General features: G+C 66.3%; 114 protein-coding genes and 1 tRNA gene (2 of these 115 only partly in view). 61 read left to right on the forward strand and 54 right to left on the reverse strand.

All coding sequences use genetic code 11. The annotated features are described in order from the left end of the window. Positions 1-1,646, forward strand: partial view of an amino acid permease gene (locus KZ498_RS05620; protein ID WP_312617538.1) — the 3' portion only. 691 nt of this gene lie to the left of the window's left edge; 1,646 of the gene's 2,337 nt are visible here — the last part of the coding sequence; its start codon lies beyond the left edge, outside the window; its stop codon occupies positions 1,644-1,646. A 24-nt stretch (positions 1,647-1,670) separates the two neighbouring features. On the opposite strand, the gene KZ498_RS05625 is transcribed toward KZ498_RS05620, so the two are convergent. The 3 genes from KZ498_RS05625 to KZ498_RS05635 form a co-directional block, all read right to left on the reverse strand. After that, the gene (locus tag KZ498_RS05625; RefSeq protein ID WP_312617539.1) at positions 1,671-2,219 is read right to left on the reverse strand and encodes a peptidylprolyl isomerase; all 549 of its coding nucleotides are present in this window, start codon (positions 2,217-2,219) and stop codon (positions 1,671-1,673) included. Between the two features lie 166 nt (positions 2,220-2,385). Beyond that, positions 2,386-3,318, reverse strand: coding sequence for an alpha/beta fold hydrolase (locus KZ498_RS05630; RefSeq protein WP_312617541.1), 933 nt, complete (start codon positions 3,316-3,318; stop codon positions 2,386-2,388). A 58-nt stretch (positions 3,319-3,376) separates the two neighbouring features. Then, the gene (locus tag KZ498_RS05635; RefSeq protein WP_312617543.1) at positions 3,377-4,462 is read right to left on the reverse strand and encodes an anthranilate phosphoribosyltransferase; all 1,086 of its coding nucleotides are present in this window, start codon (positions 4,460-4,462) and stop codon (positions 3,377-3,379) included. 109 nt (positions 4,463-4,571) lie between these two features. Between KZ498_RS05635 and KZ498_RS05640 the strand changes: the two genes are divergently transcribed. The 3 genes from KZ498_RS05640 (at position 4,572) to mptA (ending at position 7,306) form a co-directional block, all read left to right on the forward strand. Next, positions 4,572-5,609, forward strand: coding sequence for an AsnC family transcriptional regulator (locus KZ498_RS05640; protein ID WP_312617545.1), 1,038 nt, complete (start codon positions 4,572-4,574; stop codon positions 5,607-5,609). Between the two features lie 74 nt (positions 5,610-5,683). Next, positions 5,684-6,283: a response regulator gene (locus tag KZ498_RS05645; RefSeq protein WP_312617547.1), complete on the forward strand. Its 600-nt coding sequence runs from the start codon at positions 5,684-5,686 to the stop codon at positions 6,281-6,283. Positions 6,284-6,379: 96 nt separating this feature from the next. Further along, positions 6,380-7,306 (forward strand): GTP cyclohydrolase MptA, encoded by a 927-nt coding sequence (gene mptA / locus KZ498_RS05650; RefSeq protein WP_312617549.1) that lies wholly within the window; start codon positions 6,380-6,382, stop codon positions 7,304-7,306. 254 nt (positions 7,307-7,560) lie between these two features. Here the strand turns inward: mptA and KZ498_RS05655 are convergent, their stop codons facing one another. Both KZ498_RS05655 and KZ498_RS05660 read right to left on the reverse strand, forming a co-directional pair. Continuing rightward, on the reverse strand, positions 7,561-8,367 hold the full coding sequence (locus KZ498_RS05655) for a TrmB family transcriptional regulator (RefSeq protein ID WP_312617550.1): 807 nt from the start codon (positions 8,365-8,367) through the stop codon (positions 7,561-7,563). Between the two features lie 51 nt (positions 8,368-8,418). Beyond that, positions 8,419-10,050 carry a DUF255 domain-containing protein gene (locus KZ498_RS05660; RefSeq protein ID WP_312617551.1) on the reverse strand — a complete coding sequence of 544 codons (1,632 nt, stop codon included), beginning with the start codon at positions 10,048-10,050 and terminating at the stop codon, positions 8,419-8,421. Positions 10,051-10,131: 81 nt separating this feature from the next. On the opposite strand from KZ498_RS05660, the gene KZ498_RS05665 reads away from it, so the two are divergent. From KZ498_RS05665 to KZ498_RS05675, 3 genes are all read left to right on the forward strand, one after another. Continuing rightward, complete coding sequence (locus KZ498_RS05665) at positions 10,132-11,508, forward strand: cytochrome P450 (protein WP_312617554.1); 1,377 nt, start codon at positions 10,132-10,134, stop codon at positions 11,506-11,508. Positions 11,509-11,580: 72 nt separating this feature from the next. Continuing rightward, positions 11,581-12,132 carry an FxsA family protein gene (locus KZ498_RS05670; RefSeq protein WP_312617555.1) on the forward strand — a complete coding sequence of 184 codons (552 nt, stop codon included), beginning with the start codon at positions 11,581-11,583 and terminating at the stop codon, positions 12,130-12,132. 81 nt (positions 12,133-12,213) lie between these two features. Beyond that, positions 12,214-12,287 (forward strand) — tRNA-Ile (locus KZ498_RS05675). 179 nt (positions 12,288-12,466) lie between these two features. Here KZ498_RS05675 and KZ498_RS05680 read toward each other — a convergent pair. Further along, the gene (locus KZ498_RS05680) at positions 12,467-12,883 is read right to left on the reverse strand and encodes a low molecular weight phosphatase family protein (protein WP_312617557.1); all 417 of its coding nucleotides are present in this window, start codon (positions 12,881-12,883) and stop codon (positions 12,467-12,469) included. Between the two features lie 180 nt (positions 12,884-13,063). Here KZ498_RS05680 and KZ498_RS05685 point away from each other — a divergent pair, with 180 nt between their 5' ends. Then, the gene (locus KZ498_RS05685) at positions 13,064-13,219 is read left to right on the forward strand and encodes a zinc ribbon domain-containing protein (RefSeq protein ID WP_312617558.1); all 156 of its coding nucleotides are present in this window, start codon (positions 13,064-13,066) and stop codon (positions 13,217-13,219) included. 7 nt (positions 13,220-13,226) lie between these two features. On the opposite strand, the gene nreA is transcribed toward KZ498_RS05685, so the two are convergent. Then, a complete protein-coding gene (gene nreA, locus KZ498_RS05690; protein WP_312617560.1) occupies positions 13,227-14,516 on the reverse strand; it encodes a DNA repair protein NreA in 1,290 nt (429 codons plus the stop codon). Between the two features lie 100 nt (positions 14,517-14,616). Here nreA and KZ498_RS05695 point away from each other — a divergent pair, with 100 nt between their 5' ends. Genes KZ498_RS05695 through KZ498_RS05705 form a run of 3 tightly spaced genes read left to right on the forward strand, consistent with a single transcriptional unit; the run spans position 14,617 to position 16,203 of the window. Continuing rightward, positions 14,617-15,012, forward strand: coding sequence for a hypothetical protein (locus KZ498_RS05695; protein WP_312617562.1), 396 nt, complete (start codon positions 14,617-14,619; stop codon positions 15,010-15,012). 47 nt (positions 15,013-15,059) lie between these two features. Next, positions 15,060-15,656, forward strand: a complete 597-nt coding sequence (gene rnhA, locus KZ498_RS05700; protein WP_312617563.1) for a ribonuclease HI — start codon at positions 15,060-15,062, stop codon at positions 15,654-15,656. Continuing rightward, positions 15,649-16,203, forward strand: coding sequence for a rnhA operon protein (locus KZ498_RS05705; protein WP_312617564.1), 555 nt, complete (start codon positions 15,649-15,651; stop codon positions 16,201-16,203). The genes rnhA and KZ498_RS05705 overlap by 8 nt, the downstream gene beginning before the upstream one ends. Positions 16,204-16,287: 84 nt before the next feature. Here the strand turns inward: KZ498_RS05705 and KZ498_RS05710 are convergent, their stop codons facing one another. Next, positions 16,288-16,647, reverse strand: a complete 360-nt coding sequence (locus KZ498_RS05710; protein ID WP_312617566.1) for a PadR family transcriptional regulator — start codon at positions 16,645-16,647, stop codon at positions 16,288-16,290. A 295-nt stretch (positions 16,648-16,942) separates the two neighbouring features. Between KZ498_RS05710 and KZ498_RS05715 the strand changes: the two genes are divergently transcribed. Next, positions 16,943-17,476: an inorganic diphosphatase gene (locus tag KZ498_RS05715; protein ID WP_312617567.1), complete on the forward strand. Its 534-nt coding sequence runs from the start codon at positions 16,943-16,945 to the stop codon at positions 17,474-17,476. Positions 17,477-17,815: 339 nt separating this feature from the next. Then, on the forward strand, positions 17,816-19,159 hold the full coding sequence (locus KZ498_RS05720) for an alkaline phosphatase family protein (RefSeq protein ID WP_312617569.1): 1,344 nt from the start codon (positions 17,816-17,818) through the stop codon (positions 19,157-19,159). Between the two features lie 49 nt (positions 19,160-19,208). On the opposite strand, the gene KZ498_RS05725 is transcribed toward KZ498_RS05720, so the two are convergent. After that, positions 19,209-20,282 (reverse strand): tubulin/FtsZ family protein, encoded by a 1,074-nt coding sequence (locus KZ498_RS05725; RefSeq protein WP_312617571.1) that lies wholly within the window; start codon positions 20,280-20,282, stop codon positions 19,209-19,211. A gap of 97 nt (positions 20,283-20,379) precedes the next feature. Beyond that, positions 20,380-20,655 (reverse strand): helix-turn-helix domain-containing protein, encoded by a 276-nt coding sequence (locus tag KZ498_RS05730; RefSeq protein ID WP_312617573.1) that lies wholly within the window; start codon positions 20,653-20,655, stop codon positions 20,380-20,382. 141 nt (positions 20,656-20,796) lie between these two features. Here KZ498_RS05730 and KZ498_RS05735 point away from each other — a divergent pair, with 141 nt between their 5' ends. Beyond that, positions 20,797-21,327: an SRPBCC family protein gene (locus KZ498_RS05735; protein ID WP_312617574.1), complete on the forward strand. Its 531-nt coding sequence runs from the start codon at positions 20,797-20,799 to the stop codon at positions 21,325-21,327. Between the two features lie 15 nt (positions 21,328-21,342). Here the strand turns inward: KZ498_RS05735 and KZ498_RS05740 are convergent, their stop codons facing one another. Further along, on the reverse strand, positions 21,343-22,011 hold the full coding sequence (locus KZ498_RS05740; protein WP_312617575.1) for a halocyanin domain-containing protein: 669 nt from the start codon (positions 22,009-22,011) through the stop codon (positions 21,343-21,345). A gap of 128 nt (positions 22,012-22,139) precedes the next feature. Between KZ498_RS05740 and KZ498_RS05745 the strand changes: the two genes are divergently transcribed. Further along, positions 22,140-22,889, forward strand: coding sequence for a hypothetical protein (locus KZ498_RS05745; protein WP_312617576.1), 750 nt, complete (start codon positions 22,140-22,142; stop codon positions 22,887-22,889). 715 nt (positions 22,890-23,604) lie between these two features. Here the strand turns inward: KZ498_RS05745 and KZ498_RS05750 are convergent. Continuing rightward, entirely contained in the window at positions 23,605-23,790 is a 186-nt protein-coding gene (locus tag KZ498_RS05750) for a hypothetical protein (RefSeq protein WP_312617577.1), read from the reverse strand. Positions 23,791-24,169: 379 nt separating this feature from the next. Beyond that, entirely contained in the window at positions 24,170-24,919 is a 750-nt protein-coding gene (locus KZ498_RS05755) for a hypothetical protein (RefSeq protein ID WP_312618500.1), read from the reverse strand. 78 nt (positions 24,920-24,997) lie between these two features. Here KZ498_RS05755 and KZ498_RS05760 point away from each other — a divergent pair, with 78 nt between their 5' ends. After that, the gene (locus tag KZ498_RS05760; protein ID WP_312617578.1) at positions 24,998-25,303 is read left to right on the forward strand and encodes a MazG-like family protein; all 306 of its coding nucleotides are present in this window, start codon (positions 24,998-25,000) and stop codon (positions 25,301-25,303) included. Here KZ498_RS05760 and dnaJ read toward each other — a convergent pair whose 3' ends face one another. Next, entirely contained in the window at positions 25,304-26,458 is a 1,155-nt protein-coding gene (gene dnaJ, locus KZ498_RS05765) for a molecular chaperone DnaJ (protein ID WP_312617579.1), read from the reverse strand. A 338-nt stretch (positions 26,459-26,796) separates the two neighbouring features. Here dnaJ and KZ498_RS05770 point away from each other — a divergent pair, with 338 nt between their 5' ends. Both KZ498_RS05770 and KZ498_RS05775 read left to right on the forward strand, forming a co-directional pair. Continuing rightward, positions 26,797-27,309 (forward strand): hypothetical protein, encoded by a 513-nt coding sequence (locus tag KZ498_RS05770; RefSeq protein WP_312617580.1) that lies wholly within the window; start codon positions 26,797-26,799, stop codon positions 27,307-27,309. A 75-nt stretch (positions 27,310-27,384) separates the two neighbouring features. Then, positions 27,385-29,145 (forward strand): Rieske 2Fe-2S domain-containing protein, encoded by a 1,761-nt coding sequence (locus KZ498_RS05775; RefSeq protein ID WP_312617582.1) that lies wholly within the window; start codon positions 27,385-27,387, stop codon positions 29,143-29,145. Between the two features lie 42 nt (positions 29,146-29,187). Here KZ498_RS05775 and KZ498_RS05780 read toward each other — a convergent pair whose 3' ends face one another. Next, positions 29,188-29,496: a HalOD1 output domain-containing protein gene (locus KZ498_RS05780; protein WP_312617583.1), complete on the reverse strand. Its 309-nt coding sequence runs from the start codon at positions 29,494-29,496 to the stop codon at positions 29,188-29,190. Positions 29,497-30,115: 619 nt separating this feature from the next. Here KZ498_RS05780 and KZ498_RS05785 point away from each other — a divergent pair. Next, on the forward strand, positions 30,116-30,925 hold the full coding sequence (locus tag KZ498_RS05785; protein ID WP_312617584.1) for a helix-turn-helix domain-containing protein: 810 nt from the start codon (positions 30,116-30,118) through the stop codon (positions 30,923-30,925). A 36-nt stretch (positions 30,926-30,961) separates the two neighbouring features. Here the strand turns inward: KZ498_RS05785 and KZ498_RS05790 are convergent, their stop codons facing one another. From KZ498_RS05790 to KZ498_RS05830, 9 genes are all read right to left on the reverse strand, one after another. Next, positions 30,962-31,279, reverse strand: coding sequence for a hypothetical protein (locus tag KZ498_RS05790; RefSeq protein WP_312617585.1), 318 nt, complete (start codon positions 31,277-31,279; stop codon positions 30,962-30,964). Positions 31,280-31,712: 433 nt separating this feature from the next. Continuing rightward, the gene (dnaK, locus tag KZ498_RS05795; protein WP_312617586.1) at positions 31,713-33,617 is read right to left on the reverse strand and encodes a molecular chaperone DnaK; all 1,905 of its coding nucleotides are present in this window, start codon (positions 33,615-33,617) and stop codon (positions 31,713-31,715) included. Positions 33,618-33,782: 165 nt separating this feature from the next. Then, positions 33,783-34,457, reverse strand: coding sequence for a nucleotide exchange factor GrpE (locus KZ498_RS05800; RefSeq protein WP_312617587.1), 675 nt, complete (start codon positions 34,455-34,457; stop codon positions 33,783-33,785). A 75-nt stretch (positions 34,458-34,532) separates the two neighbouring features. After that, positions 34,533-34,724 (reverse strand): DUF1328 family protein, encoded by a 192-nt coding sequence (locus tag KZ498_RS05805; protein WP_014039548.1) that lies wholly within the window; start codon positions 34,722-34,724, stop codon positions 34,533-34,535. A gap of 44 nt (positions 34,725-34,768) precedes the next feature. After that, a complete protein-coding gene (locus tag KZ498_RS05810) occupies positions 34,769-35,119 on the reverse strand; it encodes a hypothetical protein (protein ID WP_312617597.1) in 351 nt (116 codons plus the stop codon). A 63-nt stretch (positions 35,120-35,182) separates the two neighbouring features. Beyond that, positions 35,183-36,073 carry an RNA-guided pseudouridylation complex pseudouridine synthase subunit Cbf5 gene (locus tag KZ498_RS05815; protein ID WP_312617599.1) on the reverse strand — a complete coding sequence of 297 codons (891 nt, stop codon included), beginning with the start codon at positions 36,071-36,073 and terminating at the stop codon, positions 35,183-35,185. 4 nt (positions 36,074-36,077) lie between these two features. Beyond that, positions 36,078-36,656, reverse strand: coding sequence for a (d)CMP kinase (cmk, locus tag KZ498_RS05820; RefSeq protein ID WP_312617601.1), 579 nt, complete (start codon positions 36,654-36,656; stop codon positions 36,078-36,080). A 45-nt stretch (positions 36,657-36,701) separates the two neighbouring features. Beyond that, positions 36,702-37,592, reverse strand: a complete 891-nt coding sequence (locus KZ498_RS05825) for a DUF106 domain-containing protein (RefSeq protein ID WP_312617603.1) — start codon at positions 37,590-37,592, stop codon at positions 36,702-36,704. Positions 37,593-37,679: 87 nt separating this feature from the next. Next, positions 37,680-38,330, reverse strand: coding sequence for an adenylate kinase (locus KZ498_RS05830; RefSeq protein WP_312617605.1), 651 nt, complete (start codon positions 38,328-38,330; stop codon positions 37,680-37,682). Between the two features lie 105 nt (positions 38,331-38,435). On the opposite strand from KZ498_RS05830, the gene KZ498_RS05835 reads away from it, so the two are divergent. After that, positions 38,436-38,888 (forward strand): peroxiredoxin, encoded by a 453-nt coding sequence (locus KZ498_RS05835; protein WP_312617607.1) that lies wholly within the window; start codon positions 38,436-38,438, stop codon positions 38,886-38,888. A gap of 138 nt (positions 38,889-39,026) precedes the next feature. On the opposite strand, the gene KZ498_RS05840 is transcribed toward KZ498_RS05835, so the two are convergent. Then, positions 39,027-39,902: a homoserine kinase gene (locus KZ498_RS05840; protein ID WP_312617608.1), complete on the reverse strand. Its 876-nt coding sequence runs from the start codon at positions 39,900-39,902 to the stop codon at positions 39,027-39,029. A gap of 504 nt (positions 39,903-40,406) precedes the next feature. Between KZ498_RS05840 and KZ498_RS05845 the strand changes: the two genes are divergently transcribed. Further along, the gene (locus KZ498_RS05845; protein ID WP_312617611.1) at positions 40,407-41,765 is read left to right on the forward strand and encodes an NAD(P)/FAD-dependent oxidoreductase; all 1,359 of its coding nucleotides are present in this window, start codon (positions 40,407-40,409) and stop codon (positions 41,763-41,765) included. Between the two features lie 99 nt (positions 41,766-41,864). Here the strand turns inward: KZ498_RS05845 and KZ498_RS05850 are convergent, their stop codons facing one another. After that, the gene (locus KZ498_RS05850; protein WP_312618501.1) at positions 41,865-42,473 is read right to left on the reverse strand and encodes a DUF6149 family protein; all 609 of its coding nucleotides are present in this window, start codon (positions 42,471-42,473) and stop codon (positions 41,865-41,867) included. 131 nt (positions 42,474-42,604) lie between these two features. Here KZ498_RS05850 and KZ498_RS05855 point away from each other — a divergent pair, with 131 nt between their 5' ends. The 9 genes from KZ498_RS05855 (at position 42,605) to KZ498_RS05895 (ending at position 53,734) form a co-directional block, all read left to right on the forward strand. Then, positions 42,605-43,855: an FAD-dependent oxidoreductase gene (locus tag KZ498_RS05855; protein WP_312617612.1), complete on the forward strand. Its 1,251-nt coding sequence runs from the start codon at positions 42,605-42,607 to the stop codon at positions 43,853-43,855. Between the two features lie 75 nt (positions 43,856-43,930). Further along, entirely contained in the window at positions 43,931-44,158 is a 228-nt protein-coding gene (locus tag KZ498_RS05860; RefSeq protein WP_312617614.1) for a hypothetical protein, read from the forward strand. 52 nt (positions 44,159-44,210) lie between these two features. Continuing rightward, on the forward strand, positions 44,211-44,627 hold the full coding sequence (locus KZ498_RS05865) for a hypothetical protein (RefSeq protein WP_312617615.1): 417 nt from the start codon (positions 44,211-44,213) through the stop codon (positions 44,625-44,627). A gap of 85 nt (positions 44,628-44,712) precedes the next feature. Next, positions 44,713-45,480: a hypothetical protein gene (locus KZ498_RS05870; RefSeq protein WP_312617617.1), complete on the forward strand. Its 768-nt coding sequence runs from the start codon at positions 44,713-44,715 to the stop codon at positions 45,478-45,480. A 55-nt stretch (positions 45,481-45,535) separates the two neighbouring features. Beyond that, on the forward strand, positions 45,536-46,069 hold the full coding sequence (locus KZ498_RS05875) for a DUF5815 family protein (RefSeq protein WP_312617618.1): 534 nt from the start codon (positions 45,536-45,538) through the stop codon (positions 46,067-46,069). Positions 46,070-46,118: 49 nt separating this feature from the next. Further along, on the forward strand, positions 46,119-46,880 hold the full coding sequence (locus tag KZ498_RS05880) for a hypothetical protein (RefSeq protein WP_312617619.1): 762 nt from the start codon (positions 46,119-46,121) through the stop codon (positions 46,878-46,880). A gap of 86 nt (positions 46,881-46,966) precedes the next feature. Further along, positions 46,967-47,197, forward strand: a complete 231-nt coding sequence (locus KZ498_RS05885) for a hypothetical protein (protein WP_312617620.1) — start codon at positions 46,967-46,969, stop codon at positions 47,195-47,197. A 154-nt stretch (positions 47,198-47,351) separates the two neighbouring features. After that, on the forward strand, positions 47,352-50,603 hold the full coding sequence (gene carB, locus KZ498_RS05890) for a carbamoyl-phosphate synthase large subunit (RefSeq protein ID WP_312617621.1): 3,252 nt from the start codon (positions 47,352-47,354) through the stop codon (positions 50,601-50,603). A 110-nt stretch (positions 50,604-50,713) separates the two neighbouring features. Continuing rightward, positions 50,714-53,734 carry a PAS domain S-box protein gene (locus tag KZ498_RS05895; RefSeq protein WP_312617623.1) on the forward strand — a complete coding sequence of 1,007 codons (3,021 nt, stop codon included), beginning with the start codon at positions 50,714-50,716 and terminating at the stop codon, positions 53,732-53,734. A 324-nt stretch (positions 53,735-54,058) separates the two neighbouring features. On the opposite strand, the gene carA is transcribed toward KZ498_RS05895, so the two are convergent. Then, positions 54,059-55,105: a glutamine-hydrolyzing carbamoyl-phosphate synthase small subunit gene (gene carA, locus KZ498_RS05900; RefSeq protein ID WP_312617625.1), complete on the reverse strand. Its 1,047-nt coding sequence runs from the start codon at positions 55,103-55,105 to the stop codon at positions 54,059-54,061. 102 nt (positions 55,106-55,207) lie between these two features. Here carA and KZ498_RS05905 point away from each other — a divergent pair, with 102 nt between their 5' ends. The 3 genes from KZ498_RS05905 to KZ498_RS05915 all read left to right on the forward strand — a co-directional run bounded on the left by KZ498_RS05905 (position 55,208) and on the right by KZ498_RS05915 (position 57,853). Beyond that, positions 55,208-55,621 carry an Lrp/AsnC family transcriptional regulator gene (locus KZ498_RS05905; RefSeq protein ID WP_312617627.1) on the forward strand — a complete coding sequence of 138 codons (414 nt, stop codon included), beginning with the start codon at positions 55,208-55,210 and terminating at the stop codon, positions 55,619-55,621. A 169-nt stretch (positions 55,622-55,790) separates the two neighbouring features. Next, positions 55,791-56,666: a mechanosensitive ion channel family protein gene (locus KZ498_RS05910; protein ID WP_312617628.1), complete on the forward strand. Its 876-nt coding sequence runs from the start codon at positions 55,791-55,793 to the stop codon at positions 56,664-56,666. Between the two features lie 86 nt (positions 56,667-56,752). After that, positions 56,753-57,853 carry an AI-2E family transporter gene (locus tag KZ498_RS05915; protein WP_312617629.1) on the forward strand — a complete coding sequence of 367 codons (1,101 nt, stop codon included), beginning with the start codon at positions 56,753-56,755 and terminating at the stop codon, positions 57,851-57,853. Between the two features lie 20 nt (positions 57,854-57,873). Here the strand turns inward: KZ498_RS05915 and KZ498_RS05920 are convergent, their stop codons facing one another. The 3 genes from KZ498_RS05920 to btuC all read right to left on the reverse strand — a co-directional run bounded on the left by KZ498_RS05920 (position 57,874) and on the right by btuC (position 62,691). Further along, positions 57,874-60,285 carry a DEAD/DEAH box helicase gene (locus KZ498_RS05920; protein WP_312617630.1) on the reverse strand — a complete coding sequence of 804 codons (2,412 nt, stop codon included), beginning with the start codon at positions 60,283-60,285 and terminating at the stop codon, positions 57,874-57,876. Positions 60,286-60,352: 67 nt separating this feature from the next. After that, positions 60,353-61,624 (reverse strand): ATP-binding cassette domain-containing protein, encoded by a 1,272-nt coding sequence (locus KZ498_RS05925; RefSeq protein WP_312617632.1) that lies wholly within the window; start codon positions 61,622-61,624, stop codon positions 60,353-60,355. Then, positions 61,621-62,691 (reverse strand): vitamin B12 ABC transporter permease BtuC, encoded by a 1,071-nt coding sequence (gene btuC / locus KZ498_RS05930; RefSeq protein WP_312617634.1) that lies wholly within the window; start codon positions 62,689-62,691, stop codon positions 61,621-61,623. The genes KZ498_RS05925 and btuC overlap by 4 nt, the downstream gene beginning before the upstream one ends. A 58-nt stretch (positions 62,692-62,749) precedes the next feature. On the opposite strand from btuC, the gene KZ498_RS05935 reads away from it, so the two are divergent. From KZ498_RS05935 to KZ498_RS05945, 3 genes are all read left to right on the forward strand, one after another. Then, the gene (locus tag KZ498_RS05935) at positions 62,750-63,859 is read left to right on the forward strand and encodes a PGF-CTERM-anchored ABC transporter substrate-binding protein (RefSeq protein WP_312617635.1); all 1,110 of its coding nucleotides are present in this window, start codon (positions 62,750-62,752) and stop codon (positions 63,857-63,859) included. A 4-nt stretch (positions 63,860-63,863) separates the two neighbouring features. Continuing rightward, the gene (locus KZ498_RS05940) at positions 63,864-64,592 is read left to right on the forward strand and encodes a 5-formyltetrahydrofolate cyclo-ligase (protein ID WP_312617636.1); all 729 of its coding nucleotides are present in this window, start codon (positions 63,864-63,866) and stop codon (positions 64,590-64,592) included. Positions 64,593-64,692: 100 nt separating this feature from the next. Then, a complete protein-coding gene (locus KZ498_RS05945; protein ID WP_312617638.1) occupies positions 64,693-66,612 on the forward strand; it encodes an ATP-binding protein in 1,920 nt (639 codons plus the stop codon). Here the strand turns inward: KZ498_RS05945 and KZ498_RS05950 are convergent. From KZ498_RS05950 to KZ498_RS05960, 3 genes are all read right to left on the reverse strand, one after another. Then, entirely contained in the window at positions 66,600-68,009 is a 1,410-nt protein-coding gene (locus tag KZ498_RS05950; RefSeq protein WP_312617640.1) for an NAD(P)/FAD-dependent oxidoreductase, read from the reverse strand. The genes KZ498_RS05945 and KZ498_RS05950 overlap by 13 nt on opposite strands. Positions 68,010-68,098: 89 nt before the next feature. Continuing rightward, positions 68,099-70,615, reverse strand: a complete 2,517-nt coding sequence (locus tag KZ498_RS05955) for an MMPL family transporter (RefSeq protein WP_312617641.1) — start codon at positions 70,613-70,615, stop codon at positions 68,099-68,101. A gap of 3 nt (positions 70,616-70,618) precedes the next feature. Further along, on the reverse strand, positions 70,619-72,544 hold the full coding sequence (locus tag KZ498_RS05960; protein WP_312617642.1) for a sialidase: 1,926 nt from the start codon (positions 72,542-72,544) through the stop codon (positions 70,619-70,621). 202 nt (positions 72,545-72,746) lie between these two features. On the opposite strand from KZ498_RS05960, the gene KZ498_RS05965 reads away from it, so the two are divergent. Then, positions 72,747-73,367: a TetR/AcrR family transcriptional regulator gene (locus KZ498_RS05965; protein WP_312617644.1), complete on the forward strand. Its 621-nt coding sequence runs from the start codon at positions 72,747-72,749 to the stop codon at positions 73,365-73,367. Here the strand turns inward: KZ498_RS05965 and KZ498_RS05970 are convergent. Further along, complete coding sequence (locus KZ498_RS05970; RefSeq protein WP_312618502.1) at positions 73,364-73,906, reverse strand: response regulator; 543 nt, start codon at positions 73,904-73,906, stop codon at positions 73,364-73,366. The genes KZ498_RS05965 and KZ498_RS05970 overlap by 4 nt on opposite strands. 158 nt (positions 73,907-74,064) lie before the next feature. On the opposite strand from KZ498_RS05970, the gene KZ498_RS05975 reads away from it, so the two are divergent. Further along, complete coding sequence (locus KZ498_RS05975; RefSeq protein ID WP_312617646.1) at positions 74,065-74,673, forward strand: hypothetical protein; 609 nt, start codon at positions 74,065-74,067, stop codon at positions 74,671-74,673. A gap of 58 nt (positions 74,674-74,731) precedes the next feature. Beyond that, positions 74,732-75,019 (forward strand): hypothetical protein, encoded by a 288-nt coding sequence (locus KZ498_RS05980; RefSeq protein WP_312617648.1) that lies wholly within the window; start codon positions 74,732-74,734, stop codon positions 75,017-75,019. Here the strand turns inward: KZ498_RS05980 and KZ498_RS05985 are convergent. Next, positions 75,016-75,867, reverse strand: coding sequence for an NAD(+)/NADH kinase (locus KZ498_RS05985; protein WP_312617650.1), 852 nt, complete (start codon positions 75,865-75,867; stop codon positions 75,016-75,018). The genes KZ498_RS05980 and KZ498_RS05985 overlap by 4 nt on opposite strands. 109 nt (positions 75,868-75,976) lie before the next feature. Between KZ498_RS05985 and KZ498_RS05990 the strand changes: the two genes are divergently transcribed. Further along, a complete protein-coding gene (locus KZ498_RS05990; RefSeq protein WP_312617652.1) occupies positions 75,977-77,086 on the forward strand; it encodes a KaiC domain-containing protein in 1,110 nt (369 codons plus the stop codon). On the opposite strand, the gene KZ498_RS05995 is transcribed toward KZ498_RS05990, so the two are convergent. Further along, positions 77,083-77,796: a DUF4013 domain-containing protein gene (locus KZ498_RS05995; RefSeq protein WP_312617654.1), complete on the reverse strand. Its 714-nt coding sequence runs from the start codon at positions 77,794-77,796 to the stop codon at positions 77,083-77,085. The two genes, KZ498_RS05990 and KZ498_RS05995, sit on opposite strands and share 4 nt — an antisense overlap. Before the next feature lie 166 nt (positions 77,797-77,962). On the opposite strand from KZ498_RS05995, the gene KZ498_RS06000 reads away from it, so the two are divergent. Continuing rightward, entirely contained in the window at positions 77,963-78,415 is a 453-nt protein-coding gene (locus KZ498_RS06000) for a universal stress protein (RefSeq protein ID WP_312617655.1), read from the forward strand. Here KZ498_RS06000 and KZ498_RS06005 read toward each other — a convergent pair. Together KZ498_RS06005 and KZ498_RS06010 are read right to left on the reverse strand one after the other, a co-directional pair. Further along, entirely contained in the window at positions 78,408-78,839 is a 432-nt protein-coding gene (locus tag KZ498_RS06005) for a universal stress protein (RefSeq protein WP_312617657.1), read from the reverse strand. The two genes, KZ498_RS06000 and KZ498_RS06005, sit on opposite strands and share 8 nt — an antisense overlap. A 69-nt stretch (positions 78,840-78,908) precedes the next feature. Beyond that, positions 78,909-80,801, reverse strand: a complete 1,893-nt coding sequence (locus tag KZ498_RS06010; RefSeq protein WP_312617659.1) for an ATP-binding protein — start codon at positions 80,799-80,801, stop codon at positions 78,909-78,911. An 87-nt stretch (positions 80,802-80,888) separates the two neighbouring features. Here KZ498_RS06010 and KZ498_RS06015 point away from each other — a divergent pair, with 87 nt between their 5' ends. The 4 genes from KZ498_RS06015 to KZ498_RS06030 all read left to right on the forward strand — a co-directional run bounded on the left by KZ498_RS06015 (position 80,889) and on the right by KZ498_RS06030 (position 82,799). Then, positions 80,889-81,680, forward strand: coding sequence for an endonuclease/exonuclease/phosphatase family protein (locus KZ498_RS06015; RefSeq protein WP_312617661.1), 792 nt, complete (start codon positions 80,889-80,891; stop codon positions 81,678-81,680). 42 nt (positions 81,681-81,722) lie between these two features. After that, positions 81,723-82,058 (forward strand): hypothetical protein, encoded by a 336-nt coding sequence (locus KZ498_RS06020; protein ID WP_312617662.1) that lies wholly within the window; start codon positions 81,723-81,725, stop codon positions 82,056-82,058. A gap of 88 nt (positions 82,059-82,146) precedes the next feature. Then, a complete protein-coding gene (locus KZ498_RS06025) occupies positions 82,147-82,497 on the forward strand; it encodes a winged helix-turn-helix domain-containing protein (protein ID WP_312617663.1) in 351 nt (116 codons plus the stop codon). After that, positions 82,497-82,799: a hypothetical protein gene (locus KZ498_RS06030; protein ID WP_312617664.1), complete on the forward strand. Its 303-nt coding sequence runs from the start codon at positions 82,497-82,499 to the stop codon at positions 82,797-82,799. The genes KZ498_RS06025 and KZ498_RS06030 overlap by 1 nt, the downstream gene beginning before the upstream one ends. Positions 82,800-82,805: 6 nt before the next feature. On the opposite strand, the gene KZ498_RS06035 is transcribed toward KZ498_RS06030, so the two are convergent. Continuing rightward, positions 82,806-84,056: a DNA double-strand break repair nuclease NurA gene (locus KZ498_RS06035; RefSeq protein ID WP_312617666.1), complete on the reverse strand. Its 1,251-nt coding sequence runs from the start codon at positions 84,054-84,056 to the stop codon at positions 82,806-82,808. Between the two features lie 91 nt (positions 84,057-84,147). Continuing rightward, positions 84,148-84,540, reverse strand: coding sequence for a hypothetical protein (locus KZ498_RS06040; RefSeq protein ID WP_312617668.1), 393 nt, complete (start codon positions 84,538-84,540; stop codon positions 84,148-84,150). Between the two features lie 158 nt (positions 84,541-84,698). Between KZ498_RS06040 and gpmI the strand changes: the two genes are divergently transcribed. Beyond that, positions 84,699-86,258, forward strand: a complete 1,560-nt coding sequence (gpmI, locus tag KZ498_RS06045; RefSeq protein WP_312617669.1) for a 2,3-bisphosphoglycerate-independent phosphoglycerate mutase — start codon at positions 84,699-84,701, stop codon at positions 86,256-86,258. A 17-nt stretch (positions 86,259-86,275) separates the two neighbouring features. Here gpmI and KZ498_RS06050 read toward each other — a convergent pair whose 3' ends face one another. Next, positions 86,276-86,944 carry an RNA 2'-phosphotransferase gene (locus KZ498_RS06050; RefSeq protein ID WP_312617670.1) on the reverse strand — a complete coding sequence of 223 codons (669 nt, stop codon included), beginning with the start codon at positions 86,942-86,944 and terminating at the stop codon, positions 86,276-86,278. A 181-nt stretch (positions 86,945-87,125) separates the two neighbouring features. Here KZ498_RS06050 and KZ498_RS06055 point away from each other — a divergent pair, with 181 nt between their 5' ends. Both KZ498_RS06055 and KZ498_RS06060 read left to right on the forward strand, forming a co-directional pair. Continuing rightward, positions 87,126-87,860, forward strand: a complete 735-nt coding sequence (locus KZ498_RS06055) for a bifunctional helix-turn-helix transcriptional regulator/GNAT family N-acetyltransferase (protein ID WP_312618503.1) — start codon at positions 87,126-87,128, stop codon at positions 87,858-87,860. A gap of 90 nt (positions 87,861-87,950) precedes the next feature. Further along, complete coding sequence (locus KZ498_RS06060; protein WP_312617671.1) at positions 87,951-88,442, forward strand: pyridoxamine 5'-phosphate oxidase family protein; 492 nt, start codon at positions 87,951-87,953, stop codon at positions 88,440-88,442. Between the two features lie 7 nt (positions 88,443-88,449). Here the strand turns inward: KZ498_RS06060 and nadC are convergent, their stop codons facing one another. The 4 genes from nadC to KZ498_RS06080 all read right to left on the reverse strand — a co-directional run bounded on the left by nadC (position 88,450) and on the right by KZ498_RS06080 (position 93,699). Further along, positions 88,450-89,268, reverse strand: a complete 819-nt coding sequence (gene nadC / locus KZ498_RS06065) for a carboxylating nicotinate-nucleotide diphosphorylase (protein ID WP_312617672.1) — start codon at positions 89,266-89,268, stop codon at positions 88,450-88,452. Beyond that, entirely contained in the window at positions 89,268-90,833 is a 1,566-nt protein-coding gene (locus KZ498_RS06070; RefSeq protein WP_312617674.1) for an FAD-dependent oxidoreductase, read from the reverse strand. The genes nadC and KZ498_RS06070 overlap by 1 nt, the downstream gene beginning before the upstream one ends. 2 nt (positions 90,834-90,835) lie before the next feature. Beyond that, positions 90,836-91,963, reverse strand: a complete 1,128-nt coding sequence (nadA, locus tag KZ498_RS06075) for a quinolinate synthase NadA (RefSeq protein ID WP_312618504.1) — start codon at positions 91,961-91,963, stop codon at positions 90,836-90,838. Between the two features lie 239 nt (positions 91,964-92,202). After that, positions 92,203-93,699: an amidohydrolase gene (locus KZ498_RS06080; RefSeq protein WP_312617677.1), complete on the reverse strand. Its 1,497-nt coding sequence runs from the start codon at positions 93,697-93,699 to the stop codon at positions 92,203-92,205. Positions 93,700-93,780: 81 nt separating this feature from the next. On the opposite strand from KZ498_RS06080, the gene hmgA reads away from it, so the two are divergent. Then, entirely contained in the window at positions 93,781-94,998 is a 1,218-nt protein-coding gene (gene hmgA / locus KZ498_RS06085) for a hydroxymethylglutaryl-CoA reductase (NADPH) (RefSeq protein ID WP_312617679.1), read from the forward strand. An 18-nt stretch (positions 94,999-95,016) separates the two neighbouring features. On the opposite strand, the gene KZ498_RS06090 is transcribed toward hmgA, so the two are convergent. Continuing rightward, positions 95,017-95,367 (reverse strand): hypothetical protein, encoded by a 351-nt coding sequence (locus KZ498_RS06090; protein WP_312617680.1) that lies wholly within the window; start codon positions 95,365-95,367, stop codon positions 95,017-95,019. Next, the gene (locus KZ498_RS06095; protein WP_312617681.1) at positions 95,364-95,888 is read right to left on the reverse strand and encodes a DUF5817 domain-containing protein; all 525 of its coding nucleotides are present in this window, start codon (positions 95,886-95,888) and stop codon (positions 95,364-95,366) included. Before KZ498_RS06095 ends, KZ498_RS06090 begins: the two co-directional genes overlap by 4 nt. Positions 95,889-96,106: 218 nt before the next feature. On the opposite strand from KZ498_RS06095, the gene KZ498_RS06100 reads away from it, so the two are divergent. Together KZ498_RS06100 and KZ498_RS06105 are read left to right on the forward strand one after the other, a co-directional pair. Further along, the gene (locus KZ498_RS06100) at positions 96,107-96,445 is read left to right on the forward strand and encodes a cupin domain-containing protein (RefSeq protein WP_312617683.1); all 339 of its coding nucleotides are present in this window, start codon (positions 96,107-96,109) and stop codon (positions 96,443-96,445) included. Positions 96,446-96,561: 116 nt separating this feature from the next. Continuing rightward, complete coding sequence (locus KZ498_RS06105) at positions 96,562-97,359, forward strand: hypothetical protein (protein ID WP_312617684.1); 798 nt, start codon at positions 96,562-96,564, stop codon at positions 97,357-97,359. Between the two features lie 22 nt (positions 97,360-97,381). Here the strand turns inward: KZ498_RS06105 and KZ498_RS06110 are convergent, their stop codons facing one another. Further along, complete coding sequence (locus KZ498_RS06110) at positions 97,382-97,609, reverse strand: hypothetical protein (RefSeq protein WP_312617686.1); 228 nt, start codon at positions 97,607-97,609, stop codon at positions 97,382-97,384. 81 nt (positions 97,610-97,690) lie between these two features. Here KZ498_RS06110 and KZ498_RS06115 point away from each other — a divergent pair, with 81 nt between their 5' ends. Further along, positions 97,691-97,918, forward strand: coding sequence for a hypothetical protein (locus KZ498_RS06115; protein ID WP_312617687.1), 228 nt, complete (start codon positions 97,691-97,693; stop codon positions 97,916-97,918). Positions 97,919-98,179: 261 nt separating this feature from the next. On the opposite strand, the gene icd is transcribed toward KZ498_RS06115, so the two are convergent. After that, a complete protein-coding gene (gene icd / locus KZ498_RS06120; protein WP_312617689.1) occupies positions 98,180-99,442 on the reverse strand; it encodes an isocitrate dehydrogenase (NADP(+)) in 1,263 nt (420 codons plus the stop codon). Positions 99,443-99,593: 151 nt separating this feature from the next. Between icd and KZ498_RS06125 the strand changes: the two genes are divergently transcribed. Continuing rightward, positions 99,594-100,436, forward strand: a complete 843-nt coding sequence (locus KZ498_RS06125) for an isoaspartyl peptidase/L-asparaginase (protein ID WP_312618505.1) — start codon at positions 99,594-99,596, stop codon at positions 100,434-100,436. 43 nt (positions 100,437-100,479) lie between these two features. After that, positions 100,480-101,376, forward strand: a complete 897-nt coding sequence (gene map / locus KZ498_RS06130) for a type II methionyl aminopeptidase (protein ID WP_312617690.1) — start codon at positions 100,480-100,482, stop codon at positions 101,374-101,376. A 181-nt stretch (positions 101,377-101,557) separates the two neighbouring features. Here the strand turns inward: map and KZ498_RS06135 are convergent, their stop codons facing one another. Then, a complete protein-coding gene (locus KZ498_RS06135; protein WP_312617691.1) occupies positions 101,558-101,755 on the reverse strand; it encodes a hypothetical protein in 198 nt (65 codons plus the stop codon). 243 nt (positions 101,756-101,998) lie between these two features. On the opposite strand from KZ498_RS06135, the gene KZ498_RS06140 reads away from it, so the two are divergent. The 3 genes from KZ498_RS06140 (at position 101,999) to KZ498_RS06150 (ending at position 103,944) form a co-directional block, all read left to right on the forward strand. Further along, on the forward strand, positions 101,999-102,535 hold the full coding sequence (locus tag KZ498_RS06140; RefSeq protein ID WP_312617692.1) for an HIT domain-containing protein: 537 nt from the start codon (positions 101,999-102,001) through the stop codon (positions 102,533-102,535). A 74-nt stretch (positions 102,536-102,609) separates the two neighbouring features. After that, positions 102,610-103,524, forward strand: coding sequence for a cation diffusion facilitator family transporter (locus tag KZ498_RS06145; protein WP_312617693.1), 915 nt, complete (start codon positions 102,610-102,612; stop codon positions 103,522-103,524). Between the two features lie 33 nt (positions 103,525-103,557). After that, entirely contained in the window at positions 103,558-103,944 is a 387-nt protein-coding gene (locus KZ498_RS06150) for a DoxX family protein (RefSeq protein ID WP_312617695.1), read from the forward strand. A 59-nt stretch (positions 103,945-104,003) separates the two neighbouring features. Here the strand turns inward: KZ498_RS06150 and KZ498_RS06155 are convergent, their stop codons facing one another. Both KZ498_RS06155 and deoC read right to left on the reverse strand, forming a co-directional pair. Continuing rightward, a complete protein-coding gene (locus KZ498_RS06155; RefSeq protein ID WP_312617696.1) occupies positions 104,004-105,287 on the reverse strand; it encodes a tRNA (N(6)-L-threonylcarbamoyladenosine(37)-C(2))-methylthiotransferase in 1,284 nt (427 codons plus the stop codon). A gap of 50 nt (positions 105,288-105,337) precedes the next feature. Beyond that, a complete protein-coding gene (gene deoC, locus KZ498_RS06160) occupies positions 105,338-106,033 on the reverse strand; it encodes a deoxyribose-phosphate aldolase (RefSeq protein ID WP_312617697.1) in 696 nt (231 codons plus the stop codon). A 174-nt stretch (positions 106,034-106,207) separates the two neighbouring features. Here deoC and KZ498_RS06165 point away from each other — a divergent pair, with 174 nt between their 5' ends. Together KZ498_RS06165 and KZ498_RS06170 are read left to right on the forward strand one after the other, a co-directional pair. Then, positions 106,208-107,044, forward strand: a complete 837-nt coding sequence (locus KZ498_RS06165; RefSeq protein ID WP_312617698.1) for a DUF63 family protein — start codon at positions 106,208-106,210, stop codon at positions 107,042-107,044. Between the two features lie 75 nt (positions 107,045-107,119). Then, complete coding sequence (locus KZ498_RS06170; RefSeq protein WP_312617699.1) at positions 107,120-107,596, forward strand: hypothetical protein; 477 nt, start codon at positions 107,120-107,122, stop codon at positions 107,594-107,596. A 1-nt stretch (position 107,597) separates the two neighbouring features. Here the strand turns inward: KZ498_RS06170 and KZ498_RS06175 are convergent, their stop codons facing one another. Continuing rightward, entirely contained in the window at positions 107,598-107,819 is a 222-nt protein-coding gene (locus KZ498_RS06175) for a hypothetical protein (protein ID WP_312617701.1), read from the reverse strand. 86 nt (positions 107,820-107,905) lie between these two features. Between KZ498_RS06175 and KZ498_RS06180 the strand changes: the two genes are divergently transcribed. Beyond that, entirely contained in the window at positions 107,906-108,631 is a 726-nt protein-coding gene (locus KZ498_RS06180) for a nucleoside phosphorylase (protein WP_312617703.1), read from the forward strand. 86 nt (positions 108,632-108,717) lie between these two features. Continuing rightward, positions 108,718-110,232, forward strand: coding sequence for an HPP family protein (locus KZ498_RS06185; protein ID WP_312617705.1), 1,515 nt, complete (start codon positions 108,718-108,720; stop codon positions 110,230-110,232). Here the strand turns inward: KZ498_RS06185 and KZ498_RS06190 are convergent. After that, positions 110,229-111,232: the 3' portion of an NAD-binding protein gene (locus tag KZ498_RS06190; protein WP_312617707.1), read on the reverse strand. Its footprint extends 166 nt past the window's final position; the window shows 1,004 of its 1,170 coding nt (coding positions 167-1,170); the start codon falls outside the window, past its right edge — the gene reads right to left on this strand; it ends in the stop codon at positions 110,229-110,231. The two genes, KZ498_RS06185 and KZ498_RS06190, sit on opposite strands and share 4 nt — an antisense overlap.

The raw sequence follows: 111,232 nt of genomic DNA on the forward strand, positions 1-111,232 counted from the left end.
CCGCGAGCATGCTGACGGTCACTGTCCTCTATGCGTTCGTCATCATCGCGATGGTGAACTCACCGGTCCCGGCCGAGATTATCGCACAGGAGGGCGAGACGGCGATGGGCCGGGTCGCCGCCTCGTTCCTCGGAAGCATCGGCGAGAGCCTCATCGTCGCCGGGGCCATCTTCTCGATGGTGTCGGCCTCGAACGCGTCGATTCTCGCCGCGAGCAGCATCGGCTCGCTGATGGGGACCCGGGGGCAGGCCCCCCGGCGGTTCTCTCGCATCCACCCCGACTACGCGACGCCGTCCTGGAGCGTGGCGACCGCGACGGCGACCATCGTCGCGCTCATCGTGTTCTTCATCGCGCTGTTCCCGGCGGAGGGCGGCCTGCTCGCCGGACTCGGTCTCAATTTGGGGCTGAACGCCCTGACCGGGTTCGCGACGCTGAACCTCCTCATGCCGCTGGCCGTGGTCAACGTCGCGCTCATCTACTCCCGGCGGCGGTTCCCGGACATCACGCGGGGCTTTCGCGTCCCCGGAGTCCCGGTCGTGCCGGTCGTCGGCGTGCTCGCGAACCTCGGGCTCATCTACAATCTCCCGCCGAAAGGCGTCGTGACCGGGCTGGTGCTGACGGGCGCGATGGTCGTCGCGTACCTCGCCTGGGGCGGCGCGCCGGAGACCGAGGACCTGCTCCGGGAGGTGGTCCCGGAGACTCCGGCGCCGAGCGCGGCGGCGGGCGAACGCGAGGCTGAAGCGGCCGCCGAGGCTGGCGGCTTCCGCGTCCTCGTCCCCATCGCTCGCCCGGACCGGGCCGCTCGCTACGTCGAACTCGCGGCGGCGCTCGCGAGGGTGTCCGACGAGGACCCAATCGTCCACGTCCTCAACGTGACGCAGGTGCCCGACCAGACGCCCTGGGAATCCGTTCAGGACACCGCGAAGGCACGAACCGAACGCATCCGGTCGGAACTGGGCGAGAACGGCTACGGCGTCGACCTCCTCATCGAGGGCCACACCTGTCGCGACGTGGCCTTCGACATCCTCCAGACGGCGCGGGACGACGACGCCGACCTCATCCTCATGGGGTATCCCGAACGCCACCAGGACGTGACCGAGACTGTCGAGCGCGAAGCGCCCTGTGACGTGTTCTTCGCCGACAAGACCACGTCCGCGGACGACCTCGACGTGATCAACATCGGCGCGGGCGGCGGCCCGCACCACCAGGCAGTGCTCCCGCTCGTGAACGCGCTCGGTCAACTCGGGAGCGACCTCCATCTCATCAACGTCAGCACCGAAGACGGGGGGGCCAACGAGGCACCGGGGACGACGCTCGACGCGCTCGAAGGCGTCGAGAAGACGCAGGTCCACAACGTCCGGGCCGGCACTGTCGCCGACGGCCTCGTCGAGACTGCGGCGGAGAACGGCGGCGTGCTGGTCATCGGTGCGTCGCGGGACCGCTGGCTCAGGCAGGCCCTGTTCGGCAGCACTCCCGACGAGGTCATCGCCCTCGCCGCCGAACGGGACGTCCCGGTCCTCGTCTACGCCAGCCAGACCGGCGTCTCCGGCCAGCTGAGCGAGCGGCTGTTCCCGGTCGCACGCTACCTCAGAAAGCGGCTATCGCGGTCCGGCCCGAAACAGGGGTCGAGCCCCGACTGGAACTAGTTCGGTTCCGGGTTCGACGGCCGATTATCGGTGGATCTCGACGGATTCGAGCAGCATCTCCTCGGTCGGCGCGTCGTTGCGGTCGGTGTCGACGCTGCCGATGGATTCGACGACTTCCATCCCGTCGATGACCTTCCCGAAGACGGCGTGTTTGCCGTCGAGGTGGGGCTGGGCGTCGAGCGTGATGAAGAACTGCGAGCCGTTGGTGTTCGGGCCGCTGTTGGCCATGCTGAGGACGCCCGGGCCGTCGTGGCCGAGTTCGTCGTGGAACTCGTCGTCGAAGGAGTAGCCGGGGCCGCCACGACCGGTCCCGGTCGGGTCGCCCATCTGGATCATGAAGTCCTCGATGATGCGGTGGATGTCGATATCGGTGTACAGCGGGTCGATGCGCTTCTCGCCGGACTCGGGGTCTTCCCACGCGCCGGTCCCCGGACCGACTTCGGTCCCGTCGTAGTCGTCGGCGCCTTCGGCCAGGCCGACGAAGTTCTCGACGGTTGTCGGCACGCGTTCGTCGTACAGTTCGACTTCGATGTCGCCCTCTGTCGTGTGGAGGGTCGCAGTCAGGTCACTCATACTCGGTCGGAGGGAAGCCCGGCAGAAAAGCCTGCCCACTGACCGAGGACGCAAGTACCGGGACGCGGCCACCCCCGCCGTATCCTGACGACTGACCGCGTGGCGTCCAGCGGGTGTCCGACACGCCGTCACGTGAGCGGGAGTGTCGGCTGTTCGCCACCCCGGGCTACGACAGGTGTGACAGTAGCAGGTCCGACACCTGCTTGGGGGCGTCGAACTGGACCCAGTGGCTCGCCGTCGGGAGCCGCTCGACCCGACAGTCCGGAACCCACTCGTCGAGGTCCTGAGTCAGGGCGAGCGAGAGCGCGTCGTCCTGGACGCCCCAGACGAGGAGCGTCGAAGCCGTCACCGGACGGTTACCGACGCCGCCCTGTGTGAGCGTTAGCTTCGCGTTCCGACGGACAAGCGCCCGGTAGTAGTTGACCGCGGCCGTGAGTGCGCCCGGCTGCCCGAGTGCCCGTTTGTACCGCGTCACGTCAGTCTCGGTGAAGGCGTCGGGCCGGGTCGGCCCGTCAGTCAGAATGCGGTCGAGCATGGTGAAATCGTTCCAGCGGAGCCCCATCTCCGGAAGCACTGGAAGCTGAAAGAACAGCACGTACCAGGAACGCAGGAGCTGCTCGACCGAGCGGCGGAGTTCTCGCTCGTAGGCCGACGGGTGTGGCGCATTCAGGACCGCCAGCTGGTCGACGACATCGGGACGGTCAATGGCGGTCTGCCAGGCGACCAGACCGCCCCAGTCGTGGCCGACAATGTGGGCCTGCTCGCGGTCCAACGCCGAAACGAGGCCCGCCACGTCGGCTACCAGTTCGTCGATGTGGTACGCGGCGACGCCGTCGGGCTTGTCGGAGTGATTGTACCCCCGGAGGTCGGGTGCAATCACGCGGTAACCGGCGTCTGCGAGCCGCGGGAGCTGGTGTTTCCAGGCGTACCAGAACTCCGGAAAGCCGTGCAACAGGACGACGAGGTCGCCGTCCGGCGGCCCGGCGGTCACGGCGTGGAGCCTGATGCCGTTGGTGTCGACCAGCTCGTGGATGCCAGGCGTCTCCGTCGCGGGTACCGTCCACGCAGTGCTGTCGCGAGCGCTGGCGTGTTGTCCCATCGACATCTCTTTGCCTGCTCGGTAGAAGTGGGTTCCGTTCCGCGGTCCGGTTGTCTGCTCAGAACGCCTGGAGTTTCTCAAGCACTGCGGCGGCGCTGCCGTCGGCAATCGCGTCGCGGGCCTGTTCGAGGCCGTCCTGGATACTGTCGGCGTCCTCGCGGGCGTAGATGCGGAGGGCGGCGTTGAGCGCGACGGCGTCGGCGAAGCCGTCCTCGCGTTCGCCGGTCAGCACGGCTTCGGTTATCGCCGCCGACTCTTCGGCCACGTCGTCGACCTGCAGGTCCTCGCTCTCGATGTCCATCCCGTACTCGCCGGTGCGGATCTCGAAGTCCGCGATGTCCTCCTCGTCGGACTCGTCGCCGGCGACGGGCCATTCGGCGACGATAGTCTCGCCGGGGCGGACGTCGTCGTAGCCTTCCATCCCCTGGAAGAACAGGGCGCGCTCGACGCTGCTTGTCTCGGACTGGGCGAGCGTTCGGACCATCTTCTTCGCGAAGGCCAGATGGTAGAAGCTGCCGAGATGGACGCTCGCGTTGGCCGGGTTCGCCAGTGTCTCGACAGTGTTGACGAAGGTCCGGACGCCCATGTTGTCCCGGCGCTCGAACAGGGCGTCGATGCCGGGGTTGAACGCCGGCTGGTAGTAGAAGCCGAAGCCGACCTCGTCGACCATGTCGGCGCTTTCGCCGGGCTCGAGTTCGGTTCGGACGCCTAGTTCGTCCAGCACGTGCTTGTAGGCGTCCTGCTTCTGTGTCGGGACGCGGTCGCCGGAGTGAACGACGACGGGCGTGCCGGCGGCGGCGGCGACGACGCCCGCGCCGACGCCGAGAATCGCGGAGCGGCCCTTGCCGTCGTAGTTGGCCCCGCAATCGACCGGGTCAGCGTCCGGGGTCGCTGTCTCGACCGATTCCTCGGACATCACGTCGACGTACGCGCCGAGTTCCTCGGGCGTGTTACGTTTCCACCGGTTGGCGAGCCAGAACGCGCCAAGCGTCGTGTGGTCGGGTTCGCCGCCGAGGATGCGCCGGAACGCCTCCCGGGCCTGTGTGCGGGACATGTCGTCGGCCGATTTGTGACCGGAACCGACGACTTCCGTCATGAGTCGTTTGAGCGGCCATTCGCCGTACTCCCGGGTCGCTTGCGCCATGGAAACGTGTTCGGGCCAGAGTTCAAAAGCCCCTGCGTTTCGTTCTCAATCTGCGGGAACTTGCCGGGTTCCCGAAAGGGATACACCACTACACCCCCAACGAGAACCAATGAGTCTCCAGTCGGGCGAGTGGCGCGAGCGAATCGACGAGGTGGACGCTTCGCTCATCGACGAGTTCCAGAGCGACTTCCCGATTCAGGAACGCCCCTTCGAAGCTGTCGGTGACGCGCTGGGAATCTCGGCGGCGGCGGCACTCGACCGGGTCAAAGCGCTCCGTGACGACGGCGTCTTCCGTCGGTTCGGCCCGGTTCTCAATCCGCCGGTCATCGGGTCCTCGACGCTGGCTGCCGTCAGCGCCCCGGAGGACCGGTTCGACGAGGTAGCCGAGATAATCAACGAGTACCGGCAGGTGAACCACAACTACGCTCGCGACCACGAGTGGAACATGTGGTTCGTCGTCACCGCGGGGTCCCGGCAGCGACGCGACGAGATTCTGGCAGAGATCGAGGAGCGAACCGGCTGCTCGGTGCTCGTCCTGCCGATGTTGACGGACTACTACATCGACCTCGAGTTCCCGGTCGTCAACGGCGACCGCTTCGCCCGGGAGAGCTTAGAGACGACTGACGCCAGCGCCACCCGGATAAGCGAAGACGCCGCCGTAGACCTCTCGGAGCTGGACCGGCGATTACTGCTCGAAATCCAGACCGGCTTCCCGCTCGTCGCAACACCCTACCGGGAGGTGGCAGACGCTGTCGATGCCGATGTCTCCGACGTCCTCTCGGCTATCGAACGGCTCAAGCGAACCGGCTGTATCAAGCGCATCGGCTGTGTCGTCAACCACATCGTCACCGGGTTCGACAACAACTGCATGGTCGTCTGGGACGTGCCCGACGACGCCCTCGACGAGCGGGGCAAAGCCGTCGGCGAACTCCCGTACGTCACGCTCTGTTACCACCGGCCGCGCCGCCCGGACCAGGACTGGCAGTACAACCTCTTTACCATGATTCACGGCCGCGAGGCGGCCGTTGTCGACCAGAAGATAGACGAACTCGCGACCGAGCACCTCCCCTACGACCACGACCGACTCTACTCGACGGCGACGCTCAAACAGACCGGGGCACGATACGACGACATCGTCGGCCAGTAGGGCCTGGGCGATAAGGTAGACTGGTGTTGGGCGGCCGGAACCCTTTTGCGATTCTGTTATAAACCTGCTAGCCAATGACAGAGGGTCGGCGAGCGACAATCCTCGTCGTCGACGACGAACCGGCGGTGGCCGACGTGTACGCGGCACAGTTACGCGACCGATACGCAGTCGAGACGGCCTACAGCGGTGAGGCCGCCCTCTCGACGCTGGATGCCGCGGTCGACGTGGTCTTGCTGGACCGGCGGATGCCGGACCTCTCCGGCGACGAAGTGCTGTCAGCGATCCGCGAGAAACGCTACGACACCCGCGTGGCGATGGTTACCGCAGTGGACCCGGACTTCGATATCATCGAGATGCCCTTCGACGATTACGTCATCAAACCGGTGTCGGCGGAGGCCCTGTTCCAGACGATCGAACAGTTGCTCCTGTATACCGAGTACGAGGACCGCTTGCGTGAGTGCTACTCTCTCACGGCGAAATACGCCGCACTGGAGGCTTCGAAGCCACAGACCGCCCTTGATGAGAGCGAGGAGTTCACCGAACTGAAGGCTGAGCTCACGGAGGTGCGGGCGGAGCTTGACGAGATCACCGACTCGTTCGACGCCAGGGACTTCGAGCTGCTGTTTCGGGACTTCGAGACGGACGAACCGAGCCCGGACAACACAGAGCTCTGAGCTGGTTCGGGCCGGTAGTTCCTGCGGCAGCGGTACTCACGGCGACCCGCCCACCCTTTCGAAAGCACTAACCGATTCTCTTCCATAGAGAGGGCAATGAGTCAGCAACTCCCGGACGTGCAGGCGTCGAGTCCGGACGTGACGGTCGGTCTCAATCGCGTCGGTGTGACGGGCGTCGAGAAGCTCGTCAAACTGGGGCGTCGTGACCGCGACCCAATCGTACTCATGGCGGAGTTCGAAGTGTTCGTGGACCTCCCGTCCTGGCGAAAGGGAGCGGACATGTCCCGCAATATGGAGGTCATCGACGAGACGTTGGAGACCGCCGTCTCCGAAGAGGCCTATCGGGTCGAGGACGTCTGTGGCGACGCCGCCGAACTCCTGCTCGAGAAACACGACTACACGACGAAGGCGGAGGTCCGGATGGAGGCGGAGTACGTCACCCACGAGTCCACGCCGGCCTCCGGGATGCCCACCCAGTCGACCGCCGATATCATCGCCTCGGCGACAGCGACCGAAGACGGGACGAGCGAGGAAATCGGCGCTCGCGTCACCGGGATGACTGTCTGCCCGTGTTCCCAGGGGATGTCTGCCTCCCGCGCCCGCGAGACGCTCCAGCAACTGGACGTCGACGACGACGTCATCGAGGAGTTCCTCGAGACCAACCCGCAGGCCGGCCACTCACAGCGGGGCCACGCCACGCTCACCGTCCAGAGCGATGGTGCCCCCGAGGTCGACCTGAACGAACTCATCGAAGTCGCCCGGGACTCGATGAGCGCCCGTATCTACAACCTCGCGAAGCGGCCCGACGAGGACCACATGACCTACGAGGCCCACAAGGACGCCAAGTTCGTCGAGGACTGCGTTCGCGCGCTCGCCGAGGGCGTCGTCGAGACGTTCCCGGACCTGCCGGACGACGCCGTCGTGACGATGAAACAGTCCAACGACGAGTCCATCCACCAGCACAACGCCCACGCCGAGCGCGTCGCGCAGCTAGAGGACCTGCGGCAGGAAGTCACAGAGTAGCGAGGAGAGCGAGGGCTGAGCGAAGCGAAGCCCTCGTGACGTCGAGCGGGGAGCCCCGCGACCCGCGAGACCGCGGTAGTTTTTGAGCGAAGCGAAGCCCTCGTGACGTCGAGCGGGGAGCCCCGCGACCCGCGAGACCGCGGTAGTTTTTGAGCGAAGCGAAGCCCTCGTGACGTCGAGCGGGGAGCACGAGACGTGACACGTCTCGGCTGTGAACGGCGACGCCGTGAGCACAGGTGATTCGAGTGTCCCAGCTACGGCGGCCCGACCGGCGTCGCCTCGGCCCAGTGCTCTTCGAACGCCTTGCTGATATCGGCAGTGAAATCCGAGTCCTTCATATCGATGACGCCGAAGGTCTCCTCGCGACCGAGGGGGTGTGGGACCTCGATACAGACCTCGACGCCGTCCAGTAGCTCGAACGTGGTCCTGATGTTCGGGCTGGCGCGGGCGCTGTAGTTGTCGTAGTGGAAGAGGCGCTCGTAGTACTCGCGGTTGGCCTCCTCTGGGAGGCTCTCGAACAAGTCCGGGCGGACGAGCAGGGACACCTCGACGCCCCGCTCTAGCGCCGCTTCGAGTTCGTCGACGATACGCTCGGTGCCGGAGAGAATATCCACCTGCCGGGCGGGCGCCGAGCCGACCATGACGATCTCGTTGTCCGCGGCGGCCAGTCGTTCAAGCAACAGATCTAGAGAGTCGTCGGGGCCGACGGCGGCCGTCCAGAACGGCTCCTCGACGGGGTCTGCCGACTCCAACTGAGCGGAGAGGTCGTCGACGATCTCCTCGTACTGGCCGACCTTCTCCTGGAGTTCGCGTTTCTTGTCCTCGAGCAGGCGGTCCAGTGCCGTGTCCGGCTCGACCGCGACGTATTTCTTGGGTCGGCTGGCGGTCTGGCTGCGGACCAGGTTGTACGTTTCGAGGCTGTTGAGTACGTCGTAGATGCGGCCCATCGGCACGTCGCTGGCCCGAGATAGTTCCTTGGCCGTCGTCGGCCCTGTTTCCAGCAGCGACCGGTACGCTCTGGCCTCGTACTCGGAGAGTCCGAGGTCTCTGAGACTGGACATACCCCTACATCAGGGTACGCGTGCAAAAACTTATCGGGCGTTTACCGTTTGTCAACGTTTGCTGCCGTTGTTCCCGTCACCGGTCAGCGCAGCTTCGAGGGCGGCCGGCGTGGCCCCTTCGGCCACGATTACGTCGCCGTCGAGGAGCCGCGCCGTGCCGTCCCCGTCCGGCTCCGGAACGACAGTGGTCTCGTGGTCGGCCAGTCGCAGCGCCGCGCGGTGGAGGTCCGTTCCCGCTTCGGTCCCGACAGTGAGCGTCCCGGGCTGTTGGAGGCGGGCCGCGGCGCCGGCGTAGCCGGCCACCTCGACGCCCATCCGTTCGGCCGCGCCGGCGAAGGACTCGACGGCCGAAAGCGCCGCGCTACGGTACCGGTCATCGCCGGTGAGCGCCGCGAGGTCGACCAGGGCGTCGGCCAGTTCCACCGTCGCGTCGAGGGGATGGAGCGAGCGGTTACAGAGCCCTGCCCCGCTGTCGGGGCCGTCCCGGAACGCGCCACCGTTCTGCTGGCGGTTCTCGATGGTCCAGTCGGCGACGGCTCTGGCCGGTCCCGGCTCGCCGAGGACCTGCCAGCTCGTCGTCAGTCCCTGGAGGAGCTGGGCCTGGTCCAGCAGCAGGCCGGTGTCGCTGTCCGCGCCGTCGTAGTGGGCCACCTCGCCGTCGTCGACGAGCGATGCACAGACGGCGTCCCGGGCGCGACCGGCGTACTGCCGGGCGCGCTCGTCGTCGGTGTAGGCCGCGACCCACAGCAGGGCGTCGATGGCGAGCCCGTTGCGGTCGGCGAACACCGTCTCGTCGACGTTTGGGGACACCGTCCCCTCGCGTTCTGTCGGTTCCAGTCGGTAGTACTCGTCCGAGCCGGCCTGGCTCGCCGCGAACGCGTCGCCAGCCCACAGCGTCGTCGTGAGGTAGTCGACGGTCCGCTGGGCGGCGTCCCGGTACGCCTCGGTCCCGGTGTACCGGTAGCCGTGCGCGAACGCCCGGACCAGCGCGGCGTTCTCGTCCAGCAGTTTCTCGCGCCGGGGGTTCCCCCAGTTGCGCTCCGTGGAGTACCGGAAGAAGCCGCCGTCGTAGGTGTCGAGCAGGTGCGTGCGGATCGCTTCGAGCGTCCGGGTGGCCTGGTCGCGTGCGCGGACGAGAGCGAACTCGATAGTCCGCGGGAGCGGGAACTTCACGTCGGTTCCCCAGCCCCCGAACTCCTCGTCGAACGCGCCCAGCAGTTGCTCGACCATGTGCTCCTCGATGCGCGGTCGGAGCTCGCCTGCCGGCGGCGATTCGTCCTGTAACTGCCGAGGAATCGAGCCCGCCGCCGCGCCCTGAGCGTCCCACGACTCCCGGACGGAATCCAGAATCCCACGGAACCCGTCGGGCCCGAGGAACGTGGCCCCGGTGATGACCTCGCCGTCGGGGGTGAGAAACACCGTCGACGGGAACCCGCCCATCGTGTACCGTTCCCGGACGCGCGGGTTCCGGTCGGCATCGACGCGGACCGGGACGAACCCGTCGTTGATGTTGGCCGCGATGCGCGGCTCGCCGTACGTGCCTCGGTCCATCGCCCGGCACTCGGCGCTCCACGGGACCGTCAGCGCCAGCAGCACCGGCTTCCCCGACTCGGCGGCGTCCTTGAACGGGGCTGTGCCCCATTCGCGCCACTCCACCTTGGTGTCGCGTGCGAACTTGTCCATACCCGGTGTGGGCGGTGGGCGTACAAAGGCCCTCTCACTCCCGGCGAAAGACCGATTGGCGGGGCGGTCCAAGCGTCGACGATGGATACCGAGCAGGTGATTACCGACGCCCCGGAGCCGGTCACGCCGGGCGACCGCCCGCCCCGTCTCGGTCGCGTCCCGTTCGTCGACAACACCGCCGCGATGTTGCGTGACCCGCTGGGGTTCTATGCCCGTGCGGGGGCCCACGAGGCCGACGTGGTGGGGTACAGCGTCGCCGGGACGACGGGCTGTTTCGTCTGCCACCCCGACCTCGTCGAGCAGGTGCTGGTGACCGACGCCGACGCCTACGAGAAGGGGCGCCTCCTCCAGGATACGCTCGGGCAGTTCATCGGCGAGGGGCTGTTCCTGCTGGAGGGCGAGGAGTGGCAGCGCCAGCGGACGGCGCTCCAGCCGGCCTTTTACCGGGAGCGTATCGCCACCTACGGCGAGACGATGACCGCGTTCGCCGACCAGACAGCGACGGGTTGGGGCGACGGCCAGCGCATCGACGTGCTCCCGCAGATGCAGTCGCTGACGCTGAACATTCTCGGCAAGACGCTGCTGGACGTGGACATCGAGACCACCGCGAAGGCGCTGGAACCGCTGCTTGACGCCCTGCGCAAGCGGCTGGACCCGCGGTCGCTGTCGGCGTATCTCCCGCTGTGGGTGCCGACGGCGACGAATCGGGCCGTCAATAGCTCGCTGGCCGAGTTCCAGTCGACGCTGGACGACGTTATCGCCGCCCGCCAGCGCGAGGACGAGCACGCCCGCGAGGCCCGCGACGACGTGCTCTCCCTGCTGCTCTCGCTCGACGAGGAGACGATGGACCGCGAGCGACTGGGCCACCAGCTCCTCACCTTTCTGGTCGCCGGCCACGACACGACGGCGCTGACGCTGACCTACGCCTGGTTCCTGCTGGCGAACAATCCCGACTGCCAGCGGCGCCTGCACGAGGAACTCGATGCGACGCTGGGAAACAGCCGGCCGACGCCCGAGGACCTGTTCGAACTGCCGTATCTCGACGCCGTGCTGAACGAGGTGTTACGGCTGTACCCGCCCGCGTTCACGGTGTTTCGCCAGCCGACGGAGCCGGTGACGCTGGGCGGGTACGAGCTCTCCCCCGAGGCACAGCTCACGCTCCCGCAGTGGCTCGTCCACCGCGACGAGCGCTGGTACGACACGCCCGACGCGTTCCGCCCCGAGCGGTGGGACGACGACCTCGAAGCGTCCCTCCCGGAGTATGCCTACTACCCCTTCGGCGGCGGCCCGCGCCACTGCATCGGGATGCGCTTCGCCCGGATGGAAGCCAAACTCGCACTGGCGACTATCGCCCAACAGTACGCCGTCGAAGCGGTCACCGAACCGCCGCTCTCGCTGGCGATGCAGATCACGCTGAGCCCGACCGAGCCAATCGAGGTCCGACTGCGGGAGCGGTGACCCACTCTCTCGGGTCCGGTAGCCCGGTCCCGCTCTCGAAAGGCGTTTGGGGGCGGGCCTGCAAGCAGTGGTATGCTCCGGGTCATCGGGCTGTTGCTGCTCATCCCGCTGTTCGACATCGTGTTACTTGTGACGGTCGCGATACCGTTCCTCGGCGCGCTCGTGACGGTCGCGCTCGTCGTCCTGACGGCGCTGGTCGGCATGCTGCTCGTCCGCGCTGAAGGCCGTGCGACGCTACGGAACATCCAGCAGCGGCTCGCCGTCGGCGAACTCCCGACCGACGAGCTCATCGACGGCGGCCTCCTCATCGCCGCCGGCGCGTTCTTCCTCACGCCCGGCCTGGTGACGGACTTCGTCGGTCTCCTGCTCGCGGTGCCGTTCACCCGCTATCCCGTCCGGGCCGCCACGCGCCGCTGGGTCGTCCAGCCCTACGTCGACGCCAAGACCGGCGGCTTCGCCAGCGGGCAGGTGTACGTCGGCGGCTTCCCCAACGACGACGGTGGCCCCGCCGGTCCCGGCCCGGCCGGCCCGGACGGTGGCTCCGGTTCCGGCTCCAGTGCCGGCGGCTCCTTCGACCCCGACGAAGCGACCGATGTCGACTTCGAAGACAACGACAAAAACTGAAGCCCTGACGCGGTTTCACATCCCCAACCGCCCGCGAAACGTTACCCTTTTCAATACCCCTCGGGTACAGACGAATGCGTCGGGCCAATAGCTCAATCAGGTTGAGCGCTCGGCTGATAACCGGGAGGTTCGCGGTTCAAATCCGCGTTGGCCCACTGTTCTGTGTCACACAACGAGACTCGGAGACGAGTCTGTGGCGGGTGACTCGTGTCTCTGGCCGGCGGTGAACCATAGACGTCACAGCAGACGAACGGTGCGTCCGCCCGTCTTCAGCGGCCGAGGTCGCTCGCCGACGCCCCGGCCGCTCCGACCCCAGCGCCAGGCCTGGCGTCTGCTATTCGGCGTATTCGTCGAACAGGTCGGCGACACGCTCGGCTATCTCGTCCCGGATCTCCCGCACCCGGTCGACCGACTGTCCGTGTGGGTCCTCCAGCGCCCAGTCGCGTACCGCTACGTCGGCGTCGAGTTCGAGCGTCGAACACCCCATCGTCGCGACGACGGTACAACTGTTTAGCTCCTCGTCCGAGACCGCTTGCGGGACCCGGTCGGACAGGTCGATTCCGAGTTCCTGCATTGCTTCGACGACCTCCGGGTGCACCTCGTCCGCGGGGTCTGTGCCGCCCGTCATGATCTCGACCTCGTCTTCGAGGCCGCGACGGGTGCGTTCTCGTTCGGCGAACGCTGCGGACATCTGACTTCGACCCGCGTTCTGGACGCAGACGAATCCGAACTTCAGCGGCGTATCAGCCATACAGCAACGGTTTCAGGCGAGCGGAATAACCCTTCCTAAGACCGCTATTGTGGGCTATATATCCGAACGGCTCCGAGTACAACAGTACCGGCGGTCGCTCAGGCGGTCAGACAACCGTACCTATACCCCCTTCAGATTGAGGGACGGTTCCTTCGGCCATCCACGTCCGTGCCTGCGTACATGCCCGAGTACCGCTTCACGTGTCCGAACTGTGGTGCGTGTACGACGGTCGACGGCGGCGTCCGGGAGCGTCTCCTGGCGGTCGGGTGCCCGGTCTGTGCCGAGGCAGTTGCTACCCCGGCGTTCGTCGAGATTCCGACACACACCGACAGTTGACGGGGCGTTAGAAATCGCTCAGCTGCGACTGGAGGCCGGCGACGAGCTCGGACTTGCGCCGCAACTGTCCGAGACTCACTGGGAGCTGGTCGGCGATGGCTGTCAGCGTCTGCCGGAAGGACTGGGCGGTCCCGGGCTCGCCGTCGAAGGCGTTGCGGACGCCCTCGCGGACCTGCCAGACGCCGACCGGCGCCCAGTAGTCGTCGGTGATTTCCCGCAGCACCAGACACTTCGCCTGTCTGTCGCGCTCTTGCAGGTGTTCGAGGACGCCGAGCCGAGCCGCGTAGTATGCCCCGGCCGTCTCCTCGACGTAGGCGGTCCGTCCCTCGTAGCCCTCGTGGGCACTGGACATGTAGTAGCCCGTCTCGGGGCGCGGGTTCCAGACGCTCTGTGGTGCCTTCATCTCGACGAGTTCGAACTCCCAGCGGCCGGGCGCGAGGACGACCCAGTAGCGGTTCCCCATGTACTCGTTGTACCACAGCTCCGGCTTGTCGATGGTATCGGCGTTGCGCAGCGTCCCGCGGACGTACTGGCCGACGGTGTCGTCGACGGCGGTGATCGACCACCGGGTCGGAACCAGCGACCGCTCGCTGGCCTGCCCGAGCGCGCCCGCCGAGAGGATGGTGTTGATGTCGTACACGTCAAAGCCCCGGCGGTACAGGTACGCCATCGCGCCCTCCGCGCGCCAGTCGTCGTCCGAGAGCGTCTTCTCGACGGGGCGGGGCACGTGTGGGTTCTCCGCTAGGTCGGCACCAGTCGCGTGGGCCCGCGGCCCCGTCGGCGTCCCGACGTCGTCGAAGCTCACGTCCATCTCGGGGGTGCCGTCGAGACCGACCTCCACGTCGACGGGATGGTCCGCGATAGCCACTTCCCGCTGGACGCCGACGAAGCCGTTCCAGACGTCGTGGACACCGCCGCTGCCGCGCCCGCCACCGGCGCTGACCGAATCGACCGACGTCGTCTGGGTGGAGTTCACCATGCCGGTCCGGCGCTGGAGCACGTCCTCGATGCCCAGCCCCTCCTGGTACCAGTCGCCGCTGGTCGCGAACCCGGCAGCCGCGGCGTCGGTATCGACCGGGGAGAGCAGGCCCGTCGAGACGTTGGGATACCCCGACCGGCCGACGAATATCTCCGGGGCCGTCGACCCGAACAGCGAATCGCCCTGCAGTGCCGCCTCGAACTGCTGCTCGACGTCTTCGAGGTGGTCCGTGATGGCGTAGGATTTCTCCGCCGCGAGGCGGCGCCGCTGTGCGGCCTCGTCCTCCTCGAACCCCTCGATGAACTCGTCGAGTTGCATCTGTCACGCCTTCGGTCCTCCCCGATAAGAACCTTTCCGGCGGTCCGTGAGAGAGCAACTCTTACAGGGTTGGGTTGAGTAACAACAGGTGTTATAAATCATGGTAAATACAACGAAGTGGTTCCTGCTCGGCGCAACGCTTGTCAGCATGGTTGTCATATTCGTCTCGGCGTTCATCCCGGTCGCGTACCAGCAGGCGCTGGTCAACCTTCTCGTCGGGGAACTCGCGGCCGTCACGCTCGCCCATTCCGCCTACCGCGTCTCGTCGGGGAAACAGGTAAGCCCCGTCGCAGGGGCGATAGCCATCCTGTCCGGCATCGTCCTGTTTCTCTCACCCATCTTCATCGAGCCTGTCGACCCCATCCTGTCGATAATGTTCGCCACCGGGGCCATTATCGCCGTCGGCGGGCTGGTCGGTGTCCTGGGTCGGATACTGGGCGGTGAAGAGGGGCGCCAGACCGGTGCGGAGCGAATCAGCCGGAAGGTCGGGAACTGACAGGGCGACCACAACGTCTATATCGACGGGTCAGCCACCCTCGGACAATGCCGGTCATCGAATGCGACGAGACGACGGCCCGCGAGCGTCTGGCTGACTCTGGACTCGACATCCAACAGGGAAACACTGACCACGAGCGCTGGCGCGCCGAATACGGCGGCGCGACGGCAGTCGCCTACGACGGGAAAGTCGTCGTGCAGGGTGAGGGGACCGCACAACTGGAGGCCCTCTTGCGCGGCAGTGACGGCGGCCGCGTCCACGCGTATTTCGACGGCGCATCGCGGGGCAACCCGGGACCAGCGGCAGTCGGCTACGTGCTGGTCGACGACGGCGGGATTGTCACGGAGGGCGGGGAGACCATCGGAACGGCGACGAACAACCAGGCGGAGTACAAAGCGCTCATCCGAGCGGTCGAAGTCGCACGCGACTACGGGTTCGACGACGTCCACATCCGAGGTGACTCGGAGCTTATCGTCAAACAGGTCCGGGGCGAGTGGGACACGAACGACCCTGAACTGCGGGAGAACCGCGTCCGGGTGCGGGAACTGCTGATGGATTTCGACGACTGGCAAATCGAGCACGTTCCGCGGGAAATAAACGACCGCGCGGACCAACTAGCAAACGACGCACTCGACGATGACTGACCTGCCGACAGACGTGACCGAACGGGCCGAACGGCTGACCAGACTCGCCCGCGAAGCGGTCGACGATGCCGAGTCGGACGCCTACACGACCGAACGCGACGAAATCCTCGCCGAGTACGGCTACACCGCCCGTATCCGGAACGACGAGACGGGTGACGTGCTCGTCTGCCATCCAGTCGACTGGGTAGACGACGGCGTCATCCGTCCGGGGCGGGTCGACGACATCGACCGCGGCGTCGAGATACGGCTCTCGGGCCCTGGCGACCCGGACGCGTGGGCGGAGATCGACGCCGAAAACCGGGCCGTCGTGGAGGCTGTGGCCGAAGCACACGGCGAGACACACGGGGCCAACGCGGCGCTTCTCGCTGATTTCATGGGCAACCACTACACGAAACCCATCTCCGAGGCGACGCCAGCGGAAATCCAGGAGTTTCGGGACGACTACGTCCGCCGGAACGCCTGGCCAACTGAGAAACAGCAGTCGGTCCTCGAACAGTCGATCCGTCTCACCGTCGAAGAAGCCGGGGGCCGCGTCCCCGAAGCGTAACGCCTCGCTACACCCACCGGTAATCGGTGTCTGGTTCGCGTTAGGAAAGAATTAACGGTAGTTCGCAGGTGCCCAGCTGCGAGTCTACTGCTGCGCCGCGATCAGGTCGCGGAGTTCGTCGGCTCGGCCGTCATCGGAGAGGAACTTCCCGAACACCCATCCGAGCTGGTCGAGGACTGCGTCCTTGCCACTCTCGGTCAGGGAGTACTGATTCGTTCGCTTGTCGAGTTCGCTCTTTTCGACAAGACCCATCTCGACGAGGTCGTCGAGGTTCGGGTACAGCCGACCGTGATTGACTTCGTCGCTGTAGTATTCTTCGAGTTCGCGCTTGATAGCGAGACCATACCGCGGCTCTTCAGCAAGTATTACGAGAATGTTCTGCTGAAAAGCAGTAAGCTCTTTTGCGATGCCCGGACTGTCAGTAACTGCTTGTGCCTCTGACATAGGAGAGTAAATGTCAGCGACCTATTTAACACTTGTTACCTCTAGCTCACAACGCCTGTTGTAGGGCAGTAACCACCATACAGCTAGCAGCCCCGGAAGTACAAGAAAACTTATATTATGTCTCCTCTATTGCAAAGATTTTCCAGCAATGTGCTTTCAAATTGTCGTTTACCGGTAGTAGGTGTATACTAAGAAAATATCCACAGCTAGATAGTTTGCGTTATATAGGACATAACACCTCATAGCTGTGGCTATTACGAAAGGATTTTTTGACGGCGTCGCGCAGTCGTCGGTGATGACGAACCTCTGGGAAGACCTCGAAACTGGACCGAACCCACCTGAAGAGATCTACGCTGTCGTCGAATGCCTGAAAGGAGAGCGAAACAAGTACGAGTACGAGAAGGACATTCCCGGCGTCGTCCTCGACCGCGTTCTTCATTCGAATGTGCATTACCCGTCCGACTACGGCTTCATTCCGCAGTCGTACTACGACGACGAGGACCCGTTCGACGTGCTCGTCCTCGTCGAAGACCAGACCTTCCCTGGCTGTGTCATCGAGGCCCGCCCCGTTGCCATGATGAAGATGGACGACGACGGCGAGCAAGACGACAAGGTCATCGCGGTCCCGATAGAGGACCCGCGCTATGACCACATCGAAGACCTCGAGGACATCCCACAGCAGACCCTCGACGAGATAGACGAGTTCTTCTCGACCTACAAGAACCTCGAAGAGGGCAAGGAAGTCGAAACGCAGGGCTGGGAAGACAAAGCGGCCGCAAAGGACGCCATCGTCCACGCGCAGGAACTGTACGACGAAGAGTTCAACTAACGGTACCGCCCAGGACTACGATTTCGTCCCGTATCGCTGTATTTCCAGAAGTAATACCGGCAGGCGTCTCCGATTATGTATGAGCATGGGTAATTTTTTGACCGTGTAGCCGCTATCTCTACGTGTATGGCTCCTGATGACACGGATACGGTGCTGGACCACACGACTGTCGTGCCACGAACAGACCGACAGTCGACACCCGGTATTGCACACCTGACTGTGGTTCCAGAGAATGCAGACCAGTCGTCCTGACCGTTCCGCCGTGTCGATGATATTGCCGCTTCCGATGACGCGCCGCCGAAAAGAAGTTTCTTGTCCCTGACCTGACTAACAGGTCGTATGGGATTATTCGACCGATTGAAGGGCGACGACGCACCGCGTGTTGCCTTCTTCGGCATTGACGGCGTACCGTTCAGCCTCATCGACGACCACCCCGACGTGTTCCCGAACCTCACGGAGATGGCGGCGGAAGGCAGCGCCGGCCCCATCGACAGCATCGTCCCGCCCGAATCAAGCGCCTGCTGGCCGGCGCTGACGACCGGTGTTAACCCCGGCCAAACGGGCGTCTACGGCTTCCAGGACCGCGAAGTCGGCTCCTACGATACCTACGTTCCGATGGGTCGTGACGTGCAGGCGACGCGGCTCTGGGACCGCGTCACCGACGATGGCCGCAACGCGACGGTCCTGAACGTGCCGGTTACCTTCCCGCCCCAGCGGAACGTCCAGCGGATGGTGTCGGGCTTTCTCTCACCCGGCGTCGATAAGGCCGCCTACCCGGACGAACTCCGGGACCATCTCGAGGACAGCGACTACCGGATCGACGTAAACGCCAAACTCGGCCACGACGACGACAAGAGCGATTTCGTCAAGGATGCTCACAAGACGCTGGAAAAGCGCTACGAAGCGTTCAGACACTACGTCGAACAGGACGACTGGGACCTGTTTTTCGGCGTGTTCATGACGACCGACCGGGTCAACCACTTCCTGTTCAAGGACTACGAGCGCGACGGCGAGAACCAGGAGGCGTTCTTCGAGTTCTACAAGCAGGTCGACGAGTACCTCGGCGACCTGCGCGACCGACTCCCCGACGACGTGACGATGGTCGTCGCCTCGGACCACGGCTTCACCTCGCTTGACTACGAGGTCCACTTCAACGAGTGGCTCCAGGAGGAGGGGTGGCTCGACTACGAGACCGACGACCACTCCGAACTCGGCGACATCAGCGAGGACACGAAGGCCTACTCGCTCATCCCCGGGCGTTTCTACATCAACCTAGAGGGCCGCGAACCGAACGGCGGCGTCCCGAAGGACATGTACGAGTCCGTCCGCGCCGACCTCAAACAGCGCCTCGAATCACTGGAAGGCCCTGACGGCAAGAAGGTCGCCGACCGCGTCGTCACCAAGGAAGACGCCTACCGCGGCGACCACGACGACATCGCGCCGGACCTCACCGTCGTCCCGAACCACGGCTTCGACCTGAAGGCCGGCTTCAAAGGCTCCGATGACGTGTTCGGCGTCGGGCCGCGAAACGGGATGCACAGCTTCGACAACGCGACGCTCGTGGTCGACGACCCGGACGTTCGCATCGACGACGCCGACCTCTACGACATCGCCCCGACAATTCTCGACCTGCTCGACCACGACTTCGACCGCGCGAAGTTCGACGGTAGCAGCCTCGCCTGAGGCACCCGTCTCGGTTGAGCGATTCTACTCTCTCCGCCGACGGCGGCGCCTAGAACAGGCCGTCAAGTTCGTCGCTCGTGAACTCGTCCGGGTCCGTCGTCGTGCCCTGGGAGCTGGCCGCCTCGCGGGCTCGGTTCATGAACTCGTCGACCCGTTCGGACCGTTCGACGCCGGACAGGACGATGAGTGAGGCGATTCTGTCGGAGCCAAGCGGGAAGTCACCGCCCCGGACCTCCATGCTGCCGGTCTGGTCTTCCACCCAGCGACGCGCCCGCTCGACGCCTTTCCGCGAGAGGCGTTCGGGGTCGCCCGCGACGACGAGCAGCGCCGAGTCGGCCTTGACCGCGTTGGGGAGGCTCATGCTCGTAAGGAGGGCGTTGCGGGTGACGCTGGTGATAGTGTTGACGTTCTCGCCGGCGTCCTCGCTGGCCTCGGCGCTGGCGTAGCCGATAGAGGCGATGCCGCCGCCCCTGAGCGTGTTGATTATCTCCGAGGAGTCGACGACGCTCTCGCCGACCCCCTCGACGGCCTCGCCGGAGGCAAACAGCAGGCCGACTCGCTGGGAGATGGCGTCGTTGACGCGTTCGAAGCCGGCGGCGACGCTGTCGCCGCTGCCCCGCCAGGCGTCGTTGTCGACGAGGAGGAGCGAGTCCGCTTCGCGGGCCGCGGTCTTGAGCGAGCGACCGGCGTTGGCCTGGTAGAGGCCGCCCTCGTCCCGGCCGGGGAGAATGCCGAGGACGTACACCGGCTTCTCGTAGATGCGCTTGAGCTCGCGGGTGAGCATCGGTGCGCCGCCGGAACCGGTACCGCCGCCGAGCCCGGCGACGACGACGATGGCTTCGGCCTCGGTCGTGATGCGGCCGTCGAGCTCGTCGAGCACCTCGGTGGCGTTTTCCTCCATGATCTGGGCACCGAGCTCGTTGTCTCCGCCGACGCCGTGACCTTTCACGCGGTCCTGTCCGATGAGGGCCGTATCGATATCGAGGTTCTGGAGGTCGGCCCGGGCCGTGTTGACGGCGAGGGCACCTCGGACAGCGTCGAACCCCATGTCGTAGTCGAACTGGGCGAGAGACTGGGTTACTTTTCCACCAGCCTGCCCGACACCAATCAGGACGACTTTCATACCAGATGTCTCGTGAGGCTGACTAATCAACGTTGTCCTCACACGGCGAACGGGTGGTAGGGAGAGTAAAACGGGGCCGCAGGGAGCGGGCGAGCGGCTACTCGATACGGAGCGTGTAGATCCGTTTGCGCGCGTCGGCAAACGAGAACCGGGAGTCGATGACGCCCACATCTTCGAGACGGGAGAGGGCGTACCGGACCGTCCGCGGCGGCAGTAGCGTCTCCTCGGCCAGCTGGCTCTGGGTCAGGGTGTCGTTGTACTCCAGGACTTTCGCGACGAGCTTCGCGCTCGGCGGGAGGTCGCGAACGGCGTCCCACCCGCTTTTCTCGTGTTCGCTGTCGGCATCGGCGGACTGGACATCGGATGCACTCATGGTACTTCCCCTGTATCCAATACAGAGTAATAATATTTTCTGTTCGAGATTATGCTCTGTGGAAATGTTTCGGCAAAAAACGCGACCAGGACCGGGTACCAGGCCCGAAAGTTTACCTTCGGTACATCCGGTGTCACTGACGTGGACGAAGTCGAGGTCAGCACAGTCGTACACGTCCCGCCCGAAGAGGTATACGAGTTCCTGCTGGACTTCCCGGGCTACGCGCGGTATTCCGAGTATCTCGACCGCGTAGTACAGGACGGCGACGGCTCGCCGGGAACGAACTACGACCTCGTGTTCTCGTGGTGGAAGCTCTCCTACACCGCTCGGTCGGAGGTGACCGACGTCTCGCCCCCGACGCGCATCGACTGGCGCATCGTCAAAGACATCGACGCCGAGGGGTACTGGGCGGTCGAACCTGACCCGGACGGCGTCCCGGCGGACGCGGAGACTTCGTCACGGGTGCGGTTTCACGTGGCGTTCGACCCCGGGTCGGCCTCTGACAACGCCGTCGACCTCCCCCGACTCGTCTCGATGGACTGGGTCATCGAGAAAGTCAAGCCGCTCATCCGCAAGGAGGCGACCAAAATCGTCGAACGCGTCGTCGAGGACCTCGAAGGACAGGAGCGGGATGTCGACCTAGAGATTCACACGGGTCCGGACTCGGTGTAACGCGGCGACGAACTGCTACTCGGGCGTCTCGTAGTCGCCGCCGTACCGGATGAAGAAGTACGCGAGGCCGAGCGTCGCGACCATCACGAACGAGGTTGCGACGCCGAGCGTCTTCGCGCTGTTTGGCACTTCCGGCGGGCCGGAACCCCCGCCGCCACCGCCGCCGCCAGAGGACTGCGTCGGGTAGTCGGTGCCGACGACGACGGCCCCCTTCATCCCGAGTCCCTCGTGGGGGACACAGACGTAGGGGTAGATGCCGTCCTCCTCGAAGGTGTACTCGTAGTTGACGCCGGCGCTGGAGACGGCGCTTCCCGAGTCGAGCGGCCCCTCGCCGTCCGAGACGACGTTGTGGCCGCCGCCGTTGCCCGTCCACTCGAACTGGACGGTCGCGCCGTTGTCGACGTGAATCGCGGGCGGGCCGAAGCCGAAGGCCCCGCCGTTGGCCTGCACGCCGACCTCTACCGTCGCCGAGTCCTGTCCGGTCGCATCGGCGACCGAGCCGTCGAAGTTCCCGACCTGGTCGAGGAACCCGCCGAAATCCGGCGGGCCACCGCCGCCACCGCCGTCGCCGCCTTCGGTACCTTCCTGTGCGGTCGCGGTGCCTGCAGCGGCCGACGCAGCCGTGGCTCCGGCCGCCGTCCGAAGAAAGCCCCGACGGGACACGTCCGCTCTACCGTCTGTCATACCTGACCGTTTGGGACTCCCCGTCCTGAATATGTCGGTTTCGAATCGCGCCGTTCGCCCTCGCAGTCGCGGCGCGCCAGCCCCCGGTGCCGTGAAACATTTAACGCCGGTAGAACGAAACCACCCGTATGTCTACCGGAAGCCACGGGGTCGTCGGCGGGATCCGTATCGACCTCAACCGCTTGCACGAAACGTGGATGGAACTCGTGTATCCACGCCAGCGAAACGCCAGCGACACGGTTCTCGGAACCTGGACGCCGGACTCCTCGGTCGGGATGGCTCTCTATCGCCTCTGGTCCGCGCTCGGGGTTCCGGTCATCGCGCTGGTCTACCCGCTGGTGCTGTGTGGCGTCGTCCTGCGATACCAGACCCGGCGTATCGACGGCACGGCGACGCGCCTGGGCGTTATCGGCGTCGTTCTCCTCTCCGTGCTCGTCTGGGGTGGTCTGGCGGCTCTCGCGCGGTTCGAACCGGGAAGCATCGACCTCGTGTCGGGGGGGTTCACCGCGGTCGCTGTGGCCGGCGGTGTGGCCACGCTGTCGGCCGCGCTCGCCGTCACCTTCCGTCGGGTCGGCGGCCGCGGGACGACGGTGGCACTGGCGTACCCGTTCGCCGTGACGGCGGTCTTCCTGCCGCCGGTCGTCGCGGCGCTGTACTCGACCACTGTCGCCTCCGTCGTCATTCCCGCGAGTGACTCGCTGTCCCGGTGGTTCCTCTACGAGGTGCTGGCCTCCGTCGGCGTCGCGGAGTTCTTCATCCAGAACTTCGAACGGGAGGGTCTCGCCTACGTCCTCATCTGGCTCGGCATCTCTATCCCGCTGGGGTGGGTGCTCGGCCTGCTGGTGACGCTTGCGGACCTCGTCCGCCCGACCGAGTGACCGCAAAGCCAGCGCCGAGACGACCTCGGCTCCGACGTTTTGCTGTTATCAGTCGCCGTGAATACGGAGAATCTACTCTGGCGGGAGCTATACGCGAGTGGCCCCGAGTACCGTTTATAGCGGCCATACTATCGGGGGAGTGGAGTCTTGCCCATCCAATGCCTACAGGTAGCTGATGCCGCATTCAGATACGACCTCTATCTACGAGTGGTTGTGTTGCCCGGAGTGCGATTCCAGGGGGATTATCCGTGGCCCACGGAACGAGCACGGGTCCGTCAAAATCGAATGTGAAGAGTGCGGTACGACCGGCTGGGTCGGGCTTTGAATCGGGCGCCGGGTGCTGTACTCGCGGTTGAGCGCGGTTCCACGCACCGAAGTCACCGATTCCGGCAGCGGTTAACGGTGATACTGCCAGTGGACGGTCACCGAGCGCCCGTCTCACCCACCCTTACGAACAAACCGTATTCACGACAACTGTACTGAAATCCGACGAAGCGCTTCCCGAACACAGTGAGACGTAATCATCTCCCGAAGCCTCGCCAGGACCGCTGGTGATGGATACGACGTGCGTACCGGTCACCGGTTTCGCACGCGGTTTCACAGACCTCCATCGGTCAGTACACATCTCGTACCGGTCTCTGAGGGCACTTGGAATCGGCGAAATTCGGGGTTAGTGGTGCGTTGACGTTGCGGACCTCGTGGACCGAAATATACTCTACGGACTGGCGCGGAACTCGCCGTGTTTCATCCCGAAGAAGAACGCGATGACCGAGAACACGATCATCGAGGGCAGCACCATCATGAACACCGTCGAAGACGTCATCACAGACGTGAGCGCGACCGCCGCAACGGCGACGATCACGACGAGCGGGGCCACTGCGGTCGCGAAGTCAAAATCCATACCTTCGGTTGTGCCCGGACGAATAAATTCTTTAAGAAAGTAAGCCAGGTTGACTGGTGCTAGTGTGAAAGCAACACTGCCCGAGTGTTGGACAGAAACCCTCTATTCATGACGCCAGAATCACCGTTACCAGGGTCTGAGAACCTGTTTCACCAGTTTAGGCACAAACCCTCGACGAGCTCAGGTCGGCGGTCGCATCTACCGTCCTCTTCGATGTCCTCGCTGTCGGGACCTTTGTGAGCTGATGATGACGAGTACCGTGATGCCGGTTATGGGCGGCCTGCTCGTGGTCGGTCCCATCACACACCGCATCGGCGTCAAACACGGCGAGTACCGCACGACCCGCTTAACACCCCAGTAACGAACGTCTGACTGGTCGCTACGACGGCGTCGCGTCGTCCGGCCGAATCACGGTTTCTTCCGGCACATCTCCGTCAGCGACTGCGAGGTCGGCGGTCTCGTCGCCGCCGAACACCACAGTCGCGCCGGCCCGCATCGGTGCAAGCAGTCCGGCGACGACTGCGCCCGCGGTCGTCATCGGCGCCCGAAGCGCGACGGTCGTCTCCGCGTCGATGCCGTAGTCGGCGGCGACGCGACCGCTCTCGGCCATGAGCTCGCCGTGGGTGTACGTTCTGTCGGCCGCCAGCACGTCGTCCTCGGGTGTGATTTCACCCGGTGGCTGAAGCGGATTCTCGCTCCACAGTTCCCGCTCGAACTGGGCGATAGTCGGGTCCTCGACCGGACCGCCGTATGCCAGCCCCTTCGTCCCCGGGCCCAGGGTGTAGCGGTCGAGCCACGCCGCCGGCGCGACGAGTGCCGTCGCGTCGACCGCACTCGGTGGGTCCATATCCACGACTGCGCCATCGAGCGCAGCCGCGAGGAAGGCAAGCAGCGCGTCCGGCGCGTCCCGGAGGTAGCCCGGCCGGTCCTCGTCGGTCGGCTCTTTCGGACCGACGACGACGGCGACCCGCGTCCCGTGCCGGACGCCGTAGTGCCGCAGTAGGTTCCCGCCCTTCCAGGCGTTCGTGGCGAAATCGGAGTAGCTGTACGGCGTCGCCCGCTCCGGCGAACGAAAGAGGACGCCGTCGCGGTCGCGTCCCGCTGCGACGAGGTCACCGAGTACCTGCATGCGTCGTCGTTCGGTCCCACCGCTCAAAAACAGCGCGGCCACAAAGCCGATGTAGGTGGCCATCCCCACGCTCTAGAAATGAAACGACAACAACAGGTTGCCGACGTACTCAGGCACAGCGACATCGACACGCCGCCCGCCCACCGGTTGCTCGACGTGGTCGCTGAGCTCGGTGCCATCGCGGCCGAGGTCAACGAGTCGACCGGATACGGGACCGATTCGACGGCGCTGTCGATACGGGAGGACGAGCTCGGCGACGCCCTGTTCGCGTTGCTCGCGCTGTGTGAACAACTCGACGTCGACGCCGACGCCGCGCTCTCCTCGGCGCTCGCGAAGTACGAGGGACAGTCCGGCACGAACGGAACGCCGGCCAGCGGCGACTGATTACAGCGAGTTTTTCAGCTTCTCGAAGAAGCCTTCCCCGACGTCGACCTCCTCGCCGCCGGCCTCCGCGAACTGTTCGAGGGCCTCCTTCTGCTCGGTGTTGAGGCTGTCCGGCGTGACGACCTGTACCTGGACGTAGAGGTCACCCTGGCCGCGGCGGCGGAGCCGCGGCATCCCCTTGCCCTCCAGGCGGAACACCTCGCCGCTCTGGGTGCCGCTTGGCACGTCGACCTCGACCTCGCCGTCAAGCGTCGGGACGGTGATGGTGTCGCCGAAGACGGCCTGCGGGAACGAGATGGCCTGCTGGTGTTGCAGGTCGTCGCCGTCGCGCTCGAAGTCCGGGTGGTCGCGGACGCTCACCTGGATGAGCAGGTCGCCGTTCGGGCCGCCGTGCTCCCCGGGCGCGCCCTCGCGTTCCATCCGGAGCGTCTGCCCGTCGGCGATACCGGCCGGGATCTCGACCTCGAGGCTCGCGTCGTTCTGGACGACGCCGTTGCCCCGACAGGTCGAACACGTCTCGTCGTACAGCGTCCCCTCGCCCTCACACCGGCGGCAGGTCGTCGTCTGCTGGACCCGTCCCATCGGCGTCTGCTGGACCTGCGTCGTCTGGCCCTGCCCGTTACACTCCGGACAGGTCTCCGAGTCGGCGCCCGGCGGATGCCCGGCCCCGTCACAGTCGTCGCAGGTCTCCGGTCGGGTGACGTTCAACTGCTTCGTCGCGCCGTTGTACGCCTCCTCGAGGTCGATATCCAGTCGCGTCTGGAGGTCCTGCCCCTGTCGCCGTCGGTTGCCGCGCCCGCCGCGGCCACCGCCACCGCCTCCAAAGAACTGGTCGAAGATGTCCTGCATATCGAAGCCGCCGGCGCCGCCGCCAAAGGGGTCCCCGCCCATCCCGCCGCGGCCGCCGCCACCGGCCCCGCCGCGCTTCTCGGCCTGTTCGAAGCGCTCGTGACCCATCTGGTCGTACATCTGGCGCTTCTCCTCGTCGGTGAGGACCTCCTTGGCCTTCTTGGCCTGCTTGAACTTCTCCTCGGCGTCGGGGTCATCGCTCACGTCCGGGTGATATTCCCGGGCTTTCTCCCGATAGGCCTCCTTGATCTCGTCTTCGGAGGCGTCCCGAGAGACACCCAGTATCTCGTAGAAATCCTGACTCATTCGTTGTACGGGGCATAGACGATTGAGATACTTCAAAAGAACGGGTTGCCGACTAGCAGTGATTGGACGTACTGGCCCAAACTGGAACAGCGAGAAAGCCCCCACGCCATCGACTCCCGCGGCTCGCTGTCGTTCGAAAGACGCAGAGCGTCTTTCGGGATGACGAGAGCGCTCTCCGCTCTCGAACCACGCGCAGCAAACCCCCGAGTTCAGCCTATCGGGGCTTTCTGGCTCTTTATCGTCGTCCCACTGACCAGCCCTGGTACATAGAACACCTCGACACCGACGTTCGGACCGTACCGGGGCGCTTATTTTCGTGCCGGGGGAGGATTCGGGCAATGAGTCCAGAGCGTGGTATCCGAGGTCTCGTCACGGTCGAGCGAGTCGCAGTCTGGGGGCTCGCGGCGCTGGCCGTCGTCGGGCTGGTCGCGCTGGTGGTCGGCCCCGGCGCAGACCTGCGGACGGCGTCGCCCTCGGTCACCGTCGACGGCCAGTTCGACGCCGACGCGGGGGCGGTCACGCTCACTCACGCCGGCGGGGACCGCCTCACGGACACCAGCACACACGCCCTGGAACTTGTCGTCACCGACGCCGACCGGAACCGTTCGACCACGCTGACGTGGGCCGGGGCGGACCAGTTGCCTGTCCAGTCCGGCGATACGGTCGTCGTCGACGACCCGCGCGTGGATTCGGACGGTGACGGTGACTACCTCGACGGCGACGTCTCGGTCGGCTTCTATCTCGACAGCGGCGACACCGTTACCGTCCGCTGGACCGGCCGCCCACTCGGTGCGCCCGGCGAGCGGACGACCACGCTCGGCACGGTCACGCTCGGTAACGAGACTGGTTGACGGCACTCCTGTCCTATCGCGTCCACGAACCCGCTCCTGCGAATCTTTACGCCCGCCCGTGTCTTATGCTAACATATGTCTGCTGACGACGCATATCAGGCAGTGGTCCCGCTGGACCGCCTTCGAGACGAGACGCCGGTCGTCGAACAGGTCGGCGGACGGTCCATCGCAGTCTTCGCCCACGACGACCGCGTGTACGCGGTCGACAACCGGTGTCCCCACATGGGATTCCCGCTCTCCGAGGGGTCGGTCGAGGACGGGCTCCTCACCTGCCACTGGCATCACGCCCGGTTCGAACTGGCCTGTGGCGACACGCTCGACCCCTGGGCCGACGACGTGCAGACGTTCCCCGTCACGGTTCGGGACGGCACGGTGTTCGTCGACCCCGACCCCGAACCTGACGTGACGCCCGCGACCCACTGGCGCAACCGACTCGCCGACTCGCTCCAGCAGAACCTCGGCCTCGTGGCGGCGAAGGCCGTCGTTCACCTCGACGACCTCGGAGAGGGGTTCGACACGCCGCTCTCGACCGCGCTTGATTTCGGCGTCACCTACCGGTCGATGGGCTGGAGCAGCGGCCTGACGACGCTGGGTGCGATGGCGAACCTCTACGACGACGTGGCCCACGACGAGAAGCTCCGGGCGATGTACGTCGGCGTCACCGCAGTGGCCGACGACTGCGCCGGCGAGCCACCGCGGTTCCCGCAGTACGAACTCGGCAACGACGCCCTCTCGAAGTCCCGCCTGAAGTCGTGGTTCCGCCAGACCTGTGAGGTTCGGGACAGCGACGGCGCACAGCGCTGTCTCCGAACGGCCGCGAGTGTACTTCCGCCCGCCGACGTGGTCGAGATACTGCTCGCGGCGGCGACGGACCACCTGTATCTGAACGCCAGCCACACGCTGGATTTCGTGAACAAGGCCGTCGAGACGCTGGACCACGTCGGCTGGGACCGCGCCGACGACGTGCTGGCGTCGACCGTCGACCAGTTTACCGACGCCACACGGAGCGAGGAGCGGTCCCAGTGGCGACAGCCCGTCGACGTGGCACAGCTGTGCTTCGACGCCCACAGGGCGCTCCCTGACCTCCTCGCCGCCGGCGAGGGTCGGACCTGGGACCGCCCCGACGACTTCGTCGAGACGCTCCTGCAGGCCGACCCCGACGCCATCGTCGACGCGCTCCGGGACGCCATCCGGTCGGGCGCGACCGCCGAGCAACTGACGCGGGCCGTCGCGCTCGCGGCGACCCGGCGGGTGGCCCAGTTCGGGACGAGCAACGAGTTCTCGGACTGGAACACCGTCCATCACACGTTCAGCTACGCCAACGCCGCCCACGCGCTCGCGGCCCGAACCGACGCGGCCGCGGCCTACCGGCCGTGTTTCGACGGCGCGATGTCGGTGTACCTCGACCGGTTCCTGAACTCTCCGCCCGCGCCGCTGCCCGAACCCGGCGAGTCCGACCGCGACCCGGCGGCCATCCGCGATGACCTCCTGGGAACCTTCGACGAGCAGGGCCGGGTCGACGACGCCGGGGCGCTCGTCGGCGAGCACTTCGACGCGGGCGGGGCCGTCACAGAGCTCCAGCAGACGCTTGCCGAGGGATTGTTGCGCGAGGATGCGGGCTTTCACGAACTGCAGCACCTGGAGGCTGCCCTCCGACAGGCCGAGTTCGCCACGACTCCGGCGGAGCGGCGTCTTTCGCTGGTCGCGGCGGCCCGTTATCTCGCTGCTCACTTCCCGACGCGCCGGGAGCGGGAACAGACGTTCACCATCGCCCGTCGCCTGTTCCGGGGCGAGAAACTCCACGGGAGCGAGGCCACGCCCGACGGGACGGTCTAGATACGCCACCGTGCCGTCGACGGCGCTTCTGGTGCGGTGCTGTCACGAACAGACGTGTACAGTGTGGACGTACACGTCCCCATCTCCGGTCACGGTCACCGCGTAGTCGCTCAACCGAAACGAGAGCGATACGTCGCTGTCCAGGCCTGCCGCATGCACGAACAGCTCATCGAGCGCGTCCGGGTCCAGCGATTCGATGAGCGGCGAAAGCTCTATGGCCTCCCGGTCGGCCGCGATCGCGACCGTCTGAACGACCGCGACCGAGGGCGAGACGGCCTTCCAGTCGAACTCCGCGTGGAGAACGTCTGGGTCGTCCTCTGTCCCGTCGGACCAGTCGTCGGACCCACTCATTGGTAGGAACGTGTCTGCCTACCATCTTAATTCTACTGTCAATTTTTCAGTTAGAATTGTGATGTACCGAGCGACTACCTGATATCCGAGTACATATCGGCGACGTATTCGCGATCCTACGGTAGTACCTCGTTTCCCAAATACAAACTGACATAATAGCTGTCCGATTCGCTTGCATTTTCATGTGGTATCGCCCAGAGCGGCGATCTCGCGGCCAGGGGGCGTACTGCTACGGTGCACTTGACAGCACCCCTCGTCGATGGACATCACGACTGAGACGCCTTCGTTACGGTTCACAGGCGCGGTTTCGTGAAAGTAGCACGCAGCAGCTGTGGTTGGGACACATAGAGTGCTGCGTGCCAGGTGCTCATAGTCAGAACGCATGTATAACAGTTGTGTGATTAACTGAGTAAACTCAAATGTAGTGCCGAAATAACTTAGACACACATCGGCGATTAAAACCGATAGAACCCCGTCTCGCTACACCACGCCGCGAACTGCTCACCGAACACCGCTAACTGAGACCACAGTCGGCAGTGTTACAGTAACAACGTCTTTTACCTGTGGGCGTCATCCATCTACATATCCTCGGTTTCGACCGAGACGAAGGTTGGGACACATGAAATCTGATGCAACACACGAAGAAGCAGTCAGTTTACTCCAGGAGTTGGGGTTGAAAGAGTACGAGGCGAAATGCTTTGTCGGACTCTCTCGCATGTCCAGCGGTACAGCGAAGGGACTGAGCGAGGTGACAGAGGTTCCGCGGACGCGCGTCTACGACGCCGTCCGAATCCTCGAGGCGAAGGGTCTGGTCGAGGTACAGCACTCGAGTCCACAGCAGTTCCGAGCCGTCCCGCTATCCGAGGCCACCGAAACGCTCCAGGACCAGTACGAGGAGCGCGTCGAGCGTCTCCAGTCCGCACTGCACGCGATGGGGAGCATCGAGGTCGACGACGATGATGCAACGCTACAGGAGGTCTGGTCGCTCACCGGGTCCGACGCCATAGCGAACCGTGCCGCGGGAATCATCGGAGATGCGACCGAAGAGGTGGTGCTCGTCATCGGTGCCGAAGCCATCCTCACGGACTCGCTGATCCAGCAACTCAATTCGCTTGACCCGGACACCGAACTCATCGTCGGGAGCGGCTCCGCTTCGATACGGGACCGCGTGGAACGAGAGATTCCACGCGCCACCGCGTATCTGTCGGAACTGGACTGGCTCCACGGTGAGATGATACCTGAGGAGGACACCGCTGTCGGACGACTCCTGCTCGTCGACCGGTCGGCGATGCTCGTCAGCTCAATCGACCCACAGACTGGCGACGAACAGGCCATCTTCGCGACCGGACTCAGAAACGGACTCATCGTCATCGCGCGCCGGCTCCTCTCGCAGGGCGTCGTGGAGATGACGCCACTACAACAGGATTAGCGAGCCATGCGCGCGGGCCGTCGTAGCCTCTTTCATTCACTCGCTGCGATACTTCGAGAGGAACCCGAGTAACGGCCGGAGCCGCTCGTACTCCGGGCCGCGTGTTACCGAGTGGGTTTCCCGGTCCCACTCGATGAGCCCCGTCGCCGCCAGTTTCGGGAGATGGCGGTGATAGAGTTCCGCCGGAACGGCCGGCTCCCCGACAAGTGATCGGTCACCGTCGAAATCCGAGGCAGATGGCTGCCACCGCTCCACGTCACGCAGCGCGAACAGTATCTGTCGGCGGTCCTCGTGTCGAACCGCGTCGAGCTGGGCGCTCAGACTCTGTGGCTGAATTCGGTTCTGGTTGCTCACTGAGGGGCCGTACGTTCGACTCTCTGATATATATGTACTATTTTCATTATCGAGTGTTGTCTTGATTATCAGGGTGAATCAGATGAACCGGCGCTCCTGTCGACTCGGTTAGCGGAACAGACGCGGTGGCACGGCAGAGTCCGGGTGGTATACTTCTCCACCGCAAAAATGATAGATACTCGTCACTCCCACAACTTGTAGTTCGAGTGACCGTTACTGCAGCACCCGCGACGGGTCATCCCAGCACCGACGACCCGGTCTCGTTAGTCCTCGTCGCCCAACTCGGAAAGGTCCCTCTGGTCGCTTTCTGAGACACCGATAGACTCGCACCGCTCGTCTATCGAGCAGCCGAGAGCGACTCGTCTCGTTTCACTCGTCTTTGTCGCTCTCGTCGACGTCGTCAGACGCAGTCTGACGGGCTGACGGAAACGACTTACTCTTCGTCGTTTTCGTCAACGTCTTCGAAGTCGGCGTCGACGTACTCCTCGCCCTGCTCGGCCGCGCCGCCTGCTGCGCCGCCCGGTCCGGCAGCGCCGCCGGGGCCGGCCGCGCCGCCCGGTCCAGCGCCCGCGGCCCCGCCGGCGGCCTGCTGGGCCTGCTCCTGGTACATCTGCTTGCCGATCTCCTGCAGTTCCTCGCTCAGGGTCTCGGTGACCTCCTCGTAGTCTTCCTTCGTGGCGTCCTCGTCTTCGAGGACCTCTTCGACGTCCTCGATTTTCGCCTCGATGTCGGACTGGAGGTCCTCGTCGATCTCCTCCTCGTTCTCGTCGAGGAGGGTCTCGGCGCGGCGGACGGACGCCTCGGCCTCGTTGCGCGCCTCGATGCGCTCGCGGCGCTGCTCGTCCTCCTCGGCGTGCTGTTCGGCCTCCTGTTGCATCTCCTCGATCTGCTCGTCGGAGAGGCCCGCACCGCCTTCGATGGTGATGTCCTCCTTGTTGCCCGAGCCCTTGTCCTCGGCTTCGACGTTGACGATGCCGTTCTCGTCGATGTTGAACGAGACCTCGATCTGGGGCGTGCCCGCGGGGGCCGGCGGGATGCCGGAGAGCGCGAACGCGCCGAGCAGTTCGTTCTCCTCTGCGATCTCACGCTCGCCCTGGAAGACCCGTATCTGGACCTGCGTCTGGTTGTCCTGGGCGGTCGTGAAGATCTTCGACTCCTCGGTCGGGATGGTGGTGTTCTTCTCGATGAGTCGCTCGAACAGGCCACCCTTGACCTCGACACCGAGCGACAGCGGCGTCACGTCGAGCAGGACGATGTCGTCCACGTCGCCTGAGAGGACGCCGGCCTGGATGGCCGCGCCCAGCGCGACGGCCTCGTCGGGGTTGACGTTCTTTTTCGGCTCCTGCCCGGTCATCTCCTCGACCTGGTCCTGAACCTGGGGCATCCGCGTCGAACCACCGACGAGGATGACCTCGTCGATGTCGCTTTTGGTGTAGTCGGCGTCGGCAAGCGCCTGCTCCGTCGGGCCGACGGTGCGCTCGATGAGGTCCTCGGTGAGCGACTCGAATTTCGCACGCGTGAGCTTCTGTTCGAGGTCCAGCGGCCCGTCGTCCGTGGTCGCGATGAACGGGAGGTTGATGCGGGTCTCCTTGCGCGAGGAGAGTTCGATCTTGGCTTCCTCGGCGGCCTCGGTCAGGCGCTGGAGCGCCTGCCGGTCGTCGCGGAGGTCGACGCCGTGTTCGGCCGCGAACTCGTCGGCGAGGTAGTCGATGATGGCGTGGTCCCAGTCGTCCCCACCGAGGTCGTTGTCCCCGTTCGTCGCGACGACTTCGTAGACGCCCCCGCCCAGGTCGAGGATGGACACGTCGAAGGTCCCCCCACCGAGGTCGTACACGAGGACGGTCTGGTCGGACTCGTCGTCGAGGCCGTAGGCCATCGCGGCCGCCGTCGGCTCGTTGACGATGCGCTCGACCTCGAAGCCGGCGATCTCGCCGGCGTCCTTGGTCGCCTGGCGCTGTCGGTCGTTGAAGTACGCCGGGACGGTAATGACCGCCTTCTCGATCTCGTCACCGAGGTACTCCTCGGCGTCACGCTTGATCTTCTGGAGGATCATCGCCGAGACCTGCTCGGGCGTGTACTCCTCCCCGTCCAGTTCGACCGTGTAGTCGTCCTCGCCCATGTGGCGCTTGATCGACTGGATGGTCTGGTCGGGGTTCTTTACCGCCTGGTTCTTCGCCGGTTTCCCGACGAGTTGCTCGCCGTCGTCGAACGCGACGACAGAGGGTGTCGTCCGCTCGCCTTCGCCGTTGACAATGATTTCGGGATCGCCACCTTCCATGACCGCGAACGCGCTGTTCGTGGTCCCGAGGTCGATACCCAGAATCTTGTTGGTCGCCATCTTACGCGCTCATAGCGGATTGGGCCGGTTAAAAGTTGCTAGATGTACTGATTAGAAAAACGGCCGAGGGCCCCTCCTCCGGGCGGTTTTATACTCGGTGGCGTTCCCTGACCGGTGATTATTTAATGTACCGCAATGCGACCGCTATACCGCCGAGGCTGCCCGTTACTCCTCGCTCTCGCTGACGGTCACCTGCGCCTCGCGCAGCACTTTGTCGGCCATCTCGTAGCCCGGTCGGTGGACGTCGGCGATTGCCCCGCCCGGCTGGTCGCTGTCGACGCGGGCGAGCACCTGATGCTGTGTCGGGTCGACGTCGCCGCCCGGCTCGGGGTCGATAACCTCGACGTTCTCGACGTCGAGCACGTCATCAAGCTGGCGGAGCGTGGACTCGACCCCGCCTCTGATGTCCGTATCTTCGTCCTGTTCGAGCGCGCGCTCCAGATTGTCCCGAACGTCCAGCAGGCGCGTCACGAGGTCCTCGGTGGCGCGCTGTTGCTCCTGTTCGCGGCGCTTGTCCATCCGCTTCTTGTAGTTCTGGAACTCCGCCTGCTTGCGCTTGAGCTTCGATTCCAGCTCCTCGATGTCGTCGCCCTGCTGCTCGACCTGCGATTCGAGACTGTCCGTGCGTGTCCGCAGCGCGGCGAGTTCCCGGGCGATGTCTTCGGGGTCCGACTCGGCGACCCGGTCGACCAGGTCGTCGTCGACGTCGAACTCGCCCAGGTCAACCTCATCCGCGGCGACGTCCTCGGGCGCCTCCTCGAAGTCCGCGTCGACGTCGCCGTCCGCTTGTCCCTCGCTCGCCGTCGCGGCCGTATCGTCGGCTGCGTCCTGCTCGGTCATACCCGATAGAAGTCGTCACGTGGATAAAAGGATTCAGAAACGGTACGACGGTGACACTGCCCCCGGATGGCGGTGTTACAGGAGGAAGCTAACGACCATCAGGACGAGGAACACGACGACGAGTATCTTCGCGATTCGCATGCTGAGCCCCGCCACACCACCCAGTCCTGCCAGTCCGGCGACGACGGCGAGGACGAGGAACAGCAGCGCCAGTTCGAGGAACCCGCCACCGGGCTGGAGCGGGACCGCGGTCAGTAGGTGCTTCACGACGTCTGTTACGCCCTCGTTGTGTTTTATTATATATCTCCTAATCAGGGACCGACGGCGAACGCGCCCGGGTCATACTGGAACCGCGTGCGGTAGGCCGCCCACTCGTCGAGTTCCTCCAGACGGTATCTGCTGAACGACGGGTTCCGGACCAGCTCCAGTTCCGCGAGGCGTTCCCGAACGGGGTCGAAAAGAGACGCCCAGTCGCGGTCTCTGAGGGATTCGTCCGGGCCGTCCTCGCCCGCGGCGAACGTCAGCCCGTCGTCGGTTCGCTCGATAGTCCCGTACTGGTAGCGGGTCCAGACCGTGTACTCCCCGAACGGAACGGTCTCAGTGTGTGGGGGCGGCCGACGGTACTGCGCCTGGAACCGCTGGTGTGTCTCGTCGCCGCCCAACAGCACGCCACGGGAGACGGTCTTAGATTTTCCTGCGGGTTACAGACAGCGCGGACGTCCGACTCAAACCAACACGCGGTCGAGTTCGACGACGAGGCCGCCGTCGGCGTCCGGGTCGCCGACGAGCGTCCCGAGACAGACCGCAGCGCCGTCGGGCGTGACACAGACGACCTGGGAATCTGTCTCGGGCGTCGCTTCGCCCACTTCGGCCGGCCCGGCTTCGATAACGCCTGGCGCGTACACCGGCGCGCCCTCGGCGACTTCGCGGGCGGCACTCGGTGCAATCGTGACCCGCGGCAGGTGGACCAGCGCGCGCTCTGCCGGCTGGATAATCTCGCGCACCCGTGCCTCGTCACCCTCGTCGGTAAAGGCCAGCGCGTCGACGAGGTCGTGCATCGTCGACAGCGACGTGTCGTCGAAGGTGCCGGTCGCCGTCCGGCGGAGGTCGCCCATGTGTGCGCCGGTTCCCGCCGCCAGCCCGATGTCGTGACACAGCTTCCGGATGTAGGTGCCCGAAGCGCACCGGACTCGCAGGAGCAGCCGGCGCTCGCCCTGTTCGAGGATGTCCAGCGAGTGAATCCGGCGGGCGCGTAGCTGGCGCTTCACCGCGCTCTTCCGGGGCGGCTTCTGGTAGACCTCGGTCTCGAACTCGGCGACGACGGCCCCAATGTCGGCCGGGGCCTGGTCGTGGAGTTCGAGCACGGTGACGTACTCCTTGACGGCGTCGTCGAACACCTGCGCCATCCGGGCGGCGTCGCCGAGCAACACGGGCAGACAGCCGGTCACTTTCGGGTCGAGCGTCCCGCCGTGGGCGACCCGGTCCTGGTCGGTGGCGTCGCGAATCCAGGCCGCGACCTGGTGAGCCGAGGGGCCCGGCGGCTTGTCGAGGTTCACGACGCCGAAGGAGCGAAGCGAATCGAGGTCGCGGTCGTCGGGCGAGGCACGGAGCGTCATCGGCTCAGAACTCGTACCGGATGTTCTCGACCGGTGCTTTCCCTTCGTCGCCGTCGGGGCTGTACGATTCGACGGCGTGAAGGGTCACGCTCAGGACCCCCTGTGGGTCCCAGCGGGCGGTGTTGACCGACAGGTCGTAGATAGAGAGGTCGTCGAACTCGATGTCGTAGTAGTCGCTGTAGCGCTGGGCCTCGCTGTCGCCGCGCTCACGCGTCTCGGTCTTGGCCTGCTCGAAGGGCTTGTTCTCCCGCGTTGCGATGCGGTCGGCGCGCACGTCCAGCGGCGCGGTCAGCCACAGTTTCATGTCGGCGTACTCGCCCGCCATCCAGCCGGCGAGACGGGACTCCAGCACGAGGTCGTCGCGTTCCGCGGCGATGTCCCGCAGCCGGCGGTCCAGGTCGCGGTCTATCTGGGCGTCCTCCTCGGCGGCCTTGTTCAGTTCGAGCGGTGTCATCCCGCGCTCCTCGGCCAGCGAGCGGAAGATGTCGCCGCCGCTGACGTGCTCGTAGCTCAGGGCGTCGGCCAGGCTCTTGGCAAGCGTGCTCTTGCCGCTGCCGGCCGGGCCGGAGACGGTAATCAACATAGAGGTGTTCGGGGGGCCCCGATAGAAAGGGCTGTCTCTTCGCGCTTACCCGGTCGGCGTCGTCTCGACGTTGAGCGCCTTCCGGATGATCTGGGTGAAGGAGAGCGAACAGAGGAAGTACCAGACAATCCACGCCTGGATCGGGCCGGCGACGCCGTTGCGCCACGCTTCAACCTCCCCGAAGATGGGGAGCGTAATCACCGGGCTCGCCTCGACGCCGGCTCCGAAGACAATCCAGTAGAGCCAGAGGAACAGCGGGATGTTGACCAGCATGATCCACACCATCGGGCGGAACTGCTGTTTGAACATCCCCATCTGGTCGGTCATCAGCTCCATCTGCTCGTCTTCGAGGCGGTCCAGCGCCTCCTGGTCGTCGCGTTCCTTTGCGGCTTTGCGGCGCTCTTTCAGGTCCTCCATCTTCTCCTGGTGGTCGCCCATCCCCGACATGTCCATGAGGTTGTCCTGCAGAATCGTCGAGGTGGTCCCGGTGATAATCGCAAGCACCAGGATGACGACGTAGAACGGCAGCATGTCGTTGAGCGGTCCGAGGAAGATGTCGATGAAATCGCCCGCGATAACGTCGCGGACCGATGTCAACGAGTAGCCGGCAAAGAGGCCGAGCGTCCCGAGGCCGGCGAGCTTGTCCCACTTCGACCAGCCGCTGTCGCCGTCATCGTCGCTCGGGGCCGCGTCGGACTCTTCGAGCGCCTCGCGGACGCCCTCGGGGTCGTCGATGACGAACCCCTCGCCGTCGGCGTCGATGAGCAGGCCGGACTCGATGAGCCGGCCCCACTCGCCGCTCGTGAGGTCGTCGCTCACGTCGCTCCAGGTGACGGTCCCGTTCTCTTCGGCCGCAGCGAGCACCGTCGAGAGCGCGTCGGTCATTGCCTCGCCGTCCTCGGCGAGTCGTTCTACCTTCGGCGCGGTACGTGCCATTGTGTGTGTTTGAGGTGCGACGGCATATCAACGTTTTACTCTGACTGTCTCGCCTGCATCGGCCTCGAACGGCAGTCCTGTCCAGGTTCAGGCCGTGTGTGCGTCGACGGCGTCCTGGATGTCGCTCCAGACGGCGTCGAGGGACTGCTCCCCGTCGACGGCGACGAAGTCCTCGCGGTCGTCGTAGTGGTCGATGACCGGCGCGGTGTTCTCGTCGAACACGTCCAGTCGGTTGCGGACGGATTCCTCGTTGTCGTCCTCGCGGTGGATGAGGTCGCCGCCACACTCGTCACAGACGCCCTCCGCCTCGGGCGGGTTGAAGTCGACGTGGAAGTTCGCGCCACAGTCGTCACAGACACGCCGGCCCGTGAGTCGGTCGACCAGTTCCTCGCGAGAGACGGAAAGCGAGAGGATTACGTCGAGGTCGGTCATCCCCTCCAGTTGCTCGGCCTGGTCGAGATTGCGCGGATAGCCGTCGAGGACGAACCCGTCGGCCTGCGAGAGCGCCTCCTCGACGATGGCGTTGACCACCGCGTCAGGCACGAGGTCGCCCGCTTCCATGTACTCGCGGGGCGTGTCGTACTCGGTGTCCATGTCGCTGATGTCCATGTCCTTGTTCGCCCGGAGCGCGTCGCCCGTCGTGACGTGTTCGACGCCGTACTCCTCGGCGAGGTTGGCACTCTGGGTTCCTTTGCCGGCTCCCGGCGGCCCGAGAATCAGGATTCGCGGATTCGACATGGACAGGGTTTCTAAGGGGTCCGTTAAATGGTTGTCCAAATCCCGCCAGCGAGTCGCACTGCCGCCACCCAAAGGAGTGTAGGCGTCCCGGGCCAACACCGGGTAATGCTCGAACCCGGAGCGCCAGCCCCCGAAATCAGCGCACAGAACCAGTTCGGCGACACCGTCTCGCCTGACTTCGAGGAGCCGACGGTCGTGTACTTCTATCCAGAGGACTTCACCGGCGGCTGTACCATCGAGGCCCGCGACTTCCAGGAACACCTCCCGCAGTTCCGCGAGGGCGGCATCACCGTCTACGGCGTCTCGATGGACGACGTGGCGACCCACGAGGAGTTCGCCGAGTCGGAGGGCCTGCTGTACGACCTGCTGGCCGACCCCGACGGGACCGTGGCCGAGGCGTTCGGCCTGGACACGAGCAGCGGCCGGACGGACCGCCGGACGTTCGTGCTGGCCGACGGCGAAGTCAAATCCGTCTACGACCCGGACCGTTCGGACCCGAAAGGACACGCCGAGGACGTACTGCGTGACGTTCGCAACGAGTACGTCCAGGGCGGCTAGACGGCCGTAGTTCGCTGTGTCGTCGTGAACGCAATGGGCCCTGGTCGGCTACTGATTCGACAACCGCGATGGATGTGACTGAAAGGGGCCCGTTGGCTGTTCAAGACCGTACCGACGCCGGAGTACCGAACGCTGGTCTCAGAACACTTCCGCGCCACGACCGATACGCGTCTGGTACACGCGGGCGTCGACGCCGCGCTCGCCGAAGGCGTCGAGCATCGTGCTCGCAATCTGCCGGCGGTCCGCCTCGGCACAGGCGGCGATGACCGTCGGGCCGGCCCCGGAGATGGTGACACCGGTCGCGCCGGCCGCCAGGGCGGCCTCGCGGACCTGTTCGTAGCCGTCGATGAGCTTCGCGCGGGCCGGCGTCACGACGGTGTCGTGCATCCCCTGACCGACGAGTTCGGGGTCGTCGCGGTGCATCCCCGTCGTCAGGGACGCGGCGTTGCCGACCGTCTCTATCAGCTGGTCGACGCGGGCGGTCTTGGGGACGACGTTGCGCGCGTCCCGCGTGGAGACGACGATGTCGGGGAGACACGCGACGAGGGGGATGTCCGCGTCGACCTGCGTGACGCCCTGCTCGGTCGCGATGGTGAACCCGCCCATGATTGAGGGGGCGACGTTGTCGTCGTGGGCGTCCCCGGAGACGACGGCCTCGCCCTTGGCGGCGATGGGAACCAGCTCCTCGCGGGAGTAGCCGCGGTCGTACAGTTCGTTCAGCCCGACGGCCGCCGCGGCGGCGCTGGCCGCGGAGGAGCCCAGCCCAGACGCGGGACGGACGCCCTTGTCTATCTGAATGCGCGCCGGCGCATCCAGCGCGTCAGCGACCGCGCCGACGGTGTTCTTGTCGGGGTCCTCCGGGATGTACTGGCTGCCAGCGCCGGTCATCTCGATGGTGACCCGGTCGGCCTTCTCCAGACGGACGACGTCGGCCGGACGCTCCAGTGCGACGCCGAACACGTCGAAGCCGCTCCCGAGGTTCGCACTGGTAGCCGGCGCCCGGACTGTCAGCATGCCTGCGAATTTCAGCAGTGTAGGCAAAAAGGTAGCGAACCGACACCGGGACCCCCCTCGACAACGCGCTCATGCTGCCGCTTGGCTCACACGGCGTGATGGCGATCGCGTCACACGGCGACACCGTCCCCACGGGGGACAGGCGATACGCCGCGATTCTCCCACAGACGACGCAGGTGGCCCTCGACTAGGCCGAACGCGAGCGAGAACTCCGCCAGAGCCACAGCTCGGTCCAGCGACGCCGCGAACAGGTCGAGTTCTTCCGGGCTCTCGCCCGACTACACCGCCGGCCGATTCGGCATCTACTCCGTCTCGGTCATGATGGAACTGTACAGCGGGACGTTCTGGTTCGAAGACAACCACCCCACGGACAGTCGCCGTCCTGGAATTCGGGCGGGCGGCGACGGTCAGACAGACGGAGCACGACCCTCAGTGTGCTGGCGACAACGGGACGGCGGCGACCGAAGCGCAAACTAAATCCCACAACCGCTGATAGGTCGGGGTATGATTGGCGTCGTCGGCGGCGGTATCGCCGGCCTCTCGGCAGCGTACCGGCTCCAGCAACGTGGTCACGAGGTACGCGTCTTCGAGGCGAGCGAGGACCTCGGGGGCCTGGCAGCGACCTACGAGACGGCCGGGGACCCCATCGAGAAGTTCTACCACCACCTCTCGAAGTCCGAGGAGACAATCGTCGAACTCGCCGAGGAACTTGGCCTCGGGGACGCCGTCGAGTGGCACATCGGGAAGAACGCCTACTACGTCGACGGCGTCGTCCACCCGATGGACAAGCCCTGGGAGATTCTCTCCTACCCCCATCTCTCCCTGTACGACACGTTCCGGCTGGGGATGCTCGTCCTCGATATCGACGTTCGGGGCGGTGTCCCCTCCTTCGACACCTACGAGCGACTGGAGGACTTCGAGGACGTCCCCATCGAGGAGTTCGTCGTCGAACACACCACGCGGGGCGTCTACGAGAACTTCTTCGAGCCGCTGCTCGACGCGAAGTTCGGCGACCGGAAAGCCGACGTGAGCGCCGCGTGGCTGCTCGGGCGGGTCAAGTTCCGCGGCGAGCGGGACATCCTGAACGGCGAGATTCTGGGCTACTTCGACGGCGGCTTCGGGCGCCTGCTCGATGCGCTGGTCGACGCCGTCGGCCGTGACAACATCGCTACGGGCACGCGTGTGACTGATATCGATACGAGCGGCGGGGCAGTCTCGTCGCTGACGGCCGCCGACGGAACCGGGACGGCGGTTCACGAGGTCGACGACGTCGTCGTCGCGACGATGCCGAACGTGCTGGAGGCCCTGACCGGCTACACCTGCGACATCGACTTCCAGGGGACGGTGTGTTCGGTCATCAGCATGGAGGAGTCCCTGCTGGATACGTACTGGCTGAACATCGCCGACGACGCCCCCTTCGGCGCGCTCATCGAACACACGAACTTCGTCTCCCCACAGCGGTACGGCGGCGAGCATCTGCTGTACGTCGCTCGGTACGTTCAGGACGAATCCGAAGCCATCTGGGGACAGACCGACGACGAGGTCGCCGAGACGTGGCTGGAAGGTATCGAATCGCTCTTCCCCGAGTTCGACCGGGACGCCGTCAACTGGATTCGGACCGGCCGCAACCCCCGGACTGCGCCGGTCTACGAGCGCGGGTATCTGGACATGGTCATCCCCTACGACCTGGGCGACGCCGTCGCGGACGGGCTCTACTACGCCGGCATGGCCTCGCGTGCGCAGTACCCGGAGCGCTCGCTCAACGGCGGTATCGTCGCGGGCTTCGAGTGCGCCGACCGGATTGCCCGCGACCCGGCAGCGGCGACGGACTCCGAGTCACCGCTCCCCGAAGCCCGCCGCTGAGCGTCTTCTGTCGGACTGAGCGTTCTATCGGCCCGGCCACACGTCGGCCGAGTCGCTGTGGTCGCTGGTGCGGCCGAGAACACGCGACCGCCGTTCGACTCAGTCGCCGGCCGCGTTCTCCACGTCGTCCTCGTCAATGACCGGTGCGTCGGCCGGGCTCACGTCGTCTGGCTCCTCGCGGCCGCCACCGACGATCATCTCGCCGTCCTCGGTTTCGACGTAGACGTCGTCGGCGAAGCCACCGACGGCGTGGGGGTGTTCCGGCTCGTCAAGTCTCTCCGGCGTCGACGGCGCGTCGGCGATACCACCGGCCGGGCGGAACGTCCCGAGCGGGTCCGAGATGGTGATGCCGTGCGTATCGAAGAAGTCCGCGTACCGCTCGTGGTGGGCCTCGAGTTCGTCGGCCGGGAACTCCATCATCTCCGTCCAGCCGTGGTTGTAGAAGTCGAAGTTGGCCTGGATGTGGGTTATCTCCCGGGCCTCGGCCTCCGAGTAATCTGCCTCGAGCGCGGCCACGTAGGTGTCCATCGTGGCGTCGAAGAAGTCGTCGAGGTGGTCACGCCGTTCCTCCCGGTGGGCCTCGTCGGCCTTCCCGAGGAAGATCTTGGTGTGCAGTTTCACCAGCCCGTAGTTGGCCACCGACCGGACGCCGGGCGTGGTCAGCGCCTTCTTGCTCGCCCAGTGGCGCGGGTTCTGGTAGATTTTCATTTCAGTCACGAATACGGGCCCCAGCGTCTTCAAATCCCCGACTTTCGGCGTCTGCTACGGGATTCAGCGCGCTATCGCAAACGATACGCAGATAGCAATCCACATTAAGCCTCATTTCGTATCGGCCGTACATGAGCACGTCGCACGTAATCATCGGTGACGGTATTGCGGGTGCGTCCGCAGCCGAGACAATCCGGGAAGCGGACCCGGACGCGTCGGTCACAGTCCTGACCGACGAGGGGGAGGCACTGTACAACCGGATCCTCATCAAGGAGTTCGCCAAGGGGAAGCTGCCGGAAGCGCCGATCTCGATCCACGAGCCGGAGTGGTACGACGAGCGCGACATCGACCTGCAACTGAACACCCACGTGACGGCCATCGACCCCGATGCCCACGAGATCCAGACCCACGAGGGCGACACCTACGAGTACGACAAGCTGCTGGTGGCCACGGGTGGGACGCCGGCACAGCTGCCGGTCGAGAACAGCGACGCCGACGGCGTCCACCACTTCTGGACGTTCCAGGACGCGCGTGGCATCCGTGAGCACGCCGACGAGTCCGACCAGGGTATCATCGTCGGCGCGGGCCTGCTCGGTATTGACCTCGCGGCGGTCTGTGCCGCCCAGGGAATCGACGCGAAGTACCTGATGCGTGGCAACCGCTGGTGGCGCTACGCGCTCTCGGAGGACGGCGCGGAGATCATCCACGAGGCACTCGAAGAGAACGGCGTCGAACCCGTCTTCGAGTCCGGCGTCGACCACTTCGAGGTCGACGACGACGGCTCGGTCACCGGTGCAGTCGACCCCGACGGCAACCACTACGACGGCGAGTGGGCCGGCGTCGCCATCGGTCTGAACTTCAACACCGAGTTCCTCAACGGGACCGGGCTCGAACTCGACGACGGGGTCGTCGTCGACGAGTACATGCAGACCAACCTCGACGACATCTACGCCGCGGGCGACCTCACCCAGTTCTACGACACCATCCTGAACTCCCAGGCGCAAAACGGCGCGTGGGGCTCGGCCAAGGAGCAGGGGTCGGTCGCCGGGACGAACATGGTCGCAGACGCCGAGGAGCGGGAGTTCCGCTGGGTCTCCTCGTACTCCATCACGCACTTTGATTTCCCGTTCCTCTCTTTTGGCCACCCGACTCGCGGCGACGACGAGGCCGAACGGAAGTACTCCGACAGCGAGTGGCGACGGCTCGCCTTCGAGAACGGGCAGCTCATCGGCGGCGTGCTGATCGGCGACCTCTCACAGCAGTCGACGTTCAAGAAGCTCATCCGCCAGGAGCGCCAGGTCGCAGACAAGAAGGAACTCCTGCTGGAGAAGCAAGTCGACCTCGAAGAAGTGAAAGCACAGACGCCTGCGCCGGCCGAATAGGACCCGCCGACACCGATGTCTTAGACGCTGCGGACGACACCGATGTTTTTAGACGCTTCGAACGTAGCACCGCGCATGCGTGACGCCCTCTCCCGTCTGCTGACCTGGCTTTCCCGTCGTAACGGTCAGTCGGGCGAGACAGACGTGGCAGCCGATGACAGCGGTGGCTTCGCCGGCTCGCTGCTCGACGCGTCGGTCAACCGCGGCCACGGCCAGGGCGACCCACAGGCCGCAAGCGAGATAGCCGCGATGCGAGCAGAGGCCGACCGACTCGCCGAGCAGGACCAGCACCGCGAGCGGTGAGTGCCCGCGGGAGAACGACGCTCTTTTTTCGGCCTAAAGCGGAGAGTCGCGTATGGATGGCGGCAGCGGCGACATGACACTCGCGTTCGACCTCGACGCCCTCAAGCAACTGGCCTACCCGGACAGCGTCTTCAACGACGCGCGCCAGTGGTCGGAGTACGTCGGCGTCATCTCGGAACAGCCCACCTACGTCGTGACCAACTTCACCCGGAAACACCGGATTCGACAGGACTTCTTCTCCGGGCCGCGCGGCCGCGAGGAGAGCCTCGAAAACGTCAAAGAGCAGTTCGACACCGACCGGCACGTCTTCGTCGGCGCTGACGACGAGGACGCCGCCCTCGCCGAGACGGCGGGCTGGGAGTATCTCCCCGTGACACAGGCCGCCGAAGCGGCCGGCTGGGACCTCGGTGAACCGGAGACGCCCGACGCGGCGACCGACGAGGACGAGGAGCGCGACGACTGGCCGTAGCCTTCGTCAGACGTCGCCTTGCGGAGTGTGGTCACGACACAGCGTTTCAATCAGTTTTATATCTCAGCCGTCAGGGCTGGCATATATGGCCCTCCAAATCGGCCGTGCCTTCCAAGACGGTATCGACGAACTACTCAGCGAACGCGGGGCGCTGTTTGCCGGCGCGTTCATCGTGTATGGATTGCTCAGCTCTGTCGTCTGGGCGTCGCTCTCGCGGGCTTTCACGGAACTGTTTCTGGAACAACTGCCGAACGAGGCACAGGTCAGTCAGGCAGCGATGGCCGCCAGTAACCCACTGGCACTCGACATCCCGCTCGCCGTTGCCGCCGTCGGTGCGCTCGTGCTGTATGTCGTCAGCGAGGCGCTGAACATCGTCGCAATCCGAGCCTTTGCCAGCGGTGACCGTGACCCGATTCCTGACGACGTGAGCCGACGGCTCGGCAAGACGGTCGCTGTCACGATTGCCGCTGCGATACTTACGGGAATCGCGACTGCCATCGGCTTCATTCTGCTGATTATCCCCGGCATCGTCCTTGCCGTCCTCTTTTTCTTCGTGCGTCAGGAGATCGCGCTGAACGACAGCGGTATCCTCGAGTCTATCAGTAACAGCATCGGCCTCGTTAGCGATAACCTCCTGACAACTGCCGTTCTGGCTATTGTTCTGGTCGTCATCGGGCTTGTCGTCGGGTTCGTGTTCCAGGCACTCCCGCTCCCGCTGCCGGCGCTGGCACTGACGACAATCACTACTGCTGTCTCCGGAATCGTCACCGTATTCAGCATCGCCGTGACGACCGTGGCGTATCTGCAGGTGACTGAACCCGAATACGGAGCGGACACGGTCGCCGGTCTCTGACCGGTCCGATACTCGTATCGCGGCCTTTAACCCCGCGAGCGACCAATCACGGGCAATGGCTGAACCGCGCGTGCCCGGCGGGCGCGAGTCCGAACTCGAACTGGCCTGTGGCGAACGCGTCGACACGCATGACCTCCATCTGGGTATGCGGGAGTTCGCGTGTGATTGCGGGACGACACACGCCGTCGTGCTCGACCCGCATCCGCTGGCACGCTTCGTTCCGGAGTTTCTCACCGAGGTGCTGCACGCGACCATCGAGACCAACGACGACTACGAGGAGTTCACCACCGTCCACCTGATGGGCGTCGTCATGGAGGAGTTCCCGGACAAGGTCGTCGCCGCCGACACCAGCGAGGACGGGTCGGTCGGCTTCTCGCTTGCGTGGGTGAGCGACTTCGACTCCCGCCGCCTCCACGAGATCGTCGTCGAACTGCTGGTGGAACTGATGGAACACGCTATCAGTCACGCCGAGGACGACGACGTGATGGCGGAGTTCGAGGAGCAGATGCTCCAGTTCGACGTCGACGCGTTCGTCGAGCAGTACCGCGACGAGCGGAACTTCGACGGGCGGTCCGACACCGCTATCTGACACGGACCTGGCCCCGAGTACTTAGTTGGGCTGGCTCGCACACCCACGTATGGCGGGTCGCGTCGCGGTCGTGCTCTTGCTTCTGGTTTTTGCGGGCTGTGGAGCCTTCGGCGGGGCGGAGCGACAGACTGTGACACCAGTCCCGGTCCCCGAGGGGGCCCAGGACGACCGGGTCGAACCCGCCGTGGCCGAGGGCGCCGTCGATGCCAGGCGACTCGCGGCGGCCCACCGCCGCGCGACCCGGAACCGCTCGTACGTGCTGGGGATGCGACTGTCGCTGGAGTGGGGCACGCAGCTCGTCTCGCTCGTCGTCGAGGACAGGTATCGCTACCAGTATCGGACGGAAATCGTCGACCAGCAGTACACGAAGCGGGTGTACGCTACCGGGGACCGACGCTATATCCACGACGAGCGAGCGGAGGGGGCCTGGACCGCGACGAGGCAACCGACCCCGGTCAGCGAGCGACTCGACCCGGACCCCGCTCGACTCGTCGAAGCCTATCTCGCGACGAACGTCAGCGTCGAGCGACCCAGAGACGACTGCGATAGCTGTCGGGTGACACTCACGGCCACGGACCCGCCGGCGGCGTTCGAACCGGCCGACAATTACAGCGTCCGGGCGACTGTCCGGCCGGACGGCCTCGTCCAGTCGCTCACCGTCTCGTACTGGGACCGCTCCAGGAACGCCCCGGTCAGATACGAGGTCCGGTACTCCGCAGTCGGCACCACGACCGTCTCCCGACCGGCGTGGGTCCGACAGCGCTGGGGGAACGCGACAGACAGCGGCCCCGCACTGTCCGACAGCCACTGACCGACGCCGTCGGCTGATTTCCCGAAATCCGCCGTCTGACTGCTGTCTGACGGTGTTATATGATGGATGCGGTGCTGTACCTGTGTATGGCTATGCGCGAGGGAGAGTTCGAGCGCATCCTGACGGTGCTCGAAGAAGCCGACGTCGACGGCACATTGACGGCCCGCGAGATCTGTGACCTGCTCGAGGAACACGACGAGGCGTTCGGAAGCGCCCACCGTGTCGCGACCGTCCTCGGTCGCCGTGCCCAGTCCGGCGAGATAGAGGTCATCCAGGGCCAGCCCTACCGGTATCGCGTACCCGACCGCGACGGCTGACCGTTCTCGGCGCTGTTGCCGCCCGATACGAGCTTGCACTCCGGAGTGAGACACCCCACCGTGTGACGCCCACACATTACGATATTCGAAATTAGGCTTCGAGCTTCGCATTGTTTCGCCGGGCTTATTACGATGTGTAGACTCCGCTCGTACAATGACAGCGGACGAGGACCGTACAATCCTGCTCATCGGCAGCGGACCGATCAAGATCGGACAGGCGGCCGAGTTCGACTACTCCGGCGCACAGGCGTGTCGCGCCCTCCAGGAAGAGGGTGCCCGCGTCGTGCTCGTGAACTCGAACCCGGCGACGATTATGACTGACCCGGAGATGGCGGACAAGGTGTACCTCGAACCCATCAACACCGAAGCCATCTCGGAGATTATCCGGAAGGAAGACCCCGACGGCGTCATCGCCGGCCTGGGCGGCCAGACCGGCCTCAACGTCACGGCAGAACTCGCCGAGGAGGGCGTCCTCGAGGAGTACGACGTGGACGTGATGGGGACGCCACTGGACACCATCTACGCGACGGAGGACCGCGACCTGTTCAAACAGCGGATGGAGGACATCGGCGAACCGGTGCCGCGCTCGACGACCATCACCCTCGAGGAGGGCGAGTCGGTCACCGACTTGGACGAGGAGTCGCTCGTAGACCGCGTCGAAGCGGCCGTCGACGAGGTCGGCGGGCTCCCCGTCATCGCCCGCACCACCTACACGCTGGGTGGCTCCGGCTCCGGCGTCGTCGACGAGATGGACGAACTCATCGAGCGGGTCCGCAAGGGCCTGCGCCTCTCGCGCAATAACGAGGTGCTCATCACCGAGTCCATCTCCGGGTGGGTCGAACTCGAATACGAGGTGATGCGTGACGCCGACGACTCCTGTATCATCATCTGCAACATGGAGAACATCGACCCGATGGGTATCCACACCGGGGAGTCGACCGTCGTCACCCCGTCACAGGTCATCCCCGACGAGGGCCACCAGGAGATGCGCGACTCCGCGCTGAAGGTCATCCGCGAACTCGGCATCGAGGGCGGCTGTAACATCCAGCACGCCTGGCGCGACGACGGCACGCCCGGCGGCGAGTACCGCGTGGTCGAGGTGAACCCGCGCGTCTCCCGCTCCTCGGCGCTGGCCTCGAAGGCGACCGGCTATCCGATCGCCCGCGTCACCGCGAAGGTCGCGCTCGGCAAGCGCCTCCACGAGATCGAAAACGAGATTACCGGCGAGACGACCGCCGCCTTCGAGCCGGCCATCGACTACGTGGTGACGAAGGTCCCGCGCTGGCCGATCGACAAGTTCCGCGACACGGAGTTCGAACTCTCGACGGCGATGAAATCCACCGGCGAGGCGATGTCCATCGGCCGGACCTTCCCCGAGAGCCTGCTGAAGGCGCTTCGCTCCTCTGAGTACAACCCGGCCGCCGATTTCAACGATATCGACGACGAGACACTCGAGACGGAGTACCTCGAAAAGCCCACGCCGGACCGCCCGTACGCGATGTTCGAGGCGTTCTGCCGCGGCTACACCGTCGAGGACGTCGTCGAGATCACCGACATCAAGGCGTGGTACGTCGAGCGGTTCAAAGAGGTCGCCGACGCCGCCGACGCCGCCCGCGAGGGCGACTACGAGACCGCCGCACAGGCCGGCTTCACCGACCAGGAGATAACCGCGCTCGCCGGCGGCGAGTTCAACGACACGCACGTCTCCTGGCTCCCGGCGGACCTGGACGAGGACGGCGGCGACGAGCCGGAGGTCGAGGCTGCTACGGACGGCTCTGGTGTCACTGTCGACGCCGTCGAGACGGACACGACCGACCGCGACTTCAAGCTCGTCGACACCTGCGCCGGCGAGTTCGAGGCGACGACGCCGTACTACTACTCGACGCGGGACCCGGTGTCGGGAATCGACCGCAACGAACTCCAGATCGACCCCGACCTGGAGAGCGTCGTGGTCGTCGGCGGCGGCCCCATCCGCATCGGACAGGGCGTGGAGTTCGACTACTGTTCGGTCCACGCGGTCCGCGCGCTGGAGGACATGGGCATCGACGCCCACGTCGTCAACAACAACCCCGAGACGGTGTCGACCGACTACGATACCTCCGACGGGCTGTTCTTCGAACCGGTCACCGCCGAGGAGGTCGCCGACGTCATCGAGGCGACCGAAGCCGACGGCGTGATGGTCCAGTTCGGCGGCCAGACCTCCGTCGACATCGGCCACCCGCTCGAACAGGAACTCGAGCGCCGCGACCTCGACTGTGAGATCATGGGGACCTCCGTCGACGCGATGGACCTCGCCGAGGACCGCGACCGGTTCAACAAGCTGATGGACGAACTCGACATCTCACAGGCCGAGGGCGGCTCCGCGACGTCCCAGGCGGAGGCGCTGGACCTGGCCCACGACATCGGCTACCCCGTCCTCGTGCGCCCGAGCTACGTGCTCGGCGGCCGTGCGATGGACGTGGTGTACAACGACGAGGACCTGGAAACGTACATCGAGGAGGCCGTCCGCGTGAGCCCGGACAAGCCGATTCTCGTCGACGAGTTCCTCGCCGACGCCGTCGAACTCGACGTCGACGCCGTGGCCGACGAGGACGACGTCCTCATCGGCGGCGTGATGGAACACGTCGAGACGGCGGGTATCCACTCGGGCGACTCCGCCTGTATGATTCCGCCCCGCTCTCAGGAAATCAAGGACGTGATGCCGCGCATCCGCGAGGTCGTCGAGGACATCGCCGACGCGCTCGACACGGTCGGCCTGCTGAACGTCCAGTTGGCTGTCCGTGACGGCGAGGTGTTCGTCCTCGAGGCGAACCCGCGGTCGTCCCGTACCGTCCCGTTCATCTCCAAGACCGCCGGCGTCCCGATCGCGAAGGTCGCCGCCAAGGTGATGTCCGGCGCGACGCTGGCTGACCTGGACGTCAAGGAGCAGATTCCCGAGCAGGTCTCGGTCAAGGAGGTCGTCCTGCCCTTCGACCGCCTGCCGGGTTCGGACCCGCGTCTCGGCCCGGAGATGAAATCCACCGGCGAGGTCATGGGGACCGCCGGTTCCTTCGGCAAGGCCTACCAGAAGGCCCAGATGGCCGTCGGCAAACCGATTCCGCTCGAGGGCACGGCCATCGTCGACCTGCCGATTCTCGGCTTCGAGGAGCACTTCGACGTGCAGGACTTCGACGACTACGAGGACACCGACGCCATCATCGACGCCATCCAGAGCGGCAAGGTCGACCTCGTCCTCTCCCGCGACCGCGACGTGCTGGAAGCCTGCGTCGAGGAGACCGTGACGTACTTCTCGACCCACGAGAGCGCCGAGGCGGCGCTGGAAGCTATCAACTCCGCCGACCAGCCACTCGCCGTCCAGGCCATCGACGAACGGCCGAAGACCCAGCGCGAGTGGGGCGCCGAGTAACGCGACCGCTCGTCCTCGGGACCGGGTCGTCGACTGCGGTGTGACCCGGTCCCGTCACTCGAACGAATCGGCAGAAATACGTATTCATCGAACACACCCACCGATAGGTCATGGCCGATGTCGTACGTGTTCTACACGTGGAGGACGACCCCGAGTTCACGTCGGTGACGAAGGAGTTTCTCAGCCGTATCGACGACCGGTTCGACGTGGTCACAGCGACATCGGCGACCGACGGGCTCGCTCGGCTCAGCGAGGAGCCCGTCGACTGCGTCGTCTCCGACTTCGATATGCCCGGGAGCGACGGCATCGAGTTTCTGGAGTCAGTCCGGGCCGTCGATGAAGACCTCCCGTTCATCCTCTTTACCGGCAAAGGTTCAGAGGAGGTGGCCAGCGAGGCGATTTCGGCCGGCGTGACCGACTACCTCCAGAAACAGCAGGGAACCGAACAGTACACGATTCTGGCCAACCGCATCACCAACGCGGTCGAGCAGTACCGGTCACAGCGGGCGCTGGATGCGAGCCGGGAGCGCCTCTCGCTGTTTATCGATAAGTCACCGCTCGGCGTCATCGAGTGGGACGAGTCCCTCGAAATCGTCCAGGTCAACGAGAGAGGCGAGGAGATCCTGCGGCGCGCGGAAGCGGAGCTGGTCGGGAAGGGCCTCGATACGCTCGTCCCGGAGTCGGGTCTGGATGCGGCCGAAGAGACCATCACCGCCCTCCGGGAAGACACCGGCGGCTACAACGCGGTCCTCGACATCGAGACCGGCGACGGCGAACAGATAGTCTGCGAGTGGCACAACCGTATCATCCGTGACGACGGAGAGATTGTCGCCATCTTCTCGCAGTTCCAGGAGATAACCGCGCGCCGGCAGCGACAGCAGCGCATCGAGGCGCTGCACGACACGACCCGGGACCTGATGCACGCCGAATCGCGTGCAGACGTCGCCGAACTGGTCGTCGAAACCGCGCGCGACCTGCTCGGGCTGCCGCTCAGTGCCGTCTTTCTGGCCGACGAGTCGGCCGACCGCCTCGAACCGACCGCGATGACCGACCGGGCGCGGACGGTCATCGACGAGCACCCGACGTTCACCGAGGGCGACAGCCTCGTCTGGGAGGTGTTCGACTCGGGCGACCAGCGGGTCTTCGATGACGTCTCCAGCCATCCCGACCGCTACAACCCAGACACCGACGTCAGTAGCGAGATACTGCTCCCACTGGGCGACCACGGCGTGCTGGTCGCCGCATCGACCGACACCGCCGCGGTCGAGGACACGTCGGTCTCGCTGTTGCGAACGCTCGCCGCCAACACCGAGGAAGCCCTGTCCAGACTCGACCGGGAGCGAGAGCTCAGAACGCTTACCGACCGTCACGAACTCGCGCTCGAAAGTGCCGAACTCGGCGTCTGGGACTGGAACGTCCGGACGGACGAGGTCACCTTCGACGAGCGCTGGGCCGACATGCTCGGCTACTCGCTCGAGGACCTCGACCCGACAGTCGAAACCTGGGAGGGGCTGATCCATCCCGAGGACCGCGAGCGGACCCACGAGGCGCTGAACGCCCACCTCGACGGTGAGACGGACATATACGAATGCGACCACCGGCTCAAGACGGCGACCGGCGACTACCGGTGGATACGCGACATCGGCAAGGTGTTCGAACGTGACGAGAACGGCGACCCGCTCCGCGCGGTCGGAATCCACCAGGACGTGACCGAGCACAAGGAGCGAAAGCGGGACCTCGAAGACACGAGCCGGAAGCTCCAGGCCGTCCTCGACACGGCGCCGACGGCAATCCTGATGAAAGACACCGACAGTCGCTTTCTCTTCGTCAACAATGCGGCCCGTGACATACTGGGGCTCGCGCCCGACGAGTCGGTCGTCGGGATGACGGATTACGACCTCCTCCCGGACCACGCCGCGGACCAGACCCACGCCGCCGACCAGCGTGCGCTCGAGACGAGAGACACGGTCGAGGTCGAGGAGGTGATTCCCGTCGACGGAACGGACCGGACGTATCTGACGCGGAAGACGCCGATACTCGACGACGACGGCGAGCCCTACGCCGTCTGTGCCGTTGCGACCGACATCACCGAACAGAAACGGCGCGAGCGGGAGTTGGCCCGCGTCACCGACGAGTACGAGGCGGTGTTCGAGAACACGAACGACGCCATCGCGCTCGTTTCGGTCGAGGGCCCGCCCGAGGACCCGACCTTCCGATACGTCCGGACCAACGAGGCCTACGAACGACAGACTGGTCTCGACAGCGAGTCACTGACCGGCCAGACTCCAGTCGAGGCTATCGGCCCGGAAACCGGCAGTCGAATCGCCGCCCACTACGAGCGGTGTGTCACCGCCGGCGACACAATCACGTTCGAAGAACGTGACCGCCACCCCACCGGCGTCTGGGAGACCCAGATAACGCCGATCTCCGCTGACGGGGAGATAACTCGGCTCGTCGCCATCTCCCGGGATATCACCGACCGCATCGAGTACCGCGAGAAACTGGAGCGGCAGAACGACCGGCTCGAAGAGTTCGCGAGCATCGTCAGCCACGACCTCCGGAACCCGATCAGCGTCCTCGAAGGCTCGCTCATGCTCGCCAGAGACACCGGCAACGACGAGCAGTTCGACCGCTGCTATCACGCGATAGACCGCATGAAAGAGCTCATCGAGGACCTTCTGACCCTGGCCCGCGAGGGGGACGCTGTCTCCGATGCGGAGCCGCTCGACCTCGAATCGACCGCGCTGTCCTGCTGGCAGGCCGTCGAGACGTCCGACGCCACCCTCGAAGTCACTGCCGAGAGTACGATTTACGCCGACGAGAGCCGGGTTCGCCAGCTCCTCGAGAACCTCATCAGCAACGCCGTGACACACGGCGGCCCGGCCGTCACCGTCGAAATCGGTGATATCGGTGACTCGGGGTTCTACGTCGCCGACGACGGCGTCGGCATCCCGCCGGAGCAACGCGAGACGGTGTTCGAAAGCGGCTACACCACTTCCGACGGTGGAACCGGGTTCGGCCTCGCCATCGTCAAGGAGATCGCGGTAGCACACGACTGGTCCGTGTCCGTGACCGAGAGCGACGCCGGCGGTGCACGGTTCGAGTTCGCGGGCGTCGAGCAGGAGCGCTGAAAGGGTCGGGCTCCGATGGCTGTCGGTCAGTCATCTGCCCCCCCCAGTTTCGGAAAAAATTTCGACGAAACATCACTCGGAAAGAGTAGAGACGCACATATTCGCGTAGCTCGCTCCGAACCGCGCTCCCTCACGGGTCGTTGCTCCCCGCTCGGATGTGCGGAGCCGCGTCACTCCGTTCAGCGGCTCCCCGCTCACGGCTCGCTATCGCTCACCGTTCGCGTTTTCGAGAGCCGCTCCTTTCACTCGCGTCCCTCGCTCTCCTCACGGTTCGTTACCACTCACCGTTCGGAAGTCCGGGGACCTCCCTACGGTCGGGGTCCCCTACTCCCCCGCCATCCCTAACACATCATCGAAGAAGCCCAGCGAATCGTGCGGGCCGGGGTTGGCTTCCGGGTGGTACTGTCGCGTGATGATGTTCAGGTCGTCGTTTTCCAGCCCTTCCGGCGTGTCGTCGTTGACGTTGACCTGGGTCACGTCGAGTTTGTCGCCGGGATTGGCGACGGTGTACCCGTGGTTCTGGGTCGTCATCACGACCTGGTTGGAGCGCAGGTCACGGACCGGCTGGTTCACGCCGCGATGGCCGAACTCCATCTTCTCGGTCTCGCCGCCGAGCGCGTTGGCGACGACCTGCTGGCCGAGACAGATGCCCGCGAGCGGCACGTCGCCGACGTAGGTCTCGACGAGGTCGCCGGCCTGTTCGAAGTTCTCGGGGTCGCCGGGGCCGTTCGAGATGAACAGCAGGTCCGGGTCGACGGCCGCCACGTCGTCCTCGCTGGCGTCGTACGGGAAGACGTGGACCACGGCGTCGCGTTCGACGAGCGAGGAGACGATCGAGCCCTTCGCCCCGCAGTCGACCAGCGCGACCGTCGCGCCGTCGCCGCCCTCGTTGTGGACCTCCACGTCGTCGACGGAAACCTGCGCGCCGATGTCGGTGTGGTCGGACATGTGCTTGCACTCGTGGAGTTCGTCGAGCGCGTCCTGCTCTGTCACGTCCGGCCCGGCGGCGATACCGCATTTCATCGCCCCCTCGTCGCGGATTTCGGTGACGATGTCGCGCGTGTCGAGGTGATCGACTGCGGGAACGCCCTCCGATTCGAGCCACTCGGCCACGTCGTCGGTCATCTCGCGGGCCACCGCCGCGCGCGGGTGGACGCGGTCCGACTCGAAGCGTTCCTCCCGGACGCCGTAGTTCCCGATCAGCGGATAGGAGAACGTCAGGACCTGCTCCTCGTAGGATGGGTCGGTGAGGCTCTCCTCGTAACCGGTGTACGCCGTCGTAAATACCAGTTCGCCACGGGCCGTTCCGGGAGCGCGAGCGCGCGCTTCGATGACGCGGTCACCCTCTATCGCCACGTATGCATCAGCCATTACGAGATGCGTATACTATAGTCGGTCATAAGGATTGCTTTCGAAGACGAGTTTCGAATTTCGTAATCCTCAAGTCACGACCGGTGATACTGTCACATCTCGATGGACGACCTCGACAGAGAGATACTCTCGATACTCCGACGGGACGCTCGGACCCCGTACACGGAAATCGCGGACCGAGTCGGAACGTCGGAAGGGACCGTTCGGAACCGCGTCGACCGACTGGTCGACGACGGCGTCATCGAACGCTTCACCGTCGCCACGCGGACCGGCAACGTGAAAGCGATGGTCGAGGTCAGCGTCGACGTGAACGTCGACACGGCCGAGGTCTCGGACCGCATCGCCGAGTGGCAGGAGGTCGACTTCGTCTGGCAGGTCTCCGGGGAGGAGGACATCGTCGTCGTCGTCGACGCCGCCGACACGGACGCGGTCAACGAACTCATCACGCAGGCGCGTGAGCTGGAGGAGGTCGTGGGCACGAAGACGCGGTTGATCCTGGACGAACGCGTCGGCTGAGCGACAGCGAAGCGACGCACAAAACCGAGAGTCTCCGAATGAGGGTAATTCTGAACGAGCGAGTTGGGTGGACCGGCTTCGGCGCGTCACGTGACCGCCGTGTGCATATCGTCGTCGCAATCGGTCCGCGTGGCTGACATTCATGGTCGTCGCCCTGGAACGGAGGGGTATGCAGGTCACGGACCCGTTTTCGGGGGACTTCGCCTCGACGTACGCGCAACTCGCGGAGGACGGCGCGGAGTTCCTTGTCGTCGGAGCGCTCCTCTATTTCTTGGGCCGGTTGCTCGTCGTCCCGGCTATCCGCTGGGGGCTGGAGCGGTCCAGAGTCGATAAGACGCTGGAAAGCGCGCTCGGAAGCGCCAGTCACCTTCTCGTCGTCATCCTCGCGGTGGTCGTCGCGGCGAGCGTCGCCGGGTTCCGGGGGACACTCGCGGGGTCGACGCTCGTTGCGGCCGGCGTGACGATCGCCGTCGGACTGGCCGCCCAGGACGTGCTCGGCAACTTCGTCTCCGGCGTGTTCATCGTCACCGACCCGGACCTGAACGTCGGCGACACGATAGAGTGGAACGGTAAGCGCGGCGTCGTCGTCGACATCGACCTCCGGGTGACACGCGTCCGGACGCCCGACAACGAGCGGGTCATCGTGCCGAACACCGACCTGGCGACGAGCGCGGTGACCAACCGGACCTCGACGGGCCCGATCGGCGTCTCGTATGACTTCGGCGTCGGCTACGACGCCGACCTCGACCAGGTGGAGGCCATCATCAGGAACGTCGCCCGCGACATCGACCACGTCGCCGAGAAGCCGGAACCTGTGGTCGGGGTCGACGCACTCGCCGACACCGCCGTCGTGGTGACCGGGCGGATATGGATTCCGAACAACCGCCGGAACAGATTACCCAGCGTCCACTCGGCGTTCGTCCGCGGCGTCCACGAGGCCTGTCGCGCCGAGGGCATCGACCTCAGCGAGACGACCCACCACGAACTCTCGGGCGACATCGGAGTCCACGACGGCCTCGGGGCGGCCGACGAGCGACCCGGGTGACCACCGCCCTACGGCGTCTGACTCCGTCTCGTCTGTGAGGCCGGCAGCGCCCGTACGTTTATATTCACACACAAGATGGTACGTACATGGACGAGAAACGGTTCGTTGTCGCCCTCTTCGGTCTCGTCGTCGCTGTCGTCGTCGGCGTCCTCGCGTATCAGTTCATCGCGGCCCTGACCGTCTCTGTGTTCCTCTATTACTCGACGCGCCGGTACTACCGTTCGCTGCGTCGCTTGCGCCTCCCAGCCCGGGTCCGTGCGGTCGTGGTCATGGCTTCGCTGGCGATTCCCCTCCTGTTGCTCGTCAGCTACGCGACGGTCCTCGTCATCGTCGAAGCCCGGCAGTTCGTCACCCAGTACGCGCTCATCGACGTGGCCGCGGCCCACGTCAACTGGCTGGACGGCGCGGAGTCGGTGCCGGACCTCACCGTCGAGGGGCTGTACAGCGCCTACCAGTCGGGGCAGCTCTCGCCGTTCGTCGACTTCCTCAGCGAGAACGCCATGGTGCTTACCGCGGTCGTCTCACAGTTCGCCCTCAATCTGTTCATCACGGTCATCGTCACGTACTACCTCCTGGTGGACGGGCGACGCATCCGCGGGTGGCTGCTCCGGTTCGACGACGGGGCCATCATCCGCGAGTACCTGGAGGCCGTCGACAAGGAGTTGGAGGCGGTGCTGTTCGGGAATCTCCTGAACGTGCTGGCGATCTCGCTCATCGCCATCGCCGCGTTCACCGGCTACAACGCCGTGGCACCGGCGGCTGTCGAGGTCCCGTATCCGACGCTCGCCGGCGCACTGACCGGTATCGCCAGCCTGATTCCCGTCGTCGGGATGAAAGTGGTCTACTTCCCGCTGACCGGCATCGCCTCGCTCCCGGTGATGCTCGACGGCCGGACCTCGCTGCTCGCGTACGTGCTCGGGTTCCTCCTGGTCGCGGTGGTCGTCGTCGACACGGTCCCGGACCTGCTGCTCCGGCCGCTGCTCAGCGGCGAGAGCACCCACGTGGGGCTCCTGATGCTCGCGTACACGCTCGGACCGGTCGTACTGGGGTTCTACGGGCTCTTTTTCGCCCCGATACTGCTCGTCGTCGGGCTGACGTTCGCGAACACGGCGCTGCCACGGCTGCTCGGTGCCAGCGAACCGGACGGCCTGTCGCCGGATCAGATGCGTCTCAGCGACTTTCGGTAGCGCCGCCCGGGCCCGCGTTCTCACTCCGCAGCGCCGTCCGTCAGCCCGTCCAGCAGGTGTATCGCGCCGTGTTTGTCGAGCGGGTCGTTCGCGTTCCCGCAGTGGGGCGACTGCACGCAGGCCGGACAGCCGTCGGCGCAGTCACACGCGGTCAGCATCGAGAGCGTGGTGTCCATCAGCGGCCCGATGTCGCGATAGCCGGCCCGCGTCAGGCCGATGCCGCCGGGGTAGCCGTCGTAGATGAAGACCGTCGGCTCGCCGGTGTGTGGGTGACGCGGCGTCGAGAGGCCGCCGATATCGCCGCGGTCACAGAGGTATTCGAAGGGGAACATCGAAATCATGGCGTGCTCGGCGGCGTGGATCGCGCCGGGGAAGTCGCCGTCCGTCGCTGGACCGTCGGGCCGGCTCTCGTCACCGTCTCCGGGGCCGCTCCCGGCTCTGTAGGCTCCCTTCCGTATCTCGCTTTCCAGGCCCGACGGCACCGTGTGATACAGCGCCTTCGTCTCCAGCGTCGTCTCGGGCAGGTCGAGCGCCCGCTGGCCGAGCACCTCCCCGGAGGAACCGTCGCGGCGCTCGTAGCCGGTGATCTGCTTGCGCATCGTCACCGACGCGAAGCGGACCGGCACGTCCTCGCGAGTCGGCAAGCGCCGCTCCGCCAGGTCCGCCTCGACGGTGATGGTCTTGTCGTGCAGGACGCGGGTGAAGTAGTCGGCCCACGTCCGGTCGAGCTGGGCGACGCCCGCGTCGAGGTCGAGGCCGGTCACCTCGTAGCGCCGGCCCTGATGGTGGTAGATCGCGCCGGGATGGGCGTCCCGGAGTGCGTCTTCGAGGGAGAGTCTGGCGATGACATCACCCTTCGCGACGAGTTTCACCTCGCCGTCGTCGACGGTCCGCAGATTCATGTCGTGGTGGGGGCTGCCGGTGCCGAGCCAGCGCATCCCTTCGTCGGTCTGTCGGCGGTCGAGTTTCCCGGCCGATTCGAGGTCGGCGACCACGTCCGGGAACGTCTCGCCGAAGTGGCGGTCGTCGCCGGGGGAGAGCCAGTTCTCGCAGGCGGCCGCGTGGACGTGGTCGGGAAGCAACTGCTCGTTCTCGGGGTTCGTCACGGCCTGCTCGGCCCCCGTCTCGAACAGCGCGTCGGGGTTGCGCAGGACGTACTGGTCCAGCTGGTCCTCGCCGCCGACGAGCGCGACCAGCGCGGGGTCGATGCCGCGACCGGCCCGCCCGGCCTGCTGGAACGCCCGCATCCGCGTGCCGGGGTAGCCGTCGAGCAGGACGGCGTCGAGGCCGCCCACGTCGACGCCCAGTTCGAGCGCGCTGGTCGACCAGACGCCCCGCAGGTCCCCCGACTGCAGGCCCTGCTCCAGTTCGCGGCGGCGCTCGTCGGTCAGCGCGGCCTGGTACGCGCCGACGCCGTCGGCGAGGTCGTGTTCGCCCCGGTCGCGGAGTTCGTCGGCGCTGTCGCTTGCGTACCGTTCGGCCGTCTGGCGCGACCCGGCGAAGACGACCGTCTGGAGGCCTCGCTCGACGAGGTCCACGAACAGCTGTTTCGTCTCGACGTGGTTTGACTTCCGACGGCCGCTCCCCCACCCGTCGCCCTCGTACTCCGGGGGGTTCCACAGCAGCCAGTGTCGCGGCCCGCTGGCGCTGGCGTCCTCGTCGACCAGCGCGAACGACGACTCCGCCTGCCCGGTGACGGCCGCGGCGTGTTCGACGGGGTTACCGATAGTCGCCGAGCAACAGACCCACTCCGGGCCGCCCGCAGTGCCGTTATCATCCCCTCCGTTGCCGGCGTCGAACCGCTCGGCGACCCGCCGGAGGCGGCGCATCACCAGTGAGACATGACTGCCGAACACGCCGCGGTAGCCGTGGACCTCGTCGACGACGACGGTTTCGAGCCGCCCGAAGAACCAGTCCCACAGCCGGTGGGCGTGGGGGAGGATACCGTAGTGGAGCATGTCCGGCGTCGTCAGCAACACGGTCGGCTGGCGTTCCCGGATGGCCTCCTTCTCGGATTTGGACTGCCGGCCGGTGTACTGGGCGACGGAGACGCCGGTGGCGAAGCCGAGTCCCCGCGCCAGCTCTGACAGCGTCTCGGTCTGGTCGTTGATGAGCGCGACCTGCGGTGCGACGTACAGCGTCGTCGCCCGGCGGTCGAGCGCCCGTTCGAACGCCGGCACGGTGTAGGCGAGGCTCTTGCCGCTTGCCGTCTCGGTCGCGAGGACGACGTTGTCACCGCCACGGACCGCCTCGATAGCGTCGACCTGGTGTGCGTAGAGGTCCGTGATGCCCCGGTCTTCGAGGACGTCGGCGAGCCGGTCCGCCACGGCACAGTCCGCGGTCCGCGCATTCCGACCGGGGACCGTCCGCTGATCGACGATCTGGCCCTCGTAGTACGGACGGTTCCGGAGCCACGCGATGGTGTCGTCCACATGCGGGGTACGTGAACGGGAACTATCGGTGTTGCTGTTCTCGGGCGATACACAGTCCGTAGTAGACTCAGTCGGTGACGGACTGATTGAGCGGCCGTGTCACGTCGCGCTCCGCGGCCGGCGGCAGGGACGAGACCGCCGCCGTGAGCCCGGCCAGCGGGACGGTGTCGCGAACGCGCCCCGCGTGGTCCCTCTCGGCCCTCCCGACGGCGATGCGGGTGCCGTCCGCGTCGATAACCGGGCTGTTGCCCTCTCCGGTCTCGCCCGCTATCACGACGGCATCGGCGGCCCGAGCGAGGTCGACGGCGCGTTCGCGGGCCGCGTCGTCGATGCCGGCGAAGGCCGGGACCGTGACCGCCTCGCAGTCGAGGTCTGTGGCCCGCTCGGCGGCCGTGTCGCCGGCGGGCACGACGCCGATGCTGACCCGGCAGCCGGCACCGACGAGCGTCGAGACGGCGGCGGCCGCCGGCTTGCCGGTCCCGACGACGTGGACGCGACGGGCGACCGACTCCCGGTCTGCAAGCGGCGTCACGAGCGGCGCGTCGGTGCCGGGCTGGGTCGTCACCAGCGTCTCCGCGTCGAAGGCGTCACGGAGCGTGTCGCTCCTGAGAACGTCGTCGGGGCGGCCCGCGGCGCGGATTTCGCCCCCGGCGAGCAACACCAGTTCGTCGCAGTACCGGGCGGCCAGATTGAGGTCGTGTATCGCGGCGACTGCGGTCTTCCCCCCGTCGACGAGGCCCGCGACCAGTTCGAGCGTGCGGACGGCGTGGTTGACGTCGAGGCTCGCGGTCGGTTCATCGAGCAGGAGCACTGGCGTCTCCTGTGCCAGCGCCCGGGCCAGCAGGACCCGCTGGCGCTCGCCGCCGGACAGCGAGGTGAACGTTCTGTCGGCAAACTGGGCGACGCTCGTTCGCTCCATCGCCCGCTCGACGGCGCGCCGGTCGGTCTCGTCCATCCGGTCGAACCGGCCGAGATGCGGCGTCCGCCCCATCTCTACGGTCTGTCTGACGCTGAAATCGAACGACAGCGAAGTCCCCTGCGGCGTGCTCGCGACGAGGCGGCTCACCGCCTTCGCGGATTTGTCCTGGATGGGGTCGCCGTCGACGCGGACTGTGCCGGCGTCCGGGTCGAGCGTCCCCTTTATTGTCCGCAGGACAGTCGTCTTGCCCGCGCCGTTGGGGCCGACGAGGCCGACGAGCGACCCCCGGTCGACGCTGAAATCGATACCCGAGACGACCGACTGGCCGCCGAAGGCCACCGCGAGGTCGGCCACCTCGAGCGTCGGCCCGGCGCGGTCCTGCTCGGAGTCCGTGCCGTCGGACCGACTCGGACCGCTCACAGCTCGTGCACCTCCCGCTTCCGGAGCAGGTACAGGAAAAAGGGCGCGCCGAGGACGGCGGTGACGATACCGACCGGGACCTCGGCGCTGCCCGAGCGCGCCAGCGTGTCCGTCGCCACGAGGAACGACGCCCCGGCGAGTGCCGCTGTCGGGAGGAGTATCCGGTGGTCCGGTCCGACGAGCAGCCGCATCACGTGGGGCACGATGAGGCCGACGAAGCCGACGATGCCGGCGACGGCGACGCCCGCTGCGGTGATGACTGCAGACAGCGCGAGCAGGACTCGCTTGGTCCGTTCGACCTCGATACCGAGGCTCTGTGCGTCCTCCTCGCCAAGGAGCATGACGTTCAGGTCGCGTGCGTAGGCGAGCAACGCGACGAACGGGACGGCGACGAGCACGACGCTCGTTGTCACCTCGGGCCAGGAGGCGCCCTTGAGATGGCCCATCAGCCAGAACAGCGCCCGTCGGATGCTCTCGCCGCTGTGGAGCAACAGGAACGAGACCACCGCGCCCAGAAACGTCTGTATCGCCACGCCGGCCAGCAACAGCGTCGCGACCGGCGTCCGGCCGTTCCGCGTCGCGATGAGATAGACGCCGAAGGCGGCGAGCAACGCCCCCACGAAGGCCGCGCCGCGGAGGCCGAGTCCGAACGGGATCACGACCGGCGCGACGATGAAGCCGACCGCGCCGACCGCCGCGCCCGAGGAGACGCCGATGATAGAGGGGTCGGCCATCGGGTTCCGGAAGATGCCCTGCATGATTGTCCCCGCGGCTGCCAGCGAGAAGCCGACGACCGCGCCGAGCAGTATCCGCGGCAGTCGGACCTGCATCACGATCTGTGTCTGGAGGTCGCTCACGGCGTAGGAGAACACGTGGGCCGTGGTCACGTCGACGGCGGGGCCGGAGACCGTGACGCTCGTCGGGACGACGATGCCGTTGAGCAGGACTTTCCCGACGGCTGCGGGCGGAATCCACACCGGGCCGATACCGGCGCTCGTCGTCACCACGGCACAGAGGACGGCGACGAGCCCCGCCGACCACCCGATGGTCCGACCCGCGAAACGCATGTATGAAAGCCCAGTTGCAGTAGATAAGTATTTATTGCTCCTGGCACCCGCCTATAGCATGCGACGACTTTCTCTCGCGTGCGTCTTTGTCTTGCTCGTGGGCTCACTTGCGGCTCCGGCCGCGGCGACGACCGCCACACAGGGGGCCGACTGCTCGTTTCCGGTGACGATGACCGACGCGACCGGCACCGAGGTCACGCTCGAAGCGCCCCCGGAGCGAATCACGACGACCAACCCCTCGGCCGCCCAGACGATGTGGGAAATCGGCGGCCGTTCCCAGGTGGTCGGGCTGACGCAGTACGCGGGCTATCTGGACGGCGCTGCGAGCCGGACGAACGTCTCGGCGAGTTTCGGCGTCAGCGTCGAGCGAGTCGTCGGAACGAACCCGGACCTGGTGCTCGCGCCGAACGCAAGCGCCGGTGACGTGGCGCCGCTCCGACAGGCCGGGCTCACCGTGTATCACTTCCCCGCCGCGAGGACCGTCGCGGACATCCGGGCCAAGACGGCGACCGTCGGTCGCCTGACCGGCAACTGCGGGGGCGCGGCCGAGGCAAACGCCTGGATGGACGCGAACGTCGACGCCGTACGGCAGGTCACCGCGGACGCCGAGGACCGACCGGCGGCGCTGTACCCGCTTGGCGGGGGCTACGTGGCGGCCGGCGACACCTTCGTCACGTCCCTCATCGAACTCGCGGGCGCGGAGAACGTCGCCGCCCGCGAGCACACGGGGTACCCACAGCTCAGCGACGAGGTCATCCTCCGGCTCGACCCGGCGGTGCTTTTCGTTACCGAGAACACGGCGAACATCGAGACGACCGAGCCCTACGCCAGTACCACCGCGGGGCGGACGAACGCGACGATTGCCGTTCAGGTCCGGAACCTCAATCAGCCCGCCCCGCGGAGCGTGGTCTCGTTCTCACACAACGCCACTGCACAGCTCTATCCGGACCGCTATGACCCCGATAGCTACGTTCCCCGGTCGGCCGTGACCGTGACGCCTTCCGAAACCGCGACGACCCAGACCGAGCTATCGACAGCCACGGACACGGTGGCGACACAGGAACGGACCACGACCGACGCCAGCGGCCCCGGATTCACCGTTGTCGCGGCGCTCGTCGCACTGCTTGCGTTGACTGGGGCACACCTGCTCGTCCGTCGGGAGTTCTAGCACCGTGGACAAACAAGCTATCCGCGACCGGGTCTGGGACGCGCTGGAGGAGCGGGGCGTCGCCCGCTTCCCGTTCCCGCCCCACGACCGGATTCCGAACTTCGAGAACGCGACGCGGGCCGCCGGGCGCCTGACCGAGACGGCGGTCTGGGACGCCGCCGAGACGGTCAAGGCGAACCCGGACTCGCCACAGCTCCCGGTCCGACGGGCGGCGCTGCGGGCCGGCAAGACGGTGTACATGGCCGTCCCGCGGCTCCGGGACGAGCGCTGCTTCTACGAGCTCGACCCCGCCGAACTCGACGACGTCGAGGCCGCGCCGGCAATCTCGAACGTCGCCGACCACGCCCGGCAGGTCGGCCCCGAGGCCGTCGGGAGCGTCGACCTCGTGGTGTCGGGGTCGGTCGCGGTCACCGAGGACGGTGCGCGCATCGGGAAAGGCGAAGGATACAGCGACCTCGAGTACGCCGTGCTCCGGGAACTGGGGCTGGTCGAGGAGACGACGCCGGTCGCGACGACGGTCCACGAACTCCAGGTCGTCGGCGGGCCCGAGGGCGTCGTCGATACCACCGTGCCCGTCGACGACCACGACGTGCCGATGGACTGGGTCGTGACGCCCGAGCGCACTGTCGAGACTGAGACGACGCACACGACTCCGGCAGGGGTCGATTGGGACGCGCTTCCGGCGGACCGCGTCGACGAGATCCCGGTGCTTTCGACGCGTCGGCCCGACTGAGTTCGTCCGCACCTCGCGGCACGTTCACAGATGCGGGATCGCCGCGGCGACGGGGAGATGTTGGCGGTACAACTTTATTATCACACGCTCTGGGTCACGTATGGATACGCCCGTGACCACGTCGAACCGTCACGGGGACGGCGGGACCGACGGACGGCTACGCATCCTCTACGTCGACAGGGATAGTGACGATGTCTCGACGGTCAGGGAGGGACTGCGCGGTGATGCCGACGAGTTCACTGTAACGGTGTGCGAGACGGCGTCGGCGGCACTCGCCGCCTTGGACAGCGCGTCGTATGACTGCGTCGTCAGCGAGTACCGACTGCCGGACAGAGACGGGGTCGAACTGTTACGGGCTGTCCGCGACCAGTCGCTGGACCTCCCGTTTCTGCTCTTCACCGACGACGGCGACGAGGGCGTGGCCAGAAACGCTATCTCGGCCGGCGTGACGGACTACGTGGCGAAGACCCCACTGTCAGAACAGACGGAACTGCTCCGTCAGCGTATCACGTCGGCCGTCGCCCGCTACCGGGAGGAGGCGGACATCCTCGACCGGATGACGGACGCCTTCTTCGCGCTGGACGAGAACTGGGAGTTCACGTACGCCAACGAACGCGGCAGGCGTGTCATCGGTCGTGCCATGGAGGTGGACGGTGACACCACTGACCTGCTGGGATGCAACATCTGGGAGGCCATTCCGTCCCTGAGGGGAACGGAGTTCAGCAAGCAGTACCGGCAGGCGATGGCCCAACAGGAGCCGACATCGTTCGAAGCGCGCTACGACCCTCTGTCGACCTGGTTCGAAGTGTCTGTCTACCCGTCGTCGACGGGGATTTCGGTGTACTTCCGTGACATCACCGAGCGTCGGAAACACGAGGAAGAGATCAGGGGCAGAGAGCGGACGCTCAGAGAGATATACCGGGTCATCTCCCGAAAAGACCTGGAGTTAGAAGGGAAGGTCGACCGCCTGCTCGAAATCGGGCAGGACGTACTCGGGACCGAGATGGCCGCCCTCTCACACATCGATGGCGACGTGTACGTCTTCGAAATCGTGCGCGACCGGACGGGAACCATCGAGGCGGGCGATACGGCCCCGCTGGACGCGACAAACTGCGAGCGGGCCGTCGTCGAGGAGCAGACGCTGGTGCTCGCTGACATCGCCGAGGACCGGCCGGAACTGACCGATAGAGCGGGCTACACGGAGATGGGCGTCTCCTGTTACCTCGGCACACCCGTCGTCGTCGACGGGTCGGTGTATGGCACGTTCTGCTTCTACGACACGGAGCCCCGCGACTCCTTTTCGGAGTGGGAGGTCACGCTCGTCGAGCTGATGGGGAACTGGGTCAGCTACGAACAAGAGCGCGAGCGCCGCGAGCAGGAACTCACCCGCGAGCGGAACCGTCTGGAGGAGTTCGCCAGCGTCGTCAGTCACGACCTCCGGAACCCGCTCAACGTCGCGTTCGGTCGGCTCACACTCATCGACGAGGCCTACGACGGGGACCCGGAGCACGTCGAGGCGCTCCGGCGGTCGCTCGAACGGATGGACGAGCTCATCGACGACGTGCTCGCGCTCGCCCGCGGCGGCCACAAGGTAATCGACGCGTCCGACGCGTCACTGGACGACATCATCACGGCCGCCTGGGACACCGTCGAGAGTTCGGACGCGACGCTCGAACGGGTCGACACGGACACGCAAGTCACGGGCGACCAGACCCGCCTCCAGCAGCTGTTCGAGAACCTCTTCCGGAACAGCGTGGAGCACAGCGCCGACCCCGTGACCGTCCGCGTCGGGACCCTCTCGGACGGGCGGGGGTTCTACGTCGCGGACGACGGCCCCGGCATTCCCGAGGACGAGCGCGACGGCGTGTTCGAACGCGGCTACACCACGAGCGACAACGGGACCGGGTTCGGGCTGGCAATCGTCTCGGAGATCGTCGAGGCACACGGTGCCCGGATTACCGTCTCAGAGAGCGAGGACGGCGGCACACGCTTCGACGTGATCGGCATTCAGGTCGACTGAAGCTGGTCGACGCAGTCCTTGATGAGACCGTCGACGTTCTCCGGTAGCGTTGGGTGGTAGGCCCGGTCAGGGAGGTCACGGACGTCGAGTCCCAGCTCGACGATTATCTGGAACGTCTTTGCGAAGCTGTCCGCGTGATAGTGCATGCCCTGCCAGCCGAGCACCGTCCCGTCGTCGGCGTCGACGACAAGCTTCGCCAGCCCCTCCGGCACGTCCTTGGATTTGAACACGCCGTCGTCGCTGGCCTGTCGCGTCGCCGTAACGATGTCGTGGCCCGCCTCTGTCGCGGTCTCCTCGTTGTGGCCGACGCGGGCGAACGGGTAGACGCCTAGCCCGGAGAAGATGACGTGGTGGTGGACGTTCCGGTATTCTTCGAGGCTCCCGCCGGCCTCCTGCCGGAGGATGTTCCCGGCCGCGGTGAATCCCTGCTCCTTGGCGACGTGGAGAATCGGCTCCTTGCCGTTGACGTCGCCGACGGCGTAGATGTGGTCGGCGTCGCGGGTCTGCATCGTGTCCCTCGCCCAGTCCCCCTCGGCCGAGACGGGCGTGTTCTCAAGCCCGAGCCCCTCGACGGTCGGACGGCGGCCGGTAAAGAGGAACAGCTGGTCGGCCTCGAACGTCTCCTCGCCGCCGTCGTCGTACTTGACGGTGAGGCGGACGCCGCCGTCATCGGTCGGTTCGAGTTCCTTCTCGTAGCAGTTCGTCGGGATGGTCACGTCCCAGTTGTCCTCGTAGATGGCAAGCGCCTCGTCGCCGAACTCCGGGTCGCCTTCGTCGATTGGCCGGTCGTCGTGCTCGATGACCGTGAGCTCCATCCCGCCGGCTTCGGCGAGGTACGGCACCATCTCCATCCCGATGTAGCCAAAGCCCATCACGATGCCGGAGTCGGGGAACTCCGTGGCGTCGAGCACCTGGTCGCTGGTCATGAAATCGACCTGGTCGATGCCGGGCGTGTCCGGGACGTTCACGCTGGAGCCGGTCGCGATGACGACGTAGTCGGCCTCGTGCTCCTCGCCGCCCGCCCGGACCGTGTGCTCGTCGACGAACGTGGCGGTGTCGTGGATGAACGTCACGTCGTTGCGCTCGGCCATCTCGTGGACCGAGTCCCGGCGGTGACCGGCCCAGCCGAGCACGTGGTCGTCCTTGCGCTCGACGACGGCCTCCAGGTCGACCTCGGGCACGTCGCCGACGAGGCGCTCGTCGTGGCGCGCCTGGAAGCGGTGGGCGCCCGCGGAGAGCACCTCTTTGGACGGCATACAGCCACGGAGGATACAGAGGCCGCCGCCTGGCTCGCCGTTGTCGATGAGCGTGAGCTCGATGTCCTCTTGGTCGACGAGGTCGCCGGCGGCCGCGGCCCCGGCACTCCCGTACGCGCCGATGATAACGACGTGAGTCATACCAGTGCTATGACTATGCCATCAAATAAAGCCTTCAGTGGCGTGTTTCGCCCGGACACGACCGGCGGTGGGATACCGGGTCCGTGGGCTCAGTCGTCGCCGTCAACGGGGGCGGGCCGGCGCGAGCTACCGAGCGACAGCAGACCCCGGACCGACCAGTCGGCGTTGAACAGCCTGTCCCAGACGACGAGGACCGACGGAAGCACCAGCAGGGACGCGAGGAAGGCGTACGCGATGGACAGCGCTGTCAGGACACCGAACTGGCCGATGGCCGGGAACACCGCCAGCGCGAGGACGCCGATGCCGAACACGGTGGTCAGCATGCTCCCGAACAGCGCGCCGCCGGTCCCGCGGACGGTGCGGTCGAGCGCCGTCTGGAGGTCGGTCTCGCCGAACTCATCGGCGAACCGGTGGGTGATGTGGACGGAGTAGTCCACGCCGAGGCCGATAGTAATCGCCAGCAGCGTCGCCGTGAGCGCGTTGAACGGTATCCCCAGCAGCCGCATCGTGCCAGCGAGCCAGGCCACCGTGACGACGACGGGGACGGTGTTCGCCAGCCCGAGCGAGGGCCGCCCTTCGAGGACGCCATATATCATGACGAGAAACACCGAGGCCCCTGCCAGCGCGATTGCCAGCGACTGTATCGCCGATTCGAGGATGAGGTCGGACACCGCCTGGAACACGACGATGGAACCGGTGGCCGTGGCCTCGTACCGGAAGTCCTCGGCGACGGCCTGCGTGTCATCGGTCACCGCCGAGTCACTCGCATCGGATTCGACAGTGTAGACGACGCGGGCGCTCCGATAGTCCTCGGCGATGTAGTTCAGCGCCTGCCCGCGGGCCGACGAATCGAGCAGGTACTCGTATATCTCCCCGAGGTTGTCGTCCGGGACCCCGTTGTCGTTCCGGTCGTTGCGCTCGACCATCCGGCGGAACTCGGGGTCGCGCTCGGCGCGGTCCTGAATGACCGTCACGATCGAGGTGGAGTCGGCCCGGCCGTCCTCGCGGACGAACGTCTCCGGCGGGTCCTCGCCCGCCCGATACATCTGCTCGAGGGCGGAGTCTTCCCGCATCGGCCCCTCGACGTACACTGTCGCCTGACTCGACTGAGTCGAGTCGAAGTTCTCTTCGAGGAAGTTCGTCACCGCCGTCACGGTGTAGTCGCTGGGGGCGAACGGCTCCGGCAGGGCCTCGACGAAGTCCGGGTTCTCCTCGGGGGGGAGGAAGTCGTCCTGGCTGAACGACGTCGAGACGCCGGTGGCGTAGTAGCTCGCGCCGGCGGTCGACACCAGGATGAGCACGAGGAAGACGACCGGCGCGCGGTTGGCGATGACGACGCCGCCGCGCAACACGGCCCCCAGCGCCGACCCCTCGGAACCCAGCGGCGACTCACTGAACGTCGGGATGGGGTAGCGCTGTCTGAGTCGGTCCAGTTCCACCTTCGCCGCGGGGAGGAACACGCCGAAGATGAGGAACGTGAAGATGATGCCGATAGACGCGACGTAGCCGAAATCCTGAATCGGTGGCAGCGCGCTCGTGAGGTTCGCGGCGAAGCCGATGACCGTCGTCATAGTGACGATGAAGAAGGCCACCAGCAACTGGTCGGTGGTAGTCCGCATCGAGGTATCGATCCCTTCCCCGTCCGCGCGCTCCTCGCGGTAGCGGTTGACGGCGTGGATACCGAAGTCGATACCCACCGCCAGCAACAGCGGCGGCACCGCGATGAGCAACTGCGAGAAGGGGATGCCGGCCAGCCCCATGAACCCGAACGTCCAGACGACGGCCATAAACAGCGCAAGCAGGCCAAGCGCCATGTCCGCGAGGTCCCGGTACGCGATGGTCAGGAAAAACAGGATGAAAAGCACCGCTGCCGGGACGGTGAGGATGAGCGAGTCGCTGACGACGTTGGAGAACTCGTCGGCGACGATACCGCTCCCGAAGACGGTCGTCGTTCCCTGGCCCGCGGAGGAGACAGTGAACTCCGCCTGGCGCTGGATGCTCGTCAGCGGGCTGGAGCCACCCTGTCCCGACCCTCCGGAGATACCAGCCGGTATCTCGTGGGTCACGGTACCGATGGTCGCCGACGCCGAGGCGGACCTGCGGTTGAAGTCCGTACTCAACAGCGACTCGAACCGCGGGTTCTCCTCGGCCGCGCGCTCGACCGCGGCGTCGATTTCGCTCGGCGTCGCCCGTTCGACGGCGTATATCTGCTCCTCAGTCGTCGTCGCGCTGGGGTTCAGTTGCCCGGCGACGATGCTCGCCGCGCTTGCAGTGTCGGTGACGCGGAGGCCGCTGTGCTCCTTTAGCCGGTGCTGGGACCGGAGCATCCGCAACAGCGCGGGCTTCGAGAGGACGTTGTTCTCCCGCTGGATGAGCTGTGTGCTTCCCGTGTCCGGACTGAACGTCGGGGAGAACTCCTCGTTGACCCGCTCGAAGGCCTCCTCGGCCGGAAGCCCGGTCGTGAACTGCGACGTCCCGGAGTTGGTCGAGACGCTCCCGAGCCCGGCGCTGAAAACCACCGTCACGAGCAGGAAGGCGACCACCACCTTCCGGGAGTCGTGGACGATGCGGTCGTCCGCCCAGTCGATGTATCGCTGGTAGTCCATGCGTTACCGGAACCTGAAGTAGCCGCCGATGGCCAGGAGGGCCACCAGCGCGACGCCGACAATGACGGCCAGCGGCGAGCCGCTACCGCCGGAGTTGGTCACGGAGACGGGCACGCTGTAGGTGTCTGAAACAGGGGTGTCACCGTCCGGCTCCTCGTACTGGAAGTCCATCGAGACGGGGTAGTTCTTTGTCATCGCCGCCCCGCTGGCGCTGATGCCGAACTCGATGGTCGTCGACTCGCCGGGTTCGAGGCTCTCGACGTAGGCCTGGTCGTCGGACACCGAGATCGGGTCCTCGGAGAATAGCTTGGCCTCGATGTTCGTCAGCGTCTCGCCGGCGTCGTTGGTAATCGTCACCGCGAGCGTACTGGACCCGCCGACGTTCACCGACGCGTTCCTCGTCTCCACGATGAACTCGTCGGCGCGCCCGTCGACGTTCTGCCGGATCTCCAGCGTGTCGCTCTCGCGTTTGTCGCCTTCGGTGTTGCGGTAGCTGGCGACGAAATCGAACTGCCGCGGGCCGGCGTTGGCGTTGTCCGAGACGTCGGCGTCGAAGGAGACGGTCGCCGACTCGCCGGGGTCGAGGTCACCGACTGCGTACTGGGTCTCCTTGGGCGAGATGTTGTCGTGGTCGCTCTCCCAGTTCAGGACGACGTTGCGGACCGTCTGGTCGCCGGTGTTTGTCAGCGAGGCTTCGAGGGTGCCGTCGTCGCCGGCCTGCAGCGTCGACTCCACGTCACCCATTTCGAAGGACTGCTCGGGCTCGGGTCGGATGCCGAGGGCGATGCCGTCGTCAACGCCGGAATCGCCTTCGGGGTCGATGTAGCCCACAGTGGCCGACAGCGCGTATCCCCTGACGGACGCGTTCTTCCCGACCGAGGCTTCGACGCTGACGGTGCGGGTCTCACCGGGCTCCCACGTCCCGATGTACTGCTCGGCGGACTCTGACCCGCCGAACGCGATCTGGCTGCTCTGTGAGCGCAGGGAGACCGTGGCGTCTCTGACGGCCACCGGCCCGTCGTTGTGAAGCGTGACGTTGTACGTCCCAGAATCGCCGACTGCGACGTCACTGTCGACGCCCCGGACGCTGAACGACTGTTCCGGGTCGGGCGTGATACCGAGCGAGGATGCGGACGTGCTCTTTCGCACCCCGTCCGTGTCGTCGAAGTCGACCCGGAGGTCGAACTGATACGGTTCGGCCCTGGCGTCCCCGCTCGCACCGACGCGGTACCGGAGGGTACGCTGTTCGCCGGCCTCCCAGGTGTCGATGAACCGGGAGCTGCTGGTGTCGCTACCGACCGTGAGTTCTGGGTTCGTCGATTCCAGCGTCACCGAGGCTTCCCGAGCCGGTTCGTCGCCGGTGTTCTCGACGGTGACTGCGACCGTTCCGGTCGAGCCGACGCGGGCGCCGGAGTCGACGCCCACCACGTCGAAGGCCGCGTCGTCGTCGATCTCGAGGTCGAGTTCGATCCGTTCGGTAGCGGTCTCCTCGTCCCGTGTACCGTCGCCCTCGGAAATGTAGCTCGTGTACTCGTACTCGACGATGACGGGGACCGTGTAGTCCCCGGGGCTCGCGTCGTCATCGACGCTGATCTCGAACGATATCGGTTCCGTCTTCCCTTCGGGGACGGACCCGACGGCCTGTTTGTTCGTCGTCACGGTAATCGGGGCGTCGCCGTCGTTGACTTTGACCGTGGTTCCGCGGGCGGTCGTCACCTCGCTGGTCCGAACAGTCTGGGACGATGGTCCGGAGTCCACCGTCCCGCTGTTGACGAGAACGACGTCGAGCGTCGTCTCCTCACCGGGCGTAACCGTGTTGTCGACGAACGTCGCGTCGAAGTCGGGGCTCCCGGTCACGGCGGCAATCGCCGTTCCGGACGCCATGAGCAATGCGACAACGGTCAGTACAAGTAGCGTACGTGATTTCATGGATGGGGACAGTTCGGGCGTTCCATAGGTTGGTCCTGTTCGGAACGGATACCGCGTCAGAGACATCGGGGTACCTCCTACATACCTCTGCGCGGACTCCCGTCCGAACCGTGTATATCGAACGAACGTTCGGTCGCCTATCAACGTTGTGGTTCGGTGACAGAGGGAAGGTATTTACAGCCCGAACGAATATTCGGTCGGGATGAGTGATGGAATTCCGTTCGCCGGGGAGCCAGCGGACTCCCACGAGGCGATAATGCGAGCCACGTTCCGTGCACTCCGGGAATACGGGTACGCCGGACTTTCGATACAGCGAATCGCGGACGAGGCCGACCTCAGCAAGTCGACGTTCTATCATCACTTCGACGGCAAGGAGGACCTGCTGCTGTCGTTTCAGGAGTTCATTCTCGCGGAGTTCAACCGCATCTTCCAGCTGGAGTCGACCGGCGACCCCGAGCAGGACATCAAGACCTTCGTCAGCCTGATTCTCGACGACTTCCCCGACTGCGTCGATACCCCGGACAAGAACGCAGTGCTCGGGTCCTACGTCGAGATGCGCGCACAGGCGGTCCAGAACCCCGATTTCCGCGAGAAGTTCACCGAGACGGACAAGCTGTTCGCACGGCAGTTCGCGGGGATAATCGAGGACGGCATCGAACAGGGCGTCTTCGCCGACGTCGACCCCGAAACGGTTTCGCAGTTCATGATCACGATACTCGACGGCGTGATTCTTCAAAACGCAACGCGCAACGACGACCCTATCTCCGGGGTGCGAGACACCATCGACGAGTACATCGAAGAGACGCTCATCCTCGACACCTAGCTCCGGCTGATAGACTGGTGGGTCTCCTTTAGCTCCTCGAAATCGTCGTTCTCGGCCTGTAGTACCCACTCCAGTTCGATGGCCCGTTCCTTCAGCTCGGTGTACTCCGCGTTCGATTCCAGTTGTGACGCGGACTTCTCGCGTTCCAGTACGGCGAGCTTCGAGGAGATCCGGAAGTACTCGTCGAGCCTGTCGTCCCCGTCGGCGCGGTCGAGGTGCTGGTCGAGCGTCGACAGGAGCGTCGACTGGTCGACCGGCTTCTGGAGGTAGTCGTCGAAGGGCATCTCCAGGATGTTCAGGTCGGCGTCCACGGCGGTCAGCATGATGACGACGCCGCCGTACCCGCGTTCACGCAGTCGCGTGAGCACGTCGTCGCCGTGCACGTCGGGCATCCGCCGGTCGAGCAACACGGCGTCGAACTCCGGCCCGGCAGTGTCGAGTGCCGCCTGCCCGCTGTACGCCACCGCGGTCTCGTAGCGCTCGTCGAGTTTCAGGGCCTGGGTGTCGGCGACGTCCTGTTCGTCGTCGACGACGAGCACACGCGGCGGACCGGCAGTAGTTCTGGACACGCTAGTAGCCCTCTCTAAGACTGGCGACTGTATATGTTTTATCAGCGGTCGGGGCGGACACACCGGGGCGATTCACCGGCGGCGCGCTCTCGAAAAGCGTTAACCCGTGGCCCATAGAGTATATACCGATGAGAAAGTCGTCGACCGACGCGGGGGGCCGACACCGCCTCGGGAGCCTCGCGGCCGTGGTCGGTTGGATCGGGGTAGGCGCGGTCGTGCTCGCGACCGTCGCGCTGGTGGTGCAGTCGGTGTTCTCGCTGGGGCTCTCCCAACAGGTCACCGTCGGGCTCGGCCTGGCGCTCGGTGGTGGGGTGGGCGGCGTCTCCTATCTCCTGTTGACTGATTCGCCCGGCGAGACCGCCGACGAGACGATGACCGTGTCCGCAGACGCCGAGGGGACGGCGGACCCACAGCCGATTGACCTCTTCGACGGGCACCCGGACCCGGTGCTGTACTTCGTCGACGAGGGCCACGGCCCGATCGTGCGTGCGGCAAACGAGGCGTTCGGGGCCACCTTCGACGTGCCCGCCGACCGGCTCAACGGGACGGCGCTCTCCGAGGCCCTGCTCGTGGCCGGCATCGATGAAGTCGACGCCGAGACGGTCAGCACGACCGACCTCGATGTCGTGGCCCTCTCGACGGCACACGAGGAACCGCGGCAGTTCCGGTTGCGGACGGCCGGCGTCCCGTCGACCGGCTATCTCCTGCTCACACCGCAGGGAAAGGCGACCGACTGAGCGGTCGGCGGCGTAACGGAACTTTAAAGATTCCATCACGGCGAAATTCTGGATAGGAATGCTCGCGTCACCGCTGCAACTCATCGATAGTTTCCTGCTGAACTACACCATCGGTGATGTCCTGCTATTCGGCTTTGTGGGTGGGCTCGTCGCGATTCTCCCGCAACGCTCGCTCCGAATGCTGGGGCTGCACACGATTGCGCTGGGCGCGTTGCTCGTGATCACGCCGGCGTCGGCGATGGAACCAAACAGCGGGAGCATCCTCGCCTCGTCGTTCCAGTACAAACTGTTCGGCCTCGTTTTGCTCGTCCTCGCACCGGTGCTGTACGCCGTCGGCCGGCGTTAGGCCAGCTTGTCCAGTGCGGTAAAGAAGTCAAGCGGCGGCCCGGCGAGCCGGACCGGTTCGCTCGCACGCGAGAGGGTCACCCGCTCCGGCGGGACCACGTCTTTTCGGACCCGACCGTCACTGACGACGACGCCGCTGTCGGCGTCCGTGAGTTCGACGACGATTTCGCTGTCAACGTCCACGACCAGCGGCGGCGTCCCTGTTTCGCCCGCCATCCCCGTGATGATGAGGCCCGCAACGTCGGGGTGGACCAGCGGACCGCGTTCGCTGAGATTGTACGCCGTCGATCCGGTGGGCGTCGCCACGAGCACGCCGTCGGCGTGGCCGGACGTGTACAGCGAGCCGTCGACGTACACGTCGAGTGTCGCCCCGCCGCCGTGACCGCGGCGCTCGCTCTGGACGACGACTTCGTTCAGCGCCGGCGAGAGCTCCCAGTCGTCGCCCCTGGCCTGGAGCCGCGGCTTGGCCCGCGTCCTGGCGCTGCCGGTCTTCTGGATGTGCTCGACCTCCGCGACGACCGTCTCGACGGCTTCCTCGGGCGCGATGGCGTTCAGGAAGCCGACCTCGCCGAGATTGACCCCCAGTATCGGCGTCGACCCCGCGCCCCGGGCCGCGTACAGAAAGGTTCCGTCGCCGCCGATGCTCACGACAAGGTCACATTCAGACATCTCATCGACCGGGGCCGAATCGGGCACGGCGGCCTCCCACGCGTCGTGGCTACCCAGCGCCCCGGCGGTCGTTTCGTCGACGACGACGGCCGCCGACGTGGCACGCAGTCGGTCACACAGTGTACTCGCAAGCGACATGGCCCGGTCGTTATCCCGCTGCGCGACGATCCCGACAGTCATTGCCCGGAGGTTCCGGCCGACCGTACATAAACCCTCTACGACGGCAATTATATCAGTCCCGACGCGTATCCCCTTCCATGAGCCGTTCGTGTGGCTGGTGGTCGTGCGTATGAGTGGGGACGACGAGTCCGGCGACGACTGGTTCGAAAGCGCGCTGGACGACGAGGGCGGCGACGGCGAATCGAGAGATGCGCCGCCGACATCGGAAAGCGACGCCGAGGAGTCGGCGTCCGCCGACACCGGGCTCTTCGGGGACGACGGGCAATCCGAGCGCAGTGGTGGCGAAAGTCCCTTCGACGACGACGGCAGCTCTGCCTTCGGGGAGGAGAGTACCAGCAGTCCGTTCGACGACGGCGGCGATTCCTCCAGTAGCGGCGGCGGTGGACCCGCCGGTACAGCCGCTGGGACTGCCGGCGACGATGACGGCGGCGGGCTCTTCGACGACGACTTCGCCACCGCGTTCGAGTCCGCCGGCAGCGGTGACGGTGACAGCGATAGCGGCTTCGAGGAGGAGTTCGAGTCCGACATCCCGCGGGTCGACATCGGCATCGAGGGCCTCGACCAGATGATACAGGGCGGGATTCCACAGCGACATCTCGTCGTCACCATCGGCTCGGCCGGCACCGGGAAGACGACGTTCGGCCTGCAGTTCCTCCACCACGGCCTGCAAAACGGCGAGAACGCCGTGTTTCTGACCCTGGAACAGTCCCACGATGCGATACTGAACACCGCCGATGACCGCGGCTGGGGGTTCGAAGCCTACGAAGAGCAGGGCCAGCTAGCGATTGTCGACCTCGACCCGGTCGAGATGGCGAACAGCCTCGACAACATCCGGGGCGAACTCCCGGACCTCATCGAGAAGTTCGGCGCCGACCGGCTGGTGCTCGACTCCGTCTCGCTGCTTGAGATGATGTACGACGACCAGTCCCGGAGACGCACAGAGGTGTTCGATTTCACCCGGTCGCTGAAACGGGCCGGCGTGACGACGATGCTCGTCTCCGAGGCCAGCGAGACTAACCCCTTCGCGTCCAGACACGGCATCATCGAGTACCTGACCGACGCCGTGTTCATCCTCCAGTACGTCCGGTCGGAGGCCAGCGAGACGCGGCTCGCCGTCGAGATACAGAAGATACGGAACGCGAACCACTCGCGGGAGACGAAACCCTACGAGATAACGAACGACGGCATCTCGGTCTACCAGCAGGCCAACATCTTCTAAACTGTCGCCGTCCCGACCGACTCCGATTCTTCCTGCTCGTCGAGTGCGGCGTTGTAGCCGCCGGCCCAGAGGTCAGTCGCCACGACCGCCACGTAGAAGGTGGCGAACGGGCTGAGAATCACGGCGACGAGCGAGCCGACGAACGGGATGACGTTGAGCAAGTTCACCGCGACGTTGACGGCGATGAACAGGGCAACCGAGACCAGCCACGGCGTCGCGTACTCCGCCGACAGGACCAGCGTCCGTAGCGTTCCGAAATCGAACCCGGCACCGAACTCGCCGGTACAGGCGAAGTGGATGATGGCCGCCGTCGCAACGTAGCCAAACAGCAGCGACAGGACGAACGACACCACCAACCCGCCGAACAGGCCGGCCAGGCCGGCACCCGCCCCGGCGCGGGTACCGGTCCCCATCGCGAGCAGGCTGCCCCCGACAGTCACCCCGAACACCACGAGCGGGACGAGCATGTACACGATGCCGATGACCCAGGCCTTGAGGCCGTCGACGAACAGCTCGCCCCAGTTCTCGAACGCCGGCGGCCGTGTCGCCCCCTCGGCCCGCTCGCGAACCGCCCGAACGAGATAGCCGTACACCAGGATGCCGGGTACGACGAGAACCGAGAGGAGGCTGAGGACGCCACCGACGAGGGCGGTCACGATCCAGTCGTCGTCTTCCATGGGGTATCTGAGTGCGTCGTCTATCGAATCCATGTTTATTGGTCACATCCCTCTCAGTTAGTTACAGGCACCTTGCCGGGCTATTCGCTCGGCTTACCGACCTGCGACGGGGGAGCCCGTGCTCTAGCGCGGGACGAATCCGACACTACCTTTCAGGGCTTGCGGAACCAATAAATCATAACCGGGCGACACGTCGGATATGGTACTACTCGTGCCCTTTGACGGCTCGGACCTGTCGAAAGCCGCGCTAAAGCGGGCGACGGAGTTCGCGGACTACCGCGAGGAGGACATCACTGCGCTGTCAGTCATCCCGGACGATGCGGAGTACGCGCGGGAACGTGGCTGGCTCGACGCGGACGAGGCGTTCGACGTCGCGGCCATCGCCGACCGGATGCGGGAGCAGGCCGAGACGATAGCCCCGAGGGCATCGTTCCGCTACGAGGTCCCGGAGGACGTGAGCTCGATTGCCTCGACGACGACGGATATCACCCGGACCATCAGAGAAGTCGCTCACGAGGAGGGTGCCTCAATCGTGTTCATCGGCAGCGAGAACGCCGGGCGGGTGTCGACGCCGGTCTGTAGCGTCGGCTCACCGGTGTCGAACGACCCCCACTACGACGTCCACATCGTCCGGCACCCGAAGGCTACCTGACGACCGTCACGGGAACGGATGCCCGTCTGACGACGATCTCGGCGACGCTGCCCAGCAGGATACGGGACACTCCCGAGCGGCCGTGGCTCCCCATGACGACCTGGCTGATGTCGTGGTCGTCCGCGTACTCCACGATGACCTTCGTCGGTCGACCGACCTCGATGACGCGTTCGACTGACTCGACACCGGCTTCGGTCACCGTCGCTTCGAGTTCGTCGAGCAGCTCATCCGCTGTGGCTTCCTGTTTCTCATACCACTCCTCGGAGAAGGACGGAATCGACGCCTCCGCGCTGTACCCGGCCTCTGCGGGGTTGATGACGTGCAACAGAACGACCGTCGCGTCCGGATACTCCTCGGCTACGAACTCACAGGCTGCCGCCGCTTGATCGGAACTGTCGACCGGGACGAGTATTCGCTTTGCCATACGCTCCTTTCCCCCGGAGTCGGTTTGAATCTTCGGCCCGCTGCAATCAACGAGCCGGCCTGCGATTTGTCAGTCTCGGCCGTGGCGGGTCACACACGTCGACAGGCCAATGAGTTCGACTGGCTCGGAGTTGTCGGGCGAGTAGACGACCCGCTGGCCCTTCTCCATGTAGGGGACCTTCGACTCCAGGTTACTGGGGATGTTGACGGCGGAGATGGCGTCCTCGTCGCCGAGATTGAGCACCATCGTCGTGTTGATCTGCTTGAACACCGGGCCGGCGATGTCCTGGGGGTCCTGCGTGATGAGATACAGGCCCAGACGCTCCTTGCGGCCCTGCTTGGCGGCCTCGGTGAACTTCCCGATGACCTTGCGGGCCTGGACGCTGTCGGCGTCGGTGAGGAAGTTGTGGGCCTCGTCCATCCCGAGGACGAGGGGCGTCTCCTTGATGCGGTCGTAGGTCGGGTCGTTGGAGAGCTTCTGGTCGATGAGCAGGCTGGAGACGGCCAGCACGATAGTCGAGGCGGTCCGGGAGTCCGTGATGTGGTACGTCGGGATGACCGTCAGCCCGCCGTCGCGGACGAACTGCGATATCTGGTCGGTGATGGGGCGGGCGTCCTGATCGAAGACGGCGCCGAACCCCTGGACGCGCCGCTTGACGGCGTCGAACGTGGCCTCGTGTACGTCGCCCGCCTCGTCCAGTTCCTCCTTGAGCGCGGGGTCTCCGAGGAAGGTCCGGAAGTCGCTGTACGTGCCGCCCTCGCCGTATTCGCGCTCGAACCGCGGGAGCAGCGTGTTCACCAGCGCGCCGTACTGGTTGTCGTTCAGGCTCGACCCCGCGATGAGCCAGGGGTTGTCGTGGACCAGCGAGAACGGGATGGTGAACTCCACCTGTTCGGCGCGGTGGTGGCTGGCGTTGTAGTCGGCCCCGGCCACCTTCGGGACGAAGGCGATGGTGTCGTCGTGGCCGCCGTAGGCGACCCCCTCCCGCTCGCAGCGCCGTTCGAACTCGTCGGTCATCGCGGGGTTGTCGTCGTGCATCTGGGCGTACTCGTCCTGGGGGTCGAACTGCACGACCGCGAGTTCGGGCGTCCGGCCGTCGCCCATCTCGTAGGTCCGGCCGAGATACTGCCGCAGGACGTTCTTCGAACTGTGGGTCTTCCCGGACCCGGTCCCGCCGGCGACGAGCGTGTGCCGGAACACGAGCGGGTCGCCGGCGTCGTAGTCGTCTTTCAGTCGGTAGTCGATGGTCGGCGGCTCGGCGGCGGTGCGGACCTTCTCGCCGCCGACGGCGAGATGGCCCAGGAAGACGCCGTCCTCGGGTATCTTTAGGCCGGTCTTTATCTCGGATTTGTCGGTGGCCTCCCGGACGACGGTCTCGGGTTTGGGCACCCGGTCGGTCATCCGCCGCTTGAGTTCGCCGCCGTCGCTGTACAGCACCGCGACCGGCTCCAGTTCCGCGATGAACTTGAAGTCCCGCTCGTCGATGCCCCGCTCGCGCATCGCCCGCCGGGCGTGGATCTCGGTCGCGTCGTCGGCGTGGAACTCCTGGGCGTACTCCAGGGCCTTGATGCGACAGAACAGGCGCTCGCCGCCTGCGGGCCTCTCGGCCCGCTTCTGGTCTGGCGGCGAACCCGCCCCGCCCGGATAGGGGGCGAGCAGATACGTCCCGATACGCAGGCGCGAGCGGTTCCGCGCGGTCACGTACGCCCGCAGGACCGTCTCGTCCGCTTCCTCGCTGATTCGGAGGCCCTTTGCCGCCGAGAGGACTCCGAGACCGGTGTCCGCGCCCGCCGGCGCGACCTCCATCTCCTCGAAGTCGTCGTCAGTCGCGTCAGTATTATCCGTCGCGTCAACAGCCCGGCCGCCGTCGTCGGTCGCGTCGGCGGCCTCGTCGTCGTGGGTCTCGTCGTCGGCTGCCGCGTCGTCGCCGTCGAAATCAGTGAAATCCCCGAGGTCGGACATACCCCAGTCGAGGGTAGCCGGGGATTAACACCTTTCCCAAGCAGCGTGAAAGTGAAACCTTACCCGGGTGGCTGTCAACGGAGGCGTATGAAGCCGACGCGGGTGATGTCTTTCAATGTGCGGTACGACACCGCCGGGGATGGGCTGGACGGGTGGCCCCACAGGCGGCGGCTGGTGGCTGGAATCATCCGGTATCACAGCCCGGACATAATCGGGGTGCAGGAGGCGATGGCCCACCAGCTCCGGGAGCTAGAGGTGTTGCTAGACGGCTACGAGTGGGTCGGTGACCCGCGGGAATCCGTGGCCGTCGGCGGGGAGCACACGGCCATCGGCTACCGGACCGACCGCTTCGACTGCACGGCCACGAACACGTTCTGGCTCTCCGAACAGCCCGCCGAGCCCAGCAGCATCGGCTGGGACGCTGCGTATCCCCGCGTGGCGACCTGGGCCCGCCTCCGGGACCGCGACGCCGAGGCTGACCTGCTGTGTCTGAACACGCATCTGGACCACGAGGGCGCTGACGCACGGCTTTCGGGCATCGAACTGGTGCTCGACCATCTCGACTCCGTCGCCCGGGACACTCCCGCAGTGGTGATGGGCGATTTCAACTGCGTCGTCGGCGAGCCGGCCTACGAGCGGACCGAGGGCCACGAACTCCCGGACGGCCGCAGGCTCGTCGATGCCCGCGACATAGCGACGGTCACCCACGGCCCGACGACGAGTCGGACCGACTTCCACGACCTGCTCCCGGGGATGGGTATCGACCACGTGTTCGTCAGCGAGGACGTGACCGTCGACACTAGGGCGGTCGTCGCCGACCGCGACGACGACCACTACGGCTCCGACCACCTGCCCGTCGTTGTCGACTGCGAGCCCTGAGCGAGGGAGAATCTTTTGCCGCTGGGGCCCCTATATCGAACTATGTTGCTTATTCGGGGGACAGCAGGTGGGACGACGCTGACCGGGACGCTGTACGAACCGGGCGAGGACCCGCCCGAGTTCAACGGCGCGCCGGACGAGGGGACACCCTACGTCTGGGTCTGTGACGCCTTCTACCAGGTCGAAAGCGGCGGTCAGGTCCAGTCCATCGGCGACCGCGAGATACGAATCGCGTTCGAATCCCCGATGCCCCGCGGCTTCGAGACGCGGGACGCGGCCATCGACGCGGCCAAGGAACACGTCAGAACGCAGTTCGCCCGGCTCGGCGTGGCCGGCGAGACAGTCGACGTGACGGTGCAGCAGGCCGAGACGGCGTAGCTTTTCAGATCTGGTGAACCGCGGTCCGTTTTCTGGGTCAGCGAACGACCGTTGACTTATACCACGGCGGCGGGTGAACCTACCGCGTGTGGCCGAGGATCCGTCCCCGACCGAGGTGTTTGCCCTCCTCGATGACGACTACGCTCGCGCGCTCCTTGCAGCCACGAGTCACAGACCGATGACTGCAACTGAACTCAGCAACGACTGCGACATGTCACTCTCGACCGTGTACCGCCGCCTGGATGCACTCGAAGACTGCGGCCTCGTCACTGCCCGAACGCGCCTCGCTGACGACGGCCATCACGTCGACGTCTACGAGGCACAGATGGACGAGCTCACCGTGTGTCTCACCGACGGGGCCTTCGACGTCAGCCTCTCCGTCGAGTCGACGACACACGAGTTCGCCGACGCCCTAGTCGACCTCTGGGAGGGGCTCTAATGGAGTTTGCCGGCCTCTCCGACGAAATGTGGGTCTCCGTGAAAATCACTGTCCACCTCGCACAGACGGGGCTGGGGCTGTTCATCGCCACACTGGCGCTCGTCGGCTACCGTCGACAGCGGACCCGTTCCATGCTCGCGCTGGCTGTCGGAATCAGCCTCCTCACCTTCGTCTCGTACCTCGTCACGCTCGCGGCGGTCCGCGTCGTCCCACCGGTCGCGCTACCGATTCCGAGTACCCTGACCGAGAGCGTCGGACTGCTGTCTATCCTGTACGCTATCGTCCTGGCCCGTCGCGGATAGCCCGCTTCAGAACGATTCCTCGACGGCGCCCCACCGGATGTCGTTGAACTCCCGCTCGCGGTCGGTCTCGAACGTCCGCTCGATGCGGCGGGTGAGCTCCTCGCTGCCCTGCCGGTCGATTTTGGCGAGCTCGTCGGCCTTCCCGATGGCCAGTGGCGGCCCCTGTTCCCGGGCCACGTCGTGGAGAATCTGTCGCGTGAGCTTGGCCCGACACTCCGGGTCTCTGGTGAACGCGTAGGGGGCCTCGACGCGGAACACGAGGTCGGAGCGCGGGTCGTAGAGGACGAAGAAGGTCACCTCGTAGGACTCGGGGTCGAGCGACCGCTCGATGCCCAGCGCGTCGCCAGTGGCGGCCATGATGCCGTCGGTGCCGGCCCGCGAGCGGAACCAGTTCGTCGCAGTGAGACAGTCGGTCCGTCGCTCACCCTCGTCGTCGCGGCGCTCCAGGATCCGGCGGAAGAAGGCGGTGTCGTTCACCCACGGGGCGTTGGTCTTGCGCCGCAGCGCTCGCGTGAGGGCCTTCGTCGAGGAGTTCTTGATGAACCCGACCAGGGGCACGTCCCGCTCGACGAACCGCTCGACGAGGTCGACGTAGTTGTTCACCACCGTCTTCGGGCGGTCGTCCTCCGCGAGCAGGTCGGCCAGTTCGGTGTCGCGGTCGGCCCAGCGGAGCACGCCGGTGGGGTAGATGGGCCCGTCGAGGATGAACAGGTCCTCGACCACGTCGGCGTTGGTCAGCGCGTGCTGGCTCTCCGCCAGGTACAGCGCCAGCGCGTGCACGACCCGCTGTTCGTAGCGGTCGACCTGTGGCACGTCGAGGACGCGCCGCTTGGCGTAGCCGCGGTCCCCGCCCTGCCAGTCGCCGTCGAACCCCAGCGTCGCGTCGTTCGAGTGGACCGCCATGATAATCGTTCGGCCGCGGTGGAGTTCGACGTCCGAGGGCACGCTACCCATCGCCGCCTGCGCCACGTCCAGCACCAGCCCGTTCTTGAACGTCGTGGGGTTGATGGTACCCGAGTCCAGCCCGTGCTGGGTCGGAAACGGCGGGTCCGCCAGCGCGATGTCCTCGACAGGGACCTTCCGGCGGCGCTGCTCGTCCAGTGGCTCCAGAATCTCCGTCCCGTCCTTCCACAGCGGGTCGAGAAAGTTGTCCCACACCTCCTCGGCGGCTGCCTCCTGGTCGCTCGTCTCGACGGTCTCGCGCACCTGCCCGGCGAGTTTGGCGATGCCGTCGACGTGGACCGGGTCCAGCGTCATGCCCGTGCGTTCGCGGGAACGGGCATAACCCTTTGGTCGCCCGCCGATTCGGCGCTTACTCCTTGCCGGTGGTCGCCCGCCGATTCGGCGCTTACTCCTTGCCGGATTCTTCCCGGAGCAGGCGCTCGATGGCCTCTGCGATCTCCTCGTAGGACTGCATCGTCAGGCCGTCCGTGGTGATGAGCACGCCCTGTCGTTCGGTCGTCGCCCGGAGGAGGTAGCCGTTGGAGAACGCACGCACGGTAAAGCGGTAGTCGCCCAGTTCGGACTCCTGGTATGCGTTCTTGGTCTGTTTGTACCCCTGCCACTCGTGGCCGACGAAGTCATTCAGGTCGGCGTCCTGTTCGAGGTCCCCCCGCAGGTAGAGTTGCTCGAAGTTCGCACGTGTGAAATACGTCACTGACCGGAGCGAGTCGCCCGTCGCCGTCCGGGCTGTCGTGACGATTGCGTCGGCCAGATCGTCCGAGAGAATGTTCCGAGTCATGCCCGACCGAATGCGGGCCACCCTCTTAATTTCGGGGTTCTGAATATCCGCACCGATAGCGTGGCGTAGCACCACCAGAACAGCCGGATTCGGCACTATCGACCGTCACGCTCGGGCCTGACCGACAGTGTATTAGGTTGGTCGTGTGACCCTTTGGTATGGACGTCGGACTCATCATCCTGGACGGTTGGGGACTGAACCCGGACGACGGTGTCCGGGACGCCGTCGCCGCCGCCGACACGCCGAACTTCGACCGGTATCGCGACACGGGTGCAGCCTCGACGCTCGAGACCCACGGCCGCCGGGTCGGCCTCCCGGAGGGCCAGATGGGCAACTCCGAGGTCGGCCACCTCAACATCGGGGCCGGCCGCGTCGTCAAGCAGGCCTCCGCCCGTGTCAGCGACAGCATCGCTCGCTCGCGGGGGCAGTCGCCGCCCGACGACGCCGCACAGGACCCGCCGCTCTTCGAGAACGAGACGGTCCTGTCGGCCTTCGAGTACGCCGAGGAGCACGGTGGCCGGGTCCACTTCATGGGGCTGGTCTCCGACGGCGGCGTCCACTCCTATCAGGACCACCTTCACGCGCTCATCGAACTCGCCGGCGAGCGCGGCACCGACGCCGTCTCCCACGCCTTCACCGACGGCCGGGACACCTCGCCGACCGGCGGCGAGCACTATCTCGTCGACCTGCAGGCCCACGCCGAGGAGCACGGGACCGGCCACGTCGCCACCGTCTGTGGCCGGTACTACGCGATGGACCGCGACGAGAACTGGGAGCGGACCCGCCGGGCCTACGACGCCATCGTCCGCCGCGAGGGCGACCACCACGCCGACGACGCCGTCACGGCGGCCACCGAATCCTACGCCCGCGACACCACCGACGAGTTCATCGAACCAACGACCGTCGGCGACCACGCCGGCCTCGAAGACGGCGACGCGGTCGTCTTCTTCAACTTCCGGTCGGACCGCGCCCGGCAACTGACTCGTATGCTCGGCGACATCCGCCCGGAGGACTGGGGCGCCGACACCGAGCCGCCTGACATCCGGCTGGTGACGATGACCCAGTACGACGAGACGTTCGACCTGCCGGTCGCCTTCCCGCCGAACCAGCCCGAGGACGTGCTCGGCGAAGTAATCTCGGCAGCCGGGAGGACCCAGATTCGCCTGGCCGAGACCGAGAAGTACCCCCACGTCACCTACTTCCTCAACGGCGGTCGGGAGGTCGCGTTCGACGGCGAGAGCCGCGAGATCGTCGACAGCCCCGACGTGGCGACCTACGACATGCAACCGGAGATGAGCGCGCCGGAACTGGCCGGCACCGCTATCGAGTTCATCGAGGCCGAGGACCCCGACGCGATGGTCCTGAACTTCGCCAACCCCGATATGGTCGGCCACACCGGCGACTTCGACGCGGCGGTGACCGCCGTCGAAGCCGTCGACGAGCAGCTCGGCCGGCTGGTCGAGGCGATTCAGGCCGCCGGCGGCCACGTCCTCATCTGTGCCGACCACGGCAACGCCGACGACATGGGGACCGTCGAGGACCCCCACACGGCCCACACGACCAACCCCGTCCCGTTCATCTACCTCGCCCCCGACGGGACCGCCGGCGGACGGACCGCCCGCGACGGCGGGACGCTGGCCGACCTCGCGCCGACGATACTCATGCTCATGGGCGTCGACCAGCCGGAGGCGATGACCGGTACGCCGCTGGTCGAGTAGCGGGCGACGCGACCGCGCTATCCTTCCAGCACCGAGAGATACTGCGGCGGCACGCAGTCAGTCGTGTACGTCTCGGTCCCGCGCTTGACGACCCGGCGGTCGTCGGCCCGCATCGCCGCGGCGTCGACGACGAACACGACGGGGTCGGCGGCGTGGCGACGCCCCACCTCGCGGGCCGTTGTGACGGACTCCGAGAGGTGGACGGTCTGGCGACCCATCGGCCTCAGCCCCGCTTCACGTATCGACTCGGCGTTCTCCGGGGCGGTCCCGTGATACAGCGTCGCCGGGACTGGGTCGTCGGTCGCGTCGAGTGTCACTCCGACGGAGTGCCCGTAGGCCGCCCGGACCAGACCGTCGGCGGCCGCTGCACCCGTCTCGTCGTCGCCGCCCGTCCGCTCGAACCGCCCTTTCGGGTCCGTGGCGATGACACCCGAAAGCGCCTCGCCGTCTGCCCAGTCGTACTTCCGCTCGACTGCGGCGCGGAGGGAACCGAACGGCGTCCACCCTGCCTCGTCTACGTCGATGCCCGCGTCTCCGGGGAAGTGCCTGAGCGCCCCGGAGACGAACTTCGAGAGCTGTCGCCGCCGTCTGCCGTCGAGAACGTGCGCGCCCGCCCTGTCACAGACCGGGCAGGTGTCGCCCTCGAAGAAGCCGTCCTCGGGACACCGACGGACCGCGTCTGGCATGGTCGGGGATGGGCCGCGACCACACAAAAGCGTCACGCGGCTGCGAGCGACGCCCCGGCGACGTCTCCCGGATGCCCTCGTCGGCGGCTCCACGGTCGCTGCTGTGGCCACTGGCCTGAATGCTCCAGCGGCCGCGCCGGGCATTTTCAAGTGGATACAGTCACCAGTGGCCGGTAGCGAGATGCCGTCACCAACAGATCTCGAACTCGGAGGTGACCGGGCCGACGTGTATCGGTTCGTGGAACGGAACGGCCCCGTCGCGCCCGCCGAGGTGGCCGAAGCCATCAGCGTCGACCCCGAGCGGTTCCAGCACCACGTCTCCATTCTGAAACGCGACAACCTCATCGAGACCACCGGGGACGGGAGGCTCACCGTCGCGCTTCATCACGGTGAGACGGCCGAATACCACGAGGCCGGCGTCAGCTACGAGATACGGCCCTCCCGGCCGTCGGACCTCTCCGGCGTCGTCGGCACGATACGGGACGTCACTGGCGAGGCCCCGTATCTCACTGCGGCCGGCGTCGCGGAGCAACTGGCCTACGAGGACACGCTCGTCCGCTGGAGCCCAACCCGGTGTCGCGTCGTGTTCGTCGCCACGGTCGACGACGACGTCGTCGGCTGGGTCCACGTCGCGATGTCCGAAGTCGACGAGCTCGCGTCTACGGCCGAACTCACGCTCGGCGTGATGGAGACGTACCGCCGCCACGGTATCGGCAGTCACCTGCTCCACCGCGGGGTCGAATGGGCCGCCAGCCGCGGCTGCCGGAAGGTGTACAACAGCCTCCCGGCCGCGAACGAACGGGCAATAGACTTCCTGCAGGATGCCGGCTGGACGGTCGAGGCCGTCCGCGCGGACCACTACGAGATACGTGGGGAACTGGTCGACGAAGTGATGCTGGCCCGCCGGCTTTACTGAGACGGTCCGCCGGCGACCCCATCGCGTGACGAACAGCGAACACAGGGAGGGCGCCCGTGGCTTTATGATTATCTGCAGACAAGTGACCGCATGACAGTTACCGAACTGGAAGACTACGGGATGCTCCAGATGGACCGCGAGGACATCGAGAAGACCCTCGAACGGAAGAGCATCGGCGTGCTCGGCGTCCCGACCGACTCCGCGCCGCTACTGCGTCCACTCAGTTTCTGGTACGACGGCGAGTCCGCGCTCTACTTCGTGTACGTACTCGGCGCCGACAGCCGGAAAGTGACGGCGAGCGACCACGCGGACGCTGCCCGGTTTCTCGTCTACGACATCGAGACGACGTTCAACTGGCGCAGCGTCCTGCTGACGGGGACCATCGAGCGGGTCCCCGACGACGAACGCAGGGCGATAGAAGAACAGATAGACACCTCCTGGAAGCCAGACGTGTTCGAACGAGCGGCCGAGACGGAGGCCACGGCGCTGTACCGGTTCCGAATCGAGGACCGGACCGGTATCAAGCAACTCGAACTCCCGCCGGAACTCAGGACCGAATCCTCGACGAGCGGGCCGGAGTGACCGGGGCTCAACCCGTTCGGAAGGAGAGATCAAGCGTCGGCGCGGAGTGGGTCAGCGCCCCCATCGAGATGACGTCCACACCCGTTTCGGCGTAGGCCGGCACGTCCTCGACGGCGATGCCGCCGCTGGCCTCCGTGAGCGCATCGGCGTCTGCCGCCGCCACGAGGTCGACGGCCCGCTCGGTCTCGGCGGGGGACATGTTGTCCAGCAGGACGATGTCCGCGCCGGCCTCGGCGGCCCGCGGGGCGTCCTCCGGGGTTTCGACCTCCACGTCGAGGTTCGTCGCGAAGGAGGCCCGCTCGCGGAAGTGCTCGATGGCGTCGACAAGTCCCATCTCGGCGATGTGGTTGTCCTTGACCATCACCATGTGCGAGAGGTCCAGCCGGTGGGTGTCACCGCCGCCGGCCGCCACCGCACGCTTCTCGACGCCACGCAGGCCCGGCGTCGTCTTCCGTGTCCCGGCGATTCGCGGCTCCGCGGCGGCGTCGGCCGCCGCCGCGTCGACGGCGGCCCGCGTCTTCGTCGCCACGCCCGAGGCGTGGCCGGTGACGTTCACGGCGACGCGTTCGCCGCGGAGCACCGACTCGGCAGGGCCGTCGACGCGAAGCACCACGTCGCCGGGGTCGATGGCGTCCCCGGAATCGACCGGTGTCTCCACCGAACAGTCCAGATACTCGAACACCGCGCTGGCGGCGGCGAGGCCTGCGGCGACGCCGGAGTCTTTCGCTACCAGTCGCCCCGTAGTCTCGCCGGGCACGTCGTTGGTCACGTCGTGGTGGCCCACGTCCTCGCGGAGCCACCGCTCGACGTCAGCGTCGGTGAGCATCAGTCCGCGGTCTGCTCCCGGCGCTCGTCGCGCTCGCCGGGGACGAGGTTGTGCGTGCCGACGCTCTCCTCGTTCTCGGCGGCGTGGCGCGCGACCAGCAGAGCGGTGACGCTGGCGTGGCGGAGTTCGTACAGCGAGCGGCTGGTCCGCGTGCGGACGTAGGCGTCCACTTCGCCCTTGAGCCGCCGGAGGACGGCCATCGCGCGCCCGAGGTCCGCGGGGTCGCGCTCGACGCCGACGTTCTCGGCCATCACGCGGGTCAGCCGACGGAACTTGTCGCGGGCGAACCGCTCGGGCAGGTCCGGGTCCCGTTCGAGTAACTCCGGCGCTTCGATGGGGTCGGGCTCGGCCCCGGCGGCGTCTTCGCCGGCCCGCAGGCCCCAGACCAGCCCCTCGAGCAGGGACGTGCTGGCGAGGCGGTTCGCGCCGTGGACGCCGGTCCGGGCGCACTCGCCGACGGCGTACAGCCGGTCCAGCGTCGTTCGGCCGCGGTCGTCGACGCTGATGCCGCCACAGAGGAAGTGCTCGGCGGGCGCGACCGGGATGCCTCCGGCCCAGTCGATGCCGTACTCCTCGCAGCGCTGTGCGAGGTTCGGGAACTCCTCGGCGAAGTCAAGCGGCGACACGTCCAGCCTCACTTCCCCGGTCGCCTCCCGTTCGGCTTTGACCGCCCGGGCCACCACGTCCCGGGGGGCGAGTTCGGCGTCCGCGTGGTAGTCGGGCATGAACCGCTCGCCCTCGCCGTTGCGCAGCAGGCCGCCTTCGCCACGGACCGCTTCGCTGACGAGGAACGCCACGTCGCCCGCTTCGGCGGTTCCACCGCCTCCGTCCGGGCCACGGGGTGGCTCGCTCTCTTCCAGCACACACGCTGTCGGGTGGAACTGGACGTACTCCATGTCCGTGACCTCGGCTCCGGCGAGTGCCGCCATCCCGATGCCGTCGCCGGTCGTGTTCTCGGGGTTGGTCGTCCGCGGGTAGAGGTCACCGATGCCGCCGGTCGCCAGCACGACGCTCCCGGCGAAGCAGGGCGTTACCTCGCCGTCGGATTCGAGCATCGCGCCGTGGACGCGGCCCTCGTGGCGGACGAGTTCGAGCGCGGCGGTGTCATCAAGCACCGCCACGCCGTCGCGGTCGTCGACGTAGTTCAGGAACGGGACGTGGATGTGCCTGCCCGTCGAGGCGTCGACGTGGAGGATGCGGTCCTCGCTGTGGGCGGCCTCGCGGGTGAAGTCGTGACCGGAGCCGTTCCGGTCGAAGTCGACTTCGAGCGTGTCGAGCAGCACGTCCTCGACGGCCTCGTTGGCGTTCTCGACCAGCACGTCGACGGCGTCTGGGTCGGCGGTGCCGTCGGAGGCGGCCATGATATCCTCTTTGAACTCTTCGGGGGTGTCCCGGGAGATTGCGATGCCGCCCTGTGCCCACCAGGATGAGGCCCCTTCCGGGCGAGTCGCTTTCGTGGCGAGGGTTACGTCGTCGCCCTCGCGAGCAGCAGCGAGCGCTGCGGTCAGCCCGGCGATGCCAGAGCCGATGACCAGCACGTCGGTCGTAATCGGGTCGTCCGTCATGGTCAGATCTCCAGCATTCGGTCCATCGCGACCTGTGCCAGTTCCTTCTCCTCGGGCGCGACTTCGACGACGTTGCGCTCGCGGCCCTCGACCAGTTCCTCGAGCACCCACGCGAGGTAGTTCGGGTCGATCTGGCGCATGGCGTTGCAGTCCATGCAGGCGTCGCCACACAGCGGCACGACGTCCACCTCGGGGTGCCACCGCTGGAGGTGGTGGGTGAGGTGAATCTCGGTGCCGATAGCCCACGTCTCGCCGGGGTCGGCCTCGGCGACGGACTCACAGATTGTCGAGGTGGAGCCGGCCACGTCGGCGGCCTCGACGACCTCGCGGCGACACTCGGGGTGGACGATGACGTTCGCGTCGGGGTAGTCCTCGCGGATGGACTCGATGTGGTGCTCGCGGAACCGCTCGTGGACCTGACAGTACCCCTCCCAGAGGATGACGTCGTTCTCGACGGCGTCGGCGGCGTCGGTGCCCTCGGCGTCCCACGGGTCCCACTCGACGGTCTCCTCGGCCATGCCGAGCCGGTGGGCCGTGTTCTCGCCGAGGTGCTTGTCGGGCAGGAACAGCACCTTGTCGCCCGTCTCGAAGGCGTACTCGAAGGCCCTGTGGGCGTTCGAGGAGGTACAGACCAGGCCGCCCTGTTCGGCGCAGAAGGCCTTCAGGTCGGCGTAGCTGTTCATGTACGTGATTGGGATGATTTCCTCGTCGTCGTCGAGCGCCGCGGTCAGTTCCGCCCACGCGGCGTCGACCTGTAGCGCCTCGGCCATGCCGGCCATCGGGCAGGAGGCCTCCATCGACGGGAGAATCACGGACTGGTCGTCGTCCGTGATGATGTCCGCCGACTCGGCCATGAACGTCACACCGCCGAAGATTACGTAGTCGGCGTCGGACTGCGCGGCTTCCTTCGAGAGCTGGTAGGAGTCGCCGATGAAGTCGGCGTGTTCGACGATCTCCCGGCGCTGGTAGTTGTGGCCGAGGATGACCACGTCGTCGCCGAGGGCTTCGAGCGCGCGCTCGATGCGGTCGGTCCGCTCGTCCGCATCGAGGTCCCGGTACGCCGGCGGGAGCTGCTCGAGATTGTCGTACTTGAAGAGGCTGAGGTCCGTCTCGAACGCGGCAGTTTCCATTTCGGGCACGATGTAACCACCTGTCGGTACTCACGCTTCAGAACTACTACATGAAAAGATTTTATCTTCAACACTGGCTGTTGGTGGGCGATAAACTATTGAGTCGCAGAATGGTGGCCTATCGATTTTTATATCTACTTTTGGTGACTAACCCACTTCCAAATCTGATATTGGTGGGTGTGTGACTGTGAAACCGGACTTCAAGAAGCCCATCCATTCGGTACGGCCGTCCGTTAGATTCAGGCTCTGGAATCGAACACCACGTCGCCGTCACTGGCGGTCAGCGTGACGGCAATGTCCGAAATATCGCCGTCCGGCACCTCCCACGGCGAGGCTGCCAGCACGGCGAAATCCGCGACCATTCCCGGCGCGACTGTCCCCATACGGTCCTCGTCGAAGCCCGCGTACGCGGCTTCGGTGGTGTATGCCCGGAGCGCCTCGCCGACTGTCAGTCGCTGGCTCGGCTCCGGCCCGGTGACGGCCTGCTGGACGCCGTACAGCGGGGAGAGTGGCATGCAGTCGCTCCCGAAGGCCAGCCGCGCACTGGCGTCCGCGAGGTCGCGGAACCGGTTCGTCAGTCGGCGGCGCTCGCCGAGTCGCTCGTCGTACAGGCCGCCCGGCGCTGCCCAGCGGTGGAAGTTCGGCTGCGCCGAGACGACCAGCGGCGACGCTGCCAGCCGGGCCACCAGGTCGCCGGTGAGGACCTCGGCGTGTTCGACGCGATGGCGCTGGTCCGCGGCGTCGACGGACTCGATGGCCGCGAGCAGCGCATCGATGGCCGCGTCGCCGATAGCGTGGGCGGCGAACTGGAGGCCCGCGTCGTCGACTGCGGCCACCAGCTCTCGGAGGGCGTCGGGGTCTGTCCGCCACTCACCGACGCTGTCGCTGTCGGCGTAGGGCTCCCGAAGCCGCGCAGTCCCGGCCCCGAGGGAGCCGTCGACGTACGTCTTGATTGCCCCCATTTCGACCCGGTCGCTACCGTGGTTCGTCGCCAGCCCGACCTCCCGGACCGCATCGAGGTGGTCCGCCCAGTAGTTGAGCCGCACCCGCAGTGAGAGCACGCCCTCACTATCCAGGTCGCGGTACACTCGTGGGGCGTGGGACTGGCGCACCATATCGTGGACGGCCGTGATACCCTCCGAGAGCGCCACCTCCTGTGCGGCCAGCAGGTACTCCCGGGTCTGCGTGTCGTCGGGCGCGACAGCGTCGAAGACGGCTTCGGCGGCTTCCTCGACGAGCACGCCTGTCGGCGCGCCGTCCTCGATGCGGACGCCGCTGTCGGGCAGGTCCAGGGCGTCCAGCGCGGCGTGGTTCACCGACACCGTGTGGAGGTCCTCGCGTGCGGCCGCCACGGGACGCTCAGTGCTCACCCGGTCCAGCGTCGCCGCCCGGAGTCGGTGACCGCCCCAGTCACTCTCGTCGTAACCAAAGCCCAGTATCCAGCCCTCGCCGTCGTCGGCCGCCAGCAGCCGGTCGATGCAGTCCTCCGGGCTGTCCGCCCTGGCGAGGTCCGCTTCGACTGCGCGCCGGCCGACGACCTCCAGGTGCGTGTGGGCGTCGACGAAGCCGGGCAACAGGACGCCGCCCCGGCAGTCGACGGTTTCGGCGTCCGCGGTCGACAGTTCCGCCGGGTCGCCGACGGCCGCGACAGTCCCGTTCGTCACCGCGACCGCTGCTGCCGGGTCCTCGCCGGACAGCGGCCGCACCTCGCAGTTCGTGAACACGCGGTCGACCATACGGAGTTCCCGAGCGGCGACTGCAAAACCGTTGGCCCGCCAAGAGCAACTGTTAGGGGTCCCGAAGCCACACCGGTCAGTATGACCGACTCCGACGTAATCGCGCTCGCAGAGCGCGTCCGCGAGGGCGAGTTGCGGCTCTACGAACTGGAAGCCCACGCCGACCCCGACACCGCGGCGGCGGCCCGCAGACACCTGCTGGCCGAGGAGACCGACGCGGACCTCTCTGCGGTCGGCGACTACACCTTCGACGCCGCCGACGCCGAGAGCAACATCGAGAACATGATCGGCGCGGCCCAGGTCCCGATGGGCGTCGTCGGCCCGCTGCCCGTCGACGGCGGGGCCGCCGAGGGCGACCATCACCTCCCGCTGGCGACCAGCGAGGGCGCGCTGCTGGCCTCGGTCAACCGCGGTGTCTCGACGATCCGGAACGCCGGCGGCGCGACCGCCCGCGTCCTCAAATCCGGGATGACGCGCGCGCCGGTGTTCCGCGTCGCGGACGTGGCCGAGGCGGGCGAGGTGTCGGCCTGGGTCCGCGAGCACGTCGACGCTCTCGCCGACGCCGCCGAATCGACGACCAGCCACGGCGAGCTACAGGGCGTGACGCCCTACGTCGTCGGCGACAGCGTCTTCCTGCGATTCTCCTATGACACCAAGGACGCGATGGGGATGAACATGGCCACCATCGCGACTGAAGCGGCCTGCGACGTCGTCGAGTCCGAGACGCCCGCCGACCTCGTCGCGCTGTCGGGCAACCTCTGCTCGGACAAGAAGCCCGCCGCAATCAACGCTATCGAGGGCCGGGGCCGGACCGTCGCCGCGGACGTGCTCATCCCACACGAGCAGGTCGAGGACCGACTCGATACGACCTCCGACGCTATCGTCGAGGCCAACACACGCAAGAACCTCGTCGGGTCGGCGAAAGCCGGCGCGCTGGGGTTCAACGCCCACGCCGCCAACGTCGTCGCCGCGGCCTTCCTCGCGCTCGGGCAGGACATCGCGCAGGTGGTCGAGGGGAGCAACGCCATCACGACGGTCGACGCCCGCGAGGACGGCCTGTACGCCTCGGTCACCATCGCGTCGCTGGAGGTCGGTACCGTCGGCGGCGGGACGGGGCTTCCCACGCAGTCCGAGGCCCTGGACGTGCTGGGCTACGGCGGCGGCGGCGACCCCGCCGGGAGCAACGCCGACGCGCTCGCGGAGGTCATCGCCGCCGGTGCGCTGGCAGGGGAACTGTCCCTGCTTGCCGCGCTCTCTTCTCGGCATCTCTCCTCGGCACACGCCGACCTCGGGCGGTAGCGCCGCCTCGGTGCGTCGTCACTGCCGGCGCTGGCTCACAAGAAAGCCGGCGCCCGCAACCAGCACGACGACGCCGGCCAGCAGGAGCGCTTCCCGCCCCAGCAGCGGGCCGAGCACCAGCAGCGCCCACGCGACGGCGAAGACGCCGTGGGCGATGGCGAACAGCCGCCGGCCGCGCCGGGCGAACACGACCGTTCCCAGCGCGAACCCGAGCGTCAGGACGACCGCCGAGAGCGCGACCGTGCTCACCCGCAGCGAACCGACGGCGACGGGTTCGACGACCGGCGTGACCAGAAACAGCAGGCCGGCGAGGCCGACGAGCGTGCCGACCGCGACGGGGCCGGGCTCTAGATCCAGCGTCGCGGTCATAGCAGCCGGTACTGCCCCCGGCTCTTGGACACGTCGCCGGCGCGAACGAGTTTGTCCAGCGCACGCCGGGTGTACGACGCGGGGACGCCGCGCTCTTCGGCGTAGGCCACGACATCGTCCTCGGTCGGCTCGTCCAGTTCCCGCAGCGCGTTCGTGACCGTCTCCTTGCGGCTTGCCCCGCCCGTCGCCCCCTGTTCGGCGCGGTCGGCGGCCGCCGACACGGCCTCGGTGTCGACTCCCGAATCCCCGAGGTACGTCTCGTCGTCCACGCCCGCGTCGTCGACCTGCCGCTCCATCTCGGCGTAGGAGGCAAGCTCCGCGAAGGCGTCGCCCTCCCCCTGGCGGTTGGCCAGCATCGACGCCCGCACCTCCCGTGCGTGGGCCTCGTCGTCCGTCTCGACGAACTTCCGGCGCTTTTCGTGCTTGCGGCGCGTGCCACACCGCGGACACTGGGTCGTCTCCGGTCGCCCCTCGGTGACCCACAGCGCGCTGCAATCACTACACCCGACGACCGCGTACATACCTCCCCGTCAGGGCCGGACGGTACTGAATCCACCGACAGCGAACGCGACGACAGTGTGCAGATCGGTGTTCGGACGGACGACCAGCCAGAACGGCCCACCCAGTAGCCGGTTCGATAGCGCGGGGGCTTTCTGGCTGATATCAGTCCGAATCAAGACAGAAACGAACGTTGCTAGCGGACGAACGCTTAGGTGGGCCGGGCGCGACACCACGGCGCATGGAGGAAGTACCACAGGCGGCCTGTGAGACAGTCGAGGCAGTCGACGGCGTTCACCTGACACAGATGGCCGTCGGCGAGCGGATGAGCGTCCAGGGGTTCCACATCGAACCCGGCGCGGCCGTCCCGGAACACAGCCACCGCCACGAGCAGGTCGGCTACGTCGCGGCGGGGACGTTCACCTTCCACGTCGACGGCGAGGAGTACGTCATCGGCCCCGGCGACTCCTACGTCATCCCGGGCGGGGAGCCACACGAGGCGCGCAACGACGGTGAGGAGCCGGTCCGCGGAATCGACGTGTTCAGTCCGCCCAGACCGAACCCGGACTGGCAGGACTAGTACTGTCGGCTGTCCGTCTGTGACGAATTTCGCCTCCGGGGTGGCGAATCTCTTGCAATAGGTACAGCCGACAGTATAACCACAACTGTTTGTGGCCTGCGACCGAATGGCAACCGATGACGCGGGCAGTGGCTGTCGTCGTGACGCTCGCGCTGGTACTCGCCGGCTGTTCGGGATTCGTCCAGCAGGATAGCACCGGGACGGTCACGCCGGCGGCGGTGCCGACCGACGGGGCCGGCTATCCGCCGGGCGTGAGCGAGGACGCAGTGGTCCCGTCGGCGCTTGCCAGCGCCCACGCGCGGACGCTCGCGACGAGCAATTACACGCTCGTCACCCGCCAGCGGGTCACCGACCGCAACGGGACGGTACTCCGGGAGTCAAACCACTCTCGAAACGTCGCAGCGAACGGGACGGTGTACGCCGGGCACTTCCGCCAGAGCGGCACGGAACTGAACACCTACACGAGCCGCATCGACTACTGGACGAACGGCAGTATCGTCGCTGCCCGGTACGACGAGCGCGTGAACCGGCCCAGTCGGGTCCGGTGGACCGTCCGCGATGACGGCCCGGTCTCGGATCTCCCGGAGCGCCGGACGATACTCGGGGTCGGGGAGTCCGTCGACCTCTCCGTCGCCGACAGGACCGACGGTGGCGTCGTCCTCGTCGGCACCCGGTTCAGGAACCCCGACCGGCTCGCGACGCCGCTGTTCGTCGGTGACCCCGGTAACGTCTCTGTCAGACTCCGCGTCAGCCAGGACGGCATCGTCGAGGCGCTTCGGCTGTCGTACCACGCCGAGCGGAACGGACAGCGGGTCCGTGTCCTACGAGACCTTCGGGTGACAGATATTGGGTCCACGACAGTCGTCCGGCCGGAGTGGGTCACAAACACCACCCGGCGGTCGCTTCAGGAATAACCGCCTTCGCGCACGAACGGGCTCACGCGCCGCCGAGGGCAGGCAGGACTCGCTGTGTGCCGAGGGTGTAGCCGGCGTACAGGAGGACCAGTCCGATGTAGACCTCCCAGAGAGCGAGCGCCGAGATGCCGCCGGACAGGTCGGCCAGAGCGGCCTGTTCGGTGAGTGCTCCCCCTACGGTCAGTCCGGCCGCGAGAAGCGTCGAGAGGAGGAGTTCGAGTAGCCCCGGAATCGATTCTGAGCCAACCATGTGTGGACAGATATCAGTGTGAACCCGCTTGTAGCTTTTTCGATTCGAGAGAGCTTAGTAGGCCCGCGAAAACGCACCGTTATGAGCCAGAACTGGAACGCGGACTACGCGACACTCGCAAAGCGCGGGTTCATGCTCGGGGCAGGGCTGTTCCTCCTCGGCATCGCGGGGGAACTCGTCGGGAGCGCCGTTCTCGGAACGCTACCCGCCTGGGGGGACACGCTGCTGGTCGACATGGAGGTGCTCGGCATTCTCGTCGGGCTCCTCTCGCCGCTCGTGTTCGGCGTGGTCCTTCCACTGACCGAGTAACGGCTCCTACCCAGAGATACCGCGGTACGAGGAACGCCGACCACGTTTCACCGTCGCCACGGCAGCGCCCGACAGCGTGGCCGCTCGCCTCGCCAGTCCCGGTCTCCTATCGATACAAAATAGCGGTCAGCGCGAGCCCGAGGCGTCGGCTTCAGGCCAGTTTCTCGACGTTCTGGCGGCTTTGTCGCCAGAGCCCAGAAGCTCTCTACGAGAGCTTCTCGATGTTCTCACGGTTGCACCGTGAGAGGACGAGAAATCGGCTTACGCCAATTTCTCGATGTTCTCGACGACCTTCTCGGCGAACTCGCTGGTAGCGAGCTTCGTGCCGCCTTCGATCTGGCGCTCGAGGTCGTAGGTGACGTTGCCCGAGGAGATGGTCTCCTCGACGGCGTCACGAACGAGCTGGCCGGCGTCCTTCCAGCCCATGTATTCGAGCATCAGACGACCGGAGAGGATCATCGCGGTCGGGTTGACCTTGTCCTCGCCGGCGTACTTCGGCGCCGAGCCGTGGACCGGCTCTGCGAGACAGCGGGCCGTCCCGAAGTTCGCACCGGGTGCGATGCCGAGGCCACCGATCTGTGCGCCGGCGGCGTCGGACATGTAGTCCCCGTTGAGGTTCATGGTCGCGATGACGTCGTACTCGCCGGTACGGGTCAGGAGCTGCTGGAGCATGTTGTCGGCGATGCGGTCGTTGACGACCAGCGTGCCCTCGGGTGCCTCGCCGTCGTACTCGTCCCAGAGCTCGTCCTCGGTGATGACGTCCTCGCCGTACTCCTCTTCGGCGACCTCGTAGCCCCAGTCACGGAACGCGCCCTCGGTGAACTTCATGATGTTGCCCTTGTGGACGAGGGTGACGGTGTCCTTGTCCTCTTCGATGGCGTAGTCGATGGCCTCACGGACGAGGCGCTTGGTCCCGAACTCGGTGATCGGTTTGACACCGATGCCGACCGGGCCGTCGTGGATGGTCTCGTCGAAGTTCATCTCGTCTTCGACGAACTCCTTGACCTCCTGCACTTCGTCGGTGCCGGCCTCCCACTCGATGCCGGCGTAGACGTCCTCGGTGTTCTCCCGGAAGGTGATCATGTCCATCTTCTCGGGTTCCTTGACGGGGGAGGGGACGCCGTCGATGTGATACGTCGGGCGGACGTTGGCGTACATGTCGAGCGTCTTGCGGAGTGCCACGTTCAGCGAGCGGAAGCCGGCGCCGACCGGCGTCGTCAGCGGCCCCTTGATAGCGACGTTGAACTCCTTGATGGCCTCGACGGTGTCGTCGGGGAGGTTCTCGTCGTACTTGTCCCGGGCGGACTGGCCGGCGTAGACGCGCATCCAGGAGATGTCTCGACCGGTGGCGTTCGCGGCGGCTTCGAGCACCTTCTGTGCGGCCGGACCGACGTCCCTTCCGATTCCGTCCCCGTGGATGATGGGGATGATCGGGTTCTCCGGAACGTCGAGTTCGTCGTCCTCCGTGACCTGAATCTGCTGTCCCTCGTCGGGAACTTCCACCTTGTCGTAATCGTAGCCCATATTCCGCAAATTGACAGTCGCCCCTAAAGGCGTGCCGCTTTGCCTCAGACGTGGTAACACTGCGCGCAAAGGGCGGACAGCGACCGCACGCCGACACATCATTATCGCCACAGTCGGAGGTGATATGACGCTCGTGTGTCAACTGTTTCGCATGCACGTCATCGTCCACGGCGGCGCGGGCAGTCCACCGGCGTCGCCGGCCGACCGGCGGGAGACGCTCACCGATGCCGCCGAACAGGCGACGGAAACGGAGCGTCCGATGGAGGCGGTGTTGACCGCGCTTCGGCCGCTCGAAGCCGACCCGGCGTTCAACGCCGGTATCGGTGGGGCCGTACAGAGCGACGGCACGGTGCGGACCGACGCCGGGCTGATGACCGACGAGGGGCAGGTCGGCGCGGTGTGTGCAATGTCCGGCGTCGTACACGCCGCGGACGTGGCCCGAGCCGTGGGAACAGAGACACCCCACGTTCTCCTCGCCGGCGACGAGGCTGCCGACTTCGCGGCCGGCGTGGGCGTCGACACGGGTCGCGACCTCACGACTGCGGAGACGCGACAGCGATACGAGGCCGCCGATCCGCCCGACGGCGGGCCCGCCGCCCACCTCGAATGGGTCCGTGAGCATTTCAGGGGCACTGACACCGTCGGCGCGGTTGCGACCGATGGCGAGCGGCTTGCAGCGGCAACCTCGACCGCCGGGCGCTGGTTCGCGCTGGCCGGTCGGGTCGGCGACGTGCCACAGATCGGCGCCGGCTTCTACGCGGACGAGCGCGGCGGTGCAAGCGCGACCGGCGAGGGGGAGGCCATCGCCCGGTTCGGGCTGGCCCGCCGCGCCGTCGAACGCCTGGACACGTACGGCCCGCGACAGGCCGCGGAAGAGGCGATCGCGTCGTTCGAGGACGCCACCGGCGGGCGTGCCGGCGTTATCGTGCTCGACCACGCCGGCCACACCGGGGCCGAGCGCAACACTGCCGCGATGCAGACCGCGACGAGATAGCCAGAGGGAAACCCCTTTGCCCGCCACCGACTAACCGCCGTGCATGACTGACGTGGACTTCGATTCCGAGCAGTACGAGAAATGCCGCGAAGCGGGCGAGATTCTGGCACAGGTGCGCGACGAGGCGGCCGAGCGCGTCGAGGTGGGCGTCTCCCATCTCGAAATCGCCCAGTGGGCCGAGCAGGAGATACGGGAGTTGGGCGGCAAGCCGGCGTTCCCGGTGAACATCTCCATCGACGAGGAGGCGGCCCACGCCACCCCCGAGCGCGACGACGACGCGACCTTCGGCGAGGAGATGATCAACCTCGACATCGGCGTCCACGTCGACGGGTGGCTCGCCGACACCGCCGTCACGGTCGACCTCTCCGGGCAGGACGAACTCGCCGAAGCCCCCGCAGAGGCCCTGGACGCCGCGCTGGAGGTCGCCGGTCCCGGTGTCGACGTGGGCCGGATCGGCGCGGCCGTCGAGGAGGTCATCGAGGGGTACGGCTACAACCCCGTCGTGAACCTCACCGGCCACGGCCTCGGCCACTGGGAACAGCACACGTCGCCGAACATCCCGAACCGCGAGGTGGCACAGGGCGCGACGCTCGACGTGGGCGACGTGGTCGCCATCGAGCCGTTCGCCACCGACGGCCGCGGCAAGGTGCAGGAAGGGGCCGACGAGGAGATCTTCGCCCTCGAACGGGAGGGGTCAGTCCGGAACCGGCAGGCCCGACAGGTCCTCGAACAGATCACCGAGGAGTACCGGACGCTGCCGTTTGCCGCCCGCTGGCTCGACTCGCCGCGAGCGGAGATGGCGCTTCGCCGCCTGAAACAGCAGGACATCGTCCACGGCTACCCGGTACTCAAAGAACAGGACGACGCGTACGTCAGCCAGAAGGAACACACCGTCATCATCACCGAGGACGGCTGTGAAGTGACGACGCGCTCGCGGTAGGGACGGACTGACACCGGAGTACTGTTTTCGAGCCCCCCACTCCAGAGCTGGTCTGAACGGGTGCGATGGGCGCGTCTGTCACACTGTCAGTAACTGTGCGGGGTATGGAAACGATGGGTGGGGGGTGTGTGGCCACGCAGTCAGAGACCGCGTGGCGTACGGAAAAGTCGGGGCGGGATGGTCAGGCGTTGTTCATCCGGGTGGACGTGGTCGCCCCACAGACCTGACACTCGCTGACCCGGTACGGTTCGCGGGAAAACGCCGCGTTTTCGTGCTTCTCGGACTCCGTCTGTATCTGGACGCGTACGGCGTGGGGCGTCTCACGGTCACACGTCGTGCAGTGCTCGGCCATGTCAACGCCGTCGTTTGTCGCTGCCATCCCGTCCGACACAAGCCGGGTAGACAGTATAAAAACCCCCTTCCGTTCTGGTCCGTTCAGCACTGTTTATCGCCGGACGGGGCCCGATTCGTACGGAAAACGCTCTCAGAGCTGTGGAGAACGTTTAATAGGGATTCTCTGGTCGTAGAATCCGATACGCGACCGTGAACGGCCAACACTTTTATATATCGCTTCGACACCGCCAGTCACGTCGTTTTTGCTGGTGGGTCGACAAGTGGCGGTATGGACAAGGTGTTCGCGCCGTGGCGTATCGAGTGGGTCGAACGCGAGGAGACGAACCCCGACATCGACTGCGTGTTCTGTGCGTTTCAGGAGGGGGACGACGACCGGGCGAACAACCTCGTGGCGCGAAGCGACCACGCCTTCGTCCTCCTGAACAACTACCCGTACAACCCCGGTCACGTGATGGTCATCCCGCACACTCACACCGGCGAGTACGGCGATCTCGACGACGACACCCTGCTCGACCACGCCCGACTGAAACAGCGCACGTTCGACGCGCTGGAGACGGCGCTGTCCCCGGACGCGTTTAACACCGGCCTAAACCTCGGCGGCTCCGCGGCCGGCGGCTCGATCGACGACCATCTCCACACCCACGTCGTCCCGCGGTGGAACGGCGACACGAACTTCATGCCGGTCATCAGCGACACGAAGGTCATCGTCGAGGCCGTCGAAGACACCTACGACCGGCTCTACGCCGCGTTCGCGTCACAGGACGGGACGACCGCTCCCGAGGACGGGGCCGTCCGCATCAGCTGAGGTGGCCGGAACCCCCGCCGGGGACTGCGCCGGTGTCGAAGCGGCTTTGACGGCGGCCCGACAACGGGCGAGCAATGTCACGCCGCGCGACGCTCAGGCGGGTCGGCCTGCTCGTTCTCGGTGTCAATCTCCTCCTCGTTCTGCTGAAAACCGGCGTCTGGCTTACCACCGGGAGCTTCGCCGTCCAGTCCGAGGCGGTCAACAGCGCCGCCGACACCGCCTACTCGCTGGTGGTCGTCGCCGGGCTGTACCTGACGACGCGCCCGCCGGACTTCGAGCACCCCCACGGTCACGAACGCATCGAACCGTTCGTCTCGCTGTTCGTCGCCGCCGGCATCTTCGCCGCCGGGGGCCTGGTCCTCTGGAACGCCGGTACCGCGCTGCTGACCGGGAACGTCTCGGTGACACAGGGTCCGGCCGCCGTGCTCGTGCTCGCGTTCTCGGCCGTAACGAAGTACGGCCTCTACCGCTACTGTCTCCGCGCGGGCACGGACCGCAACTCCCCGGCGCTCGTCGCGACGGCGAAGGACAACCGCAACGACATCCTCACCGCGGGGGCGGCGCTGGTCGGCGTCGCCGGCGCGATGGTCGGCTACCCCATCGCCGACCCGCTGGCCGCACTCGTCGTCGCCATGGGTATCATCTACACCGGTATCGAGGTCGTCCAGGACAACGTCACCTATCTCGTCGGCGGCGCACCGCCGGAGGACCTCCGGCGCGAAATCCTCCGCCGGGCGCTCGACCACCCGCAGGTCCGGGGCGCACACGACGTCATCGCCCACTACGTCGGCCCCGAGATCGACGTGAGCCTCCACATCGAGGTGGAGGGCGACCTGACGCTGTTCGAGGCCCACGACATCGAGACGGCGGTCATCAAGTCCATCGAGGAACTCCCCGAGGTCGACGACGCGTTCATCCACGTCGACCCGAAGGAACTCGGCGAGTGGAAACCCGACGAGGAGGTCGAGCGACTCGCTGACCTGGAGTGACGTTTTAGTAGCCCCCGTGTCATGTACTGGCGTATGGCCGACGACTCATCACGTAGCTGGGTTGCGCTCGGACGACTGTTGTTCGGCCTCGGTGTGGCCCTCCAGGCCGCCGAGGATTTCCGCGACATGGAGGATGCCGTCGAGTACGCCGAGTCGGCGGGGGTCCCCGCACCGGACCTGCTGGCCCCGCTGGCCTCGGGGATGATGCTGGTCGGCGGGCTGGGAACGGCGTTCTGGCGGCTCCCCCGCGTCTCTACTGGTGCTGTCGCCACGTTCCTCGCCGTCGTGACCCCGACGATGCACGACTTCTGGAACGCCGACCCGGACAGCCAGAGCGGCGAGCGCCTGGCCTTCTTCGGCAACCTCGCGATGTTCGGCGCCGCGATAACGTTCCTTCGCGAGGCCTACGGCGGCGACTGACGGGCCGGTCCCGACAAGAAGGCCCAGCTATACGATGGCACTGTGAGCCGACGGCGAGTTCAGTCCGCGACCTGTGCCCGCTCGACCGGCTCGCCGAAGGCGTAGACGGTGTTGTGGCTCGTAATCTCCACGGCGACCGTGTCGCCGATTTCGAGGCCGCGCTCCTGTGCGTCGGCGATGACGACCTGCCGGTAGGCCTCGTCGTAGCCCACCAGCGACTCGTCTGTGCCGTCCTCGACGAGCAACACCGAGGACGTGCGGCCGACCATCTCCTCGTAGGCCTCGGCCATCAGCTCCATCTTCGCCTCGCTCATCTCCTTCGAGCGGTCCTTCTTCGTCTGGCCGCCCAGGCCCTTCATATCGGCGGCGTCGGTGCCGGGCCGCTTTGAAAAGCGCGTGACGTTGATTTTCTCGGGGCGGGTCTCGCGCAGCAGCGCCATCGACTGCTCGTGGTCGGCTGGCTCCTCCGTCGGGAAGCCGACGATGAAGTCCGTCGACAGCGTCCAGTAGTCCAGACGGTCGTCCAGCGTCTCGACGACCTCCAGGTACTCCGAGACGGCGTGCTGGCGTCGCATGTCGGCCAGCACGTCGTCGCTACCGGACTGGACCGGCGCGTGGATGAAGTTGTACAGCTCGTCGTGTTCGGCGAACACCGCCGCGAGCTCCTCGCGGACGCCGTGGAGTCCCTTGGGGTTCGCCATGCCGACACGCACCCGGAAGTCGCCGTCGATGTCGGAGCAGATGCGGTCGAGTAGCTCCGGCAGCAGGCTCGTCCCCTGGTTCGTGTCCCAGCCGTAGACGCCGGTGTCCTGGCCCGTGATGCGGACCTCCTTCGCGCCGGCGTGGACCAGCGCGCGGGCCTTCTCGACGTTCTCATCGACCGAGGGCGACTCGATCCGCCCGGTCGCCTGCTTGGTGATACAATAGGAGCAGTCGGACATACAGCCCCGGGCGATGGGGAGGATGCCGACGACGCCGTTCAGTACCGTCTCGGTGTCCGGGGTCACCGTCGGACACTCGCCGTTGAGGACGTACTGGGGGACGTCGTCCCAGTGAAGCACCTCGGCGTCGACGTCGGCGTTCCGGAACTGCTCGCCCTGGGCGAGTGCCATACAGCCAGTGATAACGAGGTCCGCCGGCGTCTCTTTCTCGAGTTCTTTGGCCCGTGCGAGCATGTTGCGTTCGGTCTTCTCGAGCACCGTGCAGGTGTTGAGAATCGCCACGTCGGCGGCCTCCGGGCCGTCGGCGGGGTGGTGTCCGCCCTCCCGGAGCGCCTGCTCTATCTGCTGGGTCTCACCTCTGTTCGAGGTGCACCCGTACGTCTCGATGTGATACCGGGCCATTCATCCAGACACTGTCGCCAGGACGGCAAAAGGGCGACGGATTGGACCGGTCAGTAGCCGTCGTCCGTGTCCGCGTCGTCCCGGTCCGGCTCTGATTCGGGCGCTGCAGCACCCTCCGCCTCGGCCTGCCACTCCCGGACGATGGTGTCGCCGCTGGAGGCGCCGATACGCTCGGCTCCGGCCTCGAACATCGCCTCGGCGTCGGCCCAGGACCCGACGCCGCCGCTGGCTTTCACCGGGAGGTACTTGCTGAGAATCGCCACGTCGTGGACCGTCGCGCCCCCCTCGCTGAACCCCGTCGCGGTCTTGAGATACGCGGCGTCGGCGTCGGCGGCGAGTTGCCCGACCCGTTCGAGTTCGTCGTCGGAGAGCAGCGGCGCTTCGACGATGACCTTCACCGGGACCGGGACGCTGGCGACGACTTCGGTGATGTGGTCCGCCACCGCGTCGTCCTCGCCGGCCTTGAGCAGTCCAACGTTACACACCATATCCAGTTCCTCCGCCCCGGAGTTCCAGGCCAGTTTGGCCGCCTGGCAGACGCTGTCGGTCTGGCCCTGCCCGTGCGGGAAGTCGATGACGGCCGTGAGCGGGACGTTCGCGTACTCCGTCGCCAGCGGGAGCGCCCACGGCGGGATGCACGCCCGCATGCCGTACTGCAGCGCCTCGTCGAGGCAGGTCCGTACGTCGTCCGGCGTCGTCGTCGGTCCGAGGACCGTGTGCTCGATACGGTCTGGTACGTCGTCCATACCGCGGAGTGAGGCGTGGTGTCTACGTAAAGACGGCGGGCGACAGCCGTGGCGCGCTCCCGTTTCGGTTCCGTTGACTCTGCAATCCCGGCGGGACGGCCCCCACCATCGCCGATACTGCCACCGCCGGTCGCGTTCGGAAGGTTTTCCGTCGTCGGGGTCGGCGTGGGGGACATGGTACTGCCTTCGGGGTTAGCGCTCCCGCCGCTCGAGTACACTGTGGCGCTGCTTGCGGGCACACTCGTGGTGACAGCGCTGTTGTACGCCCTCGAACCACCGGTCGACCAGCGGACCGTGGTCGCCCTGACGCCGTGGATGGCGCTCGGTGGCGCGCTCCACGCGTTCCACCAGCCCCCTATCGAGGCGTACAGGCCCGTGGTCGCCCCGCTTTTCGGCGCGCCGGCGGTGTATCTCACGACGTTCGTCACGCTGGGTGTCGTCTGGATCGCGCTGACGCTTTTCAGCGTCCGACGCGGCCACAGCGAGACGATATCGCGTAATCTGGGGTACATCGGCATCGGACTCCTGACGGTGTTGCTCGTCATCGGCGTCGTGATGGCACTGGAGTCCGGCCTGCTGGGGCTCATCTGGCCGACCGTCGCCGTCGTCGTCGCGGCAGTCGTCACCGCTGTGACGGTCCTCGCGGTCGCGCTGTTGCGGACGCCGGTGGTCGTCCGGATGCGCTACGCGGCCCCGACGGTCGTGTTCGCGCACATGCTCGACGGCGTCTCGACGGCAGTCGGCGCTGACGTCATCGGCATCACGGAGCGGACGCCCATCCCGGCCCGCATCATGGAGTTCGCCGGCACGCTCCCGACGGCCCCGTATCTCGGCACGGGCTGGCTGTTCGTGTTCGTCAAACTGCTCGTCGCGATTGCGGTCGTCTTCCTGCTGGACGACTACCTGGCAGAGGAACCCGTCGAGGCCAGTCTCCTGCTTTCGTTCGTGACCGCCGTCGGCATCGGTCCGGCCACAAACAACATCGTCCTGTTCCTGTTCATCCCGGTCTGACCCGGAACTGTTGGCTCGGTGAGTGTTTGCTTGCACGACGCAACGCTCATTGGCACCGAGAGGATGGAGAGAACTGTGCTCGAGTACCCCCTCTCGCAGTGGGCGTTCGTCTGTGTCGTCGCCGGCGCGGTCGTCGGTCTGTTGTTGAACATCCCGATGGTGACACAGGACGAGGGGTACCTGCCGGCGTACGTCGCCGCGGCCGGACTCACTCGCACCGACCCGACCGCGGTGAGCCGTCGCCTCGCCGTCGTCGTCCATCACGGTACCGCCGTCGTCGCGGCGCTGCTGTACGGCGCGGTCGTCGCTGTTCTCTCACCCGTGCTTCCGACGGCAGTCTCGCTCAACGGCGTCCCGTTGCTCCCACACGTCGTCGGGGCTGCGGGCGTCACCGCGTTCATCTACGTCTTTTTCGCCCGCGTCGCCATGCTCCGCTTCGGCGGGAGCCTCCGGGACAGGGCCGAGGAGACCGTCCGACAGTGGGCACTGACAGCGTTCATCTTCGGCACGGCGCTGGCCCTGTTCGTGCCGGTGCTCGTCACGCAGGTGTGAGCTACTCGTTCCCGACCCGCTTCGAGAGGTTCCTGTAGGCGCCGAGATACAGGAACACGGTCGCAAGCGCTGCGAACGGGACGACGAGGGTCCAGGAGGGGCCCTCCGGCGTTCCGGCGTCGATGGTGTAGCCGGTCAGCAGTCCGAGGGCGACCCCGGCAGCGACGGCGATACCCGCCGGCCCCCGCATCCGCCTGTCGAACAGCGAGATGTCGTCTGCCATACCTCCCCTCTCTCGGGCGTCCTACCTCACTGTTGTGACTGGCGAGAATCCACCGACTACTAAACCGTTCCGTCCGACGGGCCGGTATGGCGAAACAGCCGCATCTACTCGTCGAGCCGGGTGACCTGACAGACATCGCGCTCGTGCCGGGCGACCCCGGCCGCGTCGACCGCATCGCGGGCCTCTGTGACGACCACGAGGTCGTCGCCCAGAACCGCGAGTACAAGCTCGTCAACGCGACCTACGAGGGCCGCGAGCTGACGATCTGTTCGACCGGTATCGGGTCGCCGTCGACGGCCATCGCCGTCGAGGAACTGGAGGCGGTCGGCGTCGAGACGCTCATCCGCGTCGGAACGACCGGCGCGCTCCAGGAAGGCATCGAGATCGGCGACATGGTCGTCGCCAGCGGCGCCGCCAAGGACGAAGGCACGACCGGGCGCTACGAATCCGACACCGTCCCGGCCGTCCCGGACTACGACGTGCTCTCGTCGCTCGTCGACGCCGCCGAGGCCAACGACGAGGACGTTCACGTCGGCCCCATCGCCACGGACGACGCCTTCTACGCGGAGACGGACGAGTACATCAACGACTGGGAGGCCGCCGGCCTGCTCGCCGTCGAGATGGAGGCCGCCGCGCTGTTCTCGCTGTGTCGCCGCAAGGGCCTGCGCTCGGGGGCTATCTGCACCGTCGACGGGAACCTCGTCGAGGGGACACAGAAGGGCGAAACCGAGGACGACGAACTCCCCGAGAAGGCCAGGAACAACGTCGAGCGCGCCATCGATATCAGTCTGACGGCGACCACGTCGCTGTAGGCATCGCCGCTGCCGGACCTGTATGTGGGGCCGGCCACGCCTACTCCGGCGGAGGGCTTAACAGACCGTCTCCCGTGGAAACCTGTATGCTCGACCGGTTCCGGAAGCGACTCCGCAGGGCGGGCAGACGGCTCCGGCGGGTCGAGCGCCGCGAACTCCGGGACTTCAGACGGTGGGCCGAGGTGACCGAAAACCTCGTCCACCTCTCCATGCTGGTGTTCGTGCCGCTGGCTATCGTGCTGGTGACGACGCTGGCCAACGCCGTTCCGCAACTGAGTTTCCTGCTGTTTCCCCCGCTTGCGGCGGGGTCGTACACGCTGTTCGTCGACCCGACGAGCAAGTACTCCGACCCGAAGCGGTTCGTCGCGGGACTCACCATCGGCGCGGTCTGTGGGTTGGCCGCGCTCGCTGTCTCGAACAGCTATCTCACGGCCCCGGGCGGCCAGTTCACCGTCAGCGCGCTCGGTGCCGGTCTCGCCGTCTTCGCCACCGGCGTGGTCACCTGGCCGCTCGACATAGAGGAGCCGTCGTCGTACTCCACCGCCCTGCTGGCGCTGCTGGTCGAACCGAACCAGCGGGCGGTGTTCGTCGCCAGCATCTTCGTCGCCAGTTCGCTCGTGGCGGCCCTGTTCGTCGTCTGGCGCGAGGAGTTCTACGAGCAGCGGGCGACGTACCTGTACGAGTCGATGTCCGGCGACGACCACGTTCTCGTCCCGATGCGCGGCGAGTCGGCGGGCCAGACGGCGATGCTGGGCGCGCGGCTCGCGGCCGCCCACGAGGCCGGCAAAGTCGTCCTGCTGGATATGGTTTCGGACAGCGACGCCGCCACGACCCAGCAATCGCTCATGCGGGATACGATACAGCTCGACATCCGGTCGGAGAACGGGTCGGAGCCGCCGTCGGCCCGGACCCGCCTCGTCGGCGACGGCGGCGACCCGGCCGACGCGTCGGTGGTGCCCGACCGGACTGACCTCGAAGCGGAAGTAGACTGGCTGGAGACCCACGCCGACCGGATCGAGACGCGAACGGGCGTCTCCTGCCAGGTCGTCGTCGCGAGCGACGACGGGTCGCCTGCGAAGACGACGCTGCAGACCGCGGCCGAGACCAACTGCGACCTCATCGTCGCGCCCTACGAGAGCCGACACGGGGCGCTGACGCCGTACTTACAGCGGCTGTTCCGGAGCAAGAGCGATATCGTCGTCCACCGTTCGCGGAGCGACCGGACCCGCTGGAAGCAGATCCTCGTCCCCGTGCGGTCTGTCAGCGACGTGGCCCACAACATGGTCGATTTCGCCACGCGACTGGCGGGCCGGAGCGGGCGGGTCGCCGTCGCGACCTGTATCGGCTCCCGCGGGGACCGCCGCCGGGCCGAGGAGATGCTCGCGGACCTCATCGAACCGTACGAGGGCGCGTTCGAGACGCGGGTCCCGCGGATGGACATCCATACGTTCCTCTCCGAAACCGGGCCGCAGTACGACCTGGTCATGATCGGGGCGAGCCGCGACCGGAGCAAGGCCTCGCGGTTCATCTCCCCGCCGACGTTCGAACGGCTGGAAGAAGTGGAGACGGACGTCGCTATCGTCGACCGCGGCCGCGCCTAGATGTCTGCGTCGTCTTCGTCACGCACGTCGAGCAGGTGGTCGGCGATGTTCTCCATCCCCTCCCGACCCAGCGCGGACTGGACGATGAGATGGCCACCCAGCACCGCCGGGCTGATGACCGTGTTCGCGCCAGCACGGCGGAGCTTCTCGATGTTCTCGCGGTCGGTCGCCGCGGCGACGATGTTGACCTCGGGGTTGAGCGTCTTCGCCGTCAGTATCGCCAGTGCGTCCTGTGCGTCGTTGTTCGTCGCCGCGACGACCGCCACTGCGTCCTCGATACCGGCCCGCTGGAGCGGGTCCTCGTCGCTCGGGTCGGCGGTCAGGACAGCGATGTCCCGCTGCTGGAGCTGTGTGGCCGTCTCCGTGTCCGACGTGATGACCACGAACTCTATCGCGCCGGTCAGTTCCTCGATAATCGGTTCCGTCAGGTCGCCGTGGCCGAGCACCAGCACGTGGTTCTCGAGCAGGTCAAGTTGTGCGTCAGTCATGTTTCCGAGTGCCTCCGAAAGCCGCTTCTCGATTGCCGGTCCCAGCAGCGACCCCAGCGCGATGGCGAAACTGGCCGTCCCGAGGACGACCACCGACATGCCGAACAGCTTCGCCTGCTGGCTCTGTGGGGTCACGTCGCCGTACCCGACGGTACTGGCCGTGACAAGCGTGTAGTAGAACGCGTCGGTCGCCGTCGACAGGTTGGTGAACTCGTCCCGGAGCGCGTACGAACCCGCCGTCCCGTACATGAGCGAGCCGAGGAGTGCAGCGCCCGCGGCCAGTTGCGCCGTCGAGAGGTCGATCGGCCGGTCGAACCGGCGCCGGTTCAGCAACATCGTCGGGAGCGAGACCAGCGAGAGAACGACGAGCGGGAGCGACACCGCCGAACTCTGGACGAGGCCCTGGACCGCTGCGACGGGAAGCAAGACGACTGTCATGTACCAGGCGATACGGAGTCGGCGTCGGAGACCGACGACGCTGACCAGCAGCGTGAACCCGGTGAGCGCGCCGG

This window comes from Haloarcula sp. 1CSR25-25 (assembly GCF_032027985.1).
In the GTDB taxonomy this organism is placed as follows: Archaea; Halobacteriota; Halobacteria; order Halobacteriales; family Haloarculaceae; genus Haloarcula.

Coding starts and splice junctions, on each gene's coding strand:
- KZ498_RS05625 (WP_312617539.1), bottom strand. CDS start 2,219: ATGAGTGACCTGACTGCGACCCTCCACACGACAGAGGGCGACATCGAA.
- KZ498_RS06005 (WP_312617657.1), bottom strand. CDS start 78,839: ATGGCAAAGCGAATACTCGTCCCGGTCGACAGTTCCGATCAAGCGGCG.
- carA (WP_312617625.1), bottom strand. CDS start 55,105: ATGGCTGATGCATACGTGGCGATAGAGGGTGACCGCGTCATCGAAGCG.
- KZ498_RS05640 (WP_312617545.1), top strand. CDS start 4,572: ATGAGTCTCCAGTCGGGCGAGTGGCGCGAGCGAATCGACGAGGTGGAC.
- carB (WP_312617621.1), top strand. CDS start 47,352: ATGACAGCGGACGAGGACCGTACAATCCTGCTCATCGGCAGCGGACCG.
- KZ498_RS06155 (WP_312617696.1), bottom strand. CDS start 105,287: ATGGCCCGGTATCACATCGAGACGTACGGGTGCACCTCGAACAGAGGT.
- KZ498_RS06125 (WP_312618505.1), top strand. CDS start 99,594: ATGCACGTCATCGTCCACGGCGGCGCGGGCAGTCCACCGGCGTCGCCG.
- deoC (WP_312617697.1), bottom strand. CDS start 106,033: ATGGACGACGTACCAGACCGTATCGAGCACACGGTCCTCGGACCGACG.
- KZ498_RS05825 (WP_312617603.1), bottom strand. CDS start 37,592: ATGGCACGTACCGCGCCGAAGGTAGAACGACTCGCCGAGGACGGCGAG.
- dnaK (WP_312617586.1), bottom strand. CDS start 33,617: ATGGCGACCAACAAGATTCTGGGTATCGACCTCGGGACCACGAACAGC.
- KZ498_RS06030 (WP_312617664.1), top strand. CDS start 82,497: ATGGAGTTTGCCGGCCTCTCCGACGAAATGTGGGTCTCCGTGAAAATC.
- KZ498_RS05995 (WP_312617654.1), bottom strand. CDS start 77,796: ATGGATTCGATAGACGACGCACTCAGATACCCCATGGAAGACGACGAC.
- KZ498_RS06110 (WP_312617686.1), bottom strand. CDS start 97,609: ATGGTTGGCTCAGAATCGATTCCGGGGCTACTCGAACTCCTCCTCTCG.
- KZ498_RS06165 (WP_312617698.1), top strand. CDS start 106,208: ATGGTACTGCCTTCGGGGTTAGCGCTCCCGCCGCTCGAGTACACTGTG.
- KZ498_RS06180 (WP_312617703.1), top strand. CDS start 107,906: ATGGCGAAACAGCCGCATCTACTCGTCGAGCCGGGTGACCTGACAGAC.
- KZ498_RS05705 (WP_312617564.1), top strand. CDS start 15,649: ATGACTGACCTGCCGACAGACGTGACCGAACGGGCCGAACGGCTGACC.
- KZ498_RS05855 (WP_312617612.1), top strand. CDS start 42,605: ATGAGCACGTCGCACGTAATCATCGGTGACGGTATTGCGGGTGCGTCC.
- KZ498_RS05870 (WP_312617617.1), top strand. CDS start 44,713: ATGGCCCTCCAAATCGGCCGTGCCTTCCAAGACGGTATCGACGAACTA.
- KZ498_RS05775 (WP_312617582.1), top strand. CDS start 27,385: ATGTCTGCTGACGACGCATATCAGGCAGTGGTCCCGCTGGACCGCCTT.
- KZ498_RS05715 (WP_312617567.1), top strand. CDS start 16,943: ATGACGAACCTCTGGGAAGACCTCGAAACTGGACCGAACCCACCTGAA.
- KZ498_RS05655 (WP_312617550.1), bottom strand. CDS start 8,367: ATGTCCAGTCTCAGAGACCTCGGACTCTCCGAGTACGAGGCCAGAGCG.
- KZ498_RS05670 (WP_312617555.1), top strand. CDS start 11,581: ATGCTCCGGGTCATCGGGCTGTTGCTGCTCATCCCGCTGTTCGACATC.
- gpmI (WP_312617669.1), top strand. CDS start 84,699: ATGGACGTCGGACTCATCATCCTGGACGGTTGGGGACTGAACCCGGAC.
- KZ498_RS05860 (WP_312617614.1), top strand. CDS start 43,931: ATGCGTGACGCCCTCTCCCGTCTGCTGACCTGGCTTTCCCGTCGTAAC.
- KZ498_RS05980 (WP_312617648.1), top strand. CDS start 74,732: ATGCTCGCGTCACCGCTGCAACTCATCGATAGTTTCCTGCTGAACTAC.
- KZ498_RS05880 (WP_312617619.1), top strand. CDS start 46,119: ATGGCGGGTCGCGTCGCGGTCGTGCTCTTGCTTCTGGTTTTTGCGGGC.
- KZ498_RS05975 (WP_312617646.1), top strand. CDS start 74,065: ATGAGAAAGTCGTCGACCGACGCGGGGGGCCGACACCGCCTCGGGAGC.
- KZ498_RS06185 (WP_312617705.1), top strand. CDS start 108,718: ATGCTCGACCGGTTCCGGAAGCGACTCCGCAGGGCGGGCAGACGGCTC.
- KZ498_RS06080 (WP_312617677.1), bottom strand. CDS start 93,699: ATGGTCGACCGCGTGTTCACGAACTGCGAGGTGCGGCCGCTGTCCGGC.
- KZ498_RS05875 (WP_312617618.1), top strand. CDS start 45,536: ATGGCTGAACCGCGCGTGCCCGGCGGGCGCGAGTCCGAACTCGAACTG.
- KZ498_RS06050 (WP_312617670.1), bottom strand. CDS start 86,944: ATGCCAGACGCGGTCCGTCGGTGTCCCGAGGACGGCTTCTTCGAGGGC.
- KZ498_RS05755 (WP_312618500.1), bottom strand. CDS start 24,919: ATGCAGGTACTCGGTGACCTCGTCGCAGCGGGACGCGACCGCGACGGC.
- KZ498_RS05725 (WP_312617571.1), bottom strand. CDS start 20,282: ATGAAAGTCGTCCTGATTGGTGTCGGGCAGGCTGGTGGAAAAGTAACC.
- KZ498_RS06150 (WP_312617695.1), top strand. CDS start 103,558: ATGGCCGACGACTCATCACGTAGCTGGGTTGCGCTCGGACGACTGTTG.
- nreA (WP_312617560.1), bottom strand. CDS start 14,516: ATGCAACTCGACGAGTTCATCGAGGGGTTCGAGGAGGACGAGGCCGCA.
- KZ498_RS05990 (WP_312617652.1), top strand. CDS start 75,977: ATGAGTGGGGACGACGAGTCCGGCGACGACTGGTTCGAAAGCGCGCTG.
- KZ498_RS05630 (WP_312617541.1), bottom strand. CDS start 3,318: ATGGGACAACACGCCAGCGCTCGCGACAGCACTGCGTGGACGGTACCC.
- KZ498_RS06105 (WP_312617684.1), top strand. CDS start 96,562: ATGACGCGGGCAGTGGCTGTCGTCGTGACGCTCGCGCTGGTACTCGCC.
- KZ498_RS05915 (WP_312617629.1), top strand. CDS start 56,753: ATGGACGAGAAACGGTTCGTTGTCGCCCTCTTCGGTCTCGTCGTCGCT.
- KZ498_RS05740 (WP_312617575.1), bottom strand. CDS start 22,011: ATGACAGACGGTAGAGCGGACGTGTCCCGTCGGGGCTTTCTTCGGACG.
- KZ498_RS05780 (WP_312617583.1), bottom strand. CDS start 29,496: ATGAGTGGGTCCGACGACTGGTCCGACGGGACAGAGGACGACCCAGAC.
- KZ498_RS05960 (WP_312617642.1), bottom strand. CDS start 72,544: ATGAAATCACGTACGCTACTTGTACTGACCGTTGTCGCATTGCTCATG.
- KZ498_RS05840 (WP_312617608.1), bottom strand. CDS start 39,902: ATGCTGACAGTCCGGGCGCCGGCTACCAGTGCGAACCTCGGGAGCGGC.
- KZ498_RS06090 (WP_312617680.1), bottom strand. CDS start 95,367: ATGACCGCGACGCTGGATCTAGAGCCCGGCCCCGTCGCGGTCGGCACG.
- KZ498_RS05815 (WP_312617599.1), bottom strand. CDS start 36,073: ATGACGCTCCGTGCCTCGCCCGACGACCGCGACCTCGATTCGCTTCGC.
- KZ498_RS05905 (WP_312617627.1), top strand. CDS start 55,208: ATGGACGACCTCGACAGAGAGATACTCTCGATACTCCGACGGGACGCT.
- KZ498_RS05665 (WP_312617554.1), top strand. CDS start 10,132: ATGGATACCGAGCAGGTGATTACCGACGCCCCGGAGCCGGTCACGCCG.
- map (WP_312617690.1), top strand. CDS start 100,480: ATGACTGACGTGGACTTCGATTCCGAGCAGTACGAGAAATGCCGCGAA.
- KZ498_RS05680 (WP_312617557.1), bottom strand. CDS start 12,883: ATGGCTGATACGCCGCTGAAGTTCGGATTCGTCTGCGTCCAGAACGCG.
- KZ498_RS05865 (WP_312617615.1), top strand. CDS start 44,211: ATGGATGGCGGCAGCGGCGACATGACACTCGCGTTCGACCTCGACGCC.
- KZ498_RS06040 (WP_312617668.1), bottom strand. CDS start 84,540: ATGACTCGGAACATTCTCTCGGACGATCTGGCCGACGCAATCGTCACG.
- dnaJ (WP_312617579.1), bottom strand. CDS start 26,458: ATGAGTCAGGATTTCTACGAGATACTGGGTGTCTCTCGGGACGCCTCC.
- hmgA (WP_312617679.1), top strand. CDS start 93,781: ATGACCGACTCCGACGTAATCGCGCTCGCAGAGCGCGTCCGCGAGGGC.
- KZ498_RS05985 (WP_312617650.1), bottom strand. CDS start 75,867: ATGACTGTCGGGATCGTCGCGCAGCGGGATAACGACCGGGCCATGTCG.
- KZ498_RS05830 (WP_312617605.1), bottom strand. CDS start 38,330: ATGTCGAATCCGCGAATCCTGATTCTCGGGCCGCCGGGAGCCGGCAAA.
- KZ498_RS06000 (WP_312617655.1), top strand. CDS start 77,963: ATGGTACTACTCGTGCCCTTTGACGGCTCGGACCTGTCGAAAGCCGCG.
- nadA (WP_312618504.1), bottom strand. CDS start 91,963: ATGGAAACTGCCGCGTTCGAGACGGACCTCAGCCTCTTCAAGTACGAC.
- KZ498_RS05895 (WP_312617623.1), top strand. CDS start 50,714: ATGGCCGATGTCGTACGTGTTCTACACGTGGAGGACGACCCCGAGTTC.
- KZ498_RS05835 (WP_312617607.1), top strand. CDS start 38,436: ATGCTCGAACCCGGAGCGCCAGCCCCCGAAATCAGCGCACAGAACCAG.
- KZ498_RS05695 (WP_312617562.1), top strand. CDS start 14,617: ATGGTAAATACAACGAAGTGGTTCCTGCTCGGCGCAACGCTTGTCAGC.
- KZ498_RS06140 (WP_312617692.1), top strand. CDS start 101,999: ATGGACAAGGTGTTCGCGCCGTGGCGTATCGAGTGGGTCGAACGCGAG.
- cmk (WP_312617601.1), bottom strand. CDS start 36,656: ATGTTGATTACCGTCTCCGGCCCGGCCGGCAGCGGCAAGAGCACGCTT.
- KZ498_RS05965 (WP_312617644.1), top strand. CDS start 72,747: ATGAGTGATGGAATTCCGTTCGCCGGGGAGCCAGCGGACTCCCACGAG.
- KZ498_RS05685 (WP_312617558.1), top strand. CDS start 13,064: ATGCCCGAGTACCGCTTCACGTGTCCGAACTGTGGTGCGTGTACGACG.
- KZ498_RS05750 (WP_312617577.1), bottom strand. CDS start 23,790: ATGGATTTTGACTTCGCGACCGCAGTGGCCCCGCTCGTCGTGATCGTC.
- KZ498_RS05910 (WP_312617628.1), top strand. CDS start 55,791: ATGCAGGTCACGGACCCGTTTTCGGGGGACTTCGCCTCGACGTACGCG.
- KZ498_RS05745 (WP_312617576.1), top strand. CDS start 22,140: ATGTCTACCGGAAGCCACGGGGTCGTCGGCGGGATCCGTATCGACCTC.
- KZ498_RS06060 (WP_312617671.1), top strand. CDS start 87,951: ATGACAGTTACCGAACTGGAAGACTACGGGATGCTCCAGATGGACCGC.
- KZ498_RS05720 (WP_312617569.1), top strand. CDS start 17,816: ATGGGATTATTCGACCGATTGAAGGGCGACGACGCACCGCGTGTTGCC.
- KZ498_RS05945 (WP_312617638.1), top strand. CDS start 64,693: ATGGATACGCCCGTGACCACGTCGAACCGTCACGGGGACGGCGGGACC.
- KZ498_RS06175 (WP_312617701.1), bottom strand. CDS start 107,819: ATGGCAGACGACATCTCGCTGTTCGACAGGCGGATGCGGGGGCCGGCG.
- KZ498_RS05850 (WP_312618501.1), bottom strand. CDS start 42,473: ATGAAAATCTACCAGAACCCGCGCCACTGGGCGAGCAAGAAGGCGCTG.
- KZ498_RS06095 (WP_312617681.1), bottom strand. CDS start 95,888: ATGTACGCGGTCGTCGGGTGTAGTGATTGCAGCGCGCTGTGGGTCACC.
- KZ498_RS06020 (WP_312617662.1), top strand. CDS start 81,723: ATGTTGCTTATTCGGGGGACAGCAGGTGGGACGACGCTGACCGGGACG.
- icd (WP_312617689.1), bottom strand. CDS start 99,442: ATGGGCTACGATTACGACAAGGTGGAAGTTCCCGACGAGGGACAGCAG.
- KZ498_RS06145 (WP_312617693.1), top strand. CDS start 102,610: ATGTCACGCCGCGCGACGCTCAGGCGGGTCGGCCTGCTCGTTCTCGGT.
- KZ498_RS05710 (WP_312617566.1), bottom strand. CDS start 16,647: ATGTCAGAGGCACAAGCAGTTACTGACAGTCCGGGCATCGCAAAAGAG.
- KZ498_RS06070 (WP_312617674.1), bottom strand. CDS start 90,833: ATGACGGACGACCCGATTACGACCGACGTGCTGGTCATCGGCTCTGGC.
- rnhA (WP_312617563.1), top strand. CDS start 15,060: ATGCCGGTCATCGAATGCGACGAGACGACGGCCCGCGAGCGTCTGGCT.
- KZ498_RS05785 (WP_312617584.1), top strand. CDS start 30,116: ATGAAATCTGATGCAACACACGAAGAAGCAGTCAGTTTACTCCAGGAG.
- nadC (WP_312617672.1), bottom strand. CDS start 89,268: ATGCTCACCGACGCTGACGTCGAGCGGTGGCTCCGCGAGGACGTGGGC.
- mptA (WP_312617549.1), top strand. CDS start 6,380: ATGAGTCAGCAACTCCCGGACGTGCAGGCGTCGAGTCCGGACGTGACG.
- KZ498_RS05935 (WP_312617635.1), top strand. CDS start 62,750: ATGCGACGACTTTCTCTCGCGTGCGTCTTTGTCTTGCTCGTGGGCTCA.
- KZ498_RS05800 (WP_312617587.1), bottom strand. CDS start 34,457: ATGACCGAGCAGGACGCAGCCGACGATACGGCCGCGACGGCGAGCGAG.
- KZ498_RS06015 (WP_312617661.1), top strand. CDS start 80,889: ATGAAGCCGACGCGGGTGATGTCTTTCAATGTGCGGTACGACACCGCC.
- KZ498_RS06010 (WP_312617659.1), bottom strand. CDS start 80,801: ATGTCCGACCTCGGGGATTTCACTGATTTCGACGGCGACGACGCGGCA.
- KZ498_RS06055 (WP_312618503.1), top strand. CDS start 87,126: ATGCCGTCACCAACAGATCTCGAACTCGGAGGTGACCGGGCCGACGTG.
- btuC (WP_312617634.1), bottom strand. CDS start 62,691: ATGCGTTTCGCGGGTCGGACCATCGGGTGGTCGGCGGGGCTCGTCGCC.
- KZ498_RS05760 (WP_312617578.1), top strand. CDS start 24,998: ATGAAACGACAACAACAGGTTGCCGACGTACTCAGGCACAGCGACATC.
- KZ498_RS05845 (WP_312617611.1), top strand. CDS start 40,407: ATGATTGGCGTCGTCGGCGGCGGTATCGCCGGCCTCTCGGCAGCGTAC.
- KZ498_RS05730 (WP_312617573.1), bottom strand. CDS start 20,655: ATGAGTGCATCCGATGTCCAGTCCGCCGATGCCGACAGCGAACACGAG.
- KZ498_RS06035 (WP_312617666.1), bottom strand. CDS start 84,056: ATGACGCTGGACCCGGTCCACGTCGACGGCATCGCCAAACTCGCCGGG.
- KZ498_RS05635 (WP_312617543.1), bottom strand. CDS start 4,462: ATGGCGCAAGCGACCCGGGAGTACGGCGAATGGCCGCTCAAACGACTC.
- KZ498_RS06100 (WP_312617683.1), top strand. CDS start 96,107: ATGGAGGAAGTACCACAGGCGGCCTGTGAGACAGTCGAGGCAGTCGAC.
- KZ498_RS05645 (WP_312617547.1), top strand. CDS start 5,684: ATGACAGAGGGTCGGCGAGCGACAATCCTCGTCGTCGACGACGAACCG.
- KZ498_RS05950 (WP_312617640.1), bottom strand. CDS start 68,009: ATGACTCACGTCGTTATCATCGGCGCGTACGGGAGTGCCGGGGCCGCG.
- KZ498_RS05955 (WP_312617641.1), bottom strand. CDS start 70,615: ATGGACTACCAGCGATACATCGACTGGGCGGACGACCGCATCGTCCAC.
- KZ498_RS05770 (WP_312617580.1), top strand. CDS start 26,797: ATGAGTCCAGAGCGTGGTATCCGAGGTCTCGTCACGGTCGAGCGAGTC.
- KZ498_RS05885 (WP_312617620.1), top strand. CDS start 46,967: ATGGCTATGCGCGAGGGAGAGTTCGAGCGCATCCTGACGGTGCTCGAA.
- KZ498_RS05660 (WP_312617551.1), bottom strand. CDS start 10,050: ATGGACAAGTTCGCACGCGACACCAAGGTGGAGTGGCGCGAATGGGGC.
- KZ498_RS06115 (WP_312617687.1), top strand. CDS start 97,691: ATGAGCCAGAACTGGAACGCGGACTACGCGACACTCGCAAAGCGCGGG.
- KZ498_RS06135 (WP_312617691.1), bottom strand. CDS start 101,755: ATGGCAGCGACAAACGACGGCGTTGACATGGCCGAGCACTGCACGACG.